Here is a 115343-nt window from a genome sequence, read left to right as displayed (position 1 = left end):
ACGGCACCCTGCAAATGGTGGAGTTTTACGGCGCGGCGCTGCTCGCCGAGGAAATGGAAAAGCTGGCCGAGGCGTTACTGGACGACCGTGTTGGTGCCGCTCGTATGCAGGATGCGCAGGAAACGCTGATGCGGGCAATTTTGCAGTTGCCCCCCTATCTGGAACGCATTCAGTCAAGCCGCCGTGATCTGCCGTTGGTGCTGTTGCCGCTGCTCAACGATTTGCGTGCGGCGCGTGGCGATAATCTGCTCTCGGAAACCTCCCTGTTCAAACCTGATCTGGCAGGCGCTGCCAGCGGAGGCGCACCAGCGCCTGCCATGGCTGATCCTGCATTTCCGGCGTTGATGAAGAAAATCCGCCAGACTTATCAGGTGGCGCTGCTGGGTGTACTGCGCGGGCAAAAACTTGCCGAAAGCCTGGGTTATATGGGCAAGATTTTTGCGCGTCTTGACCAGGCCAGTGGTGAAGCGCCCCATGCCGGGCTATGGCAGGCTGCTGGCGCCCTGGTCGACGGGATAGCGGCCGGGGATATCGAAGTCGGTGTGTCGGTCAAACAGGTGTTGGGCCAGCTTGATCGTGTATTGCGGGATCTTGCCGCCAGCGGCGCGGCGTTGCTGGCCACGCCCCCGGCCACCGATCTGCTCAAGAATCTGCTGTATTACGTTGCCCGAAGTAACGCCGATAGCCCCGGCATTCGTCGTTTGCGCGAGCGTTTCCGGCTGGATGAAGCATTGCCATCGGACGAGTTGGTGAATGAAGAGCGAGCGCGCATGGGTGGGCCGGATCAGGCTGCCATGGGTTCGGTGGTGCAAGCGCTCTCTGAAGAGTTGAGCAAAGTGAAGGCGGCGCTTGAGCAGTTTGCCCAGCTGGAAAGCGCAGAGCCCGAAGCATTACAGGCGCAGAGCCAGACGCTGAAACAGGTTGCCGATACCATCGCCGTGCTGGGCCTGGGGCAGCCGCGCAAACTGATCGAACAACAGCAGGCGGCGCTGTTGGAAATGGCGGCCGGCAATACCGCAGTATCGGCAGAGGCGCTGATGGAAGTGGCCGGCGCGCTATTGTACGTAGAGGCCACGCTGGCGGGCGTGTCGGACGACCGACGTGCTCGCACCGGGCAGCTTCATCAAGTGCCGGATCATGTGGGCAAAGCCCGTGAGGCTGTGGTGCGAGAATGCCGTGCCGGGCTTGAAGAAGCCAAAGACGGTATCGTCGAATTCATTGCTTCCCAGTGGGATCAGAGCCATCTGGCGGCGGTGCCGTCGCGGCTCGATGCGGTGCGGGGCGGGTTGCAGCTGATCCAGCTGGATCGGCCAGCGCTGGTGCTGCGGCAATGTGTCGCCTATGTGAGCGAACAACTGATCGGTGCCGAGGCTGCGCAACCCGACTGGCGCAGCATGGATACCCTGGCTGATGCCATTACCAGTGTCGAATACTATCTGGAACGGCTGACGGACGATCCGGATACCAGCGACGATATTCTATTGCTGGCGCGAGATTCGGTGGCAGCGCTTGGGTATCCCCTTGCGGATGACGAGTTCGGCCTTGCGGTGGCGGTGGAAGAGCACGCCGCGATCCAGCAGAGTACTGACGTTGCCCCCCAGACTGAAGAGATTGAAAGCGCTGTTGCCAGCGAAGAGCCGGCGCCAACTGAAACAGAACTCACGCCCGTTGATGCAGCTTTATCGGACACAGCGCCGGCCCACGCCGACACCATCGAAGCACTGGAAGCCCTGAGCGGCGGCGACCATTTCGAGATAAGCGCGGACGACAGCGAGCTGGCACCCGTGGCGGCGGCAGCACCGGCACCGCACGACGATGACCTGATCGACCAGGAGATCATCGACATCTTCGTGGAAGAGGCAGGCGAAGTGCTGGATGCACTGAATCTTTATTTCCCGCGCTGGGCCGCGGACCAGAATGATGAGGAAGCGCTGGTGGAATTCCGGCGCGCCTTCCACACCCTGAAAGGCTCCGGCCGGATGGTGGGCGCGCACACCATTGGCGAGCTGGCCTGGGCTATCGAAAACATGATGAACAGGGTGATTGATAACAGCGTCACCGCCACGCCCATGCTCATCGACCTGGTGCGCGCCGTGCATGGCCTGGTGCCAGAGCTGGTGAATGCCTTTGCCAACGGCCAGCCTGATCCCTGCGATGTTACCCCGCTGCGCGAAGCAGCCGAGACGCTGGCTGCTGGCGGCGAGCTGGCTGCGATCCCGAGCCCCGGCGACATCGGCACAGTGGTGGCGGAGCCGGCCTTGCAGCATGACCCGGCCCCGGCCGAGACGCCGGCACCCGAGGCTACCGAAGGTGACGAGACGGCGGCGTGGCTGATCGACGAAGCGCAGTCCGACGCCTCCATGATGTTGCAGGATGTGGAAGAGATCGTCTTTCAGGCGCCCCCGCAATGGCCGGAGGAGGGCGATGTCGAAGAACTGACCTTGTCGCTGCCCGGCGAAGCCGGCGCCGCGCTGCCTACAGAGGAAGAACCGGCGTCGACGTTCCCGGCTGAGCCGGTCGCGAGCGAGTCAATACCGGACGAGCACCGAGCAGACTCGGCATCGCTGGACAAACCGGCAGCAGACGAGCCGGCATCGCAGCTGCTAGCGGAAGCAGACAGCCCGAGCGTACCGGCGCTGCCTGCCGATGAGGTGGACCCGGTGCTGCTGGATATTTTCCGCAATGAGGCGGCAGCGAACCTAGCCCTGATTCGCGACTGGCTGCACAGCCTGGACAACGACTTTTCCGAACACCCGATGCACGACAGCGTGCATCGCGCCTTGCACACCCTGAAGGGCAGTGCGCGTATGGCGGAAATCGAAGCTGTGGCACAAGTGGCGGAGCCGGCGGAAAAATTCATCAAGGACATGATCAACGGCAACGCGCTGGCCAATCGCGACATCACCGCCTTGCTGGAAGACGTGCTGGCCGTCATCAGCGCCGGGCTGTCGCAGCCGCATCCCGACATGCCGCCGCTGCCGGGTAGCGAAGCGCTGCTGGCGCGCATTGCCATGGCCCATGATACGTTGAGCCATGCGGACGAACGCAGCGATCAGCACATTCTGTCGGTATTTCTTTCCGAAGGTATGGATCTGATCGTCGATGCGGATCAGCTACTGGAACAGTGGCTACGCAGCGAACAGGATACGGCCGAGCTGGTGCCGCTGCGCGATGAGCTGGCGCTGCTCGGCGGCAGCGCCGCTACCGCCGGGCTGATGGAAATCAGCGTGCTGGCCGCCGCGCTAGCGGATGGCTATTCGGCGATTATCGATTACCGGCTGCGCTGCGACGATCATTTTGTCGAGCTTGCCGAGCAGGCTCACGAAGCGCTGATGACCATGATGGATTTTCTGGCTGCCGGGCAAACCATACGGCCGACGCCGGAACTGGTGCAGGCACTGCGCGATCTGCTTGACGACAGCCCCGCGCCGGCACGCGCAGACAGCACAGACAGCGTAGCCAGCGCAGGCTTGGATAGCACAGGCATGGATAGCGCCAGCGAAACTCTGGCGAATGCTTATGAAAGCGATGCCGACCCGGAACTGATCGCGCTGTTTCTGGAAGAGGCCGTCGATATTCTCGCTTCCGTGAGCGACAGCCTGGATGCCTGGGAGCAGGGCGGCGATGTGACCGCGGTGGCCGTGTTGCAGCGCGAGCTGCACACGCTCAAGGGCGGCGCGGGCATGGCCGGCGTGAGAGCCGTTGTCGATCTCGCCCATGAGCTGGAATATCTGTACGAAGGTGTGGTGCAGGGCCGCCTGGCCGGCAGTGCGCCGCTATTCACCTTGTTGCACCAATGCCACGACCGCCTGGCAGATATGCTGGATGCGCTGGGCGAGCAGCAGCCTGTGCTGCCGGCACCGGATCTGGTTGCGGCGGTGCAGCACTTTCTTGCCACGGGCCAGCTTGCCACTGACCAGGCTGGGCACGCAGTGGAAACCGGAACACAAGCACCTGAGGCGCAAGAGCGGCCAGCGGTAACGAATGAGCCGACGCCGCCCGCCGACACCCCGGCGCATGACGCTTTCCCCAGCGCGGCTTTTGCTGACGACTCGCTCGCCAGCCCCGCACATAGCGCGCCTGAGCGCGACCAGGAGCTGGTGGATATCTTTCTTGAGGAAGCCGACGAGATTCTGGAGTCGGTAGCCGCTCGCCTGGACGCCTGGATGAAGGCGCCGGATAACCTCATCGAAGTGCAATCCTTGCAGCGCGATTTGCATACCCTCAAGGGTGGTGCACGCATGGCCGAGCTGGTGGAGCTGGGTGATCTTGGTCACGAGTTGGAAAACCTGTACGAAGGGCTGGCGCAGGGCAGCCTGAAAGCCGAGCCGGTGCTGTTCGAGTTGCTGCATCGTTGCCATGATCGCCTGGCCTTCATGCTTGAAGCCGTTCGCCGCAACGAAGCCGTTATGCCGGCCAGCGAGTTGCTGGCAGCGATTGCGCACTACATCGCTGACCCAGCCGGCTTCAGCTTGCCGGCAGAGCCGGGCACCGCCCTGCGTGTGCCCAGCGCGCCCCAGGCGCCGGCACCTGTACAGCTTGATGGCGCGCAAGTGGCGACAGAAGATCTGATCGCCGCCGATGCCGATATCGAAATTCTTCAGATTTTCATTGATGAATCCGCCGAGCTTTGCGAGCTGATCGATGAACATATCGGTGCCTGGCGGGAGACGCCCGGCAGCCTCACTCATGCTGACGAGATCAAGCGTGCCCTGCACACTCTCAAGGGCGGTGCGCGACTGGCCGGCCTGAAGGCGCTCGGCGATACCAGCCATGATTTCGAGCAATATCTGCTTGATAACGTGCGCCGTAATCAACAGCCGGATGCCGGCATTTTCCAGGCGCTGCAAACGTGGCAGGAACGTATCAGCACGCTGCTGGATGCCATCCGCGCCGCCGTGCCGCGCCCGCCGATCCGCACCAATTTGCCAGCCGGGGCTGACAACACGGAAGCAGCGCCGGCTGTGAGCGGCGGTGCGCTGGCCGTGGAGCCGGCGCCGCAAGCAGATGCGCGAGTGCGCAGAGAGGAGCGGCAGCGGCGGCAACAGCAGCCGCAGGAAATGGTGCGTGTGGCCTCCGAGCTGCTCGAAGCGCTGGTCAATCTGGCCGGTGAAACCAGTATCAACCGTGGCCGGGTGGAGCAGGGGCTGTCGGAGTTTTCTGCCCACGTGGAGGAGATGGGCCACACCGTCGAGCGACTTTATGAACAGCTGCGCCGGCTGGATGCGGAAACCGAAGCACAGATTCTCTCCAACTATAAGCAAGGCGTGGAAACCGGGCAGTACAACGAAGACTTTGATCCCCTGGAGATGGATCAATATTCCGAGCTGCATCAGATTACCAAGCAGCTCTCGGAGTCCGCTTCCGACTTGCTCGATCTGAAATCCACACTGCTGGATCGTACCAAGGATACGGAAACGCTGTTACTGCAACAGGCGCGCATCAATACCGAGCTTCAGGAAAAACTGATGCGCACCCGGATGGTGCCGTTTGCACGTCTGGTGCCGCGCTTGCGGCGTGTGGTGCGGCAGGTTTCCGGTGAGCTGGGCAAGCGCGTCGAGTTTGACGTGATCAACCCCGAAGGGGAGTTGGATCGCACCTTGCTGGAGCGGGTGGTGGCACCGCTTGAGCACATGCTGCGTAACGCCGTGGATCACGGGATTGAAATGCCCGATATCCGCACCGGCACCGGCAAGCAGCCCTCCGGCCGTATCACACTTGAGCTTGGTCGTGAAGGTGGCGAAGTGGTGCTGGTGCTCTCCGATGATGGCAAAGGCATCGACACCAACGCGGTAAGAACCAAGGCGATCGAGCGCGGCCTGATTGATGCAGGCACTGATCTGTCGGATCAGGAAATCCAGCAGTTTATTTTCAACGCCGGCTTTTCTACTGCGGCAAAAGTGACACAGGTTTCCGGCCGTGGCGTGGGGATGGATGTCGTGGCGTCCGAGATCAAGCAGATGGGCGGCTCGGTAACCATCGAGTCACAGTCGGGGCAGGGCACGCGCTTTGTGATCCGGCTGCCCTTCACGCTGGCCATGAACCGCGCCCTGATGGTGCGCGTGGGCGAGGACAGCTATGCCATACCGCTGAACCAGATTGAAGGGATCGTGCGGATCAGCCCCTATGAGCTTGAGGCGTACTTTGAAACGAGCACCATGCCGTTTACCTACGCCGGGCAGCAATATGATTTCGAATATCTCGGCAACTTTGTGCACGGTGTGCTCAAGCCGAATCTGGATAACCAGGTGATGCCGATGCCAGTGCTGTTGATTCGCTCGTCCGAGCACACCGTGGCGGTGCTGGTGGATGCGCTGGTGGGTTCGCGGGAAGTCGTGGTGAAATCTGTCGGGCCACAGCTGGCAACCGTGGCGGGCATCAGTGGTGCCACCATCCTCGGTGACGGGTCGGTGGTTATCATTCTCGACATTCATTCGCTGATCCGTGCCGCGCACATGCAGCGCCAGCACCAGGCGGTGGAAGTGCGCCGAGCGGCACAGCTGGAGCAACACAAGCAGCGTGAGGAAGCGGAGCGTGAACGTGCGGCACGGGTGCCGGTGGTGATGGTAACGGACGATTCGGTAACCGTGCGCAAGGTGACCACGCGGCTGCTGGAGCGTAATGGCTACGAGGTGATTACGGCAAAGGATGGCATGGATGCCATTGCCATGCTGGAAGAGCAACGGCCTGATCTGATGCTGCTGGATATCGAGATGCCGCGCATGGATGGTTTCGAGGTGGCGATGCATGTGCGGCACGACAACCGGCTGGAAGATGTGCCCATTATCATGATTACCTCGCGAACAGGAGAAAAGCATCGCGACCGCGCCTTCGATATCGGTGTCAATGCTTATATGGGCAAGCCGTTCCAGGAAAACGAACTGCTCGCGACCATTGCCGAGTTGTTGGCGCAGGCCCGTGATACGGCAGACACATGACGCCGCGTAATCCACGCATCGGTGTGATTGCCGATACCAGCCTGCAATGTCACTTGCTGGCATCTGCCGTGCGCGGCCAGGGCTATGAGGTTGTGCTGGCGACGGCACCGGACAATCTGGAGGCAGGCTGGCTGGAGCAGAAGCCGGATGCCTGGCTGGTAGATCTGGCGCAGGAAGATCGCTGGCAGGTATTTCTGGACATGCTGCTGGAGCAGGCCACCACACCGATCCTGTTCTGTGATTCTCAGGCGCCGGCACGCATTGCGCCAGAATATCCCCGCTGGGAGCGGCGCCTGCTGGGCAAGCTGCTGGAAGTGGTGGGCCAGCCGATGATCCGCGAAGAGCTGGCGGCCTTGCCTGCGCGCGCCAAGCCGGCACGGCCGATCCAGGCACCGGCGGAATTTCAGGCGGTGCCCCGTGGTGATGCCCCCGAGCGGGTATGGGTGCTCGGTGCTTCGCTCGGTGGCCCGGCGGCTGTGAAGCTGTTTCTGGATTGCCTGCCGCCTGAGCTGCCGGTCGCGTTTTTTCTCGCCCAGCATATTGACGGGGCTTTTCTGGATACGCTGGCCAAGGTGCTATGCCGCGACAACAGCTTTCAGTGCCAGGTCGGCCATGATGGCAGCGCGCTGCGCCATGGTACGGTACTGATCGCGCCGGTGGATTATGCGGTAACCTTCACCGGCACAGGGCGCGTATGCTCGCTGGGCAAACCCTGGGAGGGGCCATATTCACCCTCCATTGACCAGACGATGCAGAATATCAGCCTCACGTTTGGTGCCCGAGCGGGCGCCATTCTGTTTTCCGGCATGGGTGTGGACGGCAGCGTCGGCGTGCCGCAGCTGGCTGCCCGAGGCGCCCCGGTGTGGGCGCAAACCGCGGAAAGCTGCGCGGTCAGCAGTCAGCCGGATGCGGCACGGGAAACCGGGTGTGTCAGTTTCAATGGCGGCCCGGAAGCCCTTGCACGGCAACTGGTGGAAAGTGTCAGGCAGGAGTTGCGCAGCGCGGCGCTTACGTGAGCGGTTTGCTGCCTGAACGGATCAACCACGGCCTGGCGGGCCATTGATGATAAGCAGGAGTGGACATGGCCGAGTTGCCAACCGAAATTACCAGTCTGCTGATCCCGATGCAGGGCCGCCCCTGGCTGCTGCCGAACATCATTCTGGCCGAGGTGCTGCCGTTGCGTCAGCCGGATCGGCCGGGGCATGGCTCGGAGTGGTTACTGGGCTGGCTCAACTGGCGCGATGTGGATCTGCCGTTGCTATCTTTCGAGCGCTTGAATGAGTCCGGGCAGGTGGTGATCGGTGAAGAGGCTCGTATCGCGGTACTCAACAGTATCACTGGCAAGACCGGCTTCTACGCCGTTATCGTGCAGGGCATCCCGCGCCAGGTGCGGGTGAACAGCGACGATCTTATCGAGGAGCCGGTAGAAACCGGCCCGGCCGAAGCCATGTATATTCAGCTGGGCGGTGATCTGGCCGTGATTCCCGATCTGGATGCCATCGAACAGGCCGTGGCGGGCCTTCATGGCCGGAGTTGATCGCCAGCGTCTGGCCGAGCTTGCTCAGGCGCAGACGCTGCACAAGGGGCGCTACTACAATCTTGATCGCATCCCGGCGCATGGCTGGCGTGATTTTCTGCGCTGGCAGCGGGATACGCGAGGGCGCTTTCCCCCCGGGCAACGTTTCCCGGTGCAGGCTCCTGACAACGCATTGCTGCAAGGCCCGGCGCCCGAGCCGCGCCTGACGTGGATCGGTCATTCGAGTTTTTTGTTTCAGTACCGCCAGACCAGCCTGCTCACCGATCCGGTTTTTTCCGAACGTGCCAGCCCGCTACAGTGGCTCGGCCCCAAGCGGCACACGCCCCCGGCGCTCACAGTGGCCGAGTTGCCACCGATAGATACCGTGCTGATCTCCCACAATCACTACGACCACCTGGATCGTGCCAGTGTGGACGCGCTGCATCAGCGTTTTGGCGAGCGCATCACCTGGTACGTGCCGGACGGCGTCGCCGAGTGGTTTAAGCGGCGGGGCCTTCATAATGTTGTTGAACGGCGCTGGTGGGAAAGTGCCGGCCATGCCGCCGGCGAAGCGTTCTTTGTGCCCGCGCAGCATTTCAGCGGTCGCCGCCACAATGATCACAACTGCTCGCTTTGGGGCGGCTGGGTCATTGATATAAACGGCTTTCGTCTATATTTTGCGGGCGACACCGGTTACGGCAGTTGTTTTGCCGAAATAGGCCGGGTGTTTCCCGATATTGATCTTGCTTTGCTGCCAATCGGCGCCTATGCGCCGCGCTGGTTCATGGGGCCGGTTCACGTCGATCCGGCCGAGGCAGTGCAGATTCATCGGGATATTGGTGCCAGGCGCTCGGTAGCGATGCACTGGGGCACTTTTGTACTTACCGACGAGCCGATGGATGAACCGCCCGTTGCCCTGCGGGACGCGCTGGCCAGGCAAGGGCTGGCGCCATCGAGCTTTATTGTCATGCAGCATGGCGAAACCTTCTTCGCCCGCTCCTGAACCCTGCAGATTGAAAACGCCATGGCGAAGACTTCTGACACACCAAAAAAGCCCGAAAGACAGCGCTGGTTGCCGATCACACTGCGGCTTCTCGGCAGCTTGCCATTGGGGCTGGTGACACGCTTCGGTGCGACCGCCGCGTGGTTGATAAGCTGGCTGCCGCTACCGCTTGCGGGTGCTTACCGTGTGGTGCTGGTGAATACGTTGTTGTGCTACCCGCAGCTCAGTTACCGGCAGGCTGCACGTCGTGCTCGCGCTGCGCTGCGAGAGACCGGGCGTACTCTGGCGGAGTTCAGTCACGTCTGGACGCGGCCGCCACAGGAAACATTGAGCCGCATTCGCTCAGTGCGTGGCATGGAGGCATTGCGTGCCGCCTACGCCAGTGATCGGCCTGTGCTGTTGCTGACCTTGCATCAGTCCAGCTGGGAATTGCCGAACCTGCTGCTTGGGCCCGAAGGGCCAATGACGGTGTTTTACCAGAGCAGCGGCAATTCTGCGTTTAACCGGATCGTGACCGGGGCACGTGAAAGCACCGGCAGTACTTTGGTGCGTGCCGATGCACGGGGCATCAAGGCAGCCGTTGCGGCAATGGCGCGCGGCGAAGCCGTAGCCATTCTTGTGGACCATACGCCGCACGGTGGCAACAACCCCTGGGTGCCGCTGTTCGGCCACCCGGTGCGCACCTCCAGCCTGCCGCACAAACTTATCCGACGTTACCGGCCGCATGTGTTTTTTGTCGGTTGCCATCGGCGCAACGGGCCGAACGATATCGAGGTGTATATCGAGCCCGCGCCCGAGGCCATTCATGCCGCTGACGAACAGGCATGCCTTGCTGCCATGAACGATACCCTGGCGATGTTGATTTCCCGCTACCCGGAACAGTATCACTGGGTTTATAAACGCCTGCGCCATAGCCACGGTGCCAAACGACGATTCTACCGGCGCGATGTGGTGCCTTATCTGCGTGAGGCTCGCGCCCGAAATGGCACACTCGATATCAATCAGTTGCCTTGAGCCACACCGCCCCGGCACTGGTTTTGTATGCCGGTGTCACCGGGGCGATACCACTACCCGGATAACAAGCAGGTATATTGTTTCCCTCCACGAGCCTTTCCCCAGGCTGGCTAATCCTATTGGTGCTTGAGATATCACCTGGTGCGCTTTTGGGGGCATTAAAAAAATAATTAAATTTCGCAGGTGCGACGCAAAGATAATATAAGTTATCCCCCATTCGGGGGTTGCCTTTCTTTGCTCTGCCCGAGGTGAAGACGACAAGGCCGCCTCTGATCCTGTTTAATTGAAAATCAGTTGTTTATCTGAATTTTCCTCCTTTATACTGCTGTCGCTTTTTTGGGGGCACGTTATTCTTTTGGGGGAAGACGATGACACGTTCGATCGTGGCGCTTGCCATTATGATGGTTTCAGTTTCTGCGCTTGCATTGCCGGGAGAAACAGGGAAAGGGCCAAACCTGAGCTACGGCAGCAACGTCCATGGCCTCAACCTGCACAGCGTATCGAATAATCCGGCGCAAGGAATTTATGTGCTGGGTGACGAAAGCCGCTTGCGTATGGGGCGAGCCGGATCATTCGGTCTGGGATATGAAATGGGCGAGGTGGATAATTTTCTCGACCGCCTCGACGATATCCTGGATGCGCTGGAGCGCGACGACATTAGCGTAGGCGAAGGTATCGGGCTCGCCGATGAAATGAACGATGTGCTGGCCCTGATGGGGCGGGACGGCTACGCCAGAATCAATATAGGCCTGCAGGTACCCTTGACGCCGATCGCCCTGCGTACTGCCGCTGGCGTATTCAGTGTTTCCATCGAAGCGGATGCGGAAGTGCGCGCCAGCGTGTTGAACGACACGGTGAGTTACGATGCCGGCAATCAGGAGCTGGACACGCGCTCCTCGCTTTATCTGAAATCAGGCAGGCTGGCTCAGGTGCGCCTGGGTTGGGCGCGTGAAATGTGGCGTGCCGACAATCAGTCACTGGTGGCGGGCGCACGGCTGAATATCATCAATGGCGCCTTCAGCAAGCAGGTCATCGAGCTGAAAACCGCCGCGACAAACCCAGATGATGACGATATCAGCGATATTATTTCCGATCAGTACGATACCAATGAAAAGAAAAGCACCCAGGCGAGTGTCGATCTTGGTGTGAGCTACCAGATCGACAATTGGCGTGGCGGGCTGACACTGAAGAACATCAACGAGCCTGAATTCGATTATGGTGCGCTCGATAATAGTGGCGGCAGCAATTGCGCAGCCCTGCCGGGCGGCTCTGCCGAATATGCCAACTGCATGGCGGCGAATCATTTCGCTGCGGACGGCCGTCTCCAGGCGCGGGAAAAATGGGTGCTGGAACGGCAAGCGACCCTTGATGGCAGCTACAGCTTTGCCAGCGGGCGTGGACTGCTGGGCTTCAGCTACGATCTGGACGGGGCCAGTACGCCGACAGGTGATGAACAGCAAATGCTCTCGGTAGTGGCGGCGTATCAGGCCGACAGTGTCTGGCTGCCGGGCGTGCGCGCAGGCTACCACAGCAACCGGAAAGGCAGCCAGCTCTCCAGCATCAGCGTCGGGCTGACCTGGTTCAACCGGCTGACGATGGATGTGTTGATGGGCACGGAAGATACCAAGATTGACGGCAGCAGTGTGCCGCGCACGGCGGCGTTCAGCCTGGGTTGGCAATCGCGCTTCTGATCGGTGCGGGCTGACGGTGCGCAATCGGGAAAGGGCGCAGCACAACTGGCAAAACCAGCGGGGCGATGCGAGTCAATTAGTGTTGCTTATGGGCGCCCAAGGGCGCGGGCGCAGCTCCGCGCCCTTGTTCTGGTTCATCATCGATTCCGTGCCGCCTTCCCCGGCTACAGCGATGAACCTTTTTGTTACGACGATATCCGTGCCCATAGCGCTGCGAGCAACGCCACCGGTGCGGTTTCGGCACGCAGTATGCGGTTGCCCAGTGCAAAACTGACGAACCCTTGCTCCGTTGCGGCGCTGATCTCCGCTTCGGAAAAACCGCCTTCCGGCCCCGTGAGCAGGATGATATCGGCAACACCATGGCAAGCGTCGGCGGGTAAGGGGTTCTCGCCCGGATGCGCGATCAGCTTCAGACCGGCATCAGCGGTTGGCAGCCAGTCCGCCAAAGGTTGCGGCGCCAGCACGATGGGCACAAGATTCATGCCGCACTGTTCGCAGGCACTGATCACGACCTGTTGCCAATGCCGCAGTTTCTTTTCCAGCCTTTCGCCATCAAGGCGCACATCGGTGCGCTCCGTATTCAACAGCTGAAACTGGTGAGCGCCCAGCTCGGTGGCTTTCTGCAACGCATAATCCATGCGCTCACCCTTGATCAGCGGCAGCGCCACCGTTACCGGGCGTGGCGGGAGGCGGTTTTCCGAGTCAAATGATGCGGGTAAAACAGTCACCGCCTTGCGGCTCAAAGCCGTTATCTGTGCCTGCCAGGCGCCACCCTCGCCATTGAAAACCTGTAGCTGATCGCCTTCCTTCATGCGCAGCACGCGGCTGATATGGTGGCTGGCGTCTTCACCGAGCGTGGCGGGCTGCCCTTTAGTAAAAAGCTGTGGATCAAAGAAGCGGCGCATGGGACTCCTGGTTCGTCTACTGTTTTTAGAGCTATGACTTTTCTCGGGCTTTTCTTACACTTTCCCGAGCCTTTCTTCAGAGATTTCCACGGCGCTCACGGTGTCGGCAGCCCTGCGTACCATGGCTCTGTTCTAATCTTGCGTGGCGAGGTTGATGCCCTGCCAGGCCACCTCCGCAAGATGGTCAATCTGCTCGGGCGTAATGATATAGGGCGGCATAAAATAAGTGACATTACCTAGCGGCCGCAACAGCGCCTGATTTTTCAATGCGTGCTCATACACGCGCATGCCGCGTCGCTCGCGCCAGTCGTAGGGTTCGCGGCTGGCCTTGTCGCGCACCATTTCCACCGCAGCGATCATCCCGGTCTGGCGCACTTCGGCTACATGGGGGTGATCCTTGAAGCGCTCAAGTGCCTGCGCCATATGCGTGGAAAGAGCGCGATTCTTTTCTATCAGGTTGTCGGATTCGATGATATCCAGCGTCGCGATCGCGGCGGCACAGGCCAGCGGGTTGCCGGTAAAACTGTGAGAGTGCAGAAAGGCCCGCAAGGTCTGGTAATCATCATAAAAGGCGTCGTAGATCTCATTACTGGTGAGCACGGCACATAGCGGCAGGTAGCCGCCTGTGAGCGCTTTCGACAGCGCCATGAAATCTGGTGTGATACCCGCCTGCTCGCAGGCAAAGAGTGTGCCGGTACGGCCAAAGCCAACGGCAATTTCATCGGCAATAAGATGTACCTGATATTTGTCACAGGCTTCGCGCAGCAGTTTGAGGTAAACCGGGTGATACATGCGCATACCGCCTGCGCACTGCACCAACGGCTCCACGATCACGCCGCATATCTCCTCATGGTGCTCGGCGAGTATTTTTTTCATTTCCAGAAACTGGCGGCGGGAAAAATCCTCCCACGATTCGCCGGCCTCGCGGTGGTAGCAATCGGGGCTGGGCGCGGTGAAGACATCCATCAGCAACGGCTTGTAGGTGGATTTGTACAGCGCGACATCGCCCACCGCGAGGGCTGCAAGGGTTTCGCCGTGATAGCTGTTGCCCAAGGTGACAAAACGCTGCTTCTTCGGGCGGCCCTTGTTCTGCCAGTAGTGAAAGCTCATCTTCAGCGTCACTTCGATCCCGGACGAGCCGTTGTCGGCAAGGAAAACCCGATCCAGACCTGGCGGCGTCAGCGCGACCAGCCGCTCGGACAGCGCTACCACCGGCTCGTGGGAAAAGCCGGCGAGAATCACATGCTCCAGTTTGTCGAGCTGGTCGTGCACGGCCTGATTGATGCGAGGGTTGCAGTGGCCGAGGATATTCACCCACCAGGAGCTGATCGCGTCGATATAGCGGTTGCCGTCGAAATCTTCCAGCCAGACGCCGCTGCCACGGCGAATCGGAATCAGCGGCAGTTGTTCGTGATCTTTCATCTGTGTGCAAGGGTGCCAGAGCACACTCAGATCCCGTGCCATGATCTCGCTGTTACTACTCATCTTCAGCTCTCCTTATTCGTCTGCCTCAAGGGTACCTGCGGGTCCTGGGGGCGGCTAGTGGGTACACCTGAGTGCCGCTGCCGATGGCGCAGAAAAGGTTCATCGTTGAAGGCCGGGGAAGGTGGCGCCGATCTGAGAAAATATGCCTGCTCGCAATAGCGTATGCCGGGGTTTGCTCATCGCGATGGTGTTTTTGGTGTGCATCGACCATGCAGCTGTTAAACGGATATCGGCAACCGTATAGCTGGCTCAGCCGGCCAGTCTCTCTATCGTTTTCCTGTTCGCATAGATCGCTCCAACGTCCATGCAATCCGGCTTAGGAGTACGAATCCGCTGATAACGGCTTCACGGAAATCGATGGTGAACCTGAAAAAAAGCCCCGCTTGAAGCGGGGCTGGTGGTTGTTGCAAGTTGATTCAATGGGCCGGTGCTTTCGCGCTGAGGTTGTCGGCGTCATGGCCATGATCGCGGCCGAGATAGAGATAAATGGCCGGTACGACAAACAAGGTGAACAGCGTGCCTAGCGTCATGCCGCTGGCGATCACGAAGCCCATGGCAAAGCGGGCGCCGCCGCCGGGGCCGGTGGCGATCAGCAGAGGCACCATGGCCAGCACCAGGGCGGCGGTGGTCATCAGCACCGGGCGCAGGCGGATCGAGGTGGCCTCCTCGATGGCAGCGCGCTTGGCCAGCCCTTGCTCCTGCAATTTGTTGGCAAATTCCACGATCAGAATACCGTGCTTGGAGATCACACCGATCAGCGTTACCAGGCCCACCTGCGTGTAGATATTCATGGTCGCAGTGTGCCAGAGCAGGCCGTTGATTTGCGCGATGGTGCTGGCGATGTTCAGCACTGCCATGCACAGCAATGCGCCGCAAATCGACATGGGCACAGATACCAGCATGATGAGTGGGTCGCGCCAGGATTCGAATTGCGCCGAGAGCACCAGGTAGATGATGATCAGTGCAAAGAAGAACGTCAGCATCAGTTGCGATCCTTCGGTCTTGAACTGCCGCGATTGCCCGGTGTAATCCACACGATAGCCCTGTGGGAGCACTTCCGCCGCAGCTTGCTCCAGCACTTGCAGTGACTCGCCGAGCGATACGCCAGGGCGGGGCACGGCAGAGATGGTGATGGCGTTCATCTGCTGGAAGCGATTGAGCGCTTGAGGCTGCACGGTGTCCTTGAGCGTGGCGATGGTCGATAGCGGCACCAGTTCGCCGTCGCGGGTGCGGGTGTAGTAATCAAGTAGCTGTTCCGGGTTCAGGCGGTCGCTGCGCTGTACCTGCGGGATCACTTTATAAGAGCGGTTTTCCAGCGAGAAGCGATTTGAATAACCCCCCGCCAGCATGGCGGAAAGATCCATGCCCACGGAGCGCATATCAATACCAAGCGCGGCGGCTTTTTCCCGATCGATCAGAATTTCCGTGCGCGGCTTGTTCAGACGCAAGTTGGTTTTCAGGAAAATGAACTTCCGGCTCTCGTAGGCTTTTGCCACGATCTGCTCGATCAGCTCGGCTGCGCTGGAGACCGGCTGCGTGGTGCCGACGACGAACTCGACCGGGAAGCCACCGCCGCCACCGGAAGGCAGAGGTGGAGGTTGCAGGGCCACCAGCTCCAGCCCCGGTATTTCACCGACAATGCCTTGCACGCTGTGCTCAAGCACCGCACGGGTGGAGCGATCCCGGTCCTGCCAGGTTTTCAGCACCATGCCGATAAAGCCATCGGTGACAGAGCCCGAGCCGGCACCGCTCATGCCGTTGAGCATGAATACCTTGTCCATTTCCGGCAGCGCTTGTGCTTTTTCACGCAGCAGGCTGGTATTACTCTCGAAGTATTCCAGCGTCGTGTACGGATCTGATTCGGCTATTGCAAGAATAAAGCCCTGATCTTCGTTCGGTGCCAGCTCGGCCGGAGTGTTGTTGAACAGAAAGTAGCAGGAGCCCATCGCCACCAGGCCGAAGATCAGAATGACGATTTTGTCATCAAGCATTCGATGCAGGGTGTTGCGATAGGACAGGCGCAGCGTGTCGAAGCGTTGATCGAGCCAGTGGGCCAGGCCCTTCTCGCTCGCGGCGGCATCGCGGGGCTTGAGCAGTTTCGCGCACAGCATCGGCGAGAGGGTCAGCGCAACGATACCGGAAAGCAGCACCGAGCCGGCCAGCGTGAAGGCGAATTCGACAAACAATGTGCCCGTGAGGCCGCCGATGAAACCGATGGGCAGGTAAACGGCCACGAGGGTGGTGGTCATGGCGACGACGGGCCAGGCCAGCTCGCGTGCGCCCTTGATGGCGGCATCAAACGGCGACATGCCGTCTTCCACGTGCCGATGGATATTTTCCAGCACGATGATCGCATCATCTACCACGATGCCGATGGCGAGCACCATTGCCAGCAACGTCAGCAGGTTGATCGAGAAACCCATCAGCAACATCAGGAACAGCGCCCCGACCATGGAGATCGGCACGGCGATCATGGGCACGGCAACGGAACGGATGGAGCCGAGGAAACCGAATATCACCAGCACCACGATCAGCAATGCCTCGATGATGGTCTTGACCACCTCGTTGATGGAATCCTGAATGTATTCGGTGGAATCGTAGGGCACATCGGCCGACAGCCCTTCCGGCAGCTCGGGCAGAATGTCGTTGTCCCATACCACGCGTACATCCCGGATCACATCCAGTGCGTTGGCATCCGGCGCGACTTCGATGCCGATAAAAGTGGCGGCCTGATCGCCGAAGCTGACGGAGGAGGCGTAGCTCTCTGCGCCAAGCTCCACATCGGCCACATCACGCAGGCGCGTGATGGCGCCGCCGCTTTCGCGTACGATCAGCTGCTCGAATTCGGCAACTGTTTGCAGATCGGTTTCGGCGGTCAGATCAATGCTCACCAGGGCGCCCTTGGTGGCGCCCACCGCTGAGAGCACGTTGTTTGCCTGCAATGCGCGATACACATCGGCGGATGTTACGCCCAGCGCGGTCATGCGCGCCGGATCAAGCCAGATGCGCATGGCAAAGGTGCGGCCGCCAAGGATTTCGGCACGCTGCACGCCGGGCACGGTAGACAGCAACGGCTCGACCACCCGCACCAGATAATCGGTGATCTGGTTGTTATCCAGAATATCGCTGTAAAAGGCGAGATACATAGCTGCGGTGGTATCACCGACGGTCATGTCGATCACCGGGTCTTCCGATTCCTCTGGCAGCTCGCCGCGCATTTTATTGACCTTGGCAGCAATCTGGCTCAGGGCGGCGTTCTTGTCGGCATCCAGAGTAAGAAATGCCTGAATGACCGATACACCGCCGGTGCTGGTCGAGGTGATGTAATTGATGCCCTCGGCAGTGGCGATTTCACGTTCCAGCGGCGTTGTGATAAAGCCCTGGATGAGATCGGCATCGGCGCCGACGTAGACAGTGGTGACGGTGACCACTGCGTCCTGTAGCTCCGGGTACTGGCGGACGTTCAGCTCCGTTGCGGCCCGCAGGCCAAGCAGGAAGATGAACAGGCTCACTACCCAGGCGAGTACAGGTTTCCGTATGAATAAATCGGTGAATTTCATTTATTCAGTCCTGGGCTTGTTCAGGTATTGGCCGGTTTTGGCGTGAGCTGCGGTGCCAGATCCACTTCATCGCTGATCTTCACCACGGTGTTGTTGCTCAGCTTCAGCAAGCCGGAGGTAGCCACACGGTCGCCGGGCTGGAGGCCTTCCAGAATGGCGACAAAATCTCCTCGCGTGCGGCCGGTGCGCACAAAGCGCCGGTTCACCACCAGCCGCGCTTCGCCATCTTTATCCTGCTGCTCGACAATCACAAAGACAGCGTTGCCATAGGGGTTGTAGCTGATCGCGGTTTGCGGCACGGCGAGCACGTCTTCTGCTTCGCCGAGGTCGACACTGACACGGGCAAACATACCGGGGCGGATCTTGCCGTCTTCGTTGGCCAGCGTGGCTTGTGCGGAAAAGTTGCGCGTTGCACGATCAATGCCCGGCTCAATGGCGGTGATGGTGCCCTGGAAGGTGTCTTCCGGCCACGCGTCTATCAGCGCGTTGATGGTCAAACCCAGCGAGAGATCGGCCAGGCGCTGCTCCGGCAGGTTGAAATCAATATAGATCGGTTGCAGTTGTTGCAGGCTGACAACCGGCTCGCCGGCCCCGAGGTATTCACCCAGGTTGATTTGCCGGATGCCTAGCCGGCCATCAAAGGGAGCGCGCAGGGTTTTCTGCGCCACGCGGGCTTCTTGCGTGGTGAGGCTGCCGCTGGCCTGATCGGCCTGGCTCTGGGCGCGATCCAGCTCGGCTTTCGAGATGCTGCCCTGGTTATGCAGGCGGCGGCTGCGTTCAAGCTCCAGGCGGCTCAGTTCGGCAGCGGCGCGTAGTGCCTGGAGCTGGGCGCGGTCGGCATCGTCTTCCAGACGCACCAGAATATCACCCTTCTTGACGAGATCGCCGGAGTTGAAGCGAATTTCGGTGACGATGCCGGCGCTTTCCGTGGTCAGCTGAGTGCCATTCACGGCCCGCGCAGTGCCGACCGCGGTGATTTCCCGCTCCCAGGTGAATTCCTTCACCTCGGCGACAGTAACAGCAACTGGCGGCACCGGCATGTTGTCGAAAAAGTCGTTCATGCCGTCGTTCAGCACCTTTTGCACACCGAACACGCCCCCGAAAATAATGACGCAGGCGGCTAGCATGATAATGAGACGAATGTTCATGGGGTCCTGTCCTCAGTGGGCGAGCAGTAACGGTGACCCGTGCCCTCGGGGCACAGGTCATCGAATAACGAAGCGCAGATGTGGGAGATTTGCCGCGTCAGCGCTACGTCATCGAGAGGGTCGAACAACGGCTGCCATTGCATGCCGTTGAGTTGCAGGTGCAGGTGCCGCAACAGCAGCCGGTACGGGTCATGCAATGCATAAAAATCCAGCACGCCTTCTGCGTTAACCAGATTATGCATGCCTTCGGTGAGTGCCCAGGGCCCTAGCGCGACGGCATGGGGCGACATGTTTTGCGGTGGCAGATCGCCGCTGTCGAGGCCATCCTGAACCACTTGCGCCACCATATCGCCCAGCGGGCGATGGGCTTCCAGCACGTTGTCACGACGCGACGGTGATGCGGCGTGCCAGATCACTTCGGTGCTGGCGTATTGAAACAGGCGGAAATGATCCGGGTGCCGAATGGCGAACAGCATGTCGGCGACGGCCAGAGCGATCATTCGCTCACGGCTGCCCGTTTGCCATTGCGCGGCGCGGGCCATGACGGCCATGCGTTCTTCGGCCTGGTCGGCGCAGATCGCCAGCAGCAGGTCTTCTTTCGAGGCGAAGTGTTGATAGAGCGTGCCGGTGGCGTAATCGCAGGCGCGAGCCACCTTGGCCATATGCAGTGACAGCAGGCCATGCTCGGTGATCTGCTCGCGTGCGGCATCCAGAAAGCGCTGCTCACGCTCGGCCAGTTCCCGCAGGCGTCGTTGTCGCGTTCCCATCCAGCTTCTCCTGCCGGACGCACGTTTTTCTTTATGCGTTTTCAGCTATGCGGCTTTTAGCCGCTTATGTACGCGCTTATATGCGGGTATGCGCTTGTGCAGAAAGAGGGCGCCCGGGTATTGCGTTTCTCCAAAGCCGGTGAGTATGAACGGGGTTCATAAGCTGAGCAAGCTTCGACCGAGTGGTCACAAAATTTATCCCTGCGCGGGCTTTTCAGCCTTGAAAAGCAGCCAGCACATTATTCAGAAAGCGCAGGCCGGTGGGCGTGCAGGCCAGCCGGTCAGGGTGCAGCAGACCGCGCTGTCGCAACTGCGCAAGAGCAGGCTGCAAGTGGCTCAGGGGCAGGCCGGTGCGTGCCGGAAACAGCGCCTGTGGCACACCGTCAAGCAGACGCAGAGCATTGAGCAGAAACTCGAAGGGCAGCTGATCGGCGGGGATGGTATGCGCGTCCCGGCGTCGCTGGCCGCCCTCGGCAAGGTAGTGCGCGGGCAGGCGTGTCTTGCGGTAGCGTAGAATTTCGCCCTGGGCCGGGTTGGTGATCTTGCCGTGAGCGCCTGCGCCGATTCCGAGGTAATCGCCGAACTGCCAGTAATTGAGATTATGGCGGGCTAGTCGGCCGGCCTGGGCGAAGGCGGATACTTCATAACGTTGGTAGCCGGCGTCGGCGAGCAGCGCAAAGCCGGTGGTTTCGGCGTCGGCCAGGGTGTCGCCGTCGGGTTGTTGCGGCGGGGCGCGAAAGAAGGCGGTGTTGGGCTCGATGGTGAGTTCATACCAGCTGATGTGAGTTGGGGCGAGTGCCACCGCCTGTCGCAAATCCGCCTCGGATTCCTCTGGTGTCTGATCGGGCAAGGCGTGCATCAGATCCAGATTGATGTTTTCAAACCCTGCCGCTTGCGCCTGCTGCACAGCCCGCGCCGCTTCTGTGCCGCTGTGAATACGGCCCAGCGCCCGCAGATGGCGCTCGTTGAAGCTCTGCACACCCAGCGACAGTCGGTTGATGCCGGCGGCATGAAAACCCTCGAAGCGCTGTTGCTCCACGGTGCCGGGGTTGGCTTCCAGTGTGATCTCGATGTCATCTGCAAACGAGAGGGCGCCTGCCAGGTAGCTCAGAAGAGCCTCGTAAAAGCCGGGCGAGAGCAAGCTGGGCGTGCCGCCGCCAAAGAAAATACTATTGATAGGCCGATTGCCGGCGGCGGCCTGTTCGTCGGCAATATCCTGTTTCAGGGCGGCAAGGTATTCCTGCTCAGGCAGAGCGCCTTCACGTTCGTGGGAATTGAAATCGCAGTAGGGGCACTTGCGTACGCACCAGGGCAGGTGCACATAAAGCGCCAGAGGCGGTAGAGCCAGAGTCATGACAAGGCCGTGCTGATGGGCTGGGGTGCAAGGAGTCTAGTGGGTCGGCGGCGTGGTGTCATGGCGGTGACGATGCGGGAAACACAAAGGGCGCCCGTGCGGCGCCCTTCGACAACGGCAACCGCCGTTCAGTTGGTGATGTCTTCGTAGGTGTCTTTGACGGCGTCCTTGCTGTCTTCATAGGCTTCGTCGACGGCCCGGCCGGCACGCTCCATGGCGCCTTCATTGCCGGTGGCGGCGTCAAAGGTCTTTTCAATGCGGTCACCGGCATCGTCTACTTTTTCGCCGGCCCGCTCTGCTGGCCCGTCGTCACATGCAGCGATGGCAAAGGCGCTGATCAGGGCCAGGCCGGCAAGCGATATCTTGTTCATGAGGATCTCCTTATCTGCTGACGATGAAACTGGATGTCATCGCAGAGACTACCTGAACCTCGGGTAACAGGGAGAGGGTCTGGTTGGCGGTTACGCACAGGTTTAACAGTTGTTTTTATTCGGCAGGCAGGTGAGGAAGCTGCCAGAAAGGTTTTCATGGGTGCGGCGGTGGCTGTTGTTGTAGCGCCTGTGCCAGAGCTTGCAATGCGCGGCCACGGTGGCTGATGCGGTTTTTTTCGGCGGGTTCTATTTCTGCTGCGGTGCAGCCAAGCGCGGGAATATAAAAATGCGGGTCGTAACCAAAGCCGTGCTGGCCGGCGGGCGTCAATTGCACTTCACCTTCCCAGCTGCCCTGGGCAATGAGCGGCACCGGATCGTGCGCGTGGCGCATGAAAACGATGATGCACTGGTAGCGGGCGCGGCGGCTGGCTTCAGGCAGTGCCTGTAGCCGTTTTACCAGCAATGCATTGTTGTCAGCGTCGGTGGCGTCGGGGCCGGCAAAGCGGGCGGAATAGATGCCGGGCGCGCCTTGCAGGGCATCCACTTCAATGCCGGAATCGTCGCTCAGAGCAGGCAGGCCGGTATGGGCGGCGGCGTTACGCGCCTTGAGGATGGCATTCTCGACAAAAGTGAGCCCGGTTTCTTCGACTTCCGGCACGCCAAACCGGCTTTGCGGCACCACATCGAACCCCAATGGCGCCAGAATGCTGTTGAGTTCGTCGAGTTTCTTGCGATTGCCGGAGGCGAGAACGATTTTCATGGTATTCCACTAACGTAAAGTTTTGTTGCCTCACCGGCTGACACGATAGATCGCCAGCTCACCGAAAAAATTGGGCCATAGCCGAGACAGGGTACCGCTGCGATGCTCCTGATTCAGCACCAGACGCTCCAGCACGCGGATACCGTTGCGCTGGCAGTGCGTGTCGAAATCCCGCACTGTGCACAGGTGAATGTTGGGGGTGTCGTACCACTGATAAGGCAGCCGCCGGGAAACCGGCATACGGCCCTTGGAGAGCAGATAGCCGCGCACGCGCCAGTAGCCAAAATTGGGGAAGGTCACAATTGCTTCCCGGCCCACGCGCAGCATTTCGGCGAGCACATGATCCGGGCGTTGCACTGCTTGCAGGGCTTGGGTCATCACCACATAGTCGAAGCGCTGATCGGCGATGTTGCCCAAGCCGCCATCGATATCCTGCTCGATCACATTCACGCCTTTTTCGACGCAAGCGGTGATGTTGTCCTGATTGATTTCCAGGCCGTAGCCGCGCACGCCCAGGTTGTCGCGCAGCTCGGCCAGCAGGGCGCCGTCGCCGCAGCCCAGATCAAGCACGCGGGCGCCGGCGGGTATCCAGTCGCGAATGATGGCGAGATCAGGGCGCAGCATCAGCGTTGAGCCTCCTTCCGGTCGTGCTCCAGCTCGGTGGCGATGCGGCGCATATAAGCCGCAAACAGGCGTGTGTATTCGGGCACATCCAGCAGAAAAGCGTCGTGGCCCTTGTCGGTATCCACTTCCGCATAACTCACATCCCGATCCACTGCCACGAGCGATTCGACGATCTCCTCGGAGCGATCTGGTGCAAAGCGCCAGTCGGAGGTAAAGGAAATCACCAGAAACTTGCAAGTGGCTTGTGCCAGTGCTGCTTCCAGCGAATTGTCGAAATCACGCGCCGGATCGAAGTAATCCAGCGCCTTGGTCATCAGCAGGTAGGTGTTGGCGTCGAAGTTGCGCGAAAACGTCTCGCCCTGGTGGCGCAGATAACTCTCCACCTGAAATTCCACATCAAAGCCGAAGTGAAAGCGACCGCTTTGCAGATCACGGCCGAACTTGGCGCGCATGGCATCGTCGCTGAGATAGGTGATATGCCCGACCATGCGCGCCAGAATCAGACCCTGGCGTGGGTAGGTGTCGTGCAGATAATAGCGGCCGCCATGAAAATTCGGATCAGTCAGGATCGACTGACGCGCCACTTCGTTGAAAGCGATATTTTGCGCCGAGAGCTTCGGTGCCGAGGCGATCACGGCCGCATGGGCGACGCGATCCGGGTAATCAATCGCCCATTGCAGCGCCTGCATGCCGCCCAGGCTGCCGCCCACCACGGCTGCCCAGCGCTGGATGCCCAGTTTGTCCGCCAGCCGTGCCTGGCTGGTAACCCAGTCTTTCACCGTGACCATGGGGAAATCCGGGCCCCAGGGCTGGCCGGTTTCCGGGTTCACAGTGGCCGGCCCGGTGGAGCCGTGGCAGCCGCCGAGGTTGTTCAGTGAGACGACAAAAAAATGATTGGTGTCGATGGGCTTGCCGGGGCCGATGCACTTGTCCCACCAGCCGGGGCGCCGATCGTTCGGGCTGTGGTAACCGGCGGCGTGATGGTGCCCCGAGAGCGCATGACAGATCAGCACGGCATTGCTGCCGGCCGCGTTGAGGGTGCCGTAGGTTTCGTAGATCAGTGTATAGCTGGGCAGCACGCGGCGGCACTCGAGTTGCAGGGGCTCATCGAAATGCATCAGCGCGGGCTTGACCAGCCCCACGGAATCGGGCGCGGTGTGATCGGGCATCGTGGGTAGCGTGTTAATCCTGTCGATCCAAAAGGCGCAGTCTAGGCGCTGTGGGAACGTCTGTCATCGCCGGCGGCCTGTTAGCGGCCGGGCTGACGCGCGGTGGTGTCTGTTTCCGGCCGATACCAAAGCTCGGGGCGGTGCAGAGGTGTTTGCGGCGGCAGTAACGGATTTTCCAGGATCAGCACTCGGCGGCCGTGCGCCTGGGTGCGCTCCAGAGCCTCACGGTGTTGCGGGAACTCGAAAAAGAGACGATCGAAACTGCCATCTTTCAGTGCCGCTTCCAGGCCCTGCGTCAGCCGTTCCGCCAGCGCGGTATTGTCGGGGGCGACGAAAAAGTAGGAGGCGGTGGGGTAATACAGCAGCAGCGCCGGGGCAACGGTGATCGCCATCTCCGGACGCTGGTCGATTTCTGCCCAGATTTCCGTGAGCCCACGAGGCAGATAATCAAAGCGGCCCTGTTCGAGCATCAGAAACAGGCTGTCGTAACTGCTGGCGCGCAGAACATGCAGGCCATTGGCGATGAGGATGTCGGAATCGGGCCAGTCGTGCCCCTGGCCGGCGCGCACTTCACGCAGCTGGTCGAGGCTGATGACGCTGTCGAACCAGTCGCTGTCTTCCGTGCGAATGATAAGCAGCCGGTAGCCCAGTAGCCCCTTGCGCAGCGGGATGCGCACGGGCCGCGCGCGTTGTTCACGCTCGATGGAGGTCATCGCCCACACCACGTCCAGCGCTCGCCCGCTGGCAAGCTCGGCCAGAGCGCGGCTCTGGGAGAGCGGCTCGGCCGCAGGCTCCATCTGGTACGGGCCATGGCTCGCCAGTGTCTTGTCCAGCGCGAGCCGCAATAATTCGACCAGATACAGATCTCGCAGATCCCGTTCGCCTGCCGGTGCGGGGTAGCGAATCACTTCTGTTGCGGCCGCCGTGGAGGCGATCACGCTACAGATCAGGCAGGTAAAGAGCACTCCTGTGCGGAGACACCACTGGCGCATAATCGATGCATCCCTGAGCTGTGGCAGCCAGTATAGCGATGCCCGCAGCACCGAAACCATCGGTCACACGGCTCATTCGGGGCTGTTGCGGGCTTGTTTGATGCTAGCGGACGGCCCGTGTGCGCCCGGTCTCGTCAATGGCAACAAAGGTAAACAACCCTTCGGTCACCTTGGCCACTTCGCCCATGCTGCGAATCCACACCTCGACGCGGATATTCATCGAGCTGCGGCCCACATCCAGTAGCTCGGTATAGCAGCTGACCACGGCGCCTACCGGCACCGGACGCAGAAAGGACATGGAATCGATGGCCACGGTAGCGACCCGGCCACGCGCTGCCTTCCGGGCGCACACTGCGCCGGCCAGATCCATCTGCGAGACCAGCCAGCCGCCGAAGATATCGCCGTTCCAGTTGGCGTCCTGCGGCATGGCAATGGTCTGGATGGCGAGTTCGCCGCTCGGTTGGGGCTCGTCGTCACGTTCTTCGGTCATGGCTCGATTCCGTTTCGTAGTCAAAAGGGCATGCAAGCGCCAGTTTACTGAAGGCCGGCACGCTTACAATCTATCAGGCCCGCTTCTGCGGCGGGATACAGCTTGCAGGTACGGTGTGTGGGCCGGGTTGGCGCCGGCACGATGACACGGCGGTTGCGTAATGGCGCAATCGCGAATGTGCGATTTGTCACCGTTTTGTCATAAACGGCCTCTAAAGTGGCGTTGCTCGGCGGTGGCGGTGGGTAAAAGGTCTGCTCACTTGTCATACCACTGCAACACTCGCGGTTGAGAATCCAGTGACCCTTGGCCCCGGGGGCCAGCGGGGGAACCGGAATCCGAGGACCCGCGAGGGGCCGGTATCCGGGAGGGATGCCCCTAATTCGCAGCTATGCAGACGAGGAAATGACAATGCGTATCAAGCAAACAGTTGGCCTGGCGATTGCCGCCGCCGCCATGACTGCCATCGCCGCTCCGGCCATGGCCCGTGACACCATCCAGATCGCTGGTTCTTCCACCGTTCTGCCGTTCGCCAGCATCGTTGCCGAAGAGTTCGGCAATGCGTTCAGCCAGTTCAACACGCCAGTGGTAGGCTCCGGTGGTTCCAGTGGTGGCCTGCGCCAGTTCTGCCAGGGCGTTGGTGCCAACACTATCGACATCGCCAACGCCTCCCGTGCGATTCGCGATGGCGAAGTGGAAAGCTGCGCAAGCGCCGGTGTGAAGCAGATTCTGGAAGTGCAATTCGGCTATGACGGTATCGTGTTTGCCTCGCGTGCCGATAAGGGTGCGTTCAAGCTGGAGCCGAAGCACGTGTTCGCCGCCGCTGCAGCACAAGTAGAGCGTGACGGCAAGCTGGTTGCCAACCCGTACACCCGCTGGTCGCAAGTGGACAGCAGCCTGCCGAACCAGGAAATCATCCTGGTGATCCCGGCTTCCAACCACGGTACCCGTGAAGTATTCGAAGAGCGCGTGCTGACTCCGGGCTGCCAGGCGTTCGACAGCATCAAGAAGCTGGACAAAGATGCCCAGGGCAAAGCGTGTCTGGATCTGCGTCAGGACGGCCGGATCATCGAGATCGCGGGTGACTACACTGAAACACTGGCACGCCTGCAAGCCCAGGCTGATGCAGTGGGTGTATTTGGCCTGAGCTTCTACGAGCAGAACCGTGACCGCCTGCAAGTGGCAACCATGAACGGTGTGACACCGAGCCTGGAAACCATCGGTTCCGGCGAGTATCCGGTTTCCCGCCCGCTGTTCTTCTATGTGAAAGGTGAGCACATCGGCGTGATCCCGGGCCTGGCCCAGTATGTCGAATACTTCCTGAACGAGCAGGTTTCCGGCTTCGGCAGCCCGCTGGAAGAAGCTGGTCTGATCCCGCTGAACGACGAAGAGCGCGAGCAGGCTCTGGCAGCGTTCAAGGCTCGCAAGGCAGTAAAATAAGCCTGAAGTTCCGGGCGCTCCGTTGAGCGCCCGTTTCTTTTCGGCAGCAAACGGCCCCCGGTGGCCCGAACAGGCGACCGGGGGCTGCTGGTTTGCGGGGCGATGTTGCCGCAATATGACAGCGCATCCGCTTGAACAAACTCGGCCCGGGCGATGGGGCTGACTGGAGTGACGATGAACAACCTGACGCTGATCGCCGGACTGCTGATGCTGATGGCGGTGGCTTATCAGATCGGGCTGATGCGCAGCCGTGCAGTAGCACGCACCGACAGCGAGCGCATGCACTCCCGGCCCGTCTATTATGGCTGGCTTGTCGCGCTCTGGTGCGGCGTGCCGGCACTGTTCGTATTTGGTTTGTGGAGCCTGCTTGAGCCAGCCGTCATCCGCTCGATAGTGATCGGCGCACTGCCAGCAGAACTCGCCGACATGCCGGCACAGCAAGTGTCGGTGCTGATGAATCGCCTGGGGCACATCGCTTCGGGCTTTGGTGTTGCTGGCGAAGTGGCGCCATGGGAAGCCGCTGCCGCTGAGCAGCTGACGCGCTTGCAGGCAATCAGCCAGCTGGCCAAGATCGCGCTGATGGCCTCGTTGGCGATGGCCGGTGTGCTGATGGCGCGGCGTCATATCCGGCCTTCCCTGCGGGCGCGCAACCATGTGGAAAAAGTGATTGCAGCCCTGCTGGCCATCTGTGCCGGTGTGGCGGTACTGACCACGGTTGGCATTGTCTTCTCCATGTTTGGCGAGGCGATGCATTTTTTCTCGTTCGTCAGCCCGATGGAGTTTTTCTTCGGCACGACCTGGAACCCGCGGTTCAGCACCACGGGGGCTGGCGGCCAGGGTGAGTTCGGTCTGTTGCCGCTACTGTGGGGCACGCTGATGGTCAGTATCATCGCGCTGCTGGTGGCGGTGCCGATTGGCCTGATGACGGCGATCTACATGGCGGAATATGCCCCTTCCTGGCTACGCTCCGTAGCAAAGCCGGTCATCGAAGTGCTGGCGGGTATCCCGACTATTGTTTACGGGGTGTTCGCGCTGATGGTGGTGGGGCCATTCTTTGCCTCGGTGGGCGACATGCTGGGCATCCAGATTCGAGCCACCAGTGCACTGACCGCCGGCTTTGTCATGGGCGTGATGATTATCCCGTTCGTATCGTCCCTCTCCGATGACATTATTACTCAGGTGCCGCAATCGTTGCGTGATGGTTCGCTTGGCCTCGGTGCAACCCGCTCCGAAACTATTCGCCAGGTGGTATTGCCGGCAGCGTTGCCTGGCATTGTCGGCGCTTTCCTGCTTGCCGCGAGCCGGGCAATCGGTGAAACGATGATTGTCGTGCTGGCGGCGGGCAACAGCCCGGTGCTGCACGCCAACCCACTTGAGGCGGTATCCACCGTGACGGTGACCATCGTCAATCAGCTCACGGGTGACACTGATTTTGCCAGCCCGCAATCACTGGTGGCGTTCGCGCTGGGCTTGACGCTGTTCGTCATCACGCTGGCCCTTAACGTGGTAGCACTGTACATCGTGCGTAAATACCGGGAGCAATACGACTGATGAGCAACGAAACCCTCAGTCATCGCAGTATTATCCAGGCGCGAGTGGCCAAGAGCCTGCGCAAGCGGCATGCCCGCGAACGCCGCTTCCGCGTGTTCGGCCTGGCAGCAGTGCTGGCTGGCCTGGCCTTTGTTGCCTTGCTGTTTATCAGCATTCTGGTGCGTGGTTTGCCAGCGTTCTGGCAGGCAACTATCACGGCCGAAGTATATTTTGATCCGACGCTGATCCAGCTTGAGCCCCGGCCGGTGCCGCGTGAAGGGGAAACGCCGCAAGCGTTCAGTGAGCGGGAGATTGCCTGGCAGAGCCAGCTCACGATGGTGAACTGGAACCGTATTCTGGAAAACAGCATCATCGCGCTGAAGCCGGAGCTGGCCAACAGCCGCCGTGATGTGCGGGCGCTGTTTACCAGCAGTGAGCGTTTTCACCTGCGCGATCTGGTCGGCAATGATCCGTCATTGATTGGCCAGCGCGTCACACTGGATCTGGTGGCAGATGCCAATGTAGATGTCTGGGTGCGCGGTAATATCGATCGCAGCCTGCCCGACAGCCAGCAGCAGCTGCGCCCGGCAGTGCGTGCACTGGCCGATGAACTGCGGGCAGAAGGGGTGCTGAATATCAAGTTCAGCAAAGCCCTGTTTACCAACCCGGATTCGCGCAGCTCACCTGCTTCGGCGGGCCTGGCCGGCGCGTTCATGGGGTCGCTGTTCATGATGCTGATCGTGATCTTTCTGGCAGTCCCCGTGGGTGTCGCCAGTGCGATCTATCTGGAAGAATTCGCGCCCCGTAACAAGATTACCGATCTGGTTGAAGTGAACATCAACAACCTTGCGGCGGTACCATCCATCGTATTCGGTCTGTTGGGGGCGGCAATATTCATCAACTGGTTCAGATTGCCATTGTCGGCGCCGCTGGTGGGCGGCCTGGTGCTGAGCTTGATGACGCTGCCAACGGTCATCATTGCCACGCGCGCCTCGCTGAAAGCAGTGCCGCCCTCCATCCGTCATGCAGCACTGGCGCTGGGCGCCTCCCGGGTACAAGCAGTTTTTCACCATGTATTGCCGCTGGCGATTCCCGGTGTGCTGACCGGCGCCATCATCGGTGTGGCACAAGCGCTTGGTGAAACAGCGCCGCTACTGCTGATCGGCATGAATGCGTTTGTCGCCAACATCCCCACCACGCCATTTGACCAGTCAACCGCGCTGCCGGTACAGATCTTTCTTTGGCAAGGCAATGAGCTGCGCAATTTTTTCGAGGCGCGCACCTCGGCAGCGATCATTGTGCTATTGACAATGATGATCAGCCTGAATGCGCTGGCGATCTGGCTGCGCAAGAAATTCGAGAGAAGGTGGTAACCATGAAAATGATCAGCCCGGATGTGATTGGCCAGCGCAAAGAGAGCAGCGAAGTGGCGAGCAAGGCGAAGATGAGCGCCCGTTCGGTACGAGTGTTCTATAGTGAAGTCGAAGCCATCAAAGGTATCGATCTGGATATCATGGAGAACGAGGTGATTGCCTTCATCGGGCCGTCAGGGTGTGGGAAATCAACTTTCCTGCGCACCTTGAACCGGATGAACGACACCATCGAGGATTGCCGCGTTGAAGGTACTGTCACTCTGGACGGGCAGGATATCTACGACCCGTCTCTGGATGTGGTAATGCTGCGGGCGCAGGTGGGAATGGTGTTCCAGAAACCTAACCCGTTTCCGAAGTCGATTTACGATAATGTCGCCTATGGGCCGAAGCTGCATGGGTTGGCCCGGGGGCGCGGCGATCTTGATGAAATCGTCGAAAACAGCTTGCGCCGCGCTGGCCTTTGGGATGAAGTAAAGGACCGGCTGGACAAGCCGGGCACCGGGCTTTCAGGTGGCCAGCAGCAGCGACTTTGCATCGCTCGCGCCATTGCCGTCAGCCCGGAGGTCATTCTGATGGACGAGCCCTGCTCGGCACTTGATCCGATTGCCACGGCAAAGATCGAAGAGCTGATCGACGAGCTGTCGAGCCAGTACAGCATCGCTATCGTTACCCACTCGATGCAACAGGCTGCGCGCGTGTCAGACCGCACTGCCTATTTTCACCTGGGCGAGCTGATTGAAGTGAACAACACCGAAAAAGTGTTCACGCAGCCGGATCACCATCTGACAGAGGCTTATATTACCGGCCGATTTGGCTGATGAGTCGTAGTGTTGAGGAGAGCGTCATGGATCGCTTCCATTTTGGTAAACACAGTTCCAGCCAGTTCAACGAAGAAATGGAATCCATCCGCACCAATATGATGGAAATGGGCGGATTGGTTGAAAAGCAGGTTGCCGATGCGTTGCAGTCGCTGCTCACGGGCGATTCGGCGCTGGCCGAGCAAGTGTTGCAGGTCGAGGATCGTGTTGACGATCTGGAAAAGAAAATTGATGAAGAGTGTGCCCGTGTGCTGGCATTGCGTGCACCGGCGGCCTCCGATTTGCGCCTGCTGATTGCCGTGTCGAAGTGCGTGTCCGATCTTGAGCGGATCGGTGACGAATCAGCCAAGATTGCCGCCATGGCGCTGAAGCTGGCTGAAGAAGGCGGCGCGCCCAGCGGTTATGTAGAAGCACGTCACATCGGCAACTATGTGCGGCGGATGCTGCATTCAGCGCTGGATGCGTTTGCACGTTTCGATGCAGACAAAGCGGTAGAAGTGGCGGGTGAAGATGAGCAGATCGATATCGAGTATCGCACCGCCATGCGCTCACTGGTGACGTTCATGATGGAAGATCCCCGATCGATTTCCCGTGTGTTGAATGTCATCTGGACGCTTCGTTCGCTGGAGCGGGTGGGCGATCATGCGCGCAATATCTGTGAACAGATCGTTTATCTGGTGAAGGGCAAGGACGTGCGCCACATCAGTGTCGATGAAATGGAAAAGAAAGTACGCGGCAAGCCTTGAGCTTCATGACGGCACCGAAGATGGCGCCCTGCGGCGCCATTTTTCGTTTCGGATCAGGTGGCAATACCAGTGTCAGACTGCCAGGCGCATTGCTCCGTGCGTCAGAGCAAGGGGCTGCTTCGCTTGAGCGAGCGTGGTGTGCTTTTCGGGCGACAACTCACCACACCAGCGCCAGCAGCGTGATCGCGCCAAATAAAACGAACAGCCCGGCGCTGATCCGGTGTGCCCAGAGCTCGCCGCGTTTGCTGATCAACCGTGCTCCAAGCCAGATGACCGGGATATTGGCGAGCATCATGCCCAGTGCGGAGCCTGTTACGACCGCCATGAAACCTTCGGGAAATCGTGCCGCCAGAGCGATGGTGGCAAGCTGCGTTTTGTCACCGATCTCGGCGATAAAAAACAGCACGAAGGCGGCGACGAACGGGCCGAACCGGTGACCGTTGCCCAGCTCTTCGTCTTTGTCCGGTATCAGCATCCACAGGCCGAGCAGTATAAAGCTCACGCCCAGCAATCCGGTCAGCCACCTCGGATCAATCAGGCCGGCGAGCAGGTTTCCCAGCCAGGCCGACAGCGCATGGTTCAGCAGCGTGGCCAGCAGCACGCCGGCCATGATCGGCCAGGGTGAGCGGTAGCGCTGCGCCAGCGCGAAGGACAGGAGTTGAGTCTTGTCGCCGATTTCGCCAATGGCAACCAGGGCAGTGGAAACAGCGAAGGCTTCTACAAACATTTTCGGGCTTCCTGGCGGGACTGATCTTGATGTCGAGACACATGCGCCCGTCCCGCCAAGGGAGGCACCTGTGTCCCGAGTCTTGTCAGTCCCTGGCCCAAGGCGGGCAGGGTCGGGGCGCCATGTCGTGTGCGACAAGTATGTTGACGGCCCGCTGCGTGTAAAAAAGCCGGGGCCACGCAGAGACTACTCCCCCAGAACGGGGCCAAGCGTACGTTATTGTGCTAACGTCAGCAACCTCGGGGCCGGGTACGCTTTGGCGACATGATTGGAGACGGGTCGTGGATGAACAGCGCTTGATCGATATCGAAACCAAACTGGCCTATCAGGAAGATTTGCTGCTGACGCTCAACGAGATTGTGGCCACGCAGCAACAGCAGATCGATCAGCTGGAGCAAGTCTGCCGCTCGCTGATCGGTCATATCAAGGATATGAGCTACCAGCTTCGAGACCAGCGCGGCACGGAACACGAGCTGCCCCCGCATTACTGAGCTTTGGCCTGATTTGACCCATGACGACAAACACTTCCGCTGCACCAGCGCGCCGACGCGTAATGCAGGAGCCGGGCTTCGCTGCGTTTCTGTTCGCGCGCCTGGCGGCGGTATTCGCGATGCAGATTCAGGCGGTGGTGGTGGCCTGGCAGGTCTACGATATTACCCGTGACCCGCTTTCGCTGGCCTGGGTCGGGCTGGCGCAGTTTATTCCGATGCTGCTGCTGTTGTTGCCGGCGGGCGATCTGGTGGATCGCTATAGCCGTAAGCACATCCTGCTGCTGAGCTGGGGCGCGCAGGCTTTGTGCAGCGGCATGCTGCTCTATCTCTCCCTCGGCGAGCACGACGTTGCCTACTACTATGTAGTGCTGGCGCTGTTCGGGTGCGGCCGCGCCTTTACCGGCCCGGCGCTGCAAAGCCTGTTGCCGCAAATCGTGCCACGGGAGCAACTGGCTCGCGCCATTGCCGTCAACAGTATGATCATGAAAATTGCCGTGATCGGCGGGCCGTTGATTGGTGGCGTACTTTATGCGTTTGGCGGCGGTCTGGCTTATGCGGTGTGCCTGGGCTGTTTTGTGCTGGGCATGGTGCTGCTGGTGCCGGTGCCGGTGCTGTATGCGGCAAAAATCCTGCCCGTCACCGATGCCGCCTGGCAGCGTTTTACGGCCGGCATCCGCTACATTCGCTCCCGCCCGATTATTCTCGGCGCGATTTCTCTGGATCTGTTCGCGGTGCTGCTTGGCGGTGTCGTGGCGCTGTTGCCGATCTACGCCAGCGAGATTTTGCATGTTGGCCCCGAGGGGCTGGGAGCCCTGCGCAGTGCGGTGGCGGTCGGTGCGCTGTTGATGGGTATTTATCTCAGCACCCGGGCGCTGACACGGCACGTCGGGCTGGTCATGTTTATCGCAGTGGCGGTGTTCGGTGTGGCGAATCTGGTATTCGCGTTCTCGACGGTATTCTGGGTGTCGTTCGCCGCCATGCTGGTGGCCGGCGCGGCGGATATGATCAGCGTGTATGTGCGCACCACATTGATTCAGCTGGCCACCCCGGATGAGATGCGCGGCCGCGTGAACGCCGTGAACATGCTGTTCATCGGCTCCTCCAACGAGCTGGGCGAATTCCGCGCCGGCACGGCCGCCGCGTGGTTGGGCACGGTGCCGGCAGCGGTCATGGGCGGCGCGGCCACGCTGGCGGTGGTGGTCGGCTGGGCCTGGGGCTTTCGGCCGCTGCGGCAAGTGGATCGTTTCAGTGACGTGGAAAGCGGTCCGCCAAAGAGTGAGCCAGAGAAATAGCGGGCGCTGACGCGCTCAGGTGGAATCCGCCTGCGCCTGCAATGCTTGCTGATGGGCACGCTCGCGCAGCTTGTTGTCCAGATACTCTTCCAGCGGTAGCTCTTTCAATTGTGCAGGATGTTCCAGCGTCAGCATATGCCAGCGTGTCAGCCGTTGGGTCAGCGCATCGTCTTCCGGTGATTCGAGGTAGGCTTGAAGGGCAAGATAAAAGCGCATGGTGTTGCGCTCCATCATGCCGCGCAGGCCGCGGATCGGCCTGCCGTTTTCCATGGAAAAGCCGATGCGATGCCGCCCGGCGGTGGCAAAGTAGAGCCGTTGCGCGGTGCGTGTCAGCAAGCCGTAGCTGACGGAGTAACTCAGCCGCAACAGGCTGCGCTGTTTGTCCAGGGGCGCCGCCTCGATGCGAATCTCGTAATCGCGTGTGCCGAACGGGCCATCGGTACCGAGAATGCTCAGCGCCAGTTGCTGGTCGTTGCGCCGCACTTCACGAAATACATATTCATTGCGATAGGCATCTTCGGGCGGCAGGTAATGCATGCGCCCGCTATAGAGCGTGACCAGCACGCCATCGCTGCCTTCACGGTACACGCAGGCTTTGATATTGAAATGCAGAAAGGTGATTTCGCACCAGGGATCGATACCGGCCAGCGCGCTGCTCAGTTCCGCAAAAGGATAATCGACAATCGCATCCACGCTGCCGCGTGCGGTATCGCCCTGCTGGCCGGACTGGATCAGCATACGCGCCGCCATGCCATCGCGGTGTATGGTCTCGGCCAGTGCTGCGGTGTCGGCGATATCCGCAGACGCCGCCGGCGCCCACAGGCTTGCCGCCAGACTCAACAACAATAGTAATCCCGGCCTGGGCCGCCGCAGCACAAGACAAACCATGTTCATAGCCTAATCGGTGCTGCGCGCCAGGGATAGAGGCGGCTCACTCCTCGTTTTGCGGCGGCAGGCGGTAGCTCGGAAAGTGGCAGGTGAACGTGCTGCCCTTGCCGGGCGTGCTTTTGATTTCCAGCCGGGCGTTGTGGCGGATCAGCACGTGCTTGGTAATGGCCAGGCCCAGGCCGGTGCCGCCGGTCTGGGTCACACGGCTGGAATCCGGCCGATAGAACCGCTCCGTCAGCCGTGGCACATGGCGTGCTTCAATACCGGGGCCGTTGTCGAGCACGCTGAGATGGCCGCCCGCGTCATCTTCCCACCAGCGCACTTCGATCCGGCCGTTGGCGGGGGTGTATTTCACGGCGTTGGTAATCAGATTGCTGAAGGCGCTTTGCAGCTCTGCCGGGTCGCCCAGCAGCGCGGCGGCAGGATCGACTTCCAGCACCAGCTCATGGTTTTTCTCCGGGTCGGTGGCCAGGCCGTCCTGACGCAAACGCCGCAGGATCGGGGCCAGCTGCACCCGCTGCGTGTGTTGGCCGGCCTCGGTGCCCTCCAGGCGCGCCAGCAGCAGCAAATCGTCTATCAGTGCTTCCATGCGCTGGCTCTGCTGGCTCATCTGCATCAGCGCCCGCAGCACCCGCTTCTGTTCGGCCGGAATGGTATCCAGCAGGGTTTCAAGATAGCCCTTGAGCACGGTGAGCGGCGTCTTCAGCTCGTGACTGACGTTGGCGACGAAATCCTTGCGCATCTGCTCAAGGTTGTGCAGTCGGGTTACATCGCGCACCACCACCAGCCATTCGCCGGCACCAAAACGAGTAATCGTGAATTCCAGCTGCACATCGTCGTCCAGCGGTGAAGGCAGATCTATCGGGTGCTCGAAATTGCCGGATTGCAGATAGCTCACAAAGCGCGGATCACGCACCAGATTGGTGAAGGTCTGGCGGTGGTCTTCCGGTGAGCGGAAGCCCAGCAGGCGCTCGGCGGCCTGGTTCCAGTATTCCAGCCGGCCGCGCTTGTCGACCACGATAATGGCATTGCGCAGCGCCGTGACGGAGCTCTCCGCACGGGTGATAAGTTGCTGGAGCTCGTCGCGGGCGGTGAATTCCTTGCGCAGCATACGATACAGATTATCGAACAGATCGCCCCAGGCGCCGAAGCTCTCCGGCGGCTCCCAGTTACCCGGATACTGCCGCAGCCAGCGGTGAAAGCGCACTAGCTGAGTGGTGGAAAATACAATATAGGCTAGCGCCGCCAGTACAGCAGGCCATAGAGTGTTGAAGTACCAGGACAACAGGAAGCCGCCGGCCAGCAAAAACAGAATCCGGCGCAGCTCCGAGGCGATGGTGAAATTCAAAGAGACGCTCCGCTGCGATCTATGTCGTGTCGAGCCAATGCCATGTTGCCGTGGCTCTGCCCACGGCGAGTGTACATCGCCGCCCTGGCAGGGTCAGTGGTCAGCTTGCGCGGGGCGTCTTGGTGGAGAAGCGGTAGCCGGTGCCGCGCACGGTCTGGATGAAGCGATCAAAGCCGTAGGGGGCCAGCGCCTTGCGCACGCGGCGGATATGCACGTCGATGGTGCGATCTTCCACATACACGTTCGCGCCCCACACCTGATCCAGCAGCTGGGTGCGGGAGTAGGCACGTTCCTGGTGGCTCATGAAAAATTCCAGCAGCCGGTATTCGGTCGGCCCCATGTCCACGGGCTCGCCGTTGGCGGTGATGCGATGGCTGATCGGATCCAGGCACAGCCCTTCCACATCAATCGCTTTTTCTGCGCCAGTGACCGAGGTGCGCCGCAGCACTGCCTTGATGCGCGAGATCAGCTCGCGGGTGGAGAACGGCTTGGTGATGTAATCATCCGCGCCCACATCCAGCCCCTGGATCTTGTTATCTTCCTCGCTCTTGGCGGTCAGCATGATGATCGGAATTTCAGAGGTGCTGTCGTCGCGCTTGAGGCGTCGCGCCAGCTCGATACCGCTGACGGCAGGCAACATCCAGTCGAGCAGCACCAGTTCCGGGCGCGCATCGACAATCACTTCGTGGGCCTGCTGCGCGTTCTCGGCTTCCAGTACTTCAAAATCGGCCAGCTCCAGCGCCACGGCGACCATCTCGCGGATCGCCGGCTCGTCATCGACGATAAGGATCTTGTGTTTGCTCATGACTGCCTGATTCTTCGCTAGTGTTGGATGCCTATTAGATGGCCATTTGGTGACAAGAATATGACAGTGCAAAGGAGGGCGCAGCCGCAGGCGGGTGTTTGAGGCGTGAAAACAGCGCTAACCCCCTGAGATTCAGCAGGGATAGCGCCGTGACGGGGCGTTTATCAAGATTTTACAATGCGCGTTCAGCGCAGCAGATACTGCAACCACAAGCCGGCAAAGATCACCAGGCCCACCCATTGGTTATTGAGAAAGGCGCGGAAGCAGGCTGCGGGCTCGCGATTGCGGATCAGCCACTGCTGGTAGACGAACAATAGCGCGGCCGCTGCCAGGCCGGCGTACCACGGCCAGCCGAACTCCAGCCCACGACCCAACAGCCACAGCGGCCACAGGGTCAGGGCCTGCAACAGTCCTATGATCAGCCGGTCGGCCTCGCCGAACAGGATGGCGGTGCTCTTGATGCCGATTTTCAGATCATCTTCCCGGTCGCAGATGGCGTATTGGGTATCGTAAGCGACCGTCCACACCACCTTTGCCGTGAAGATCAGCCAGGCGGCAGCCGGCAGGCTCCCGGCTTCGGCCGCGAAGGCCATGGGGATCGCCCACGCGAAGGCGGCACCGAGAAACAGCTGCGGCAGAAAGGTGAAGCGCTTCATGAATGGATACAGGACTGCCAGACCGGCGCCGCCGAAAGCGAGATAGAAGGCAAAGCGGTTCAATGGAATCAGCAGCAACAACGCAAGCACCATCAGCCCGGCAAACAGCAGCAGCGCATGTTTGGCACTCAGTGCGCCGGTGGCCAAAGGCCGTTCGCGGGTGCGGGCCACGCTGCCGTCAAAGTTGCGGTCGGCGAAATCGTTGATCACGCAGCCTGCGGCGCGCATCACCCACACGCCGGCGATGAATACCAATATGACGGTGAGGCTGGGCGTGCCGTCACCGGCGATCCAGACCGCCCACAGCGTTGGCCACAGCAGCAACAAGGCGCCGATAGGCCGCTCCAGCCGCATCAGTTGTATCCAGGGCCACAGGGCAGGGAAGCGGGTCTGAATGGCGGTGAACATCGGTGAGCGGCCTCGCTGGCTGGTGAACGCTGGCGCCATAATACCTGATTGGCTGCGTGGTGCAGCGCCGGTGCTTTAGCCGGGCAGGCGCGCTGGCCGGCTGCGGCGGATGTCCGGCCGTGCCCACAGGGTGGGCAGGAAAAACTCGGCCACCAGGCAGGGGCTGCCGCGTTTCACGAACAGGGATTGCCGGCCCCACAGCGCGCCGGTGGTATCGGGCAGAGGCAGGTGCGCGGCATCAAGGTGAGTTACCCAGACGGCGCGACGCTCGGCTCTCGGTGGCCGGAACAGTTCCAGGCCCAGCGAGCGCTTGGCCATGTGGCCCAGCACCCGGTTGGCGCCGTGGAGCGACGCCAACGGCAGCACGCTGCGGGCGAACACCACAGGCGTGCCATCCAGCAGCAGAAACACTTCGCGCAGCAATGCTCGCTGGCGGGCCGGCAGCTCCAGCAGACGCAGTTCGGTGGCGGTGGGTGTGGCGATCTGTTGGTGCACGGGCTGCACGGAGAAGTGACCATGGCGGCGTAGACGCCGTGTCAGGGAGCCGGCATCGGCCAGCCAGTCGCCGATCACGGGGGGTAGCGGCTGGCGCTCCAGTGGCTGCCAGTGGCAATGTGCAGGCAAGATCGGGCTGGGGCAGAACAGCGTCACTCGGGGCTCCGGGCCGGCTCGGAAAGGCCGCGCGCACTATGCGGCAGGGGCTGGCGCTTGGCAAGTTTGCCAGTGCTGCCGGGGGTAGCGCCAGATGATGCCATAGACCAATGGCAACGTGGCTGGGATGTCATTGATTTTTCATATGGGCACCGCTAGGTTAGCGCCTTCGCCAGCGCCGTGCCTGCCTGGAACCGTCAAGGCTGAACCGTTTTTGAGGATAGTCGAATGAGAAAGTGGGAATGTGTGGTATGCGGCTTCATCTACAGTGAAGCTGATGGCCTGCCTGAAGAGGGCATCGCACCGGGCACTGCCTGGGAAGATGTGCCTGAAGACTGGGTGTGCCCGGATTGCGGCGTGTCCAAGGACGATTTCGAGATGGTCGAAATCTGATCCACGCTGTTTCTGCTTCACGCTACTGATGCGGGCGCGTGCGCGCCCGATTCGGTAATCCCCTCGCCTCTGCCGGATACCGCATACCTATGAGCCCCATCATTGTCATCGGAACCGGGCTGGCCGGTTTCAACCTGCTGAAAGAGCTGCGCAAGCTTGATCAGGAAACCCCCGTCATCCTGCTCACCAGCGACGATGGCCGGAATTATTCCAAGCCGATGCTCTCCACCGGTTTCACCAAGAGCAAGCAAGCAGATGAGCTGGCCATGGGTGGCCCGGAACAGACCGCCACTGCATTCAATGCCACGGTGCGCACCGGCGTTACCGTGACCGCGATCGACCGCGCTGCGAAAGAAGTGGTGCTGGGTGATGAGCGGCTGGCGTACAGCAAACTGGTGCTGGCTTGTGGTGCAGAGGTGTTCCGTCCGCCGTTGGAAGGTGATGGGCTTGATCGGGTCTATACTGTCAACGATCTGATGGATTACGCCCGCTTTCGCGAGGCGGTGGCCGGCAAGAAGACGGTGCTGATCACCGGTGGCGGCCTGATCGGCTGTGAATTTGCCAATGATCTCACCAACGGCGGGTATCAGGTGCATCTGGTGGAGCCGGTGGGTCGCTGCCTGCCTGCGCTGCTGCCGGAGCAGGCGTCGCTGGCGGTATCGGATGCCCTGAGCAAGCTCGGTGTAGTGTTCCACTTCGGGGTGTTTGTGCAGCGTGTGGATCAGCATGGTGATGGCGTGCGCGCCACTCTTTCTGATGGCAGCACTGTGGAAGCCGATCTGGTGCTGTCAGCCGTGGGCCTGCGCCCGCGCATCGCGCTGGCCGAGGCGGCTGGGCTGGAGACCGGCCGGGGCATCCGTGTCGACCGGTGCTTGCGCACCAGTGACGCGGATATTTATGCGTTAGGCGACTGCGCAGAAGTGGATGGCCATGTATTGTTGTACGTGTTGCCGCTGATGGCGGCGGCGCGTGCGCTGGCGAAAACGCTGGCCGGCGAAGAGACGCCAGTGAGTTATGGCGTGATGCCGGTGTCGATCAAGACGCCCGCCTGCCCGGTGGTATGCATGCCGCCTCCGGCAGAGGTGGCCGGGGAGTGGGAATTCGAGATTGATGGCCATCACGTCAAAGGTCTGTTCCGGGATGCCGAAGGCCAGTTGCGCGGCTACGCGCTGACCGGCGATGCCTGCGGCGAACGCATGAAGCTCAACAAGGAACTTCCCGCATTGTTCTGATGCGGTGATCCTGCCAACCACGAGGGAATGCCAATGCGATTTCGGCTGGTACTGCTGATCCTGGCCTGGCGGCTGCGCTGGTTGGCGCGCCGTGACGAGAATTTCCGCAAGCAGCTGGAAAACCGCAATGTGGTGATGCAGTGGCGGACCAAGGCCGGCGCGCCTGCACGCTGGTTTCATTTCGAGCCCGGCGGCGTCACCAGCCGCAGCGGGCTGCACGCGGCGCCCACGGTGTCGCTGGCATTTGAAGATGCTCGCTACGCCTTCGAGACACTGCAAAAAGCCGGCAAGAATCAGATGGCGTTCATGGAAGGCATGCAGCAGGGCAAGATCAAGGTGGAAGGCGATCCCGGCGGCCTGATGTGGTTCATGACGCTGATGAAATTCATCATGCCGAAGAAGAAAAAGAAAAGCTGAGCGCGGCGTTATTTTTCCCGCGCTGGCATGGCGCCCCCCAAAAAAGGTTCATCGTCGATTTCCGTGGCGCCTTCCCCGGTATTCAACGATGAACCATTTTTTAGCCCCTCTCCCCTTGTGGGAGAGGGGTTGGGGAGAGGGGGCTACGGACGTGCAGCTGCCATGACACCCGCTACATGGTGCAATACTTTCAGTTATCTTCAGTAGAGATTTCCAAAAAAATTCACGGCCAAAAAATCCCGAGAGTCAGCCAGTTTCGTTCTAGATCAAAAGCCGAGTATATATTTTCTGCCATAATCTCCCCCCTCTCCCCAACCCCTCTCCCGCAAGGGGAGAGGGGCTTAAAAAACTGATTCGCCCGCCCTTCGGGCCAGCCTGCGGCTGTTCTGCGCTTCGCTTGTCCGACCAGGGGAGAGGGGGGGCAAAAAATCGGTATTTTGGGCAACTTCCTGGTGCTTTCGCGGATATCGGAAATGCCTCCACGGGAATCAACAATGAACCAAAAAAACCCGGCGGTTGCCGGGTTTTTTTGTTGTAGCAAGGCTCTGTGTCAAGGTTCTGTGTCAGCCCAGCAGCCCGCCCAGAATGGGCCCCAGGATTGGCCCCAGAATCGGAATGTCGTCCAGCGGCGAGCCGTTGTTGCCACCGCCGTTGCCGCCCCCGAGCAGACCATCAAGCAACCCGGTGAGGATGTCGCCCACCACCGGAATCCGGGTCAGCAAGCCGGTGAGCGGTTGCAGCTGTTCAACCGACAACAAACAACTCAGCGGATCAGCTGCATCGCCACACAATGCCTCCAGATCCGGGACGCCCGGCAGTGCTGGTGTACCGCCGGAAAGCAGTGCTTCCAGCAGGCCATTCACCACCTCGCCGAGCAGCGGCACCTGCGCCAGCCCGTCGGTCAGCGGCGCCAGCAGATCGGTCAGCGTGGCAATGCAGCTCAACGGGTCGGTGGGATCGCACTGGCCACCGAGATCCGGCAATTCGCCGCCGCCCTCGCCAGTCAGCGGGGCCAGCAACTGATTGAGAACATCGCCCAGCACTGGAATCTCGCCGACCAGGCCAGCCAGCGGCGCCAGCAGCGACGACAGCTCGCCCAGGCCAGGCAGCCCATCACCGGGCAAACCGCCACCCGGCAGTTCGCCACCGAGCAGGCCATTGATGATGTCGCCCAGCACCGGCACTTCATCAAGCAGGCCGGTCAGCGGCGCGAGCAGATTGGTGAGGGCGGAAAGGCAGCTCAGCGGATCGGTCGGATCGCACAGCTCGTCCAGCCCTGGCAGGCCGTCACCAGGCAAGGCATCACCATCAAGCAGCCCGCCGAGCAACCCGTTCACCACCTCGCCGAGCACCGGGATGTCGCCGAGCAAGCCGCTCAGAGGGGCCAGCAAACCGCTGAGTTCTTCCAGGCCGGGCAGGCCATCGCCACCGGGCAGGCCACCATCGAGCGGGAGATTGTCGAGCACCGTGTTCAGTACCTCGCTGAGCAGCGGCACCTGCCCGAGTATCTCGCCCAGTGGCAGCAACAGGTCAGACAGCCGCGTCAGGCAATGCAGCGGATTTTCCGGGTCACACAGATTGCCCAGGTCGGGCAGTGCCGGCAGGCCGGGCAACTCTCCGGGTGCGGCGTTGTCCAGCAGGCCGCCAAGCAGCCCGTTGATGATATCGCCCAGCACAGGCACTTCGCCGAGCAGGCCGGTCAGCGGTGCCAGCAAGCCGGTCAATTGCTCAAGGCCCGGTAAGCCGTCACCGGGCAGGCCACCGCCCGGCAGGTCGCCGCCGAGCAGGCCGCTGATCACCTCACCCAGCAGGGGAACCTGATCCAAAGCATCAGCCAGCGGATTCAGCATGTTGGCCAGGGCGGACAAGCAGGCAAGCGGGTCGGTCGGATCACACAGCCCGTCCAGGCCGGGGAACTCGTCGCCCGGCAAGCCGCCGGCAAACAGAGTGCTGAGCAAATCACCCAGCACCGGGATCTGGCCGGTCAGCTCGGTCAATTCGGCAAGGCCGGGCAGATCGCCGTTGCCCAGGCTGAGTGCTTCGGTCAGGCAGCTGGCCGGATCAAATTCGCTGGAGAGCGACGCGGTGGGGCACAGCGTGCCCAACAGCGGGTTGCCGCCGTCGCCACCGAGCAGTTCATCCAGATTGCCGAGCATGCCGGCCAGCTCCTGCAGGCAGGCGGGGCCGAAGTCGAGCGGCAGCACCGAGATGCCGGTATCGTCATAGTTGACGACGGCAAAGCCATCCGCCGCCACCGGGCACATGCGCGACAGCAGATTGCCGTTGCCTGCCGGGATACCTTCACTGGCTTCCGTCTGGCAGGCGCCTGCATCGACGCTGCCCTGCATCGAGTCGCCGGCAGCCGTCGGACAAAATACCTGAGTGAATTCGTTATCGGTGCGCGTGAGTGCTGTGGCGGGGCGAGCATCCGGCACAGCTGGCGGATTGCCACCGGCCGTGGAGTTGCCTCCGCCGCCACCACCGCAGGCAGCCAGAGCCAATAGTGCAGCGCCCAGCAGGGCACCTCGTGTGAAAAGTGTGTTCATTGCGCCACCCTCTCTGTCCGAGCAGATTGTTCTCATTTGCGGAGGGACCCCCGCCCATTCCCACTATAGGAAGGGTGCGGCGGGTAAATATGTAGGCACTGATTTACCTCGTGTAACGTTTCAATGGGCTTGGGTGGCCGGCCATGGCGGCGTGTGAGGGAATGTTACGAGGCAGTGGCCTTGCGGGCGTGTTTTGCAAACCGGCGCGCTACGCGGCACTGCGTGCGGGCAGCGCAATTATGCGGGTGGTTCGGGTGTGGCAAATTCAGGTATGGAAAATATTCAGGCAAAGGGAATATTCAGATATGTGCAGCAGCGCTGCATTGCGTGAGCAAACACGGCATCGCCCAGCACGGCGCCGTGGCGGATGGCCCAGGCCCAGGCTGCGGTGGGGCGTGGTTGTCAGTTGCGGCGCAGCGCCAGCGACAAAATGAAAATTGTGGCAGCCGCGACGACAATCGATGGGCCAACCGGCGTATCGGCAAACCAGCTCAGCGCCAGGCCGCCCACCACCGAAAACGCGCCAAGCAAACTGGCAATGACGGCCATCTGAACCGGGGTGCGTGATAGCCGGCGCGCACTGGCGGCCGGAATGATCAGCAGCGAGGTGATCAGCAGCACCCCCACCGTGCGAATGGCGCCGGCAATCAGCAGCGCCAGCATCAACATCAGCAGGGTGCGCGTGGCGGTTACGTTGATGCCTTCCACGCGCGCCAGCTCTTCATTCACGGTGATGCTCAGCAGCCGGCGCCAGTTCAGCACCGTCAACAGCAAAATGCCCAGCGCGCCGCCCCACAGCCACAGAATATCGCGGCCATTCACGGCGAGCAGATCGCCGAACAGAAAGCTGAACAGATCCACTTGCACACCGGGCAGCAGGCTGATGGCGATCACGCCCAGCGCCAGGGTGGTGTGCGCCACGATGCCCAGCAGCGTGTCGCTGGCAATGTGCTGTTGCTGTTGCAGCGCTACCAGTGTCAGCGCCAGCACCAGGCAGCAGAGCACCACCGCCGGATACAGCGCCAGGCCGAATGCCAGCCCGAAGGCGGCACCGAGCAGCGCGCCGTGGGCCAGTGTGTCGCCAAAGAACGCCATGCGCCGCCAGACCACGAAGGCACCCATCGGCCCGGCCACCACCGCAACAGCCAGGCCCGCCAGCAGCGGCCACAGCAACAACTCAATGATCATGGTGGTGCCCCGCGCAGTCGATATTGCCTTGCAGATCGTGTTCGTGATCATGCTCATGGGTGTACAGCGCAAGGTTAGTGGCGGTGTGGCCGGGAAACATGTCGCGAAAGGCCGGATCACGGCTGACCACATCCGGCGTGCCGGAGCAGCAGATATGCCGATGCAGGCAGATCACATCGTCCGTTGCTGCCATGACCAGATGCAGATCGTGCGAGATCAGCAAAATGCCGCAGCCGAATTCGTCGCGCACTTCGGCGAGCAAGCCGTACAGCGCATCCTGGCCGGCCACGTCCACCCCTTGAGCCGGCTCATCAAGCACCAGCAGATCCGGTTTTCTCAGCAGCGCCCGAGCCAGCAGCACACGCTGCATTTCGCCGCCGGAAAGCTGTTGCACAGCGCGGCGGCGCAAATGAGCCACCCCCACGCGCGCCAGCGCATTGCGGCGTTCCCGCGTGGCGCCGGCGCTACCGAGCGCGAGAAAACCGTCTGCCGTCAGCGGCAGGCTGTCGTCCAGCTTGATACGTTGCGGCATGTAGCCGATGCGCAAGCCGGGGCGGCGAGTGACCTGGCCCTGATGCGGCGTGACGATGCCGAGGATCACTCGGGCGAGGGTCGACTTGCCCGCGCCGTTGGGGCCGAGCAGCGTCAGAATGCGGCCGGGACGCAGCGCCAGATCGATCTCTTCCAGCACTGTCTGAGTGCCAAAACGCACGCTGACATCACGCAGCGCGACCAGCGGCGCATCGGTGTCGGGCGGAGCAGCGAAAGACTGGCTCATGGTGGCAGGGGCCTCGGCGGCGTAATCGGCGAAGCGCCGATGATATACTACGCGGCCCTCAATATTCACCGGAGCCTGCGAATGCGAGCGATCCTGTTGGCGCTGCTATGCTGCCTGAGCCTGCCGATATCCGCGCAACAAACGCCGCGTACGGTGCTCGCCAGCATTGAGCCGGTGGCAATGTTGCTGCGTGAAGTGCTGGGTGAGGCAGTGGCTGTGCAGACGCTGATGCTGCCCAACCAGAACCCGCACACGGTGGCGTTTACGCCGGGGCAGGCACGGCAGTTGCGCAGCGCCGATCTGGTGGTGTGGCTGGGTGCCGACGCGGAGCCGGCGCTGGCCGGGCTGGTAGCGCGCCATGCGGAGAGCCAGCTGGCGATGACGGCACTGCCGGAGATTTACCGGCACGCTGATGCAGACCATGACCATGACCACGACGCACCGCATCACCATCACGCCCTGCTCGATCCGCACTTGTGGTTGCATCCGGGCAATATGTTGCGGCTGGCTCAGGTGCTGCCCGCCCACCATCAGGCGCTGGGCGTGGAGCACGCCTGGCTGGTGGAGCAGGTGAATGCGTTCGAGGCACAGCTGGCGGATGTGCAGGCGACGGTGCGCGATCAGCTGGCGCCCATGGCGGATACGCCGTACCTCTCCCACCACGATCCATGGGCATATTTTGCTGCGGAGATGGGTATCCGCCGGCCGCTGGTGATCAGCCGGAGTATCGAGGCTTCTGCCAGCAGCCGCCGCTTTGTCGAACTCAGCGGCGTGATGCGCAACCAGGGCGTGCATTGTGTACTGGCCGAGCCCGAGGCAAGCCGGGCGTTGCTGCAACGGCTGTGCGCCGGGCAGTGCCGGTTGATCGAGGCCGATCCGCTCGGCCGTGATGTGGCAGGAGAAACCTACAGTCACTTTCTGCGCCATCTGGGCACGTTGTTCAGCCGCTGCCTCGCCGGCGGATGAGCAAATGCATATCGGCCGGGCTGTCTGGGCCGATATGCTGATGGCCCATTGTCGCCGCCCCGCAAATGCGTATGCTGGACGCTCTTTTCTTTTCACAGGGTAGTGCATGGTGGCAGAGGCGGGCAGTACGCCGCGCATGGCGCTGGCATGCTGGGATTATTCCTGGCTCACGCGTCGGGACGGTCGCGCAGACGAATACCGCGATCTCGCACGGGTCGTCGCAGAATTGGCCGAGCGCGGTTACAACACCTTGCGGCTGGATGTTTTCCCCCATTTGCTCGCACGCGGTGAAGGTGGCCTGAGCCACGATCGTTTTGATGTGCTGCCCGAGGCGAATGATCTGCGCCGTGGCGCGCCAGTGGCTGTGCAAGTGCAGCCCCGCCGGGCGTTACTGGAGCTGCTCAAACAGGCGCGTGTGCATGGCATCCGCCTGTGGCTTGCCAGCTGGTTTGTTGCCGATACCCAGGCGCGCCGCTCCTTTGTGCGGCGGCCGCAGGATTTCGTGCGCGTGTGGGCCGAAACTCTGGCCTTCATTGAAAAGGAAGGCTTCGCCGATCTGATTTACGCGGTAGATTTTTGCCACGAATTTCCGCTTGCGCCCAGTGCACACGGGGCTTATCGACGCATCTTCAATACCCATCCGCGCAACCCGCTACCGCAATTGGTCGGCTGGTCGGGCGAGGTCTGCCGCCGGGTGGAAGAGTATCTGGTGGAGGTGCCGCGCAGCCTGCGGGCGCTGTATCCACGTTACCGTTTTGGTGTGTCCGTGAGCGGCGGCCAGGCGCGCAACATGCGGCAGCTGGATACCAGCGAGCTGGATTTTCTCGATAGCCACACCTGGCTCAACGATGATCCGCGCTTCCGGCTGGCCAGCGGCGAGCTGCTGGTGCGCGCCGCACCGCCGATTGCCGAGCGGGTGCAGGCACGGGCGGCGGCGCTGTTGTATCGCAGCAGGCAAACACAATGGACGCGCCGCGCCGGCGAGCGTTTGTCACGGCAGGTGGAGTTTGCCCGGATGCGCCGTGTTACACCGGTGCTGGCGGAAGGCTTCGTGCGGCATGCGCAGGAGCGGGCGCTGGATTGGGGTTGGGTGCGTGAAGTGTCCGAGCACATGGTGGTGGCGGCGCTTGAGCAGGGCATTTCCATCGTCACGCCCGGCATTTACGCCCGGCCGCAAAGCCCGGAATTCTGGAACGACATTGCCTGGCAGCAACGGCTCAATGCCATGATTTGCGGTAGCGAAGCCGGGCGAGTGCCGTAACGGGCGAGCGCCTCAGGCTGCGGCAGCCCGTATCGCAAACAGCTGCTCGAATTCGGCCGGGTCTTTGCGGCCGGGGCCGAATACCGGCGTTTCTGCTGCGCTCTCCAGACGCGACAACCAGAAACGCAGGGCTGCGATGGCCAGCGCCAGCGGCAGCCGCCGCCGGGCCGCGCTGTCGAGCGGGCGGAGCTGCTGGTAGCCATCCAGCAATGCACGTTGCAGCGCCGCGTTCGGTTGCCGCTGCGGCCCCAGGCACCAGTCATTGATAGTGATTGCGAGATCGTATTCGGCGCTGGCGAACCCTGCGTTATAAAAGTCCAGCAGGCCGGTGAGTCGCGCGCCCGAGAACAACACATTGTCGCGAAACAGATCGCCGTGGCAGAGCACCGGTGTGGCCGGCGCCGCCCACCAGCGCTCAAGCAACGGCCCGGCGCGTGAGCGTGCCGCCTCGGGCAGGGCGGGTAAATGCGTGGCGACCAGCGCTTGCAGTTGCTGTTCCGGCCCCGGTGGTGCGCCGTCAGTTGTCAGCGGGCTGAGATGCAGCGTGGCCAGCGCCCGCCCCAGTGTCGCCAGCTGGCCGGGGCTGGCGTGGCGCACATGGGCGCCAGCGAGCTTTGGCACCAGCAGCGCGGGCTTTCCCGCCATTTCCATCAACGCTGCCTCGCCGCCCAACGGCGCGGGCACCGGCAGGCCGCGTGCCTGCAAGGCATGGGTCAGGCGAATGAACCAGGGCAGTTGCTCGGCGCTCAGCCTCTCGAACAGTGTCAACACCAGCGCCACGGGAATGCCGTTGGCGCGCCGTGCTTCCAGCATGTAATTGCTGTTTTCGATGCCCTCGCTGATCGGGCGGCTGCTGACGAGCGTCAGTTGCTGCCGGGAGAGCAGGCTCTGGATCTGGGTGTCGGTCAGGGCGGTGAATACGGTCATGAGCGCATTATAGCAGCCTCGTCAGGGCAGTCTTTCCATAACGATTTCTCCTTAACAGCCTCGCCGCCAGTAGCAGCTGGCGTAAACGCCCGGCGCACCGTGCTGGCGCCGACGATGCTGGCACAGTGCCGCTACTTGCCATTTGTCGGGCCTTGCACTGCAATGGAGCACATGGAAACACGGCTTTCCATCATGGTGAAGCTGCCGCCACAATCGAAGCCCGAGCGCACAAGGTGCGCTGCCGGTCGAGCTGAGAGAGGTGCAGCCGCGCTGTGCAGGCCCGTCGGAGTGCGGGCGACTCATTGCAGGAGGCACCGAACATGCGCCCACAGACCATGGTTCCATCTGGCAGCACCGCGCCAGGCCGCAGGGAGCTTTCCCGGCTGCGCAATCGTGAGACGCTGATTTCCGCCGCTGCGGACATCTTTCTGAGCAAAGGCTACGAAGCTACCACCGTGCGGGATATCGTCGCCGCGACCGACCTTGCGTTGGGTACCTTCTATAATTATTTCACCGACAAGCAGGCTTTGTTGCGTGTCATTATCGGCGAGCACGTTGGCCGGGTGGCGCTATCGGTGCGCGAGTTCCGCCGCAAGGCCACCAATCAGGACGAATTTGTGCGCTTCAGTTACGAAGCCTACTTCCGTGGCCTGGTGGCCGATCCGGTCAGCTTTGCGCTGGCCAGCCGCCCCGAGGCTTCCATCGCCACACTCACGGAGGTGCCGATCTGCCAGGAGGCACTGCGCCAGCTGATCGAGGATATCGAACACGCCAAGGCGCGAGGCTGGCTGCCGGATGCCGATAGCGAATACATCGCGGCCGCGCTTCTGGGTGTCGGCCACGAGGTCAGCCGCATCATGATCAGCCGCCGCCCGGTGGATCCCGGTTACGCGGCACGCTTTGCCGCAGCTCTGTTCAGCGCGGGCTTGAGTGCTCTGCCGCACCACTAGCGCGCGTTGCCGACAGTTGAAATCTGCGCCGCCTGCGGCAAGATGCACTCTCGTCAGCCGTGAACAGGCCCGCACAGATGCCAGACCAGACCCCCATCGTCCTTGTCGACGGTTCTTCCTATTTGTATCGCGCTTTCCATGCATTGCCGCCGCTGGCAACTTCAAGTGGCCAGCCAACCGGAGCGGTGCGCGGTGTGGCCAGCATGCTGCGTAAGCTGTTGGTGGATTATCGCCCCACTCACATGGCGGTGGTATTTGATGCCAAGGGCAAGACGTTCCGCGATGAGCTGTTTGAGCAGTACAAGGCGCAACGCCCGCCAATGCCAGATGAATTAAGAGCACAAGTAGAGCCGCTTTATCGTCTGGTTACCGCGATGGGCCTGCCGCTGATTGTCGAGGAAGGCGTGGAAGCCGATGACGTGATCGGCACGCTCGCACTCCAGGCCGGCAAAGCCGGCCGGTCGGTGGTGATTTCCACCGGCGACAAGGATATGGCGCAGCTGGTCAATGAGCATGTGACGCTGGTGAACACCATGACAGGCAGCGTGCTCGGGCCAGACGGCGTGTTGGAGAAATTCGGCGTGCCGCCGGCATTGATCATTGATCTGCTGGCGCTGATGGGAGACAAGATCGACAACATTCCCGGTGTGCCCGGTGTGGGCGAGAAAACGGCGCTGGGGCTGTTGCAGGGCATCGGCAGCATGACCGAGATTTACGACAACCTCGACAAGGTGCCGGAGCTTGCCATCCGAGGTGCGCGCACGCTGCCGAAAAAACTGGAAGAGCACCGTGAGCAGGCACTGCTGTCGTATCAGCTGGCGACCATCAAGACGGACTGTGCCCTCAAGGAAACACTGGATGATCTGGCGCTAGTCGAGCCCGATCGCGCTGCGCTGATCGAGCAGTACCGTGAGCTTGAATTCAAGGGCTGGCTGGCGGAGCTGCTGGAGGATGGCGAGGCGCCGGAGGAGGCGGGCGTCGCCGCCATCAGCCGCGACGGTTATGTCACTATTACCGATGAGGCTGAGCTGGCGGCCTGGCTGCGGCGCCTGCGCGATGCGGGCGAGTTTGCCTTTGATACCGAAACCACCAGCCTCGATTACATGCAGGCCGAGCTGGTGGGGTTATCTTTTGCGATAACGCCCGGCGAGGCGGCCTATGTGCCGGTGGCGCATGATTATCCCGGCGCGCCGGATCAGCTCGACCGCGAGGCGGTGCTGGCGGCATTCAAGCCGCTGCTGGAAGACGAGGCGATCCGGAAAATCGGGCAGAACCTCAAATACGATGCCAACGTACTGGCCGGTTACGGCATTACGTTGCGCGGCATCGAGTACGACACCATGCTGGAATCCTATGTGCTGGATTCGGTGGGCAGCCGTCATGATATGGATTCGCTGGCGCTGAAGTACCTCGGTCACCGCACCATCGCTTTTCAGGATATCGCCGGAAAAGGTGCCAAGCAGCTGACTTTCAACCAGATTGCGCTGGAAGAGGCAGGTGCCTACGCCTCGGAAGACGCAGATATCACTCTGCGCTTGCACCAGGCCATATGGCCGCGCTTGCAGGCACAGCCTTCGCTGGAAAAAGTATTTCGCGAAATAGAGATCCCGTTGGTGCCGGTGCTGTCCCGCATCGAGCGCAACGGCTGCTACGTGGATGCCGACATGTTGCGCCGGCAGAGCCAGGAGCTGGCGAAAAAAATGGCGGCGCTGGAGGCAGAAGCTCATCGTATTGCCGGACGCCCGTTCAATCTCAACTCCACCAAGCAGCTGGCCGAGATCCTCTACGAAGAGCAGCAGCTGCCAGTGATCAAGAAAACACCCAAGGGTGCACCGTCCACTGCCGAGCCGGTGCTGGCGGAGCTGGCGCTGGAGTACGAGCTGCCCAGCGTCATCATGGCGCACCGCACCATGAACAAACTCAAGAGCACTTATACCGACAAACTGCCGGAGATGATCCGGCCGCGTACGGGCAGGTTGCACACCTCCTATCATCAGGCGGTGGCTGCCACCGGGCGGCTTTCTTCCAGTGATCCGAATTTGCAGAATATTCCGGTGCGCACTGAAGAGGGCCGCCGTATCCGGCAGGCTTTCCGGGCGCCGGGGGGCCGTTGCATCGTGGCCGCGGATTACTCACAGATCGAGTTGCGCATCATGGCGCATCTCAGTGGCGACCAGGGTTTGCTCGATGCTTTTTCGCAGGGGTTGGATATTCACCGGGCCACCGCAGCGGAGGTCTGGGGCCGATCGCTTGACGAGGTATCGGATGATGAGCGCCGCAATGCCAAGGCGATCAACTTCGGGCTGATTTATGGCATGAGCGCATTTGGCCTGGCGAAACAGTTGGGTGTGCCGCGAGGCGAGGCGCAGGACTACATCAACCGCTATTTTGAACGCTACCCCGGCGTGCGTGCCTACATGGACAATACACGCCAACAGGCTGCCGAGGCGGGATATGTGGAAACCTTGTTCGGCCGGCGTCTCTACCTGCCGGAAATCAACAGCCGCAACGGTGCCATGCGCCAGGCCGCCGAGCGCACCGCCATCAACGCGCCGATGCAGGGAACGGCCGCCGATATCATCAAGCGCGCCATGATAAAAGTGGATCAGTGGCTGGCGAGCACAGATATTGATGCGCTGATGATCATGCAGGTGCACGATGAGCTGGTATTCGAGGTGGCCACCGGGCAGGAACAGGCGCTGATCGAGGAAATCACGGTGCTGATGAGTGATGCGGCGACATTGCGTGTGCCGCTGGTGGTGGAAGCGGGCGTGGGCGCCAACTGGGATGAAGCACACTGATGAGCCTGGATTGGAAAAATACCTACGCGGCAATCTGGCGCAGCCACAATCGGCAGCTGCGCCCTGTTCGCCATCTGGATCCGGTGCAATTGCAGGATCTGCTGGGCGTGGAGACGCAAAAGCAGAAACTGGTGCGCAATACCGAGCGCTTCCTGGCCGGCGCACCGTGCAACCATGTGTTGCTTTGGGGCAGCCGGGGCACCGGCAAATCGTCATTGGTGAAAGCCGTATTGAACGAATTTGCCCCGCGTGGGCTGCGGCTGATCGAAGTGGACAAGGACGAGCTTGCCTCGTTGCCTGAAATCGTCGATGACATTCGCGAGCGCCCACAGCGCTTTATCCTGTATTGCGATGATCTGTCCTTCGAGGAAGGCGAGCACGGCTACAAACACCTGAAAACGGTGATGGAAGGTTCCATTGAGCTGCCGCCGGAGAACGTCTGCATCTACGCCACTTCGAACCGCCGCCACCTGGTGCCGGAGTATCAGCGCGACAATGCCGCCAGCCGGGTGGTGGATGGCGAGCTGCATCTGGCTGATGCAGTTGAGGAAAGGATATCGCTGGCAGATCGATTTGGCCTGGGCCTGTCGTTCTACCCGGTATCCGAGGCACAATATTTTGCCATGATCGATCATCTGTTTCCGGCGGTGCCGGCGGCAGAGCGCGATCAGTTGCATGTGCTGGCGCGGCGATTCGCCATGGAGAAAGGTGGTCGCTCGGGGCGGACAGCGCGGCAATTCTGGAATCAGTATAGCGGCGAGCTGTGAGCGGGTGGCTCGTCGTAAGGCGCGCAGGTTGTACCGTGCATACGGCTCTCGTTCTGATTGAGCGTTTCGATTGGCGCCGCTGGATCTGGACGTAGTATGGTGCTGATATGTGATGCACAGCAAGCAAAGCAACAACGGGTTCTGGCGGTTGCGTAAAATATGTAAAAGAGTAGCCGTAGAGCGCCGAAATATTGAAAAAAGGGAACTCTGACCCTATACAATGAGTCGTAGTAGACAGCTGCGGAACGGTACCCCCCGATCCCCCAGTAACCCTCGCCGGGCCGCAGCTTTTTTAGTCTCCGGTGTCTTCCCCCAGAGAACCGGAGGCGGCAAGCCTCCCTGGCAGCGCAGTCGTTCCCTTCCCCCGATTTGCTGCCAGGGATTTTTTTTGCCTGCGATTCGGCAGGCACTTGCTCTGTCGGCAGGTCTGGGTGGCATTTTGACCACTCCATTACTATTCGCCTTATCCAAAGCAAGTGGCGTGCCAGTTTGGCAAAATAGCCCTGTAGCAGGCTGTTCGCCGGGTGGGAATGGGCGTTCCCGCATAGGTCGGGCGTATTCCGGGCGACTATCGGGGCTGATGATGGAGCGAGAGTGCCGAAAAGCGGCGCCGGGGTGACACAAAAGGGCAGTTAAGAGCTTTCAGCGGCTAGTTAAGAGCCCTCAGTGGCGGTTGGCAGGGGCAGCTCAAGCCACTGGGCCAGCACATCCCATGCCGCGTCGGCGCCAGCACCGGTGGTGGCCGAAAATGCCTGCGCGGTCAGCGGCGCCGGGTGGTTGCGCAGGCTGTCTGCTACTTTCAGAACGGTGTTCTTGGCCGCACCGAAGCTGAGCTTGTCGGCCTTGGTCAGCAGCAGGTGCAGCGGCATACGGCTTTCGGCAGACCACTCCAGCAGCATCCGATCGAAATCCTTCAGCGGGTGGCGGATGTCCATCAGCAGTATCAGACCGCACAGGCACTGCCGGGCAGCGAGATAGCCATCAAGCTCCTTTTGCCATTGCAAGCGGGTAGTGCGATCCACTTTCGCGTAGCCGTAGCCGGGGAGATCCACCAGCCGGCGTCCCTCGGCAACTTCAAAAAAATTGAGCAGCTGCGTGCGGCCTGGTGTTTTCGAGGCCCGTGCCAGGCTTTTTTGCCCCGTGAGGCGGTTGATGGCGCTGGATTTGCCGGCGTTTGAGCGGCCGGCGAAAGCAACCTCGAAACCCTCGTCGGGGGGGCACTGTTCCAGACGCTGGGCGCTGGTGAGAAAACGGGTCTGGCGCAGCAGGGGCTCGGCTGGATGCATGATGTGCGGTCTTGTTGTGGGATGAGGCCCGTCGGCCGGGGTGTGGCAATGGTGGCGGCTGCGCCTCCAGGATGCAAATTCGACAGCCTGCAGGCGCGCGAAAGCGACTTTGGGTGTGACGCCCGAGGCAGGCTATGGTATATAATGCGCGCCGCGAGCCATGCTGGCTGCACCAGTTGGTGTCAGCATGGATTCCCCCGAGCCGAGTAACCGACCCCGGTTTTGCAAAACTGGCGGCGAGGAGCGTGAAAATGAAGAAGATGTTAGCGTTGTCAGCGCTGCTGCTGGCAGGCGTGGCAGGTGCCGATATCGAGACCCGCTACAACCAGAGCTGCGTGTTTTGCCATGGCACCGGCGCCGCAGGCGCACCGGTAACGGGCGACAAGGCTGCCTGGGCGCCGCGCCTTGAGAAAGGTATGGATGAGCTGGTGCAGAGCACCCGGCAGGGCCTGGGTGGTATGCCGCCTGGTGGCATGTGCGGGGATTGCAGTGATGAAGAATATCGTGCGCTGATCGAATACATGACCAAGTAAGACCACCGTAAGGAAAGGCGATGAAGTCCGTGAAGCTGTTTGTCCTGATGCTTGCTGGCCTGACGGCCGGTCATGTTCACGCTGCGGGCGATGCCGCCGCAGGTGAAGCGAAATCCGCCGTCTGCGCAGCCTGCCACGCTGCTGATGGCAACAGCCCGGTGGGCATGTACCCGAAGCTGGCCGGGCAGGGTGAAAAATACCTGCTCAAACAGCTGATGGATTACAAGAGCGGTGCACGCCAGGATCCGATCATGCAGGCCCAGGTTGCTACGTTGTCCGAGCAGGATATGGCTGATCTGGCGGCCTTTTACGCAGCTCAGGAGGTCGAAGTCGGGCGTGCCAGCGCCGAGCTGGTCGAGGCCGGCGAGCGGCTGTACCGAGGCGGCAATCTGCAATCGGGCGTGGCCGCATGCTCAGGCTGCCATGGCCCGGCTGGCGCAGGTATCGAGGCAGCCGGCTTCCCGGCGCTGGGCGGGCAGCAGGCGGAATACGTCGAGCAGCAGCTGCGCGCTTTCCGCGCCGCTGGCCGTGATGATCTGGGCGCACAGAAATATCGCCGCAATGACACGGATTCCGACGATCTGGGCATGATGCAGGCTATTGCTGCGAAAATGTCGGATCGCGAGATCCAGGCGGTGGCCAGCTTCATTAGCGGCCTGTCGCGCTGACCGCAGCACGACATGCAGGAAGGCGGGGCTTAACCTGCCGGTAAACAAAGGCGCCTCGGGCGCCTTTGTTGTTTCTGATACTGCAATCCGGCCCCCACTTGTTGCAAAAATCGTATATCCTGCCGTTTTGGGGAGCATTCAGCCGCTGCGCTGGTCAAAGGCTCCAGTGGCAGACATCACACGAGGAGAATTGCGGATGTTGCGAGTTCTTGCCGGGGCGGCGGTTTTGCTGAGCGCCCTGACCAGTGGCACAGCATTGGCCCAAGTGCTAGCAAATGGCCAGTCATTTGTTGAAGGGCAGCATTACCAGACCCTGAAAGAGCCGGTTGGCGTGATAGATCCTGACAAGATCGAGGTACGCGAATTCTTTTTTTACGGCTGCCCGGCGTGCTACGCCGTAGAGCCCTATGCCGTCGCCTGGGAGCAGTCCGCCGGTGAGGATGTGAATTTCGTGCGCTCGCCAATCCTGTTCATTCGGGGTGCCGAGCCATTGGCGCGCGCCTATTACATTGCCGAGGCGAAAGGCATTATCGGTGAGGTGCATGGCCCGCTGTTCGATGCCATCCACAAACACCGCGAAGCGTTATTCTCGGCGGATTCACTGGCGGCTTTTTTCGAGAAATTCGATGTGCCGCGTGAGGAATTCAACGAACTGTATTCCTCCTTCGGTGTCTCTACCAAAGTGCGGCAGGCCGATACTGCATCGCGGGATTATCGCCTCACCGGCGTGCCGTCGTTCACGGTAAACGGCAAGTACGTCGTGTTGCGCACTAACCTTCGTAATGATACCGAGACATTCCAGGTGATAGATTATCTGGTCAATCGGGAGCGCAGCGCACGCTAACCGCTGTATGACAGGCGCTGGGGGCCGCACCGGCCCACAGCGCTGGCAGGTATTATCTTGAAGACACAGACCTTCGGAACACCGACAACCCGCATCGAGCCAATGGCAAAGGCGCCGGCCCGCAAGGGCTTCTCGCTGGTGCGAGAGGGGCTGCGGCGCCGAACTCGCCAGCCGAGCATGATCGAGCTGCCAGATGATCGGCTGAAGCTGCTGAGCTTCAATATCCAGGCCGGCATTGGCACCAGCAAATTCAGTGATTACATCACGGGCAGCTGGAAGCATCTGGTGGCGCACCCGGAAAGCGTGGACAATATCCAGCGCATCGCCGAAGTGCTGCGCGAATACGACATGGTTGCCTTGCAGGAAGTCGATGGCGGCAGCCTGCGCTCGAAATTTCTCAACCAGCTGGTGCACCTGGCATCGCTGGCGGATTTCCCCTTCTGGCACCAGCAGCTCAATCGCAACCTGGGCCGGCTCGGGCAGTTCAGCAACGGTCTGCTCAGCCGTGTGGTGCCTTATCATGTGGAAGATCACCGACTGCCCGGCCTGCCGGGGCGCGGCGCTTTTATCGTCAAATACGGCCACCCGGCGATGCCGTTGGTGGTGGTGGGTGTGCATCTGGCGCTGGGCGGCAAACACCGCAATGCGCAGCTGGCTTACCTGAGCAAGCTGCTGCGGGAGTATCGCTACGTGGTCATCATGGGGGATTTCAACTGCCTGCCGGAGCAGCTGTTGAACTCACCGCTGGCCGAGCTGGATTTGCGGCTGATGGACGGCGAGCATCGCACTTATCCGAGCTGGGCGCCGGAAAAGCATCTGGATCATATTCTGGTCAGCAGTGGCTTGCAGGCGGTGCAGACCGAAGTGCTGGAGAGCTGCCTGCTCTCGGATCACCTGCCGGTGGCCACCGAGATTCTGGTGCCCGATGATGTGCGGGCCGCAAGCCTGCTGCCACTGCCTCCGGGCCGCTGACAGCACCCTGGGCAAGCGCCAGATATCCATAACAAGATAACGCCGGCTTACGGATCGCTGATGCATTACCTTTACCAGTCCAACCGCCTGGAAGACCTGGCGGCAATGCTTGCTGCACTGTTGCGCTCGCAACCACCAGAGCCACTGGCGGCGGAGCCGATTCTGGTACACAGCCCCGGTATGGCCACCTGGCTGCGGCTGTCCCTTGCCAGGGATCTGGGCATCGCCGCGAACCTGGAATTTCCGCTGCCCTCCTCCTTTTTCTGGAAGCTGCATCGCCAGCTGCACCCGGAACTGCCCGAGCAATCCGCCTGGAGCAAGGAGGGCATGTTATGGCATTTGCTGGCGCTGCTGCCGCAGATGCTGGTACAGCCGGACGGTGCACCACTGGCCGAATACCTGCATGACGACCGTCCGTTACGGCGGTTTCAACTATGTCAGCAGATTGCCGATCTGTTTGACCAGTATCTGGTTTATCGCCCGGCCTGGATGACCGCATGGGAGCGGGGCGAGATTGAGAATGTACCGCCGCAACGCCGCTGGCAGCCGCTGTTGTGGCAGCAGCTGGCAGCCCGTATTCGCGCTCAGGCGCCGGGTGACCTGCACCGTGGCGAATTGATGGATGCCGATACCTTGGCCACCCGGCTGAAGCAAGCCAGGCTGCCGCAGCGTGTCTGCCTGTTCGGGCCGACCACGCAGCCCGCTGCACAGCTCCAGGCGCTGGGCGTGTTGGGTGATCATGTCGATGTGCATCTGTTCCTGCTCAATCCGAGCCAGGAATACTGGGGCCATGTGCAAAGTGACCGCCAGCTGGCGCGGCGCCGTGTCGAGGCGTTGCAGCGCGGTGAAACATGGGAGGCTCTGCCTGACGAAACCGGCAACCCGCTGCTGGCATCACTGGGCGGGCAGGGCCGCGAGCTGCTGGAGCTTCTGCTGGGCGGCTTGTGGCCGCAAACCCAGGATATCGACAGTTTTACAGCGCCGAGCGAGACGACACTGCTGGGGCAAGTGCAAGCAGATATCTTTCATCTGCGTGATGGCCGTGAAGCACCGCGTGCTCCGGCACAGCACAATATCCAGCTGCACGACTGCCACAGCCCGATGCGCGAGGTAGAAGTGCTGCACGACCGGCTATTGGCGCTGTTTCAGGCGCAGCCTGATCTGCAACCTCGTGATGTGGTGGTGATGATGCCCCAGGTCAGCGACTACGCGCCGCTGATCGAAGCCGTGTTCGGCGCCGAGGGCAGCGGCGCGCCCGTTATTCCCTGGGCCATCGCCGATCGCAGTCTGGCCGAGGAGGCGCCGGTGCTGCGCGCCTTCCTGCAACTGTTGCAGCCGCGCCTGAGCCGCTTTACTGCCAACGAAGTGATGGATCTGCTCGATGTCGCGCCGCTGCGCGAGCGATTCGGTTTCAGTGTCGATGATTTGCCACTGCTGCGTAGCTGGATAGAACAGGCGCAGATCCGCTGGGGGCTGGATGGCAAACATCGCGAACGGCTGGGCTTGCCGGGCTTTACCGAAAACAGCTGGGCCGCCGGCTTGCAGCGGCTGCTGCTGGGCGTGGCCATGGGCGAAGGTGAAGCGCTCTGGCAAGGCATCGCCAGCCTGCCGGGGCTGACGCAAGGGCAGGCCGAACTGGCCGGCAAGCTGGCCTGGTGCCTGCATCAGTTGCAGCGTTTCGATAGCGCCGTGAATAGCCCGTGCAGCGCTGTGGATTGGCAGGCGCGGCTGAACCAGTTATTGGACGATTGCTTTCAGAGCGATGCTGCCTGGCAAGCCGAGCTGGACCAGCTGCGCGCCGCGCTGGATTCTTTTGCGCGCTCGGCGTCGGCGGCGCTGGGTGATGCACCGCTGGATGTCGATATGGTGCAAAGCTGGCTGCGACAGCAACTTTCCGGCAGTGCTGGTGGCCAGCGTTTTCTCGCCGGCCGGGTGAATTTTTGCACGCTGATGCCGATGCGCAGTGTGCCGTTTCGTGTCGTTTGCCTGCTGGGTATGCAGGATGAAGCTTACCCGCGCCCTGAGCAGCCGGCCGGCCACGATCTGATGCGCCTGCAACCGCTGCCGGGGGATCGCTCACGGCGTGCGGAAGATCGCTACCTGTTTCTGGAGGCGCTGCTCTCGGCGCGGGATCAGCTGTTCATTTCCTGGTGCGGCCGCGATAGCCGCGACAACAGTGAGCGCCCGCCGTCTGTGGTGCTGGCGGAATTGACCGATTATCTCGATCAGGCATTCGAGACAGAGGCAGGCAACGGCACGCCCTTGTCGAAGCTGCTCACCATCGAGCACCCGTTGCAGCCGTTCAGCGCCCGCTATTTCGATGGTGCCGATGCCGGGTTGTTTTCATACTCGCAATTGTGGCGCGATGTGGCTGCCGGCCCGGACGCCGCACCGGCATCTGGCACCACGGCATTGCCGAGCGACGACCTGCCGGAGCGGCTGCTGGCACCGGGGATCGCCGAGCTTGCACGTTTCCTGCGTAACCCGGCGCGCACTTTTCTTGAGCAGCGGCTGGGCGTCTTCCTCGGCACCAGTGATGAGTCGCTGGAAGATGATGAGCCATTTGCGGCCACCGGGCTGGATACCTGGCAGTTGGAACAGGATGTGCTGGAGCATACGCTGGCTGGCGAAGATCGGAGCGATCTGTTGGCGCGCTGGCAGGCGCGGGGGCAATTGCCGCCGGGCGAGGCCGGGCAGCGCTTCTTGCAGGAACATGTGGAGGCAGCAGAGGAGCACGCGCATCGGGTGCAGGCGCTGTGGCACAAGGGCGAAGTATTGGGCATCCAGCCTTATTTCATTCAGGAACCGGCCGGCACCAGCGGGGCAGATGCAGTGACACTCGCCGGCCATCTGACCGATATTACCGGCGCCGGCTGGCAGGCACGCAATGCCTCGCGCCTGTTTCGCGAAGCACCGAAAAAGGCGGCGCTGCTGAGCGCGTCACGGGCAACGCCGAAGGTGCGGCATCTGCTGCCTTACTGGCTGACGCACCTGGTGCTCAACACCCTGACGCTGCCGGAGCCGGCGCGCATCAGCACGTTGTTCTTCCGCGACGTGCAACTGCGTTTACTGGCGCTTGCACAGGCCGATGCCGAGGCGCATTTGCGCACTATCTTGCGTGCCTACCGGCATGGGCTTGAGACACCGCTGACGTTCCTGCCGCAGAGCGGCTGGGCCGCACTGTTGTACCCGGATGAACCGGCCCGGCTGGCGGTGGAGCTGCTGGGCACCGAGCGCAGCGCCGGCGAGGCCAGCGACCCGGCAGTGAGGCGGCTGTTCCCCCACTTTGATGACGCCTTGTATGCCGCGTTTGCGCGAGCAGGCGAGCGGTTGCTGGCGCCGCTGCGAGCGGCGGCCGAGGTGCTGCCCTATGACTGACATGCAGCCGCTTGATCTGCGCACCCTTGATCTGCACGGCCTGAATCTGATCGAAGCCAGCGCCGGCACCGGCAAGACATTTTCCATCGCCGCGCTGTATCTGCGACTGGTGCTGGGCATCGGTCGTGCACCGTTGCCGGTGGAAAATATCCTCGTGGTCACGTTTACCCGTGCGGCGGTGGCCGAGCTGCGCGGCCGTGTGCGCCAGCGGCTGGTAGAGGCCCGACAACTGTTCCAGCACGGCGTAACTGATGATGCATTTGAGCAGTTTTTGCTCGCGGAGATACCGCAAAAGCAAGCCACCGCCTTGCTGGATCGAGCGCTTACCAGCCTCGACAACGCCGCCATTTTTACCATTCACGGATTCTGCCAGCGGCTGTTGCGTGAATACGCGCTGGATCTGGGTGCGCCGCTTGAAGCCGAGTTCATCGAAGATGAAAGCCGATTGACAGAGCAGGCCGTGGCTGACGTGTGGCGCAGCAATGTTTACGCCGGTAGCACCCTGCGCGACGGCCTGTTGCGCACCTTCGAAACACCACAGGGTTTGCATGAGGCACTGCGCCCGGTGCTGCGTAGCCCGCGTCCGCAGCTGGAGCCGGCGGTGTCCGTCGAGCGCTATCTGAAGCAGCTGCGTGAATACGATGCGCTGCTGGAAGATTTGCGCCTGGCGTGGCAGACACACGGGCCGGTGGTCAGCAAACATCTGCAAACTGCCTGCGCCGACAAAGTGTTCGAAGGCCGCAAGCTCCAATGGCGCTGGTTGCAACCGGCCTTGCGTCAGCTGGATGAATGGGCAGCAGGCCAGCGGCAAACGCCTGTGGCACGGGACAGCAGCGGCAAGCTGCAAAGCGGCCGACTGTTCCCCGAAAGCTTGTATGCCGCGGCCAGGGATGAGCGCCGTGTGGACGTGCCCAACCACGATGTGCTGGCGTTGCTGCCTGAGATTGTCGAGCGCGAAGCGCAGGCGCCAGCGCTTGCGCGTGCGGCGTTGCTTGCCGAGATGCGCGATCAGGTGCTCACCCGTGTGCACCAGCTCAAGGGGCTGTCCGGCGCACGCGGCATGGATGATCTGCTCGGCGATGTAGCAGGCGCTTTGGCCGGCCCATTGGGCGAGATGCTCGCGCATCAGGTCAGCGAGCGCTATCCGGTGGCACTGGTGGATGAGTTCCAGGACACCGATCCGTTGCAGTACGACATCTTTCGCCGCGTGTATTACCAGCGCGATGGCGCGGCGCTGTTCATGATCGGTGATCCCAAGCAGGCGATTTATCGTTTTCGAGGCGCGGATATTCATGCCTATCTGGCAGCGGCCCGAGACTGCGATCCGGGGCGGCGCTTTACGCTGGGCACCAACTGGCGCTCCAGCACGCCGATGGTCGCCGCCGTGAACAAGCTGTTCGTTGAGCATGACGATCCGTTCCTGATTGATGGCATCGGCTTTCATGTCGTCGAGGCAGCCGCCAAGGCCGATAAAACTCCGCTGCACACCACGGCACGCCGCGCCGCGCTGACCTTGGTGCTGGCTGATCCCGAGCAGGCCGGGCTGGCCAACAACAAGGGCGATGCCCAGCACTGGCAGGCAAGCTGGATTGCTGGGGAAATCAGCCAACTGCTACGGCAGGCAGTCGCCGGCGAGGCGCAGCTCGGTGAACGGCCACTCCAGGCAGGCGATATCGCCGTGCTGGTGCGCGGCCACAACGAAGCGCGGCAAGTGAGGCTGGCTCTCGCCGAGCATGGCCTTGGCTGTGTTTACCGGGGGCGGCAAAGCGTGTTCGCCACCGCTCTGGCGGGCGATCTGGAGCAACTGCTCGCCGCGCTGGTCGAGCCGGAGAACGAATTACTGGTGCGCAGCGCGTTGGGCACGGCCCTGGTGGGTATTGATCCGGGCGCCTTGTATCAGCGTTTCAACACCCCTGCCCAATGGCAGCGCACGCTGGAAGATTTTCGCGAACTGGGCGACCTCTGGCGCAGCCAGGGCGTGCTGCCCGCACTATACCGGTTGTTCGGCCAGGAGCAGTTGCTGGTACGCCTGCGGGCGAGTGACGAAGGTGAGCGACACGTTACCGATCTGCTGCACTTGTGCGAGCTGTTGCAGCAGGCAGCTGGCGCGCAGGGCGGCCCTCGTGAGCTACTGCACTGGTACGCACGCCAGCGTCAGCAGCAGTTGGAAGATGACACCCGCCAGCTGCGGCTGGAAAGCGAAGACAATCTGGTCAAAGTGGTCACCATCCACACTAGCAAGGGCTTGCAGTACCCGGTGACGTTTGTCGCCGGCATGTGGAATGCGCCCTCGCGTGCCGGCCGGGATATCAGCTACTACGACGCAGACACGGGCGCCCCCTGCCTGGCAATGGATGCCGAGAGCCTGCTGGACGAATCGCGCGTCACCGAGCTGCGGCAGGCATCTCGCCGGGAGCAGCTGGGTGAAGACATGCGCCTGTTGTATGTGGCGCTGACCCGCAGCGTGCACCGTTGTTATGTGATGCTGGCGCCGGTAGGCAAGGGGCTTGCCGACGCGGCCGTGCACCACTTGCTGGGCCTGGGGGCGGAGGCCACTGGTGCAGATGACTATCGGGCGCGTCTGGCTGAACTGCGCGACAATGACACGCTGGACTGGACAGACGAACCCCCCGCAGCCGGCTGGGCTGCGCCGGCACCCGCAACGGCACCGCCGTTGGCGGCCCGCGTCTTTTCCGGGCAGATTGCAGATCACTGGCGCCTCACCAGCTACACCGGCCTGACGCGAGAGCTGGAGCATCCACAGGCCGAGCACTTCGAGCCGGCGGAAATCGCCGCGCCGCAACCGGCGACGGCAACACACACCATTCACAATTTCCCTCGGGGTGCGGCAGCAGGCATCTGCCTGCACGGCATATTCGAGCGTCTGGATTGCCGGGCCGGCAACAACGCCCCGGCGGCGATGATTGCCGCGCAGCTGGCGCGCCATGGCTTTGATGAAGCCTGGGTGCCGGTATTGCAGCAGATGGTGGCACACACCCTGGCCGCGCCGCTGGCCGATGGCGAGCCCCGGCTGATGGATGCTCAGGCCACCGCCATCGAAATGGAATTCATGCTGCCGCTGGGCACCCTGAATGCCGCAGCACTGGAGCAGGCGATTGATATCCTGCCGGCCAGCCAGCCCCGCCCGGCGCTGCACTTCAGAGACGTGGCGGGAATGCTGCGCGGTTTTATCGATCTGGTATTTCGCGCCAATGGCCGCTTTTATGTAGCGGACTACAAGAGCAACTGGCTTGGGCACAGTGCCGAGGATTACCACGCCGGCGCGCTCGACGCGGCGATGGCCGAGCACCGGTATGATGTGCAGGCGATGCTGTACGCCGTAGCCCTGCATCGGCACCTGCGCCGCACCTTGCCCGATTACGATCCGGCACAACATTTCGGCGGGGTTGGTTACCTGTTCCTGCGGGGCATCCAGCCCGAGGGCGGCGGCATCTGGTTCCACCGGCCGAGCCCCGCGTTGCTGGCGTGCCTGGATCAACTGCTAGGACAACCATGAGTGACGGCCTGGCAAAGCATGGGAAACAGCGGTGAAAGGCGAGGCCACCGTGAGCGGGATGAAGCGGTACGACAGCCCTGACCGGGGCGACAGCCGTGCGTGCGGCCACCGCCTTGCTCGAAAAGGCAGCGGGGCGAGGAAGGCAGCCATGAATGGAGAAACAGCTCCGAGCGGAAAACAGCCATGAGCGGAAAAAGGCCATGAGCGGAATAACAGCCGTGAGCGAGATACAGCCGTGAGCAAAAAAGCAGCCGTGAGCGACAAGCAGCCATGAGCGAAAATACAGCCCTGAGCGAAAATACAGTCGCCCGCACCGCGCTTGGCTGGCTTGAAAGCCGCGCCGGGCGCGGCCTGCTGCGGCCCCTCGACGTGGCGCTGGCGCAGCTGGTGGCAGCCCATGCGCCGGATGACGAAGCCGTGTGGCTGGTGGCACTGGTCAGCTATCTCGGCGCGCAGGGGCACGTTTGCCTGGACCTGTCGGCGCCGCCTGCACAACCCTTCGACAGCACAGACTGCCCCTGGCGGCCCCCGGCCACGGCGCCCGCGCCCGATGGCGTGGTGCTCGGTGCGCCCGGCGATAACACGCCGCTGATCATTGATGGCACGCGGCTTTATCTGGCGCGCCATTATGATGCCGAGGGCCGCGTCGCCGCTGCCGTGCGCAGCCGCCTGGCGCTGTGCGATATCCCTACAGGCGCCGCAGGCCGGCTGGCCGGCATATTGTTTCCGCCACCCGCTGAGGGCGATATCGATTGGCAATGTGTGGCCGCGATCAACTGCGTGTTGCACCGTTTCGGCATCATCACCGGCGGGCCGGGCACGGGCAAAACCTGGACGGTCACCCGGATGCTGGCACTGCACCTGCTGCTGGCGAACGAGCAAGCGCCCGATGAACCGCTGCCGCGCATTCGCATGGCAGCGCCCACCGGCAAGGCCGCGGCCCGGCTGACAGAATCCCTGCGTGCCACGCTGCCCTCGCTGCCGCTGCCGGACGCCTTGAGTGCGGCACTGCCCGCCGAGGCGGTCACCGTGCATCGCCTGCTGGGCGCCGGCCGAGATGGCCGCCCGCGTTACCATGCCGGGCGCCTGCTGCCCGCCGATATCGTGGTGATAGATGAAGCGTCGATGATTGATCTGGGCCTGATGACACAGCTGGTGGCCGCGTTGCCGGAGCACGCCTGCCTGTATCTGATCGGCGATCGTGACCAGCTGGCCTCGGTGGAGGCGGGCAGTGTATTCGCCGATCTGTGCGGCCAGGGCGGCGGCGATTTTTCCCCGGCGCTGGCGGCGCGGCTCGAACAGGAAGGTGTCAGGGTTACCGCCAACAACGGGCAGCAGAGCATTGTCGACGATCACGTCACCCGGCTGGCCCGCGTGCATCGCTTTGATGATGCCTCCGGCATCGCCCGGTTGGCGGATGCGGTGCGGCGCGGCGATACCCGGGCTGTGCATGCCTTGCGTGAGCACCCCCCGGTGGATATCCGCTGGGCTGCCCCGGATCGTGCTGCGCTGATCCAGCACGCCGTTGAACACCTGACGCCGATGCTTGCGCTGGCCGTCGAGGGTGCGCCCGCCGAGGAGGTGCTGGAAGCCTTTGTCCGCTTCCGCATCCTGTGCGCTTTACGCCGTGGGCCATGGGGTGCGGAACAGATCAATGCACAGATCAGCCGCGCCCTGCGCCGTAACGGTCTGGCGAGTGCGGCATCGTGGTACCCCGGTCGGGCGGTATTGCTGACACGCAATGACTGGTCGCTGGGCCTGTTCAATGGCGATGCCGGGGTGGCCGTGATCGATCCGGCGGAGGGCCAACTAAAGGTGGCTTTTCTGGCGCCGGACGGGCAAATCCGTTTCGTGCCGCCGGTGCGCCTGCCCACCTTTGAAGATTGCTGGGCGATGACGATCCACAAAAGCCAGGGCAGCGAATTCGATCATGTCGCACTGGTGCTACCCGAGAGTGACAGCCCGGTGTTGAGCCGCGAGCTGGTGTATACGGGGATTACCCGTGCTCGGAAGCAGTTGCTGATGGTGGGGGATACCCGCTTGCTGAGCACAGCGGTGCAAAAAAATATTGCGCGTACTACAGGCCTGGCGCAGCAACTCGCGGTGAAGTGATTTCAGGTTGGCCAGGTTCGGATGCCGACTTGCTGCACCTGCTTTCTGTTCTCTGTACACCACACGCCACACGCCACACGCCATATTTCGCTTCACTCCCGGCTTTGAATAGGGGGGGCGCGAGTGTAGCCAGTGTGTGGAGCGCTTTAGCGCAGGTGTTGCCAATGGGCAACAGCCCCGGCTCAAGGCCGGGGCAATGGCAGGGCTGATGCTTCCGGGTGTCAGGATGCCTGCTGTTGCAGCGCTTTTTCCTGTGTGGCGCTCTCCGCTGATGCATCACTTTGCGGCTGTAGCACAACAGCGTCGCCCGTGTCGTCTTGTGGTGCCGGCTCAAGCTCTGCCAGGGCATCCACCGGGCCACGGAATGCCTTGGCAAATACTGCCCGGTTCCTGGCCATGAAGATGCCCAGCTCTTCTCCTTGCTGCTCGCTCAGTGAGGGTACGGCTGTTTGCAGCACTTCACGCAGTGCTTCGGCCAGCTCAAGCATTTTGTCGTGGCGATCTGCTTCGGCTTTATCCATGAAAAGTTGCCCCGGATCGCGGGAGCTGCGGTATACCACTTCGACGGCCATTCATTACCTCTGCGCCTTCCCGATTAAATGATAACTGTACAAATGGACAGTGTCGTAAGCATAACGTGGTTGCCCGGCAATGCAAAGCGGGCAGTGCGTGGACGGTTCTGTTTAACGGCCAAGTTCGGACGGTCAGGCTCAAATGGCCAGGCGCACCAAACGGCGGCGCCTGGGCGGGCAGTGGTCAACGAGTGGCGAGGATGGCGTGCGCCAGGGCGATGGCCGAGAGCGGCGAGCAGCCTTCGGCCTTGTTGCTCAGGGTTACATAGGCGCGTTGGCCCGCGCCGACGGTGCCGGCGATCACGCGTGCCAGCGCGGCGCGGGTCTCCGGGTCGGGGTCTATCAGCTTGTTGTAGGGGCTGTATTGCGCGTGGGCTTCTTCGTAGCCGTAGGCGCCGTGCACGGGATTGAGATTCCAGCGGCACACCAGCGGGCCGGGCCACAGGGCGCGCAAGATGGGTAGCTGTTCGCTGATAGGCGGCATCTTTGCGTGCAGGCCGAGGCAGTAGGTGGCGCCAGTGTCGCGCAGTGCGGCAATGAATTCGGTGGTGAGCCACTCCGGGTCGCGTACCTCGACGGCGATCACTGCCTCCGGTGCGTGCGCCTGCAACGCGGGCAGGCTTGCCAGCAGCCGATGCAGTTGCGCGATCAGGCGTGGCATTTGTTTGAGCCAGCTGCCGGGCAGCGGGCTGATCTGGAACACCAGCGCGCCGAGCTTGTTGCCCAGCCCGGCCAGTGCTGGCTCGATGAAGGTGCTGGCGGCGGCTTCTTCGCTGAGAAACGCCGGATTGGCTTCGAGGGCTTTGCCATCGCCGCTGCGCAGCTGGGCATCGGTCACCAGGCTGGGTGCCTTGATAACGAAACGAAAATCCGCGGGCACCTGAGCGGCGTAGCGAGAGTATTGCTCTGTGGTGAGCGGTTTGTAGAAACCGCGATCCACGCCGACGGTGCGAAACAGCGGGTGCGCCGCATAGGCGCTCAGGCCGTCGCGAGAGAGCTGCGCTTCGCTGTAGAGCCGGTCCCACACCAGCGTGGCCCAGCCGGGATAATGCCAGGAAGAAGTGCCCAGCCGGAGTGTGTCAGGCAATTGTTGCGCAAGCGCGGCCAGTTGGGCGCCTTGACTGGCCGGACGTACGCTGCCCTCGGCAGGTGCCTCGTCTAAGGAGAACAGTGAATCCTGCATAATTGCTCAAACCTTTACCGCGCCAGTGGCGGAGCGTGGATAGCCACGCAGTACAGGGGGGGGGGCGCTGTGGCCCGTGGGTGGATTACCGCCACGGGCGAGGCGCTGTTCAGCCGATATCTGAAGACAGGATAACGTCCTCACGCAGGAGTCGGCCAGACGATGCAGATCGGATGCGGCGCCGGGGTTGGCGAGCGCTTGCAAAGAGGGCTGAAAACGATGTTGAGACCGGGCTGTGGGACGGCTAGTGCCAGCTTGGCGTCGGCCGGCACCAGTAGCTAGACAGGCGGGGGCGGTTGAAGGATTTGAAGGTAAAGGAATACGGCAGTGGCGAAAATTGACCGGGACAAATAAAAATAATGTCGCTGCCGGTGACGATCGAGAGCAAGCCTTCCGGGAGGGGCAGCTACTTTTGTCCAGCCGTTTCGGGAGAGGCAGCGAAAGGCTGTTCCAGTAACCACTGGCACCGACATAAAAGCGATCTCGGGGGTGACGTGAGCGCCTGCGAGGCGCATTCTTGGCGGCTTGGGGATTCAACGTCAATCAGAGCGCGAACGAGCCTGGCGGCTCGCTGGGGAGGTAACGCATGGTGCAACTGGAAGCGACGTTAAAAGCGATTAACGGATTCGTCTGGGGGCCGTATCTGCTGGTGCCGCTGCTGTTGCTGACGGGTCTGTATCTGACGGTGCGGCTGGGCGGTTTGCAGTTTCGGGTGATGGGGCACGCATTCTGGCTGGCCTTCATACACCGCAAGGAAAAAGGGGATGTGCCCGGGGATGTATCGCATTACCAGGCGTTGGCCACTGCCCTGGCGGCTACGGTCGGTGTTGGCAATATCGCCGGTGTTGCAATTGCCATCGGTACTGGCGGGCCGGGTGCGTTGTTCTGGATGTGGATTACCGGCCTGGCGGGGATGGCGACCAAGTATTCCGAAGCACTGCTCGGCGTCAAGTATCGCCGCACTGATGCGCGGGGCGAGCAGACTGGCGGACCGATGAATTATCTGGCATTCGGCGTAGGCGGCCGGCTTGGCCGGACGCTGGGAGCGGCGTTCGCGGTGTTCGGCATTATTGCCTCGTTTGGTATCGGCAATATGGTGCAGGCCAATACCGCAGCAGACCAGCTTGCCAGCACTTGGCAGATTGATCACGCTCAGACCGGAATACTGTTGGCGCTGGCGACAGGGGCGGTGATCCTGGGTGGCATTCGCAGTATCGGCCGGTTTGCCGCTGCGGTGGTGCCGGTGATGATCGTGCTTTACATCCTCGCCGCTCTGACAGTGCTGGTGGTATTTGCCGAGCGGTTGCCGGGTGCACTGCTGATGGTGTTTCGTGATGCTTTTACAGGCAGCGCAGCGGCAGGGGGTTTTCTCGGTGCCAGTGTGCTGATCGCTATCCAGATGGGTGTGGCACGCGGCATCTTCTCTAATGAATCGGGCCTGGGTACTGGCGCGATTGCCGCAGCAGCGGCGAAGACCAGCCAGCCGGTGAGGCAGGCGATGGTTTCCATGACGCAAACGTTCACCGATACGCTGATCATGGTCACTTTGACCGCGTTGGCGCTGATTGTGACCGGCGCCTGGAGCGAGCCGGGCCTGCGTGGCGCGCCGATGACAGCCTGGGCGCTCGAGCAGGGGCTTGGCAGTGGCTGGGGCACCTATGTCGTCACCGTGGGCGTGCTGGTTTACGCCTATACATCCATGCTGGGTTGGAGCTATTACGGTGAGCGTTGCCTGGAAAGCCTGTGGGGGCGCCGTGCGGTATTTCCCTATCGCGTGTTGTTCGCCGTGCTGGCGTATGTGGGCTGTGTGCTGTCGCTGGAAGCAGTGTGGACATTCTCCGATATTGCCAACGGGCTGATGGCCCTGCCGAACCTGGTCGGGCTGCTGTTGTTATCCGGTGTCGTCGTGCGCGAGACGCGCATTTACATGGCGCGCGAGGATTGGAGGCGGGTCGATTGATGCCCGGCATGGCGCCCGTGCCGCAAGAGGGCGACGGGCGCCCGCTGGTCAGTAGCGCGTGACAGCCATGCCCGAGAATTGCTTGGCCAGATAGGTGGCGTAGTCATCTGTCATGCCGGCGAGAAAATCCAGGGCGCGCATCATGCATTGGTAAATGCGCTCGTTCTCCGGCAGTTGCGCAAGATTCGGCGGAAAGCTGTGCCGGCCCATCAGATCGATAATGCGCTGATGACGGTAATTGGAAGTGTCGTCACGAGCGTGGCTGGTGGCGGCTTCGATCAGGCTGTCGAGCAGCGTGCCGATCACCTCGAAGGCACCGATCTCAAGCTCGATCTTGCGCGGGTGTTCAAACACCTTGGTTTTTGCCAGCTGCTTGGCGTTCTCCACCACATTGTGAACGGCCGGCTCACAATGGGAGATCAGATCCCCGGCGAGGGTGCCGGCCAGCAGGCGGTCGTGGTTGGCCATAAAGGCTTCCACCCCGGCTTCGATGAAGCGTTCGATGATCTTGCCGCGCAGCAGCGCCGCCTTGCGGCCGACACGCATGTCCGAATGCAGCAGCGCCCGCACTTCTTCGCTGTCCGGGATGACTGGTGCGAGCAGCGCATGTACCTCGTCCCAGTGCAACAGATCCATTTCCAGACCGTCTTCCAGGTCAATGATGGCGTAGCAGAAATCGTCGGCGGCCTCGACCAGATAGGCCAGCGGGTGGCGGGCATGAATGCCGGGTGCCAGCGGCACCATGCCGGTAGCGGTGCACACTTCCTGAAATGCGGCTGCCTCGGCACGAAAGGCGCTGTATTTGTGCCGCCGGGGGCAATCATCGCGCTCGCTGACAGCCGACAACCACGGGTATTTCAAAAAGGCGCCCAGCGTAGCGTAAGTGAGCCGCATACCGTCGGCGTACTGGTGGTATTCGCTCTTGGTGAGGATGCGAAAGCCTTGCGCGTTACCTTCGAAGACGCGCAGATCACTGGCCTGCTCATCACTGAGCGGCGCGAGATAGCGGGCGCCGCGATCACCGAACCAGGCACGGATGGCGCGCTCGCCGGTGTGGCCGAAGGGCGGGTTGCCGATGTCGTGCGCGAGGCAAGCCGATTGCACGATATCGCCGAGATCCGTAGCGCTGGTGTGTTCTGGCAATAGGTGACGACGCTCCAGCCGTTCTCCGACGCGGATGCCCAACGTGCGGCCGACACAGGAAACTTCCAGCGAATGCGTCAGCCGATTGTGCACATGATCGTTGGTAGCCAGCGGGTGCACCTGAGTCTTGCGCGCCAGCCGCCGGAAGGCGCCGGAGAAGATGATCTTGTCGTGATCGCGAATGAACGCAGTGCGGCCGCTCTCGTCTTTCGGGCTACGCCCGCCAAGGCGGCCCTTGTTCAGCAGAATATGCCAGTCCATGCCGATTCCGTACTGTAGGTGAAGCTGCAATCTACCGGCCGGCGCGGCCCGACGCCAGTGGGCGCGCCGGGCTTGCGCGGCCGCGCCGCTCTCGCCACCGCCTGACGCTCGCTGCCGCGTAGGCGCGTCGGGAGCGCTCGGGTACACTCCTTGAAGATCAATTCACCAGCACAGCCTCTAGCGGAGCAACATAGCATGGCAGCCTTGTACGATTTTTCCGCCACCACCCTGCAAGGGGAACAGCGCAACCTGAGCGATTACCAGGGCAAGGTACTGTTGATCGTGAACACCGCCAGCAAGTGCGGTTTCACGCCGCAGTACAAGGGCTTGCAAGCGTTATATGAAAAATACCGCGACCAGGGGCTGGAGATCCTCGGCTTTCCGTGTGACCAGTTCGGCCATCAGGAACCGGGTGATGAAGCGCAGATCAGTGAATTCTGTGAAGTCAATTACGGGGTGCGCTTCCCGATGTTCGCCAAGGTGGAAGTAAACGGCAGCGCAGCCCATCCGCTTTATCAACATTTGAAAAAAGCGGCACCCGGCCTGCTGGGCAGCAAGGCCATCAAATGGAATTTCACCAAGTTTCTGGTCGGCCGGGACGGCAAGGTGGTGAAGCGCTACGCCCCCACCGACAAGCCGGAATCGTTGGCAACGGATATCGAGAACCTGCTGTAAGCCGCGCCCCTAGAGACCGCACCGGCAAGCTGAGGGAGACAGCGATGCACTGCAAGGGAATCATGATCGGGATCGCCTGGCTGATGTCGGCAGCAGCCTTTGCGCAAGAACATGCCGTGCCTGGCGACGAGTGGGCCGCCATGCAAGCGACGGTGGATGAAGGCGCCCGCCAGGCACAGCGCTGGCAATATCTTTGGGGGACAGGCTATGCGGCGGCCGCTACCTTCTACGCCGTGGAAGCCGATCGCGCCAGCGATGCGGATGATCGCTACGATGCCCGCGTCAGCGCCGTGAAATCGCTGCTGGGGCTGGCGGATGTGCTGTTGTTTCCGCAGCCGCATCGGCGAGCGCAGCGTGAGTTTGCCGAACTGCGTGCAACCGGAGACGTGGCGGCAGCACGCGCACGCATCGCCAACCTCGCAGCGGAGGAGCAGTATCGTCGCCGCCTTGGTGCCCGCACCGGGCCGCTGCTGGTTAACCTCGCCGGTGGGCTGCTGATCGCGTTTGACGATGATCGCGCTGGGGACGGTGCCCTCAATTTTGCAACCGGTATGCTGGTTTCAGAACTGCGCATACGCACCCAATCCACTGCCGCATCACGTTACCAGGCCGCCCCGAGCTTCACCCTTCGCGCTGGTGGCGCCCGCCTGCCAGTGCAGTACCGATGGTGGCTGACCCCGCAAATGGCATCGGTGCAGCTGCGCTTCTGAACGCTCCGCCCGGCTGCTTCGTACTCGGACGCTGTAGAAAAGGATCGTCCGGTCAAGATACGGACCACTTCAGTCGGCGGCAATTTGCCACCTTCGTTGCTGTCCAGAATCATCAGGCCATTTCACAACCAGCTCTCGCTCCAGCGCGCACAAAACCACTCCTTCCCCCCCCCCTTGTTGGGACAAGCGCAGCGCAGAACAGCCGCAGGTTGGCCCGGAGGGTGAGCAAAGCGAATAAGGGCTTGGCGAGAGGGGTCCAAGGCTCATGCGGAGCGCAGGCGGAAAATCTGGCACCTCATTTCCCGCCCAGCTTCACCTCCGCTTCAAACGCACTAAGGAAGGGTGCTGTGCTGAGCTGTTCGAGCAGATCAGATCGCTTCAACTGATCGAGCACCATGCCGCGTACCTCTGCCAGATGCAGCTTGATGCCACGGCCGGCCAGATCGTTATTCAACGAATGCAGCATTTCCAGTGCGGTGGCATCAATACGGCTGACGGACGACAGCAGCAACACCAGATGCTCGGCTGTGGGCTGGCTGCGCAGTGCCTGGCCGATCCGTTGCTCGACAGCTCGCACATTGCCGAAAAACAGTACTTCGTCGATGCGAAGAAAAAGCAGGTTGTCGTGTGTTTTCACTTCAAACCGCAGCACGTTACGAAAATGCTCGGTGCCGGGCACCCGGCCGACGACTGCAATATGTGGCCGGCTGGCCTGCCAGATGAGGGTAGCTAGCGACAGCCCGATGCCCAGCGCAATGCCCGCCTCGATCCCGAACACCAGCACGCCACCAAAAGTGCCCAGCCACGCCATGGCATCGGCGCGGTCGTAACGCCATGCGTGTCGCAAGGTGCGCAAATCAATCAGGCCGATGGCGGCGGAGATGATGATGGCGGAAAGCACGGCCAGCGGCAGGGTGCGAAAAATATCGGTGAACCACAGCAGCACGCAGGCGAGAGCCAATACCGTGAACAGATTGGCCAGCGGCGTGCGGGCACCGCTCTCCGCATTCACGGCGCTGCGGGAGAAACTGGCCGCCACCGGCATCGCACCGGAAAACGCACTGCCAAGATTGGCGGCGCCAAGGGCAAGCAGTTCCCGGTCGGCATCCACATTTTGATCTCCCCGCAGCCGCTGGGCGATGGAGATGTTTTCCACGAAGCCGATCAGCGCCACCACCAGCGCCGGCAGCAACAGCGAGCGTAGCAACGGCAGATCTACCGCCGGCCATGCCAGCGAGGGTAGCCCCGATGGCAGCGCGCCGACCACCGGCAGCAAGCCATGCCACTGGCGCACATGCACCAGCGCAACAGCCAGCAACACCAGCAGCATCGGCATCAGCCGGCTCAGCAACAGGGCATGTGGGGGCCGCAGGCCAAGCGCATGCAGCAAGCGCGGCAGCCCGCGCCGCGACAACAGCAGCACTAGCAAGCTGCCGCCGCCGAGCGCTGCTACCAATGGCGTGGCGCTGCCCAGCTGTGCAGCGATATCGAACAGTTGCAGCGCGCCGCTGCGGGTACTGGTGGCAAGGCCCAACAGCGGCGGCAGCTGGCTCAGAATGATCAGCACCCCCGCGCCGGAAATGAAGCCACTGGCGACCGGGTGCGAGAGCAACTGCGCTAGCACGCCCAGGCGCAACAGCCCGAACAGCATCAGCAGCCCGCCCGAGAGCAACGCCAGCACGGCCGCCGCGACGATATATTCCATGCTTCCCGGCATCGCCAATGGCGCCAGCGCAGACGCCGTGACCACGCCCAGCACCGCTACCGGGCCGACGGCCAGCGCCGGCTGGCCGCCGAACACCGCATAAAGCGCCAGCGGCAGCAGGCTCGCGTAGAGGCCAAGGTAAGGTGGCAGCCCGGCCAGCGCGGCATAGGCCAGCGCCTGCGGCACGGTGAGCATCAATGCCATGCTGGCAGCGAGCAGGTCACCGGCGAAAATGTCGCGCCGATACTGACGTAACCAGGCTGGCAGGCGGCGATATAGGGAAGGCACCATGTGTCAAGCGGCCCGGGCAGGTGGACGTTCGAGTAATTCGAACCATGCCATGCCGGCCAGCATGGCGGCTACAAAAACTGCCGCCTTGAGTTCGCCGGCCCCCAGCGCCACCAGCGCCGGGCCGGGGCAGAACCCGGCCAGCCCCCAACCGATGCCGAAGCCCAGGCCGCCGAGCACCAGGCGGCGGTCGATATCGCCTTTGCCAGGCAGGCGCATCGGTTCTGCCAGCAGTGAGTGCTGGCGCCGGCTGGCGAGGCGGAAAGCTACCATGGCTACGGCGATGGCGCCGACCATGACCAGCGCCAGGGACGGGTCCCAGGCGCCTGCCAGATCAAGAAAGCCCAACACCTTGGCCGGGTTGGCCATGCCAGAGAGAATCAGCCCCAGGCCGAACAACAGCCCGGCAAGAAACGATGCAGTGACAGAACGGGACATGATCAGCCTCCGATCAGATGGCGGACAACAAAGACGGTGGCGAAACCGCTGCACATGAACGCCAGCGTGGCCACGAGTGAACGGGGCGACAGTCGTGACAGGCCACACACACCATGGCCACTGGTGCAGCCCGCGCCGTAGCGGACACTGATGCCGACCAGCAGCCCGGCGACGATCAGCACCGGAAAGCCGGCGTCGATCCGGATAGCCGGCAGGGCAGAGACGGTTGCCCAGAGCAGCGGCGCGAGCATCAATCCGGCGGTAAACGCCAGCCGCCAGCTGATGTCGCCGTGAACGGGCCTGAGCAGCCCGCCGACGATGCCGGAAATACCGGCAATCCGGCCGTTGAGTAAAATCAGCATGGCGGCAGCCAGCCCGATGAAGATACCGCCGGCAAGGCTGCTGGCGGGGGTAAAGGCAGCCAAATCAAGCTGTAGCATCGGCGGTTTCCTCGGCGGGTGCACAAAACAGGCCGTAAAGTGTTTGCAGCAGGCTCAGTACGCGTGTGTCTGCGATCCGGTAAAACACGTGCTTGCCTTCGCGGCGCGTGGCCACCAGGCCCTCGCGGCGCAGCACACCCAGCTGTTGCGACAGGCTGGGTTGCTGAATGCTCAGGCGCGCTTCCAGATCACTGACGCATAACTCCTCCTGGCTGAGCAGGCATAGCAGCAGTAGCCGATCCTGATGGGCCAGGGAGCGCAGCATTAGGGTCGCGTCGCCCGCGGCGGCGCGCATTTTTATCAGGTCGAACGTCGGGTCTGGCATGGATCGAATCTGCTCTGAAGGAGTTGCCGACAATATTATATTGAAATACATTATATGTAAATATATATTGTCTCCTGGCCTCTACATTCACCCACGTGTAACGGGCAAGGAGAAAACCATGCAAGCAATCTCGGCTGGCCGCCCCCAGGTGGCGCCATTTCTGGATCCGGATTCCGAAACCTGGAGCTATGTGGTCTATGACCACACGGGCGGCCATGCCGCAGTGATCGATCCGGTGCTGGATTTCGATCACGCCTCTGGCCGCACCGCCACCACTGGCGCCCAGCGTCTGGTGGATTTCGTGCGGACGCAGCAATTGACGGTCGACTGGATTCTGGAAACACACGCCCACGCGGACCATCTTTCCGCCGCGCCCTTTGTGCAGCAGGCGCTGGGCGGGCGCATTGCCATCGGCGAGCCGATTCAGCAGGTACAAGCCATTTTTCGCGACGTGTTCAATCTGGGGGAGGACTTTCCCTGTGACGGCAGCCAATTCGACCATCTGTTCAGCCCTGGCGATACTTTTCAGATCGGCGAACTCACCGGGCAGGTGATTCACTCCCCCGGCCACACACCAGCGGACATGGCCTGGCTGATCGGCGATGCGCTGTTTGTCGGCGATACCCTCTTTATGCCGGATGTAGGCACGGCCCGCTGTGATTTCCCCGGTGGTGATGCGCAGCAGCTGTATCGCTCGATTCAGAATTTGCTGGCGTTACCCGGCGATACTCGCCTGTTCGTGTGCCACGATTACCCGCCCGCTGGCCGCGAGCACCAGTGCGAAACCACCGTGGCGGCGCAAAAAAAGGGCAATATTCATGTGCAGGACGGCATCAGCGAGGCAGCTTTTGTCACCATGCGCAATGAACGCGATGCCACACTGGCCATGCCCAGGCTGATTCTGCCGTCGGTCCAGATCAATATCCGCGCCGGCCAGATGCCGCCGGCGGAGGGTAACGGTGTGGTGTACCTCAAGCTGCCGGTGAACCGGCTATAGCGATTGCTCGGGTTGCTGCACCAGATGAGCCACGCGTGCATGAAACTGTTGCAGGTTTTCTTCCATGCGCGGCTCCAGCATCAGGCCGGCGCTGAGCAGCACACCGGCCAGCATCCGGTAGTGCCCGGCGAGCATCATGATCTCCAGCATCAGGCTGTCCGAGTGCTGTTTTTTCAGGGCACGCCAGGTGTCGTCACTGAGGCAGTCGCGGTGATACAGGTCGTCGCACGCCTGTATCAGGGGCCGCAGTGCCGGGTCGTCAAAAGCATCGGGGCCACGCGTGACGGCGACCAGCTCGCGATCGCTGACGCCGGCTCGCTCGGCCAACTCCACATGCTGACCCCACTCATAACGGCAGCGGCATAGCCACGCGATGCGCAGGATCATCAGTTCCCGTGCTGGTGCCGGCAATTTGCCCCAGGGCATCAGCCGCGAGGCAAAGAACAGCCAGCCCCAGAACAGCCGTGGGTTGTGATGTAGCAGCGGGAATACATTCGGCAGTTCTGGCCGCCCGAACAGCCGCGACACCCGGCCGACGGTGCGAAACAGTACGCCGCGCTGAGCGACAGTCTGTGGCGTCAGCCGAGGCTGTGAAGGCTCGGCCCAGCCGCCGGGCGGGTACAGAAGATCAGCGGACATCGTGTGGTGCTCCTTTCTCTTTATGCGCTGGTAGCGCTGTTGTTGCTATTCTCGCAATGCCTTTTTTTCTTTTCATGGGGTTTTGGCTGCGGAGCCAGTGCCTGGCACTGCATTGTCATCGCTCGCGCTGTCGGGGCGCCCTTCGGCTGAGCGATGGTTGGAAGGCGTTGCCCCCGTGCGGCGGCGAAACCAGCGCGTGAAGGATTGCGCCGAGCCGAAACCCAGTGCTACGGCAATGTCTGCATGGGTTGTGTCCGTGGTGGTGAGCAGCGTGCGTGCGCGTTCCAGGCGCGCATCGTCCAACAGCGCCTGATAACTGCTTCCCTCACTTGCCAGCCGACGATGCAAGGTGCGCCCGCTCAGGCCCAACTGAGCAGCGATGCTGTCTCGGCTGGGCGGTTGGTGCGGCAACGTCTGCTGGATCAGATGCCGCACGTCTGCGGTCAGTGTGCGCGGCGCCTGAGCAGCCGCACGTTGGCCCAGCTCGGTGCGTGCGTGTTGTTCCAGCATTTCGCGCAGGGAGGTATCACCATGGGGCAGGCGCTCACGTAACAGTCTCGCCGGCAGCACCACGCAAGCGGCGTCCTGGCGGAAATAAACAGCGCAACGAAACAGCGCCTGATAGCTGGCATGAAGCTGCTCGCCACCGGGGCGCTCATGAGGAAAGTGCACCGCTAGCGGCACATCTGGCTGGCCCGGCAAGAGCAGACGCACCAGCGTGACAAAGGCACCCATCACATACTCGCGGGCGTGGCGCTGAAACAGGGGGCCGCCGACGTGACATTGCCAGCAGACGTGTACCTGACCGGGCGCCAGATTGACCGACGTAGTGCCGATATTGCTGAGCAGGCCGTTATAGCGCGTCAGCGTATCCAGCACATCACTGAAGCGGTCGCAGGTTTGCACCAGATGGCCGATCACGCCAAAGGTGGCCGGCTGGATATTGCTGGCCAGATGCAGGCCCAGCAAAGGATCGCGATAGTGTTGGCTGGCGTGCTCAAGCAGCTGTTCCAGCGCACTGACAGGGATGCTGCCGGCGCTGTCTGCCAACTGGCCCCGATGCAACCCCGCCTGCTGTAACAGCGCTGCCATGCCCAGACCGGCACTTTCCCCGCGTGCCACGATGTGCTGCAAATGCCGGGCCGATACCCAGCCGTTGTCGCGGTCGAATTCGTCCATGCAGATCTACCAGGCTGATAAACAGACGTAGGGGCGAGTATTGCACGAATACGGCCACGGGGAAGCGGCTGGCCGTATCGGCTACCCCGGTTGGCCGCAACGGCTACTGCGGCTGGCCGCCATCTGCGTAATCATGAGCGCATCGTACATTCATGCCCGCATGGGGAGTCACGTCATGGCAACACACACTTTCGAGGGGCAGCGGTGCCTGGTAACGGGGGCGGCCAGCGGCATTGGCCGCGCGGTAGCAGAGGCGCTGGGGGCCGAAGGCGCGCTGTTGTGCCTGACGGATATCAACGAGCAGGCGCTGGCGGAAACGGTTTCCGGCCTGCGCGCCAGTGGTGCCACTGTGCTGGCGGCGCAAGCGATGGATATTGCCGATGCGGATGCAGTGCTGGCGTTTGCCGAGGCAGTGCACGCAGAGCACGGCAGCATGGATGCGCTATTGAATATTGCCGGGATATCCATCTGGGGCACCGTCGAGCAGCTCGAGCTGGATCACTGGCGCCGGCTGATCAATATCAACCTGATGGGGCCGGTGCACGTGATGCACGCTTTCCTGCCACCCATGATCGCCGCCGGCCGTGGTGGCCATCTGATCAATGTATCCTCCGCAGCGGGGTTGTTCGGGTTGCCGTGGCATGCGGCCTATAGCGCGACCAAGTTCGGTTTGCGTGGTATTTCCGAGGTGCTGCGATTTGATCTGCGCGCGCACGGCATTCATGTGGGGCTGGTGTGCCCCGGCGGTGTGGATACCGGGCTGGTGCGGACAATCGAAATCGTTGGTGTGGATCGCGATGATCCGGAAGTACAGCGGCTGACGAGCCGCTTCCAGCGCCATGCCGTCACACCGGAGCGCGCCGCGCAGGCGATTCTGCGCGGCATGCGGCGCCGTAAATACATGATCTTCACATCGCCGGATATTCGCATCGGCTACTGGTGGCAACGTAAATTCGCGCCGCCGTATGAGTGGGCGATGCGGCTGCTGAATGCGTATGTGACCCGGGCGGCAAACAAGCAACGCAAAAAAGTCTGATACGGCACACGGCCCCGGGGTGCGGGGCCGTTTTTTATTCAGCCTCCCGCCATCGGTGTACGCCGATAATCAGCTTCATCCAGCGTGCGCATCTGCAAGGCATACTGAGTAGCGAAGCCGGGATACATAGTGACGTTGTGGCCGTCCTCGGTCAGATACCAGCTTTTGCAGCCCGAGTTCCAGTTGGTGTTGGCCAGTCGCGCCTGAATCGCTTTGTTGTGCGCCGCCTGTGCATCGGCTTTCACGTCCAGCATTTTCAGATCTTCATCAAGGATTTTCTGGATACCGCGCACGGCGTAATCCAGTTGCGATTCCATGTAGACCAGCGCGGAATTATGGCCTGGCCCGGAGTTCGGGCCAAAGGTCAGGAACAGGTTTGGATAACCCGCCACATTGATGCTTTTGTAAGCCTGTGCGCCGCGCGCCCATTCGTCATGCAGGGCGCGACCACCCAGCCCGGTGATGGGGAAGGGCGTGCCGGTTTTGCAGACATCGAAGCCGGTGGCAAACACGATGCAATCGAACTGGTGCTCGATGCCTTCGGCGGTGCGGATGCCTTGCTCGGAAAGCCGGTCGATCGGCCAGGTGACCAGCTTGCAGTTGGGTTGCTGCAAGGCCGGGTAGTAATCATTGGAAAGCAGCACGCGCTTGCAACCGATACGAAAATCCGGCGTCAGCTGGCGGCGCAGCCAGCGATCTTTTACCTGGCGGCGCAAATGCAGGCGCCCGATACGCTCGGCAATGCGCGTTAACGGCGAGTTCCAGATGACAGCCAGCGCCATGGATTCATGAGTGACATAGAGTGCTTTGCGCAGCGCATCCTGGGTGCCGGGGAACTTGCGAAACAGCGCCTTGTTCCATTCCGGTGTTTCAAAGTCCGGCCGCGGAAGCACCCACCCTGGTGTGCGTTGAAATACCTTCACAAAGCCGGCCTGCTTTACAAGCTCGGGGATGATCTGCACAGCGCTGGCGCCAGTGCCAATGACCGCTACACGCTTGTTGCTGAAATCATAATCGTGATCCCAGCGTGCGCTGTGAATCGTGTGGCCTTTGTATTTTTCCAAGCCCGCTATATCGGGAAAGATGGCATTGGAAAGCGGGCCTTGCGCCATCACCACGGCACGCGCGCGGACAGTGTCGCCGCCTTCTATAGAGGCATGCCAAAGGCCGGCATTTTCATCGAAGTTCAATCCGGTAACGTTCTGTTTGAAGCGGATGTAGGGCGCGAGATTGAAGTGCGATACCAGATAGTGAATGTAATCCAGAATCTCGCCACTGCCCGAAAAGCTGCGTGACCAGTTCGGGTTCTGGGCAAACGAATAGGAATAAAGATTCGACGGGATATCGCAGGCGGCGCCTGGGTAGCGGTTATCGCGCCAGGTGCCGCCGACTGCGTCGGCGCGCTCCAGAATAACGATGTCGCGGATGCCTGCCTGTTGCAATTGGATAGCCATGCCCAGCCCGGCAAAGCCGGCCCCGATGATCAGAACCGAAACGGGCTTTGCAACTGCTTTGACGCTCGGTCTTTTTACCGGGGCTTTTCGGGTGCCGCCTGTTTTGGCCGGCTTCTTTGCCGAAGGTGAAGGGGTGTTCATTTATCTATTCCTGTCAATATACGGAGCGCTGCGTCAGGCTGCGGGGCGGTAGGTCAGCTCTTTGACCCAGCTTGGCACGGCAGGCAGAGCACGCCTTGGAATGTATTGCGTGACTTTCACCAGTGCGTCCACGGGAGCATGGTAAAAGCGGTTGTTGCGATTGATGACAAAGCGGCCATGGCGGCTGATGATCTGGAACCACGGATTGCGCCGGCCATCGGCGGTGCGGCCACCGATCTTCTCGAACTTGCGCATGGCGTTATAGAGCTTTTCTTCCGGCAGGCCCATTTCCATGATGTTGTCACGCATCTTGTTCAGCAGCGGGAAGTAGGACGCGATGCCGAGTATCAGCCGCGGGTCCAGCAGCGGGGCTACCATCTGAGTGAGCTGGATGAAGGTTTTGCTGCGCCCCTGCATTTCCATCACGGTGAAGCCGACACCAAGGTGGCGTGATTCGTCGTCGTTGATTTTCTGGAACGCGGCATGACAAACCGGGTCGTCGACGGTTTCCAGCAGGAAGCTGCACAGCGCACCGTCCAGTGCAACTTCCAGCATCGGCACGACCGTGCCCAGCACATAAACAGGCATTTCATCGGCATAGCGATCCAGCCATTCGATCACCAGCCGCAAGTTGATGTTCGGCTCGGGAATTTCATCGCCGTCGAGCATGCCCCAGCGTTTCATCAGTGCCATTTCGGCATTGGCGTGGCGCTGCTCCTCGGCGTGGAAATAAGTGTAGATCTCACGCAGCGTTTCTGTTGGTGCTTTTTTTGCCATCGCTGCAAATGCACGGGCGCCGACATGCTCGATCCACATCAGATCGGCCATGAAGGCTTTCAGCTTGGGCCACTGCTCATCGGTAATCAGATCGGCACCGGGCGCATCCCAGTCAATATCCGCCAGCGCCCATTGGCTGCTCTTGATCTTTACGAGCATTTTGTCGAGGTCGATGGAAGCCATGAAGTGCTCCTGTTCAGAATCGGGAGGAAGCCAGGCGATTGAGCAGCCCGGCGCCGCGGGTGTAGGTGCCCGGAACAAAGCGCTTCATGCGCCAGATGGTGCGTGCGTCCAGTTGCGGCAGAACATAAAGCTGATTGCGATCCAGCGCGTTGAGGGTGGTACGGGCGACGCGCTCCGCAGAGATGCCCGTCCACTTCAGCAGATTGTTGGCAAACTGCGAGGTGTTGGCTGAAATACGGCCGTCGCGGGTGATGTTGGTTTTCACGAAGGTGGGGCACAGGGCGGTGACATGAATGCCGGTGCCGCTCATCTCTGCTGCCAGCGTTTCCGACAATGCCAGCACCGCAGCCTTGCTGGTGTTGTACGGGCCCATCAGCGGCGCGGCGGCAAAGCTGGCAGTGGAGCAGACATTTATGATGCCGCCACGGCCATGCGCTCGCAGTTTCGGTGCAAACACATGGCAGCCGTGGATCACGCCCCACAGGTTTACGCCCAGCACCCATTGCCAGTCGTCCATTGGCGTCGCGCCGATTACCTGACCGCCCGCACCGACCCCGGCATTGTTGATGACGATCTCGGGCGTGTGGCCGAGCCATTGTTCAGCGCTGGCCGCCAGTTGCTCCACTTGTTCGAGTTGCGATACATCGCAGGCCACGGCCAGCGCCTGGCCGCCTGCTGCGGTGATCGCCGCAGCGGTCTGCTCGGCAGTGGCCAGCTTGATATCGGCGCATACCACGCGCGTGCCCCGGCGTGCCAGCTCCAGTGCAAAGGCGGCGCCGATACCGGAACCAGCGCCGGTTACCACAGCGCTGGTGCAATGAGTCAGTTTGTTCTTTCTGAGCATAAGGGTGTTGCCTGTCGCTAAGGGGGTTGCGGCCTGGGTGTGTTGCGTAGACCATGACATTGGCTGATGTCACGATATTCCGACCAATTGTTCGGATTCAATTCGGATACCCCTTTGCCGTGCTGTGGCAAGGGATAGACGGCACATGCCGGATACAGGAAAACAGGTTATGGCCAGAAAACCGCAGCAGCGCCGCTCCCGGGAGACAGTGAGGGCAATTGTAGAGGCGGGCTTCATCTCGCTTGCACGGCACGGCATGGAAGGCACCACCACGCGCCACATCGCCGAGATAGCGGGTATCGGTGTGGGCTCCTTGTATGAGTATTTCACCAACAAGGAAGCGGTATTCGATGCCATCTACCAGTACGCGGTGAAGGATATTGTCGAGGTTATCCGCCCGCTGACCCCGCAGTTGGTGACGATGGAAATCCGCGAGGCGGTGATCACCCTGCTGCGTGCTTTTCGGGGCTGGTTACTGCGCGATGACAGCCGTTATCTCAGTTATGTCAGCTACACCGTGCATATGGCACACCGCGATAACCTGGAGCCGATCAACAAGATGTTGATGGAGCTGGTGGTGCAGTACGTCATGCATCATCCGCGCCTGCTGCAATTGCCGGATTTGCCCACCAAGTCGTACATCATCATCAACGGTGGCATTTTCACCATTATCCGACATCTGGGTGAGGCGAATCCGATAATTACCTTCGACCAGCTGGTGGATGGCCTGGGTGATATGGTCGCGTATATGGTGGAAGGCGCGCTGCGTGATCTGGAACGAGCTGAACAGCGCTGACGGGCGGCAGTTGTAACAGCTGGAGCGCTGGTCATGATACGGCGCAGTGCGTCTTTCAATCAGCTCAGCTCAGCACGCCCGGCTGGTGGGGCAGCACCCCGTAGAACACGGCCAGAAAGTGGCACACACTGCCGCCCACCACAAACAGGTGCCAGATCGCGTGGTTGAAAGGGATCAGGTGCACCAGATAGAAAATGACGCCGAAGGTATAAGTGATCCCACCAGCTAACAGCAGCCAGAAGCCCGTGCTGTTCAGCCGTGCCAACAGCTCGCCGGAGGCGAACATCACCAGCCAGCCCATCAACAGATAGATGCCCACCCGCAGGATCTTGTAGCGGTGGCCGAACACCAGCTTGAGCACAACGCCAAGCAGCGCCAGGCTCCAGATGACCCCGAATAGCGTCCAGCCCACCGGGCCGCGCATATTGACCAGTAGAAACGGCGTGTAGGTGCCGGCGATCAGGATGAAGATGGCGCAATGATCCAGCATCTTGAAGATCGCCCGCAGGCGCGGATCACGAAAGCCGTGATACAGCGTGGAGGAGAGATACAGCAGCGCCAGGCTGAAGCCGAAAATGCTGAAGCTGACTATTTTCCAGGGATCACCCAGCTGCACAGCCATTGCCACCAGCAGCACCGTGCCGCCGATACTCAGCGCTGCGCCGATGCCGTGGGTGAGGCTGTTGATGATTTCTTCGGTCGGTGAATAAACGTCTTCCACGCTTGGCTTCCGCTGAAGATGGTCAGGCAGCCTAGCCTAGCACCGGGCTGGCAACGGGGAAACCTGACCGGGCGGCTGCGCGTGGGCGAATGGCTCAGAGCGGGTGGCCGGGGTCGATACACAGTCGCCGCTGCTGAAAAGGATCAAGCGCTTCCAATTGGGCCAATAGTGGGCGCAAGCCAGCGCGATCCAGGCTTTCTACGACAACATACAGGCGCGAGATCGGCAGCGTGCGGCCGCGGCTGCCGGCGAACAGAGACAGCTCCTTGCAATCCCAGATCTTGAGCGTGTGACCGGTAGCTCGACAATGCGCATAAATCATCCAGTATTTCTTCAGGTGTGATTCGGCCAATTGAGCAGGGCTTTCGAGCAGATTCATAAAGCGGTTCGCCGGGCATCAAGGCGCAAGTGAGAGGGCAGTAAGCCGAGCAATGATATCATATTGATATCGCTTTTTCCGTCGCCAGGTTAAGGCTCGCATGTTCCTGTTCCCCGTGCGTTAGCTGGGAGATATCTTTTTTCGCCATTTTTTGTATTTTCTGGTGGCATATGCGCATGGTGCGCGGGCGCGTCTATTCGCACAATTCAACCATGAAAATTGGCGCGGTCCTCAAGCTCAGGCGTGACGAGCGCGGAGAGACGCTGGAAGAGGTGGCTTATCGGGCCGGTACCGACGCCAGCAACCTCTCGCGGATCGAGCGCGGCACGCAACAACCTTCGGTGGGTTTGCTGGAGGCGCTTGCCCGTGCGTTGGAAACACGCGTTTCCGAGTTGTACCTGGAAGTTGAGCGCACCCAGCATCTGCCCACTCCCCCACATAACCGCTCGACGGGTGAGCTGGCCCGATTACAACGCCATATCAAAGAATTGACGCCCGCTAATCGTCAGCTGGTGGTAGAATTCTGCAAGTTGCTCAAGCGCTTGCAGCGCACGAGTGAGGCGTCAGAAGATTAAGCGGGTCTGTCCGGGTTGCATATTCGCCAATTTGTCTCTGGCGAATATGCATGGTGCGCCAATCTCTCTTTTCTCATAATAGGATTTTTTCTGGCAGTGAGAGAGGTTGCCTGATCATGTCTTATTCCGTCTTAGAGAACCGCGTTTTTACCCAGCCTTTATCGTCGGCCCCTCAGCCGCCAACCACACAAGCGCTGCGCGCTGTGGCCCTGCGTGCGCACCGCCAGGCTGCGGGTGGTGAGCCCGGGCCGGGCCATTGGCGGCCTTCCGGCGCCTTGTTGGCAATGCTGCGCGAGCTCTTGCTGACGAGCGCGACGCACTATCCTGCGGCAGAGGCGTTTGCACCACCGGCACGCTTTGGCGTCCGCGAGCCGGATGAGCCCGGGTTTAGCGAACAGCTGATGCAGATGGAAGCGGATTTCGTGGAGCTGTCCGAGGCGCATCGCGAACTGGTGATCGAGTTCATGAAGCTGCTACGCCATCAGGCGTCAGGCCAACTCGACGATTGACCGCCGGCTTGCTGCACGCGAGCGCCCGTCATGTGCAATCATGGCGGGCCTCGAACCCTGTAGTTTCAAGGAGCAGTGATGGCCGCAGCACCCGCCTCGGTTCTTTATCAGCCCCGCCCGCCCGTGTGTGTGATTACCCTCGACCGGCCACTGGCGCGTAACGCCGTAGATGGCCCGACGGCTGCCGCGCTGGCCGCAGCCTTTCGGCAATTCGACGAAGATGACAGCCTCAGTGTGGCGATTCTCACCGGCGCGGGCGGTCACTTTTGCGCAGGCGCTGATCTCAAGGCAGTCGCCAGCGGCGATCCTGTGCGGATGAACCGCCTGGCGGCCGACGGCGACGGGCCGATGGGCCCCAGTCGCATGCAATTGAGCAAGCCGGTCATCGCAGCCATCGATGGTTATTGTGTGGCTGGCGGCTTGGAGCTGGCCTTGTGGTGTGATCTGCGTGTGGCCACCGAAGAAGCGGTATTCGGCGTGTTCTGCCGGCGCTTCGGCGTGCCGCTGATTGATGGCGGCACGGTACGCCTGCCACGCTTGATCGGCCAGAGCAGAGCGATGGATCTGATTTTGACGGGCCGCTCGGTAGCGGCAAGCGAAGCGCTGGCGATCGGCCTGGTCAATCGTGTGGTGCCTGCTGCGCAATTGTTGTCGGCCGCTGAAGCGCTGGCGCGCCAGATAGCTGCTTTCCCGCAAGCCTGCCTGCGTGGTGACCGCGCCAGTGTGCTTGAGCAGTGGGGGCTTGATGAAGCCAGCGCACTGCGCAATGAGTTCGAACACGGGCGACGCACATTGGCCTCGGGGGAGACCGCCGCTGGTGCCGGGCGCTTCGAGTCGGGTGCCGGCCGGCATGGGCAATTCGGTGAAACGGAGTGAGCCGGCCGATAGCCGGCGCAAAATGATCAGCCGGGGCTTGCCAGCCGGGTACCGCTGCCTCAATGTCGTAGCCCCTCCACTACGTCTTTAAGGAGTATGTTATGGCTCAGGTTACGTTCAAGGGCACCCCGGTGCCGGTGGGCGGCAGCTTCCCGGAAACCGGCAAGCCAGCGCCTGCATTCACACTGACCGCCCAGGATCTTGGTGAAAAGACACTCGCGGACTATCAGGGCAAGCGCAAGGTGCTCAACATCGTTCCCAGCGTCGATACCGGCGTGTGCGCCACGTCCACACGTAAATTCAATGAGCGGGCTGGCGGCCTGGATAACACTGTTGTGTTGGTGATTTCCGCCGATCTGCCATTCGCTGCGGCACGTTTCTGTGGCGCAGAGGGACTGGAAAATGTGGTCACCTTATCGACCTTTCGTCACCCCGAATTCGCCCGCGATTATGGCGTAGCGCTTGAAGGTGGCCCGCTGGCCGGCTTGTGTACACGCGCTGTGGTGGTGATTGACGAACACGACAAAGTGATCCACACGGAGCTGGTGGACGAAATCGGTGATGAGCCGGATTACGAGGGCGCACTGAACGCCCTGAGCTGATGCAGAGGGCGGCAGCACCCGTGATGGCACGGGTGCTGCGGATCGGGTCAGGATTTGCGGAGGCTGTCGCGAATCTCGCGCAATAGCACCACCTCTTCAGGGGTAGGCGCCGGGGCTTCAGGCGCTGCTTCTTCAACTGCTTGCTGACGCTTCAATCGGTTGATCGTTCTTACCAGCAGGAAAACGGCGAAAGCTACGATCAAAAAACTCACCAGCTGATTGATAAAGATACCGTAATTGATGCTCACTGCGCCGGCTGCTTGTGCTTCCGCCAGCGTAGTGAATTCACCTTCGCCGCTGAGCACGATAAACAGATCAGTAAAATCCACGCCGCCAAGCAGCAGGCCGATCGGAGGCATGATGATATCCGCCACCAGGCTCGACACGATAGTGCCAAAAGCGCCGCCGATGATGATACCGACGGCCATATCCACGACGTTACCTTTGACAGCAAATTCCCTGAATTCTTTCATCATGCCCATGTGAGCTCCTTGGTGTATCTGTTCGAGTGCTGTGCTGTTTTACCCGAGATCGCCGGGCGGGGTTATGCATGGAGAATCATAGCGGGGAGCGTGCAGGCTCGCGAGTGTACTTTTGTTGTTGGCGTTGCCAGAATGAAAAAACTTCTGTGCCTTCCCGTGCGCACCGTGGGCACGAAAAAAGCCCGCGCCCACCGCCCACGAGAATAAAGATGGCTCAGGATGTGGTGGAGCCCTGCGGCGCGGCGAGGTCAGTGATGCGCACCTTGCCGATACTGCGCTTGTCCAGCGAGATCACTTCAAACCGGAGCCCTTGCGCTTCCAGCACCTCGCCGGGCCGGGGCAGGTGGCCCAGTTGCGCCAGAATATAGCCGCCGAGCGTGGCATAGCGATTCGCCTCGTCCACCAGATTGTGCTCCAGGGTGCCGCTGAGCTGGCGCACGTCGACAAAACCGTCCACCAGCCAGCTGCCGTCTTCCTGCTTTTGCACCATGCCGGCTTCTTCGTTCATGTCGGGAAATTCGCCTGCTATTGCCTCCAGAATATCGGTCGGCGTTGCGATGCCTTCCAGCGCGCCGTATTCATCCACGATCATCGCCATTTGCACGGGAGAGCGGCGTAATTGTTCCATGACCCGCAGCACGTCGGTGGTTTCGTGCACTACCACCGGCTGGCGTGTGGCCCGCGCCCAATTGATGCCGCCGGTATCGATCAGCTGGTGCAGCAGCTCCTTGGTAATGGCAACCCCGACAAAATTATCGACCTGTTCGCGAGCGAGAATGACACGGGTATGGGTGATCTTGCGGATCGCCGCGTAAAGTGTTTCCGCCTCATCGTCTAGATTCAGCCATTCCAGCTCATTGCGCGGCGACATGATGGAACGCACCGGGCGTGCGCCGAGATCCAGCACCCCGCGGATCATTTCTTTTTCCTCGGCGCTGAACAGCGTGCCCTGTGCTGCCTGCACTGCGATCACATCCACGGTTTCGCCCAAGGGCGCTTCTTCATCGGCGCGGCCACCAAGCATGCGCAGCACCGCTTCGGCAGTGCGCTCACGCATGTTGCCCATGGTAATCTGGCGTTCCCGGTTACGCCGCCCGAGCTGGTTGGCGGCCTCGACCAATACCGAGAAGCCGATGGCGGCATACAGATAGCCTTTGGGAATGTGGAAGCCGAAGCCCTCCACCACCAGCGAGAAGCCGATCATCAGCAAAAAGCCCAGGCACAGAATCACGACCGTGGGGTGGCGCGACACAAAGGCCATCAGCGGGCCCGAGGCCAGCATCATGACCGCCATTGCCACACAAACCGCCGTGACCATGACCCACAACTGATCCACCATGCCGACGGCTGTAATCACGCTGTCCAGCGAAAACACCGCATCCAGCACCATGATCTGCACGATCACCTGCCAGAACACGGCATGAACCACTTTCCCCTGTTTCGGCTTCTGCGCGCCCTCCAGGCGCTCATGCAGCTCCATGGTGCCCTTGGCGAGCAAGAACACCCCGCCAAGGATCAGCAGAATGTCGCGGCCCGAGAAAGAGAAATCAGCGATGCTGAACAGCGGGCGTGTCAGTGTCACGATCCAGGAGATCGAAAACAGCAAGGCGATGCGCATCAGCAGCGCCAGCGAAAGCCCGACGACGCGAGCCTTGTTGCGCTGATGGGGCGGCAGCTTGTCGGCCAGGATCGCAATAAACACCAGGTTGTCGATGCCAAGCACGATTTCCAGTGCCACCAGCGTCAGCAAGCCGATCCAGATATTCGGGTCTGCGATAAATTCCATGATCAGTAACCTGGTTTGCCCGGCGCGTGCACGGCCAGCGGCGCCGTTGCGGCGGGCCGTATGCGGGGTAACGGGAAAAGGGGGAAAGCGTGGATGGCGCGCAGGCGTCGCGTTACCGTAGGGGGCGGCTCGTCTGCGCTGCCTATACTGTTACAGTCGCCGTCTTCGGGCATGGCATTGTGGCCTGAAAGATAAGACCGCTGGACACTAACACAGCTGCCGAAACCGGGGAAGAACTTGCGATGCCGGAACAGGGAGAGCCGACAGGGCGGCCGGGCCGAGAGAGCGGCCGCCCTGTCGGCGGGGCCTGACCAGATGACGGCGATCATCGAGACTGGAAACCAGCACCGCGCAGGCGATTCTCCCCGGCCGCGCCCACGAGGGTGTCGCACACTCACTCCGGCGCCAGCTCCGGCCCTGCCCCGAATGACATCGCCAGATTTGTCATCAGCAGCGCTCGTATATCGCTAGCGCGTCGTAGGCGGACGTTTTTCGGTGGGCCATTGGCAGATCGGGACTTGTGCAAGACCCACGAAACGCCCCTGGCGCCTGCTCCGGGCAGCAGGGCCCCAGGAAGGGCGTGGTCCGACTGCTCGACGGCTGCTAGGCTCGAAAGGCCGAATCGAAAATCGGCTCGAAGCCTCCCCACATCATGCGCATGCCATCAAACGGCATTTCCGGGAAAGACTGGCCCGCCATCTCGGCCTCCATCGCTTGTGCGGCAGCATCGCAGGTGGCTTTGTCGGGCCAGAGCGTCCAGCTGAACACCGGAATCTCGCTGGCTTCGGCCTTGCTGGCGCGATAAAAATCTGTCTGCGCACCATGCGGCACATCGACGCCCCACGCCTCCACCGTGCCGAGGCAGCCACGGGGCTTGAACGCGCCCTCCCATGCTTGCCGGGCGATATCGATATACGCAGCCCGATTCTGCGCCGGCACCGCCAGAACGAATCCCTGGATATAGCCCGCCGGGTGATCGGTGCCGGCCGTAAAAACGGGTTCGAACCCACCATAGATCATGCGGCTGCCATCAAACGGCATGGCTGGCAAGCTGTTCATGGCCGCGTCTGCCTGCATTTTTTGCCACGCTGCGTCGGCAGCGGGCCTGTCTTGCCACTCGATCCAGGAAAAGACGACAGTTTCGCCGTCCTGCGCCTGCACTGCCTGGTAGAGATCCGTGACCTTGCCCCGAGAGATATCAACGCCCCAGCCTTCTACCATGCGCAGGGCACCATAGCGCTGGAACACCGCCCAGGCGGCGCTGGCGTGGCTGAGGTATTGCTGCTTGTTGGCCGTGGGCACGGCTAGCAAGGAACTGGTGTAGTACGTCATGGTGGGAGCTCCTTTCCGGGTGGTTTCATCTGAAAGGAAAGCATCACGCTGGAAGTAGCAAAAAGCAACTGGTAGTATTTAAAAATGACTAATCATGCAGGCGCACCGCGCCCTCGTTACGATGAAGGCTGCCTGGCCGCCCACGCGCTTAATCAGGTCGGTGATCGCTGGGCCTTACTTGTAGTGCGTGAGCTGATGTTCGCGCCCAAGCGCTTTCAGATGATCCGCGCCGGCGTACCGGGCATTACCGCCAGCGTGCTGACGGCCCGGCTTGGGCAGTTGCAGCAAGCCGGGGTGATAGCGCACGACGAGCGCCTCGGCATCTATGCACTGACAGAAGCCGGGCGAGGCGTGTTGCCGGTGCTGGAAGCGCTGTGCCGATGGGCGCTGACTCTGCCAGGGCACGATGCCACACGCTTCATCAGCCCTTCCGCCCTGATGATTTCGATGGGCGTGAACTTGCAACGCAGCCCGGCCGGCGCGGATACGCTGGTGGGCGGCTTTGATTTCACGAAAGAATCCTTTGAAGCGCGTGTGGTGGGCGGGCGCCTGGAGACGCTGGCCGTCGAACGCCCCGAAGCGCCCTTCGTGCTCAAGGCGGATGGCAATGCCATGGCATCTGCCCTGTATGGCAGCCAGCCCCTGGTGCAGCTGGCCGGTGAGGGCGTAGTAGAAGTGCAAGGCGACATTGCTGCTGCGCAGCGGTTTGTGGATTTGTTCAACCTGGTGCCGCGCGCCTGAAGCTCCCTCGTAACCAGGTTGTGCTTCTATAACTGAAACCCATCGTGGAACTGGACTTCCTGGTGGCTGCGGCCTGAGAAGATGTTGTTCTGCGATCTGCACCCTGCCTGTCAGAGTTGAGTTCATCGCGATATTTTTTGCGCCGGCAGGCTCAGCATGGTTTTCTTTACTATCAACAAAAGCCTTGCTGCATTAAAGTGCTGCTCGGGAAAGCTCGGGAAAGACTGTAGCAGAGCCGCTTCTGATGAAGATGTGGCGATAACAACAAGCCGAGTAACCGCAGCGCAAGCGCGGCGTCGCTAGCATCATTTCAAAATCATCAGTGGATTTGATCGGCGCTATTAAAACGCTTTCACTCAATGCTGTTAGGAGCCAAAAAAACGGTTCTGATTTGATATCAGAATAAGTGAAACTTTCTATCAGTTAACGGATGTGGTGGGCATTGTTCTCATTGCGAGATGTTGGGGGTTGTTTCAAGTGTGACGCTAGTGCTAGAACAGGCAGCGGGGGCGGATCAACTGCCATCACAATATAATATCAAGGGTCGCCCGGAGAGGCTGACTTATACTGAATGAAGGGATGCATTCGTGAAAGCTTGCCGTTTCGTATTGCTGGTTCTTTGTGGATTTTCACTTGCCATTATCGGTGTAAACGCCGCCAACTCTGCTAATTCTGGCAATCATTTCATCTCTGATACATCGGGTGATGATCTCATCGTACTAGGCTCTGATAATTATACCGTCGAGCTTTCAGGGGGCGATGACGTTGTAATAGGCGGCGGCGGAGATAATGTTTACGAAGTTCATCCCGGCAGCAGCCAGATTACGCTGATAGAGACCACCGGCAGCAATGTGGTCGAGTTCCAGGCTGGCATAACCTTTGCCGACGTCGCCAGCGGGTTGTGGATCAGTGGCGATGATTTGAGGTTGGTAATAGGTAGCGGGCAGCAGACGCTAACCGTAAAAGACTTCTTCGCATTCGAAGAAACAGTATCCTCTTTCACGTTCATGAATGGAGAGATACTGTCAGCAGGACAGCTGTTCGCTGCCTTTGGCAAGCCGGCACCGTCAACGCCGGGCAACCAAAGGGTTCTGGAAACAGAGGTCGGCGCTGGCGGCCTGTTGCAGGGTTCGGGAGCCTCAGAAATCCTGTTGCCTGATTCGGTGCCCGCTACTATTCGCGGCGGGGCCGGGGATGATTTGCTGATTGGCAGGGCAGAGCAAACCATTTTCGAGTTCTTTCCCGGTGATGGCGCAAATACCATTATTGCTTCATCAGGGATGCACATTATCCGCTTCAGTGGTGGGATTCACTTCAATGATGTGGCGACACGGCTACAAAAGTCTGGCGATGATCTGATTCTTGGAAACCAGAACAATAATGACACCGTGCGCATCCACCAGTTCTTCTCAAGATCCAATATTATTTCCGCAATAGAATTTACCACGGGCGGGCAGCTGGATGGCGAGAGCCTGTTTCAATTGTTCGGCGTTCAGGCGCCTTCCGTGCCTCGTAGTTTTACCATCAATGTCGACGGCTCGGTTTGGGAGGCGGGCAGTGGAGCCGGTGATGAAGATGATGACGGTGACGGCGGCGATGGAGACGGTGACGAAGATGGGGGTGGCGAGCCGGGCGACGGAGGCGGCGATGGCGATGATCCCAATGATGATCTTCCGGCCAATCCCGACTATCTGGTTGGAACGCCCGGAAACGACTTTATCTATGTTGGTGAAGGCAATAACGTCGTTTCAAGCGGCACAGGCGATGACTACATCGTTGGCGGGCCGGGTGACAATGTTTACCAGTTTGCTTCCGGCGGTGGCCATAACACCATTGTTGAATCGGAAGGTTATAACTACATTCTTTTCGATCAAAGTATCACCTATGCAGATGTATCCAGCAGTTTCACCAGCCAGCAAGGTAGTGATGATCTGATATTGAATATCAGCAACAAGAACTTGCGGCTGGTAGTCCGTGATTTCTTTGCTGTCGCCGATACCTTGTCTGAAATCCGCTTCGCCAACGGGCAGGCGATCCATAAAGATCAGATTTTCCAGGTATTCAATGCCACGCCACCCACAGTGGCTCAAGGCTCGGCGTCCTTGGTGCTCGGCGCTGGCGACAGCGAATCGATTCATGGCTCAAGCGGTGCTGATCTCCTCATCCCGAGAATGAGTAATCGAATGGTCTTTCCTGGTAGCGGTAACGATACGCTGATCGGTAGCCATCAGGGTCTCGGCCTTGCGAGCTACCCGCCTCTGGAGGGTGAGCAAGCGGTAACGTTTGTCATCACGCCGGGAGATGGGAAAAAGACGCTTGTGGCGGCGGGCGGCTATAGCGATATCCTTTTTGCCGGTGGCATTCAATATGCAGATATCACCTCTCAACTGTTTCGTGAAGGCAATGACCTGCTATTGAAAAGTGCTGCTCACGGTGTTTCCGTGAGGCTCGCTGCATTTTTCAAGCAGCCGACGATGTTGGGCGCCATCTGGTTTGAGCCGGAGAATGAAGGTGATCCCGCCCAAAGCCTTGCTGGTAGCGCGATCTATCAACTCTTTGAGCAGAACCTGCCCGTCGAACCATATTCCCTGGCTGTGCTGATCAAGGGCGGGACGACAGGCGCTTGTCATCAAACGTCCCCGCCATCCCAAAGCCAGGGTTTTGGCCTCACACCCGAGCAACTTGCCACAAACAATAGCACCCCGGAGATCATTTCCATCCCGCCGGGGGATGCCTGGTTCGATGAGGTGCTTGAATATCAGATTCATGCGAACGACGCGGATAATCACGACCTGTGCTTTTCACTTTCTGCGGCGCCCGATGGTGTGCAAATCAATCCTGATTCCGGGCGTATTTCCTGGGTGCCCGGATGGAACCAGCTGGGGGAGCAAAGCTTTGTCGTGGTGGTGACCGATGAGCGCGGCGCGGTTGCCGAGCAAGCCTTCATCTTGCCGGTCCTGCATGCTTTATTGCCACCGGAAATTATTTCAACGCCCGCCATTTCCTGGAGTGCCGGGGAGCGCTTTCGATATACGATCAAGCTGGCGGCGTTGAGCCATGAGCGGGATATCACCTTCAATCTTCTGGCCGGGCCAGCCGGAATGCAGTTGCAAGATAGAATACTGAGCTGGACACCAGGAGATGGTGATATTGGTGACCACGCCGTCCGGTTGCAGGCAACGGATATCTACGGCCTGGAATATATTCAGGAGTTTACGCTTTCTATCGCGCCCATGGTGACCGTGGATATGCTGGCGGAAGGGCTTTCCAGGGTGCCAAAGACGGGTGCTCTAAGCTCTCGATTCAGCCATGACGATGCGGCAACCAGGGTAGGAACGGCGAGGGTTTATGAGCGTGACCCGACTAACGAAATAGTTTTTGACAAAGTAAACGGCCTGATCTGGCAGGACAGTAGTGCAGTGCTTGCCCCCAAAGTTTTTTATGCCGACGCCGAGGCATACTGTGACACATTGGTGCACGGCGGCATCACCAACTGGCGCCTGCCGAATCGCCTTGAACTGATTTTCTTGCTAGAGCATTTCCGTGATAATCCGGACTCCAGCGAGCGTTTGATCAGCTCGGCATTCGAACATGTCGGTACTTCGAGCTATGGCGCTGATTACCATGCGAAGAATAACTATACCCGGAACGGCGGTAGTTACCTGAACACGCTGGTGGATTTTATTACAGCACGTGTTTTGCCTACCGATTATGACAAAGAGGGTCATGTGCGCTGTGTCAGCGGCGAGCAGCGCTTTGTATCGGAATTCCATAAGCCAGAAGCAGCGCCTTATGTTGTTGATCGTACCAACCGGTTGATGTGGCAGGATAATGAAGATGTCCTGATGCAAACTGGAAACTTTGATCAGGCGATGAACTACTGTGACGATTTGCAGTTGGCGGGGCATGATGATTGGCGCTTGCCGAACTTCAACGAGTCACATCTGCTACAACGAGAGATCGAGTATCATGTGAACTCTCGGGGATCATCGCTCTACTTCAAGAACATCCCGGAAACGCCATATTGGCAATCTTCCACCGTTACTTCTGATAATACTGCTACTCTTTATGACGGCACACTTGAGAGACGATATCGGTTTCGTTACCAGTATTACACTGAATACTGGTGGCTGGAGAACCTGAACTTTCATGCTATCGCAGTTGATGAAGAGCTACCCGTTCGTTGCGTTCGCTCATATGGCGAGCCCGTACCCGTTGCAACTGTCTCGCCTCTTGTTGTTGCCGTTAATGAACTGGTATCGCTGGATGCAACAGATAGCCACCATCTTGAGGCTGACATCATCAGCTACCAGTGGAGGGAGCTGACCGAGGATCGGGTGTTGGCTGATTCGATGACCGCTGAAGTCAGCTTTTCAACCCCAGGTGTTTATCAGATACAGCTTGCCGTGACTGACGAACGTGGCCTGTCGAAAACACTTCGCGAGCCATTGGAGCTGACGGTATACGGCCCGCCGCTAGTGATTATTCAAGGCCCGAACGCGGTGTGGCAGGGCGAGCCGGTCACGTTCGATGCCAGTCAATCGCATGATGCTTTTCATGACATCGAAAGCTTTGAATGGACCTTGTTGAACACCAATGAGCCTGTCGGGAGCGGCGCTGTACTGGCTCTGAATGAACTGGATATCGGTGTTTGGGAGTTTCAGCTTGAGGTCACCAACACCGGTGGCCTGACCACGTCGAAGATCATGACAGTGAGTGTGGCGGCGCGCCCCGATCTGCTTGTGGAGGGGCACGAGCACAACAGCCTGGGTGATACGGTGACCCTGAATGCCAGCGCTCCCACTTATGCTGGTGACATAGTGCACTACGAATGGCGTGATGCTCACAGCGATACAGTGCTGGGTACCGGCTCGCTGCTTGAGCTGAGTGATCTGGCTGCCGGTACCCATGGTGTTATTCTGCTGGTAACGGATCAGGCAGGCCGTGTGCATCAGGAAAATATTTCGGTCTCCGTTCAATACCCGTTGCCGGTCATCGTCTTGCCCGAAGAAATTGTGGCCCCTGAGGGCCAGACGGTCACGCTGGATGCTTCACAAAGCCATATATCTCATGGCGCCATTGCCTATTTTCGCTGGTTCGAAGGCGACGGGGATGTATCAGTGGGGCAAGGGCCGCAGTTGCAATTGGACAGCTTGCCGCTTGGTGATCGGGATTATTGGCTGGAAGCGGAATCGAGCGAGGGGCAAGTGGCCCGGCAGGCCGTTCGTGTCCGGGTTGGCCATGCGCCACAGGCCGTCCTGCCTGAGCAGTATTTTGGCTACGTCAATACGCTGATTGAGCTGGATGGCAGCGCCAGTGTCGTAGCCGAGGGCGGCTTGTCATTCCAGTGGCGTCTGGATGGTAATTGGTTGGCTGATACCGCAGTCGCGCAAATAGACGGGCTTGATCCCGGCGAATACCTGATTGAACTGGAAGTGAGTACCGATCTGGGTATATCAGATGTTGCCAGTCTGGTTTTGATGATCGAGCCTGCCAGAGCGCTCACTGTTTGCCCGGCACTGCCGGTAGAAGATGATCGGGATTATTCAGCTCGTTACCCGGACGACAATCTGGAGTGGCGCGGCAACGAGGCTGAAACGGTGGAAGATATCGAGCGGGCATTCAACTACGCCCGTTCTCTCGACCCTTCTGTTTCCCGATATCTACTCATGCCGGATCAGGCCAGCTGGGACGCAATGAGCGTCCAGCAAAAAAGCCTTTATCTGATCAATGCGGAGCGGTCAGCCAGAGGGATCAAGCCTTATGCCGGTTTTGACGTCGATATCGTCGATGCCGCCCAGACCTATGCGGATTACATACGCACGCACAATATGGTGATCAGTCACTACGCCGATGGCCGTTCGCCCCTCCAGCGGATGGACGCCTACCCGGATATCGAGACACATCGCGATCTTTCATCCTTCAGGCCCGAATCTGTTGCGGGCGCCGTGGCGACGACGCTGCCAACCGAAGATGAGGCCCTGGTGCGCTCAATTTTTGCCTGGTTATATCAGGACAAAGACTGGTTCAGCGATTTCGAAGACATGGAAGGCGAGCCATGGGGACACCGGAATCATCTGCTACAGACGGGCCTGGATGAGAACCATGATTCACCTTATACCGAGGGCCTGCTTGGTTTCGGCATATCGCGTGGCCACTATGCGCCGGGCCAACCGCAAAACTCACGCTATGGGTACGTCACGGTCTTGAAAACGCTGGATCAGGGCGCAAGCTGGGACAGCAGCCGGGTGCAGACCGTGGATATATCCGAGGCTCAGGGCTGTAATACCGATCACCTGATCGAGCTGGATGCAGCCTTGATAGAGCAGCAGGGGCTGGAACAGATCACCATCGAACCTGCCACGCTATTGATGACGCCAGGCTCTCTGCAAACCCTCACGCTGACAGGCGTGTATGAAACCGGGCAGCGAGTGGATTTCACTTCATACGCGCAGTTTATTCCTGATCAACGTTCCGTGGTGAAGGTCGAGCAAGGTGAGATCACGGCAATCCGGCCAGGGCAGGCCAGGGTGGCGGCACGCCTTGGCAGCCTGCGCTCCAACAGCGTGCACGTGCATGTGCAGCAGCCCACCGATACCAGCAACCTCATCGGTACTCCGGCGCAAGCGCTGCTACAGCACGTGCCGGATAATGCCACAGTGCAGTCGTATGATCCGCAGCTGATGGCGCGTTTTACCGGGCGGGCAGAAAGCCGCCAGGGTACGCCACTGGCGGACGTTCAGGTCAGCTTCCTGAATCGCCCGGATCTCGGCAGCACCCGCACCGACAGTACCGGGCATTTCATCATCGCCGGCCCAGCGGGCCATCAAACACTGGTTTACGAGAAGCCCGGGCATCTTGTGGTGCAGCGCAACACCATCGCGCCTTCAAATGGCTGGGGTAATCTGGCGACTGTCACGTTGCTGCCACGGGACACCGCACGCTCACATATTGATCTGACAGGCGGGCAGCTTCAGGTCCACCAGTCTTCCCTGATCACCGATGAATTCGGATCACGCCGTGCAACGGTGATTTTCAACAATATCAGCAAAGCCACAGTGGTATCGGTGGATGGCGCACAAAGAGAACTGGAAGGCTTCTGGTTCTCCGCGACAGAATTTGAAACCCCCGATTCCATGCCGGGGTTCCTGCCACCGGAAACAGCCTTCACCTTTGCCAACGATCTTCACGTTGAAGGCGTGCATTATAGCGATACCGTGCTGTTTGATGGCCAGGTGGTGATGTTCATTGACAACTTCCTGGGCTTTGCCGTGGGAGAAATCATTCCCATCGGTTACTTTGATCGCCTTGTCGATCAATGGATTCCCTCGCCCAATGGTGTGGTCGTCCAGTTGATTGATAGTGACGGCGATGGCCAGATCGACGGTCTGGATTATACCGGCGACGGGCTGGCCGATGATCTCAATGGCAACGGTGATACCGGGGACGAAATCATCGGCCTGCTCGCAGCGGGCTATCAGCCGGGCGACACCCTGTGGTGGGGCAACTTCGATCATATGACCCCTTACGATTACAACCTCTCACCCAGCGATGCCGAGGAGCCTGTCGACACCGAGACCGACGTGGACGAGCAGCAGGAAACCGAGGAAGACTGTGTCAGCACAGGCTCTCATTGTGTGCTGCATCAGCAAAGCCTCCACGAAACCATCCCGGTTGCCGGCACCTCACAGGCGCTGCATTATCACAGCCAGCGCACCGCCGGTTACCACCACCGGATTCTTGTACGCGCCAGCGGAGAGCAGATACCGGCTTCGCTGCAAGGCATCATTGTGCGGCTTGAAATCGGCGGCCATGTGTTCGAGCAGGTGCTGCCAGCCATAGAGAATCAGGAGGCCGAGTTTATCTGGGATGGCCGAAACCTTGACGGCACCCGCACCCCCGGCCTGGTAAGCGGTCGTGTGAGTGTCGGCTACCAGTATCAAGGTGTTTTCATGAGCACCGGCAATGCAGCCGAGGAACAGCGAGCGCTGGATGATTTCCCCAACGCCTGGGCGCAGCAGGGCGAGCGTCCGACCCTCGTGCCGGGGCGCGAGCTTGTGACAGGTTGGCATCGTAGCGGCATCAGCGTACGCAACAGCTACCCCAGTCAGTTGGCGGAGGGGTGGTCACTGTCAGAGGTGCATGAGTTTGACCCGGCCGGCCGACTTTACCTCGGCAGTGGCGGCGTGCAGAAAGTGCCAGCGCAATCCCTGATTCTGAAGACCGGGCAAACCTATAGCCAGATTAACGGTGACGATGGTTACTATCAGACTGGCGGCAGCGTGATCGCCTATGCCCTTACGGAACAGGGCACCCTGATGGACAAGGTCACGGGGCTGGAGTGGGAATATCGGGATCGCCCCCGCGAGTTCCGCGAGGTATCAGAGGCGAGAAGTTACTGCGCTCAGGCCGTGGACTTGCCGGGCAGCGGTTGGCGTTTGCCTACCTCGAAAGAGGCGGGTTATACCCTGAGCAAAGCGGACACCAACATCGGGCCGATGATTTACCATCCGACACGCGGGCGGCAGCTTTGGCGTCAGCGCAGCGTCAATACTCATAACCTGAATTTGCCTGTGCTGTGCGTACGAGGCGAATTACTGGATGAAAGAAATGTAGAGGCCCTGGTGCGAGATGCCGATCAGGGCGTGGTAATTGATCAGGACAACGCCCTGATGTGGCAGGACGCCCCCGTCAATGCCACCCTGAAACTCAACTGGCAAGACAGCATTGCGCACTGTGAATCGTCCACCTATGCCGGTTACGACAATTGGCGACTGCCCAATATCAACGAGCTGCTTTACGCGCTGCCCAATGAAGTGTTCCAGCATCAAACCCGTGTCACTTTTCCGCCGGGCGAGCTATGGAACCCGACAGCCAGCTTCCGCAAGGTTTACTGGAGTTCCACCACCAATCATCAAGATGATGCCCAAGCCTGGGGGGTCGAGAGTGAAAGTTACAACAGTCCTCGCTTCAGCAAAAATGACAGCTATCATGTGCGCTGTGTCCGTGAAGCGGCTGAAGCATTCCGGATGCCTTTTGTATTCGACAACGAGGGCCGCCACCTCGCCACGGTTGATGGCGATAGTGGCGTTACCCTGAACACCTTCGAGTACGATGAAGCAGGTTACCTGGTGGCTATCATTGACCGTTTCGGCCGGGCCACCAGCATTGAACGGAATGCCTCTGGCAAACCTGCCCGGATCATTGCTGCCGACGGCCAGATAACAACGCTCACCCTTGATGGCGATAACCAGTTGCTTGAGGTCGGTTACGAAGATGGTGGCCATTTTCTCTTCGACTATGCGCCGGCGGTGAACGGTGCGGTCAGCAGTCTGCTGGTGGAAAAAACCGATCCCAACGGCCACAGTCATGAACGCGACTACGACCTGCACGGCCGCCTGCTGGAAACTCGTAACCCGGAACAGGGGCGCTGGTCATTCTATAATGAACACCTGGGCGTCAATGAAGATCACTACGGTTATCTCACCGCCGAGCACCGCCACTACAAGGTTGAGCGCACCCGGCTGGAAAATGGCGACAGCCAATGGCTTACCCGCTATCCCGATGGCGTGGAAGCGCTGCGTACGCTCTCGCCGGATGGCCTGCAAGAGAGATTGGAAGAGCAGGGTGTGATCACGCAGATCAATCACGCACTAGACAAGAAAACCCTGCGTCCCCGGCCCGCCAGCATTCTGCAAACATTGCCCGGTGGCCTGGAAACCAGCATCACCATTGAGCGTGAATATGCGGAAAACGGTGCAGACACTGCACGTTATACCGAACTTACCACCCTGAACGGCAAAGTGAGCACGCTGGAGCGCGATACCCGCACCGGCCTCACCCGGCACACCACACCGGAGGGCCGGAAGCTGACAATACAAGCCGATCCACTTACCCTGCTGCCGCAGCAGATTACGCTCGATGGCTTGCTGCCCATGTTCTTCAGCTATGACAACGCCGGGCGGCTACAAAACTTGAGCCAGGGAAGCGGCACGCAGCAGCGGGATACGGCGCTGAGCTATGATGCACGAGGCAACCTCACCAGCCTCACCGATGCCATGGGCCGCACCACAACCTTCGGGCACGATCTCCGCGGCCGCGTCACGACCCAGACCTTCCCCGATGGCCGTGCTGTGCAGTATAGCTATGATGCCAACGGCAATCTGACCAGCCTGACCCCGCCGGGGCGCAGCGCGCACCTGTTCAGCTACGATGGAATTGACCAGGTGAGCACCTATACGCCGCCCAAAGTACCAGAGGGCCACACCGTCACTCTCTATCACTACAACCGCGATCGTGATCTGGTGCGCATCGAGCGCCCGGATGATCGTGAAGTGCTGTTCAACTACAACACAGGCGGCCAGCTTGTGGGGGCCACATTGGCGCGTGGCACCATCAGCTATCAACACAACCCCCTGACTGGCAACCTGACCCAGATAATCACGCCGGAAGGTAATAGCCTAGCCTTTCAATGGGATGGCGCCCTGCTGACAACCCAATCCTGGTCGGGCGAAATCAGCGGCTCGGTATCGCAAAGCCCGGATAACAACCTCTGGATCAGCCAGCGCTGTGTCAACAGCACCAGCTGCACCGACTTCAGCTACGATAACGATGGCCTGCTGACCGGAGCCGGCAGCCTGAGCCTCGTCCGCAATGCCGATCACGGCCTGGTGACCAGTGCCACACTGGGCATTCTGGAGCACAGCTACGGCTACAATGCCTTCGGCGAACGTATCAGCACCACCATCAGCCGTGATGGGAACAGCTTCGGCACCCTGAGCTACAGCCGCGATAAAGGGGGCCGCCTTACCGCCCGGACAGAAAGCCTGAACGGCAGCAGCTTTACCGACAGTTATCAATACGACATCGCCGGTCGCCTGACCCAGGTAACCCGCGACGGCGTCACCACCAGCTGGCAATACGACGACAACGGCAATCGCACCCATGAGAACGGCCAGTTGATTGCCAGCTACGATGCGCAAGATCGCCTGGTGAGCTATCAGGGCGCCACCTACCAGTACACCGCCAACGGCGAACTGGCCAGCAAAACAGAAAGCGGCGCGACGACTCACTACACGTACGACGAGCTTGGCAACCTGCTAGAAGTGGAACTGCCCGGCGATATCACTATCGCCTACGTCATCGACGGCCAGAACCGCCGAATCGGCAAGAAAGTCAACGGCAGCCTCACACACGGCTTCCTGTACCAGGACCAGCTGAACCCGATTGCAGAGCTGGATGGCAACGGTAACGTGATCAGCCACTTTATCTACGCCGATCAGCCCAATGTGCCGGCCTACATGATCAAAGATGGCAACACCTATCAGATCATCAGCGATCACCTGGGCAGCCCCAGGCTGGTGCTGGACGTGGCCACCGGTCAAGTTGCCCAACGCCTTGAGTACGACGTATGGGGCAATATCACACAAGACACCAACCCAGGCTTTCAACCATTCGGTTTCGCCGGCGGTATCTATGATCAACACACCCAACTCACCCGGTTTGGGGCTAGAGATTATGACGCTCATAGTGGGCGGTGGACGGCGAAAGATCCGATAGGATTCGCGGGAGGGGATTCCAACATGTATGGATATGTTGTGAACGACCCGGTGAATTTCCTTGATCCTGAGGGCGAGGCCGTAATGATTTTTGCTGGCGCTGTTATTGGTGCGGCAGGCGGTCTTATCGGCACGCTTATTTCCAATCCAAATGCGTCGGGCAAAGAAATTGCCGCGAGCATGTTTGCAGGTGCTCTTACGGGAGGCTTCGCCGGGGCCGGTATCTTGGGGAGTGTTTTAAGTGGTGCGATTGCTGGAGGAGCTGGTGATCTAATTGGTCAAGTTATGTCACTAAGGCAAGAACCATGTGAGTCTATCATGGATAGAATAAACTGGGGCGCTGTGGCTGGGTCTGTTGTTGGTGGTGCTTTGAGTGGGCGAATTCATTCCGCTGTCCCTAATGGTATTTTGGGGCAGACGGTTGCCGCGCCGCGAGACTTTATTGTAACAGCATCCGGAGCTTTTGTAGGAGGGTCAATTGGTGCAAAGTAACACTATGGCTCTATCTAGTATTGTCGAGCTAGTGGTGATTTCTCTTGGAGTTTTTGCAGGTTCTCTGGCTCTTTCCTCTATTCTTATTTCTGTCCATAAAGTTAAGAAGGGCAAGGTGTTGATTGCGCTTCATAATATATTCTACTTCTTTTGGATTGTTTTGATCTCTATTCCTATGGTGGTTTTTATGTCTCGCACTCCTGAGTGTGAAAGCATTCACTGTCTGGGCTTGATGGTTTTTTCGTTTATAGCAATATTGCCTTCCGCATTCCTTTTCTATAAGAGAGGGCATTTTGTTAATGCGAAAGGTTGTGAGCGATAGAGAGGTTACGATCACCTGAAGATACGACGAGCTTGGCAACCTGTTAGAAGTGGAACTGCCCGGCGATATCACTATCGACTACCTCATCGACGGCCAGAACCGCCGAATCGGCAAGAGAGTCAACGGCAGCCTCACTCAAGGCTTCCTGTACCAGGACCAGCTGAACCCGATAGCAGAACTGGATGGTAACGGTAACGTGATCAGCCACTTTATCTACGCCGATCAGCCCAATGTGCCGGCCTACATGATCAAAGATAGCAACACCTACCAGATCATCAGCGATCACCTGGGCAGCCCCAGGCTGGTGCTGGACGTGGCCACCGGTCAAGTTGCCCAACGCCTTGAGTACGACGTATGGGGCAATATCACACAAGACACCAACCCAGGCTTTCAACCATTCGGTTTCGCCGGCGGTATCTATGATCAACACACCCAACTCACCCGGTTTGGGGCTAGAGATTATGACGCTCATAGTGGGCGGTGGACGGCGAAAGATCCGATTCGGTTTAGCGGAGATGGGCCGAACCTTTATGGGTATGTTTTGAATGACCCGGTGAACTTTATTGATCCCCGGGGTGAATTCGGCATTCCCGGCGCCGCCATTGGTGCAGCTATTGGGGGCGTGTCAAGCTTTGTCGGCACTTTGGTCACTGGCGGCTCTATAGGTGAAGCTGCCATGAGCGGAATTATTGGTGCTGGAGCAGGCGCTATGGCTGGCTTTTCCCTGGAGGAAGTTTAATTAAAGGCGCATTGTCGGGGGCCGTCTTGGGAGGGGGGCGAATGCTATTGCACAAACGACCGCGATACATAGAGATCCGAGTAAATCATTAAGTAATGATTTCAAGTGGGGAGCGGTCGGAGGCTCTGCATTGGGTGGTTTGCTTTCAGGCGGCATGCATGCCCATGCCCCTCAAGGGCCAATGGGCAATATCGTTACGGGCCTTCGGGGTTTCGGTGTTAATCTGACTGCTGGGGCGGTTACAACACGTTATGTCGGCGGGCAGTGATGATAAGAATGGTAGTGTGTGATGATAGATTGGGAAAGAAGGGGCAAGGGGTTTTGTTTCTTCCTGTGGGATTGGCGTGTTGTGGATATCAAGTTTATTGGGGTTTGATGACTATATTTTCTGACGAACTTTTAGGATTTGAGTCCGTAAATGTTTTCTTTATCTGGCTGCTTCTAATTTTCGTGACGGTGTTTTTTATTTATTTGTTAGCCGGAGGAGTTGTTCTTTTAATTAATTCTTTAGGCGCTGTGCAGTCTGTCTTCGAAGATAAAAGGAAGCGTTTTTTTTTGAGAACTTATTGGGGTAAGGAAATCGAGCTTCACCCGCCTGAAAAAATTTCGATAGAGAGAATAAAAAGAGAGCCTTTTCTAAAGATGATGACTCTTCTAAGTAAAGAAAATTCAAACTGGAAGGTCTCAATTAATGGTAAGGGGGCGTTTTTCCTTAATGGTGATATTTCCGGGAGTAAGGAGTTTGTAGGCAGGCTACAATCGCTAACTGAAATAAATACGAGAAGTTCAATGGAAGGTTAAGCTATCGTGAGTAGTAAATAATAGGCATGGCAAGCCCCCGATATTCTAGACACTCGATAGCGTTACAATAACGCATCGAGGAGGTGTCTATTATGAGCGGTAAACGCTACCCGGAAGATTTCAAGATTGAGGCGGTTCGTCAAGTGACGGATCGGGGGTATAAGGTGTCCGAAGTCGCGAGCAGGCTTGGCGTAACGGTGAAAAGCCTGGGTAATCCCCCCGAGAACTAGCGGTGCTCAAAAGTAGAGTTTTCTCGTAATCTATGACGAAGGAGATTCTGCATGAAGAAGTCACGATTTTTGGACAGCCAGATCCTGGCGATTCTGAAGCAAGCTGAGTCCGGCGTGCCGGTGCCGGAGCTTTGCCGGGAACACCAGGATCGGTGACAGGCAGTGCTGTCGCGGGCGGGGCCGCAGGTGGCGCTGCTGGCGCGGCAGCTGGTCGAGCAAGGGGAAGGGCGTGTTGGGCGCGGTCGCTGGGGGGGCTGTCGCGGGTGTTGCTGCAAGTAATCTGCCGGCTCCAGCCGGCCATGGAGCTGGCGGGTTAATCGGTGGAGCTATATCGGGAGCGTCTACTGGGGTGGCTAGAGGTGGGTACGCTGGGGCCGTCGGGGGAGCAGTTGGTGGGATGGTAGAAGCGGCCCTTACGGCGGGGTGTGGATGTGAGGGTTAGAATAAAAAGGAATTTAACCATGTGCATCAGCGCCATGCTGTCGCTTGTTACCTTAACGCTAGGTTTTGTGATGTTCTGGATAAAGATAGAAGGGGCTTTTTTACCCTTCTACATGCTTTTGTTGTGTTTACCCCCAAGCTGGATTTTGCTTCAGGGTGTTTATGCTGTGGATTCAACAGCTAGAAAAATACTATATTCCGATGATGAGAACTTTTCTTTATTAAAGGTGGATCTGATTTTTTTAATAAAAAATCTATATTTGAAGTTCGTATTCGTTATGGCTCTCTTGTTTTCTATGGCCTATTTTATGGTGCCAGAGAATGGCGACTTTGCGGGGAGTTATTATAGTTTATGGGCTTGGATAATGGCTCAGTCTTTATTCGTTTTTTTACTAGATAAACTAATGCCTCTAAAGTGAGGTGCGGAGTGTTGACACAATTGTTGGTGGTACGTCGCCACAAGTCCGTTGAGGGGCCATCTGCTGTGGCTACGGGAGGGCGAAAAGCTGGCTACGCAGGAGCGATAGGAGGGGCGGTCGGCGGCATGGTGGGAGCTGCTCTTACTGCTGGTTGCGGGTGTGGAGAGTAGCATGGGTAGAAGCTGGATAATGGGTATTTCTGCCATACTATCGCTTTCAATTTTGGTGCTGGGCTATCTGATATTCTGGCTGAGATTGGAAGATACTTTTAAGCACATCCACTTGGCATTCTTTGCTTTGCCTTTAGGCTGGATATTGGTGGATGGGGTTGCTCTGGCGCGCTCGCTTGCCGTGAAGAGCTTTGATTGTGAATTAGAGAGTTGTTTTTTTATTCTGAGAAATAAAATAGTTGCGTCTGTAATTGTTACATATGTTAAATTTGCTATAATGATGTCTTTTCTCTTCTTAATGGTTTGTTTTTTGGTGCCGAGTGAAGGGCCCTTTAAGGGTGAAAGCTATATTGTATGGAGTTGGGGAGCGGCTCAGATTTTGCTGGCTATTTTTTTGGACAAAATACTGCCGCTGAATGAAGAGTAAATTATCATGACGTGTCTAGGACGATATTGGCAGCTTGGTCGTCCATAAAATCCTGCTTCACTGGATAACAACACCTCCGGGGGGAAAGTATAGTTCAGACTCTTTGCCAGTGTCTTTGGATGGTGGCAAGAATGTTGGTCTCAGAGCTTCTGTATCAGTTGGGGCAGAGTTTGGTAGTTATACTAACTGGTGATTGGTGTGGATATTAATTTTAGGAGGGTGAAGTTTTGGTTTTGGTTTGCTGTGATTGTTTTCTTGGGGTTGACCTTTTTTATCAACCTGGCCTGGGTTCTTGATGAAGATCGGGGTCGAGCGATTAGCTATATTAACCAAAGCGATGTAGTGATTTCTGAGGTGGGAGATATCCAAGAAACCCGGCTTTGGAAAAGACTTACTTATTATGGAGTCAGTTCAGACCCGGGGTACAAGAAAATGTTCTTTACAGTTAAGGGGAAGAAGGGAAGCTTGCAGGTGGTTGTGTTATTCACTGGAAAGGAAAGTAATGAAATTATTGAACTCAAGATATTGGATTAGAATATTTTATATAGCGAGGGGCCAACGTGCCGGCCTGTATGATCAAAGGAGGTAACACCTATCAGGTCACAGCGATTACCTGGGCAGCCCCAGGCTGGTGGTGGACGTGGCCACCGGTCAAGTCGCCCAACGCCTTGATTACGACGTATGGGGCAACATCACACAAGATACCAACCCAGGCTTTCAACCATTCGGTTTCGCCGGCGGTATCTATGATCAGCACACCCAGCTCACCCAGTTTGGGGCGAGAGATTATGACGCTCATAGTGGGCGGTGGACGGCGAAAGATCCGATTCGGTTTAGCGGAGATGGGCCGAACCTTTATGGGTATGTTTTGAATGACCCGGTGAACTTTATTGATCCAAATGGTGAGTTTCTACAGGTCGTCGTCGGGGCGGTAATTGGTGGTGTGTCTGCGGGCATTGGCGCAACAGTGACAGGTGGAAGTTGGGGCGATGTGGCAACTTCCGCTTTGGTTGGCGCTGCTATTGGGGGGCTATCTGCTTTGATTCCTGGTTCGGGCAGTCTTTTGGCTGCTGTGGGGCGGGGGCCGCTCTTGGAGCTGGAGGCAATGCAGTTGGACAGGGCATGACTATCTATAACGACCCGTGTATCTCGAAAAATGATTTTAACTGGGGGAGCGTGATAGGTTCTGCGGTAGGTGGCTCTGCATCTGCTGGTTTGACTTACGGAGCTGGCTCAGGAGTTACAGCGATGATAGTAACTTCCGGTCGTTCCGCAATGGTTGGAACGACGGCCAACGTAGCTGGCCAACAAATGTATGGGAGGTAAAGCAGTGCCTTCGAGCAGATGTTACGACAAGCGCTACTTCAAAAGCGGAACTGAGTTTTTATTCGATTTGAGGGTGTCGATCCCATTTTCATTTCTTTTTATCTTTGTGGCATTTCGCTATATGTGGGGAGACTTCCCTTTTTTCGGGTCTAAAGGAGAGTTTACCAAAGAAGATGCTATGTTTTTTTGGGTTTTCCTCTATTTGATCTACCTCTCGCTTGTTTGCCCGATAATGTTTTTTGAAGGAAGGAGAAGTATTATGTTTTTGAAGGTTTCTGAGAGTGGCAGAATATTTTCCAAAGATTACTCTGGGAAAGATATTAGATGGGAGTTTGGTGATGTTAGTGTTTCAAAAACAGCGCCCTTCCCTTTTTGGAAAAGACATCTGTATAGGACAAGCCTGCTTTCCAAAAAAAATGGTAACTACCAGCTGCTGGATAAGAAAACAGGCAGGGTTTATCTGGCTAACGGCGATTATTTTTCCGATTGTCTTGAGGGCCTTGTTGGCATGAAAGACTCGTAGGATTGAGTGCGTAATGGGCCTCTGTCAGGATCGGGGGAAAGATTGTTCGGCGCTCTGTGCCCTAACCCTTTCGGGGTCGTCTTCGCTGCGCTGTGAGATACCTTCTGCTTGCTTCGCAGGATCGGTTGAAGCCGTGGGCTTTTATCCGCATGCTGCATAAACAAAAAAACCCGGCTTTTAGCCGGGCTTCGTGTTTATGGCGGAGAGGGAGGGATTCGAACCCTCGTTACGCTACTAACGTAAACACGATTTCGAGTCGTGCGCTTTCAACCACTCAGCCACCTCTCCATAAAAACTTTCCTGCACCACCGACCTGCTGAGTTCTGCCGGCGGTGCTTGCGCACCGCAGTCGTGCGCTTGATTCGGCGCTTTGCGCCTCACCCCTTCGGGGCCATCACCGCGTGGCGGCGATGTTCGCTGTGGCCGCCGATGGCGGCCTTGCGTCAACCACTCAGCCACCTCTCCATAAAAACTTTCCTGCACCACCGACCTGCTGAGTTCTGCCGGCGGTGCTTGCGCACCGCAGTCGTGCGCTTGATTCGGCGCTTTGCGCCTCACCCCTTCGGGGCCATCACCGCGCTGCGGCGATGTTCGCTGCGGCCGCTGACGGCGGCCTTGCGTCAACCGCTCAGCCACCTCTCCATAAAAACTTTCTGCACCACCGACCTGCTGAGCTTTGCCGGCGGTGCTTGCGGAGGCGGCATTCTACCCGCCTGCTGCGGGCTTGACGAGGGGGAGTCGTGCTGCTGGCGAAAATGGGCGAGCTGATAGCTTTATGCTATGGGTGCCTTGGTGTCCTTTTGATGGATCAATGTGCTCGGCAGGGTTATATTAATCGGCAAGTCGTTGTTCTGGCGGCGATTAGTCGTGACAGGGAGCGGGGCGGCGTAGTGGAGTGCGGGGTTTTTGTGGTGCTTTGCCGAGGTGCCCGGTGCTCTGGAGGCACGTTTTCGTTCTGTGTGGGGTGTGTCATTATCATTGGCACGCGCCTGGGCCAGCCAGGAATAAAGTAATCAAGGAGGTGGTTTCATGAATCGCAATCCGGAAGTCGCGGCGGCGTTGGCTCGCTTGTTGGCGGAAAGCTACACCCTGTATCTGAAAACCCATAATTTTCACTGGAACGTCACCGGCCCGCACTTCCATGCGCTGCATACGATGTTCGAGGAGCAGTACACCGAGCTGGCCACGGCGGTAGATGAGATCGCTGAGCGCATTCGTGCGCTGGGTCATCGTGCGCCGGGTTCTTACGCTGAATTCGCACGGCTTTCTCAGGTGAAGGACGCCGAAGGCGAGCCGGATGCGCAGGCGATGCTGGCCGAGCTGGCGGCGGATCACAAATTGTGCGCCGAGCAGTCAGATCGTGTGCTGCGTGTGGCGCAGGAGCATAACGATGAGGGCACGGCATCCTTGGCTGGCGGACGAATCGAGCTGCATGAAAAAACGGTCTGGATGCTGACTGCGCATCTGGGCTGATAGCCAGCAGCTGCACACCGCCGCGGGCATGTAGGTTGCCCACGGCGGTGGACGATGAGCGACCAGGCTTGAGCCGGGCGCCTCGTGCCTTCCGGGCAGGGCGTGGTGAGGCAAGGCCAGGGCCGACAGGGTTGCCTGTCGTCTTTGAATGAGCGAGGAGTGTAGTAATGGGGTTGGTAGTGAAGGAAGTGATGGCGCGTCATTCGCCGTCCATCGCGCTGGGGACAGCCATTACCACGGTGGTGGAAACGTTGTTGCGACACAAGATTACCGGCTTGCCGGTGGTGGATGCTGAATCCCGCGTGGTCGGTTTTGTCTCCGAGCAGGATTGCCTGCGCAGCTTGCTGGTTTCCAGCTATCACTGCGAAGGCTCCCCGAAGGTCGACGATGTGATGCATCGGGAGCCGCTGACGGTATCGCCGGAAGCGTCGGTCGTGGATATGGCCGAAATGATGGTCAAGCAGAAGCCGAAAGTGTATCCCGTAGTGGATGAAAGCCAGCGTCTGGTCGGGCTGTTGCTGCGCAGCCAGGTGCTCACGGTGCTGAAGGACAATCGCAACCAGTGCGATTGATCTGCTGCGTGTTTGCCGACCGGCGAGCGCGCAGGTAGTTTTGGTCATGGGGCTCGCCACGGGCCGCTGCTATCGTCGATGCTTTCGCGCTATGCCGGAGAGCATCGATGCAATACCACGACATTCTCTATCAGGTCAGTGATCGTATCCTGACAATCACACTCAACCGCCCGGAGCGGCTCAATGCATGGACGCTGCGGATGCGCGACGAGATGCTGCACGCGTTGCAGCGAGCCAATGAAGACGATGATATAGGCGTGATCGTTGTCACCGGGGCCGGCCGGGTGTTTTGTGCCGGTATGGAGTTGGACCGCCCGGAGGGCAACATCTTTGGCTACGATACGCCCCAGGGTGAAGTGCTGGATATTACGCAGATTCGTGATTCCGGGGGCGAGCTGTCACTGGCGCTTTATCGCTCGAAAAAGCCCGTAATAGCGGCGATCAACGGGGCAGCTATCGGCGTGGGCATCACCATGACACTGCCGATGGATTTCCGCATTGCCGCGGCCGGCGCCAAGGTGGGTTTTGTGTTCAGCCAGCGTGGCATTGTGCCGGAGGCGTGTTCCAGCTGGTTCCTGCCTCGGTTGGTGGGGATGCAGGTTGCTCTCGAGTGGATGCTCTCCGGTGAAATTTTCAGTGCAGAGGAGGGCCAGGAAAAGGGCCTGTTCCGCACCGTGACGGAAAAAGAAGATGTGTTGCCAGCGGCCTACGCGCTGGCGCAAAAGCTGCTGCACAAAACCTCGGCGGTATCGCTGGCGCTCACGCGGCAGATGCTGTGGCGTAACCCCTCTTTTGAACACCCCATGCAGGCCCACTGTGTGGATTCCCGCCTGATGTATATCACTAGTGAGCGCTTGGATGGCCGCGACGGCTTTCGCGCCTTTCTGGAAAAGCGGGACCCGGTATTTAGCGCCAAAGTGTCGGAAACCGTGCCGGATCAGTTCGATTTCTGGCCGGAGCCGCCGTTGGCCTAGTGCCGGTCAGGTTGCGGCTCCGGCGGGCAGGGCCGAAGATAGGGTAGCGTTTTCATACAAGCCTGAGCACGGTGGGAATGCCTAATATCAGGCTATATTCGAATAACAGCCCGCAGGGCAGGGAGGAATCATGCGCAACTTGCAGCAATTTCTGGCTGATTACGGCGAGAGCCACCAAAATCCGGTGAACCAGTGGGTGCACTTCTTCTGCGTGCCGGCGATCTTTTTCTCCACCCTGGGCCTGTTGTGGCTGGTGCCCATCGGGCAGTGGCTGGGGCTGGAAGGCGGCGCGGCCCGTTGGGTGAACGGTGCCACGGTGCTCGGTGCTCTTTCGGCAATTGTTTACCTGCGCCTCTCCTTTGGCGTGTTCCTGCTGATGGTGGCGTGGTTTGCCGCATCGGTGGCCGGCATCCTTGCCATCCAGAGCGCCGGCTGGTCGTTGTTCTGGATTTCGCTGGTGGTGTGGGTGGTGGCCTGGGCCGTGCAGGTGTGGGGGCACAAGGTGGAAGGCAAGAAGCCCTCCTTTGTCGAAGATCTGGTGTTTTTGCTGATCGGGCCGATTTTCGTGTGCGTCGAAATCGCCGCACGGCTTGGCTTGCGGGTGCCTTACGCCCTGCATCGCTGAATTGTCTGGCCAGCCCTTGAATGGCGTGTTGTGTCTGTGGCGCGGCGACTGGCTGTTTATCGGCCGGCCACAGGCCAACCGGCCCCATCGGCATGTGGCAGCCTCGTTGCTGTGCGGCCTGCATCAACCTTTTGAGCTGGAAGTACGCGGCGAACAGCGCCTGACGCGTCTGGCGCTGGTGGCACCAGAAGTGCCGCAGGCGCTGACGCCGCCAGCCGATGGCGCGATGCTGATCGCCCACCTTGATCCTGATACCGACGCCTGGCTCGCCGTTGCCGGGCATCTTGCAAACGGTCGCGAAAGCTGCGACCTGCCCTTCGATGCTGCCTGGGTGGCCATGGCGGAGGCCGTGCTGGCGCAACCGGATGCCACGGCTGCCGGCGCCTTGCGGGCGGCGCTGCTGGAGAGGCTGCGCTGCCCGGCGCCGCCGCTGGATGCACGAGTGCGTGTGGTGGCAAAACTGCTGCGTGATGCACCGCCGGAGCAGCTGGATGTGGCGGCTCTGGCCGAGCCGGTGGCGCTATCCGCCTCGCGCCTGGCGCGGCTGTTCCGCGAGCAGACCGGCGTAACCCTGCGGCGCTTTCTCTTGCACCTCAAGGCTGCCGAGTTGTTTCATCTCTGGCGCAGCGGCATGAGCGTTTCGGCGCTGGCGGCGGCCAGCCGCTTTTACGATCAGCCTCATCTGGTGCGCACGACCCGCGAGATGTTCGATGCACTGCCCTCGGAATACATGGCTGGCGGGTTCCATATTCTGGATTGCACCGGCCAGGCGGGGCTCGCTCCGCCCGGGGGCTTGGCCAGCAGCCCCTTGTGTTCGCTATAGTGCTACCTGAGTGAAACCCAGGGAGTACAACATCTCATGAAAGCCGAAACCATCGCCATCCACGGCGGTTTTGCCGGTGATCCGGAAACTCATGCCGTCGCGGTGCCGATCTACCAGACCACCAGCTACTACTTTGACAACACCCAGCACGGGGCAGATCTGTTTGATCTGAAGGTGCCGGGGAATATTTACAGCCGGATCATGAATCCTACCAATGCCGTGCTGGAACAACGTGTGGCGGAGCTGGAGGGCGGTGTTGGCGCGCTGGCCATGGCATCGGGCATGGCGGCGATTACAGCTGCCATCCAGACGCTCGCCCGGGTCGGCGATAATATTATTGCCACAAGCCAGCTGTACGGCGGCACTTACAACCTGTTTGCCCACACCATGCCGACACTCGGCATTGAGGTGCGTATGGCTGACGGTGATGATCCGGCCGCCATCGCGGCGCTGATCGATGACCGTACGCGGGCGGTGTTCTGCGAATCAATCGGCAACCCGGCCGGCAACGTGCTGGATCTCCAGGCGCTTGCCGATGTGGCGCACAAGGCAGGCGTGCCGCTCATCGTCGACAACACCGTTGCCACGCCGGTGCTATGCCGGCCGTTTGATTTTGGCGCCGATATCGTGGTGCATTCGCTGACCAAATACATGGGCGGCCACGGCACGACAGTGGCGGGCATCATTGTGGATTCGGGCAAGTTTCCGTGGAAAGACAACCCGCGCTTCCCGCAATTCAATGAGCCTGATCCGTCTTACCACGGCGTTGTCTACACAGAGGCCTTGGGCGAGGCTGCCTTTATCGGCCGTGCTCGCGTGGTGCCGCTGCGCAACATGGGCGCTGCGCTGTCACCTTTCAACGCATTCCTGATCCTGCAGGGCATTGAAACGCTGGCGCTGCGCATGGAGCGCCACTGCGAGAATGCGCAGAAAGTGGCGGAATACCTGAAAGGCCACAGCAAGGTGGAGTGGGTGAAGTATGCCGGCCTGAAAGATGATCCTTACCACGCGCTCGCACAACGTTATATGCGTGGTACGCCAGCTTCCATCCTCAGCTTTGGTGTTCAGGGCGGGCGGGAAGCGGGCGCACGCTTTATTGATGCGCTGCAAATGGTGAAGCGGCTGGTCAATATTGGTGATGCGAAAACGCTGGCGTGCCATCCGGCCACTACCACGCACCGTCAGC

94 protein-coding genes, 1 tRNA gene and 3 pseudogenes (2 of these 98 cut by a window edge) are annotated in these 115343 nt (G+C 60.2%); 56 read left to right on the top strand and 42 right to left on the bottom strand.

Going from position 1 to position 115343, the window contains the following annotated elements:
• From MU846_RS03785 to traF, 6 genes are all read left to right on the top strand, one after another.
• Positions 1–6938, top strand: the 3' portion of a protein-coding gene (locus MU846_RS03785; protein WP_246948584.1) for an Hpt domain-containing protein. Its footprint begins 154 nt before the window's first position; only the last 6938 of its 7092 coding nucleotides appear in the window; its start codon lies off the left edge, out of view; the stop codon is at positions 6936–6938.
• A complete protein-coding gene (locus MU846_RS03780) occupies positions 6935–7954 on the top strand; it encodes a chemotaxis protein CheB (RefSeq protein WP_246948581.1) in 1020 nt (339 codons plus the stop codon). Before MU846_RS03785 ends, MU846_RS03780 begins: the two co-directional genes overlap by 4 nt.
• 65 nt (positions 7955–8019) lie before the next feature.
• Positions 8020–8475 carry a chemotaxis protein CheW gene (locus MU846_RS03775; protein ID WP_246948580.1) on the top strand — a complete coding sequence of 152 codons (456 nt, stop codon included), beginning with the start codon at positions 8020–8022 and terminating at the stop codon, positions 8473–8475.
• The gene (locus tag MU846_RS03770) at positions 8462–9457 is read left to right on the top strand and encodes an MBL fold metallo-hydrolase (RefSeq protein WP_246948578.1); all 996 of its coding nucleotides are present in this window, start codon (positions 8462–8464) and stop codon (positions 9455–9457) included. The genes MU846_RS03775 and MU846_RS03770 overlap by 14 nt, the downstream gene beginning before the upstream one ends.
• A gap of 21 nt (positions 9458–9478) precedes the next feature.
• Positions 9479–10471 carry a lysophospholipid acyltransferase family protein gene (locus MU846_RS03765; RefSeq protein ID WP_246948576.1) on the top strand — a complete coding sequence of 331 codons (993 nt, stop codon included), beginning with the start codon at positions 9479–9481 and terminating at the stop codon, positions 10469–10471.
• 368 nt (positions 10472–10839) lie between these two features.
• Positions 10840–12162: a conjugal transfer protein TraF gene (gene traF / locus MU846_RS03760; RefSeq protein WP_246948574.1), complete on the top strand. Its 1323-nt coding sequence runs from the start codon at positions 10840–10842 to the stop codon at positions 12160–12162.
• A gap of 185 nt (positions 12163–12347) precedes the next feature.
• Here the strand turns inward: traF and MU846_RS03755 are convergent, their stop codons facing one another.
• The 12 genes from MU846_RS03755 to MU846_RS03700 all read right to left on the bottom strand — a co-directional run bounded on the left by MU846_RS03755 (position 12348) and on the right by MU846_RS03700 (position 25787).
• Positions 12348–13067 (bottom strand): 16S rRNA (uracil(1498)-N(3))-methyltransferase, encoded by a 720-nt coding sequence (locus MU846_RS03755; RefSeq protein WP_246948572.1) that lies wholly within the window; start codon positions 13065–13067, stop codon positions 12348–12350.
• 132 nt (positions 13068–13199) lie between these two features.
• The gene (locus MU846_RS03750; RefSeq protein ID WP_246948571.1) at positions 13200–14552 is read right to left on the bottom strand and encodes an adenosylmethionine--8-amino-7-oxononanoate transaminase; all 1353 of its coding nucleotides are present in this window, start codon (positions 14550–14552) and stop codon (positions 13200–13202) included.
• Between the two features lie 416 nt (positions 14553–14968).
• Entirely contained in the window at positions 14969–18112 is a 3144-nt protein-coding gene (locus MU846_RS03745; protein ID WP_246948570.1) for an efflux RND transporter permease subunit, read from the bottom strand.
• A gap of 20 nt (positions 18113–18132) precedes the next feature.
• Positions 18133–19260: an efflux RND transporter periplasmic adaptor subunit gene (locus tag MU846_RS03740; RefSeq protein ID WP_246948568.1), complete on the bottom strand. Its 1128-nt coding sequence runs from the start codon at positions 19258–19260 to the stop codon at positions 18133–18135.
• Positions 19257–20027, bottom strand: coding sequence for a TetR/AcrR family transcriptional regulator (locus MU846_RS03735; RefSeq protein WP_246948566.1), 771 nt, complete (start codon positions 20025–20027; stop codon positions 19257–19259). The genes MU846_RS03740 and MU846_RS03735 overlap by 4 nt, the downstream gene beginning before the upstream one ends.
• A 214-nt stretch (positions 20028–20241) precedes the next feature.
• The gene (gene hemW, locus MU846_RS03730) at positions 20242–21381 is read right to left on the bottom strand and encodes a radical SAM family heme chaperone HemW (protein ID WP_246948564.1); all 1140 of its coding nucleotides are present in this window, start codon (positions 21379–21381) and stop codon (positions 20242–20244) included.
• A gap of 128 nt (positions 21382–21509) precedes the next feature.
• Positions 21510–21752: a hypothetical protein gene (locus MU846_RS03725; RefSeq protein ID WP_246948562.1), complete on the bottom strand. Its 243-nt coding sequence runs from the start codon at positions 21750–21752 to the stop codon at positions 21510–21512.
• A gap of 154 nt (positions 21753–21906) precedes the next feature.
• Positions 21907–22512 carry an RdgB/HAM1 family non-canonical purine NTP pyrophosphatase gene (gene rdgB, locus MU846_RS03720; RefSeq protein WP_246948560.1) on the bottom strand — a complete coding sequence of 202 codons (606 nt, stop codon included), beginning with the start codon at positions 22510–22512 and terminating at the stop codon, positions 21907–21909.
• Positions 22513–22542: 30 nt separating this feature from the next.
• The gene (metW, locus tag MU846_RS03715) at positions 22543–23136 is read right to left on the bottom strand and encodes a methionine biosynthesis protein MetW (protein ID WP_442780653.1); all 594 of its coding nucleotides are present in this window, start codon (positions 23134–23136) and stop codon (positions 22543–22545) included.
• Positions 23136–24305, bottom strand: a complete 1170-nt coding sequence (gene metX / locus MU846_RS03710; RefSeq protein WP_246948555.1) for a homoserine O-succinyltransferase MetX — start codon at positions 24303–24305, stop codon at positions 23136–23138. The genes metW and metX overlap by 1 nt, the downstream gene beginning before the upstream one ends.
• An 80-nt stretch (positions 24306–24385) precedes the next feature.
• Positions 24386–25297 (bottom strand): substrate-binding periplasmic protein, encoded by a 912-nt coding sequence (locus MU846_RS03705; protein ID WP_246948554.1) that lies wholly within the window; start codon positions 25295–25297, stop codon positions 24386–24388.
• Positions 25298–25400: 103 nt separating this feature from the next.
• On the bottom strand, positions 25401–25787 hold the full coding sequence (locus MU846_RS03700) for an acyl-CoA thioesterase (protein ID WP_246948553.1): 387 nt from the start codon (positions 25785–25787) through the stop codon (positions 25401–25403).
• Positions 25788–26195: 408 nt separating this feature from the next.
• On the opposite strand from MU846_RS03700, the gene MU846_RS03695 reads away from it, so the two are divergent.
• The 5 genes from MU846_RS03695 to phoU all read left to right on the top strand — a co-directional run bounded on the left by MU846_RS03695 (position 26196) and on the right by phoU (position 31691).
• Positions 26196–27224 (top strand): substrate-binding domain-containing protein, encoded by a 1029-nt coding sequence (locus MU846_RS03695; protein ID WP_246948551.1) that lies wholly within the window; start codon positions 26196–26198, stop codon positions 27222–27224.
• Positions 27225–27398: 174 nt separating this feature from the next.
• Complete coding sequence (gene pstC / locus MU846_RS03690; protein ID WP_246948549.1) at positions 27399–28775, top strand: phosphate ABC transporter permease subunit PstC; 1377 nt, start codon at positions 27399–27401, stop codon at positions 28773–28775.
• Positions 28775–30127, top strand: a complete 1353-nt coding sequence (gene pstA, locus MU846_RS03685) for a phosphate ABC transporter permease PstA (protein WP_246948547.1) — start codon at positions 28775–28777, stop codon at positions 30125–30127. The genes pstC and pstA overlap by 1 nt, the downstream gene beginning before the upstream one ends.
• 8 nt (positions 30128–30135) lie before the next feature.
• Entirely contained in the window at positions 30136–30945 is an 810-nt protein-coding gene (gene pstB / locus MU846_RS03680) for a phosphate ABC transporter ATP-binding protein PstB (protein ID WP_306799254.1), read from the top strand.
• A gap of 26 nt (positions 30946–30971) precedes the next feature.
• Complete coding sequence (gene phoU / locus MU846_RS03675; RefSeq protein WP_246950164.1) at positions 30972–31691, top strand: phosphate signaling complex protein PhoU; 720 nt, start codon at positions 30972–30974, stop codon at positions 31689–31691.
• 157 nt (positions 31692–31848) lie between these two features.
• Here phoU and MU846_RS03670 read toward each other — a convergent pair whose 3' ends face one another.
• A complete protein-coding gene (locus MU846_RS03670) occupies positions 31849–32418 on the bottom strand; it encodes a TMEM165/GDT1 family protein (RefSeq protein WP_246948545.1) in 570 nt (189 codons plus the stop codon).
• Positions 32419–32699: 281 nt separating this feature from the next.
• On the opposite strand from MU846_RS03670, the gene MU846_RS03665 reads away from it, so the two are divergent.
• Both MU846_RS03665 and MU846_RS03660 read left to right on the top strand, forming a co-directional pair.
• Positions 32700–32909 carry a SlyX family protein gene (locus MU846_RS03665; RefSeq protein ID WP_246948543.1) on the top strand — a complete coding sequence of 70 codons (210 nt, stop codon included), beginning with the start codon at positions 32700–32702 and terminating at the stop codon, positions 32907–32909.
• A 20-nt stretch (positions 32910–32929) separates the two neighbouring features.
• On the top strand, positions 32930–34201 hold the full coding sequence (locus MU846_RS03660) for an MFS transporter (RefSeq protein WP_246948541.1): 1272 nt from the start codon (positions 32930–32932) through the stop codon (positions 34199–34201).
• A 15-nt stretch (positions 34202–34216) separates the two neighbouring features.
• On the opposite strand, the gene MU846_RS03655 is transcribed toward MU846_RS03660, so the two are convergent.
• The 5 genes from MU846_RS03655 to MU846_RS03635 all read right to left on the bottom strand — a co-directional run bounded on the left by MU846_RS03655 (position 34217) and on the right by MU846_RS03635 (position 38957).
• Complete coding sequence (locus MU846_RS03655; protein ID WP_246948538.1) at positions 34217–35095, bottom strand: hypothetical protein; 879 nt, start codon at positions 35093–35095, stop codon at positions 34217–34219.
• A gap of 37 nt (positions 35096–35132) precedes the next feature.
• On the bottom strand, positions 35133–36437 hold the full coding sequence (gene phoR / locus MU846_RS03650; protein WP_246948536.1) for a phosphate regulon sensor histidine kinase PhoR: 1305 nt from the start codon (positions 36435–36437) through the stop codon (positions 35133–35135).
• Between the two features lie 100 nt (positions 36438–36537).
• The gene (gene phoB, locus MU846_RS03645; protein WP_246948534.1) at positions 36538–37242 is read right to left on the bottom strand and encodes a phosphate regulon transcriptional regulator PhoB; all 705 of its coding nucleotides are present in this window, start codon (positions 37240–37242) and stop codon (positions 36538–36540) included.
• A gap of 185 nt (positions 37243–37427) precedes the next feature.
• Positions 37428–38306 (bottom strand): 4-hydroxybenzoate octaprenyltransferase, encoded by an 879-nt coding sequence (gene ubiA, locus MU846_RS03640; protein ID WP_246950162.1) that lies wholly within the window; start codon positions 38304–38306, stop codon positions 37428–37430.
• Positions 38307–38381: 75 nt separating this feature from the next.
• Positions 38382–38957: a chorismate--pyruvate lyase family protein gene (locus MU846_RS03635; RefSeq protein WP_246948529.1), complete on the bottom strand. Its 576-nt coding sequence runs from the start codon at positions 38955–38957 to the stop codon at positions 38382–38384.
• A gap of 228 nt (positions 38958–39185) precedes the next feature.
• Here MU846_RS03635 and MU846_RS03630 point away from each other — a divergent pair, with 228 nt between their 5' ends.
• The 3 genes from MU846_RS03630 to MU846_RS03620 all read left to right on the top strand — a co-directional run bounded on the left by MU846_RS03630 (position 39186) and on the right by MU846_RS03620 (position 40999).
• Entirely contained in the window at positions 39186–39350 is a 165-nt protein-coding gene (locus MU846_RS03630) for a rubredoxin (RefSeq protein WP_246948525.1), read from the top strand.
• An 89-nt stretch (positions 39351–39439) separates the two neighbouring features.
• Entirely contained in the window at positions 39440–40582 is a 1143-nt protein-coding gene (locus tag MU846_RS03625) for an NAD(P)/FAD-dependent oxidoreductase (RefSeq protein WP_246948523.1), read from the top strand.
• Between the two features lie 33 nt (positions 40583–40615).
• Positions 40616–40999 (top strand): hypothetical protein, encoded by a 384-nt coding sequence (locus MU846_RS03620; protein WP_246948521.1) that lies wholly within the window; start codon positions 40616–40618, stop codon positions 40997–40999.
• A gap of 563 nt (positions 41000–41562) precedes the next feature.
• Here the strand turns inward: MU846_RS03620 and MU846_RS03615 are convergent.
• The 4 genes from MU846_RS03615 to znuC form a co-directional block, all read right to left on the bottom strand.
• On the bottom strand, positions 41563–43155 hold the full coding sequence (locus MU846_RS03615; protein WP_503467110.1) for a hypothetical protein: 1593 nt from the start codon (positions 43153–43155) through the stop codon (positions 41563–41565).
• Complete coding sequence (locus MU846_RS14825; RefSeq protein WP_503467109.1) at positions 43044–43331, bottom strand: hypothetical protein; 288 nt, start codon at positions 43329–43331, stop codon at positions 43044–43046. Before MU846_RS14825 ends, MU846_RS03615 begins: the two co-directional genes overlap by 112 nt.
• 616 nt (positions 43332–43947) lie before the next feature.
• The gene (locus tag MU846_RS03610) at positions 43948–44730 is read right to left on the bottom strand and encodes a metal ABC transporter permease (RefSeq protein WP_246950160.1); all 783 of its coding nucleotides are present in this window, start codon (positions 44728–44730) and stop codon (positions 43948–43950) included.
• Positions 44723–45511 carry a zinc ABC transporter ATP-binding protein ZnuC gene (gene znuC / locus MU846_RS03605; protein ID WP_246948516.1) on the bottom strand — a complete coding sequence of 263 codons (789 nt, stop codon included), beginning with the start codon at positions 45509–45511 and terminating at the stop codon, positions 44723–44725. Before znuC ends, MU846_RS03610 begins: the two co-directional genes overlap by 8 nt.
• Positions 45512–45592: 81 nt before the next feature.
• Between znuC and MU846_RS03600 the strand changes: the two genes are divergently transcribed.
• Together MU846_RS03600 and MU846_RS03595 are read left to right on the top strand one after the other, a co-directional pair.
• The gene (locus tag MU846_RS03600; RefSeq protein WP_246948515.1) at positions 45593–46477 is read left to right on the top strand and encodes a metal ABC transporter substrate-binding protein; all 885 of its coding nucleotides are present in this window, start codon (positions 45593–45595) and stop codon (positions 46475–46477) included.
• Between the two features lie 106 nt (positions 46478–46583).
• Positions 46584–47738 (top strand): cellulase-like family protein, encoded by a 1155-nt coding sequence (locus MU846_RS03595; protein ID WP_246948511.1) that lies wholly within the window; start codon positions 46584–46586, stop codon positions 47736–47738.
• A 12-nt stretch (positions 47739–47750) separates the two neighbouring features.
• On the opposite strand, the gene MU846_RS03590 is transcribed toward MU846_RS03595, so the two are convergent.
• Positions 47751–48665, bottom strand: a complete 915-nt coding sequence (locus MU846_RS03590; RefSeq protein WP_246948509.1) for a phosphotransferase — start codon at positions 48663–48665, stop codon at positions 47751–47753.
• A gap of 320 nt (positions 48666–48985) precedes the next feature.
• On the opposite strand from MU846_RS03590, the gene MU846_RS03585 reads away from it, so the two are divergent.
• From MU846_RS03585 to MU846_RS03575, 3 genes are all read left to right on the top strand, one after another.
• Positions 48986–49615: a TetR/AcrR family transcriptional regulator gene (locus tag MU846_RS03585; RefSeq protein ID WP_246948507.1), complete on the top strand. Its 630-nt coding sequence runs from the start codon at positions 48986–48988 to the stop codon at positions 49613–49615.
• Between the two features lie 77 nt (positions 49616–49692).
• The gene (polA, locus tag MU846_RS03580) at positions 49693–52416 is read left to right on the top strand and encodes a DNA polymerase I (RefSeq protein ID WP_246948505.1); all 2724 of its coding nucleotides are present in this window, start codon (positions 49693–49695) and stop codon (positions 52414–52416) included.
• A complete protein-coding gene (locus tag MU846_RS03575) occupies positions 52416–53183 on the top strand; it encodes an ATP-binding protein (RefSeq protein ID WP_246948504.1) in 768 nt (255 codons plus the stop codon). Before polA ends, MU846_RS03575 begins: the two co-directional genes overlap by 1 nt.
• 653 nt (positions 53184–53836) lie before the next feature.
• On the opposite strand, the gene yihA is transcribed toward MU846_RS03575, so the two are convergent.
• Positions 53837–54469, bottom strand: a complete 633-nt coding sequence (gene yihA, locus MU846_RS03570; protein WP_246948502.1) for a ribosome biogenesis GTP-binding protein YihA/YsxC — start codon at positions 54467–54469, stop codon at positions 53837–53839.
• Between the two features lie 251 nt (positions 54470–54720).
• Here yihA and MU846_RS03565 point away from each other — a divergent pair, with 251 nt between their 5' ends.
• From MU846_RS03565 to recD, 7 genes are all read left to right on the top strand, one after another.
• Positions 54721–55002, top strand: coding sequence for a c-type cytochrome (locus tag MU846_RS03565; RefSeq protein ID WP_246948499.1), 282 nt, complete (start codon positions 54721–54723; stop codon positions 55000–55002).
• Positions 55003–55022: 20 nt separating this feature from the next.
• Positions 55023–55670, top strand: a complete 648-nt coding sequence (locus tag MU846_RS03560) for a c-type cytochrome (RefSeq protein WP_246948497.1) — start codon at positions 55023–55025, stop codon at positions 55668–55670.
• A 196-nt stretch (positions 55671–55866) separates the two neighbouring features.
• The gene (locus MU846_RS03555; protein ID WP_246948496.1) at positions 55867–56514 is read left to right on the top strand and encodes a thiol:disulfide interchange protein DsbA/DsbL; all 648 of its coding nucleotides are present in this window, start codon (positions 55867–55869) and stop codon (positions 56512–56514) included.
• 57 nt (positions 56515–56571) lie between these two features.
• Positions 56572–57486 carry an endonuclease/exonuclease/phosphatase family protein gene (locus MU846_RS03550; RefSeq protein WP_371738543.1) on the top strand — a complete coding sequence of 305 codons (915 nt, stop codon included), beginning with the start codon at positions 56572–56574 and terminating at the stop codon, positions 57484–57486.
• A 60-nt stretch (positions 57487–57546) separates the two neighbouring features.
• Positions 57547–60864: an exodeoxyribonuclease V subunit gamma gene (gene recC / locus MU846_RS03545; protein ID WP_246948495.1), complete on the top strand. Its 3318-nt coding sequence runs from the start codon at positions 57547–57549 to the stop codon at positions 60862–60864.
• Positions 60857–64381, top strand: a complete 3525-nt coding sequence (recB, locus tag MU846_RS03540) for an exodeoxyribonuclease V subunit beta (protein WP_246948491.1) — start codon at positions 60857–60859, stop codon at positions 64379–64381. Before recC ends, recB begins: the two co-directional genes overlap by 8 nt.
• 270 nt (positions 64382–64651) lie before the next feature.
• Positions 64652–66493 carry an exodeoxyribonuclease V subunit alpha gene (recD, locus tag MU846_RS03535; RefSeq protein ID WP_246948487.1) on the top strand — a complete coding sequence of 614 codons (1842 nt, stop codon included), beginning with the start codon at positions 64652–64654 and terminating at the stop codon, positions 66491–66493.
• A gap of 221 nt (positions 66494–66714) precedes the next feature.
• Here the strand turns inward: recD and MU846_RS03530 are convergent, their stop codons facing one another.
• Both MU846_RS03530 and MU846_RS03525 read right to left on the bottom strand, forming a co-directional pair.
• Positions 66715–67065 carry a YebG family protein gene (locus MU846_RS03530; RefSeq protein ID WP_246948486.1) on the bottom strand — a complete coding sequence of 117 codons (351 nt, stop codon included), beginning with the start codon at positions 67063–67065 and terminating at the stop codon, positions 66715–66717.
• Between the two features lie 184 nt (positions 67066–67249).
• Positions 67250–68248, bottom strand: coding sequence for a DUF72 domain-containing protein (locus MU846_RS03525; protein WP_246948485.1), 999 nt, complete (start codon positions 68246–68248; stop codon positions 67250–67252).
• A 586-nt stretch (positions 68249–68834) separates the two neighbouring features.
• Between MU846_RS03525 and MU846_RS03520 the strand changes: the two genes are divergently transcribed.
• Positions 68835–70208: an alanine/glycine:cation symporter family protein gene (locus MU846_RS03520; protein WP_246948483.1), complete on the top strand. Its 1374-nt coding sequence runs from the start codon at positions 68835–68837 to the stop codon at positions 70206–70208.
• Between the two features lie 48 nt (positions 70209–70256).
• Here MU846_RS03520 and MU846_RS03515 read toward each other — a convergent pair whose 3' ends face one another.
• Positions 70257–71612, bottom strand: coding sequence for a deoxyguanosinetriphosphate triphosphohydrolase (locus MU846_RS03515; protein ID WP_246948481.1), 1356 nt, complete (start codon positions 71610–71612; stop codon positions 70257–70259).
• A 195-nt stretch (positions 71613–71807) separates the two neighbouring features.
• Here MU846_RS03515 and MU846_RS03510 point away from each other — a divergent pair, with 195 nt between their 5' ends.
• Together MU846_RS03510 and MU846_RS03505 are read left to right on the top strand one after the other, a co-directional pair.
• A complete protein-coding gene (locus MU846_RS03510) occupies positions 71808–72287 on the top strand; it encodes a glutathione peroxidase (RefSeq protein WP_246948477.1) in 480 nt (159 codons plus the stop codon).
• A gap of 44 nt (positions 72288–72331) precedes the next feature.
• Positions 72332–72997, top strand: coding sequence for a hypothetical protein (locus MU846_RS03505; protein WP_246948476.1), 666 nt, complete (start codon positions 72332–72334; stop codon positions 72995–72997).
• A gap of 295 nt (positions 72998–73292) precedes the next feature.
• Here MU846_RS03505 and MU846_RS03500 read toward each other — a convergent pair whose 3' ends face one another.
• The 4 genes from MU846_RS03500 to MU846_RS03485 are packed head-to-tail and all read right to left on the bottom strand — an operon-like array spanning position 73293 to position 76193.
• The gene (locus MU846_RS03500; RefSeq protein ID WP_246948475.1) at positions 73293–74993 is read right to left on the bottom strand and encodes a SulP family inorganic anion transporter; all 1701 of its coding nucleotides are present in this window, start codon (positions 74991–74993) and stop codon (positions 73293–73295) included.
• Between the two features lie 3 nt (positions 74994–74996).
• Positions 74997–75428: a DUF6691 family protein gene (locus MU846_RS03495; protein ID WP_246948473.1), complete on the bottom strand. Its 432-nt coding sequence runs from the start codon at positions 75426–75428 to the stop codon at positions 74997–74999.
• A gap of 2 nt (positions 75429–75430) precedes the next feature.
• On the bottom strand, positions 75431–75868 hold the full coding sequence (locus MU846_RS03490; protein ID WP_246948471.1) for a YeeE/YedE family protein: 438 nt from the start codon (positions 75866–75868) through the stop codon (positions 75431–75433).
• Positions 75855–76193: an ArsR/SmtB family transcription factor gene (locus MU846_RS03485; RefSeq protein WP_246948468.1), complete on the bottom strand. Its 339-nt coding sequence runs from the start codon at positions 76191–76193 to the stop codon at positions 75855–75857. Before MU846_RS03485 ends, MU846_RS03490 begins: the two co-directional genes overlap by 14 nt.
• 118 nt (positions 76194–76311) lie before the next feature.
• On the opposite strand from MU846_RS03485, the gene MU846_RS03480 reads away from it, so the two are divergent.
• Positions 76312–77190: an MBL fold metallo-hydrolase gene (locus MU846_RS03480; protein ID WP_246948464.1), complete on the top strand. Its 879-nt coding sequence runs from the start codon at positions 76312–76314 to the stop codon at positions 77188–77190.
• Here MU846_RS03480 and MU846_RS03475 read toward each other — a convergent pair.
• Both MU846_RS03475 and MU846_RS03470 read right to left on the bottom strand, forming a co-directional pair.
• On the bottom strand, positions 77185–77829 hold the full coding sequence (locus MU846_RS03475) for a carboxymuconolactone decarboxylase family protein (RefSeq protein ID WP_246948462.1): 645 nt from the start codon (positions 77827–77829) through the stop codon (positions 77185–77187). The two genes, MU846_RS03480 and MU846_RS03475, sit on opposite strands and share 6 nt — an antisense overlap.
• A 72-nt stretch (positions 77830–77901) precedes the next feature.
• Complete coding sequence (locus MU846_RS03470) at positions 77902–79008, bottom strand: AraC family transcriptional regulator (RefSeq protein WP_246948460.1); 1107 nt, start codon at positions 79006–79008, stop codon at positions 77902–77904.
• A 175-nt stretch (positions 79009–79183) separates the two neighbouring features.
• Here MU846_RS03470 and MU846_RS03465 point away from each other — a divergent pair, with 175 nt between their 5' ends.
• Positions 79184–80044: an SDR family oxidoreductase gene (locus MU846_RS03465; protein ID WP_246948459.1), complete on the top strand. Its 861-nt coding sequence runs from the start codon at positions 79184–79186 to the stop codon at positions 80042–80044.
• Between the two features lie 38 nt (positions 80045–80082).
• Here MU846_RS03465 and MU846_RS03460 read toward each other — a convergent pair whose 3' ends face one another.
• From MU846_RS03460 to MU846_RS03450, 3 genes are read right to left on the bottom strand one after another with little or no spacing between them, the layout of a single operon-like run.
• On the bottom strand, positions 80083–81639 hold the full coding sequence (locus MU846_RS03460; protein WP_306799236.1) for a flavin-containing monooxygenase: 1557 nt from the start codon (positions 81637–81639) through the stop codon (positions 80083–80085).
• A gap of 33 nt (positions 81640–81672) precedes the next feature.
• Positions 81673–82599 (bottom strand): ferritin-like domain-containing protein, encoded by a 927-nt coding sequence (locus MU846_RS03455; RefSeq protein WP_246948452.1) that lies wholly within the window; start codon positions 82597–82599, stop codon positions 81673–81675.
• Positions 82600–82612: 13 nt separating this feature from the next.
• Positions 82613–83443, bottom strand: coding sequence for an SDR family NAD(P)-dependent oxidoreductase (locus MU846_RS03450; protein ID WP_246948450.1), 831 nt, complete (start codon positions 83441–83443; stop codon positions 82613–82615).
• A 169-nt stretch (positions 83444–83612) separates the two neighbouring features.
• On the opposite strand from MU846_RS03450, the gene MU846_RS03445 reads away from it, so the two are divergent.
• Positions 83613–84239 (top strand): TetR/AcrR family transcriptional regulator, encoded by a 627-nt coding sequence (locus tag MU846_RS03445; RefSeq protein WP_246948448.1) that lies wholly within the window; start codon positions 83613–83615, stop codon positions 84237–84239.
• 64 nt (positions 84240–84303) lie between these two features.
• Here MU846_RS03445 and trhA read toward each other — a convergent pair whose 3' ends face one another.
• Together trhA and MU846_RS03435 are read right to left on the bottom strand one after the other, a co-directional pair.
• Entirely contained in the window at positions 84304–84960 is a 657-nt protein-coding gene (trhA, locus tag MU846_RS03440; protein WP_246948446.1) for a PAQR family membrane homeostasis protein TrhA, read from the bottom strand.
• A 94-nt stretch (positions 84961–85054) separates the two neighbouring features.
• Entirely contained in the window at positions 85055–85339 is a 285-nt protein-coding gene (locus MU846_RS03435; RefSeq protein ID WP_246948445.1) for a hypothetical protein, read from the bottom strand.
• Between the two features lie 170 nt (positions 85340–85509).
• On the opposite strand from MU846_RS03435, the gene MU846_RS03430 reads away from it, so the two are divergent.
• From MU846_RS03430 to tpx, 4 genes are all read left to right on the top strand, one after another.
• Positions 85510–85914: a helix-turn-helix domain-containing protein gene (locus tag MU846_RS03430; protein ID WP_246948444.1), complete on the top strand. Its 405-nt coding sequence runs from the start codon at positions 85510–85512 to the stop codon at positions 85912–85914.
• Between the two features lie 116 nt (positions 85915–86030).
• Positions 86031–86423 (top strand): hypothetical protein, encoded by a 393-nt coding sequence (locus MU846_RS03425; protein ID WP_246948443.1) that lies wholly within the window; start codon positions 86031–86033, stop codon positions 86421–86423.
• 78 nt (positions 86424–86501) lie between these two features.
• The gene (locus MU846_RS03420) at positions 86502–87299 is read left to right on the top strand and encodes a crotonase/enoyl-CoA hydratase family protein (RefSeq protein WP_246948442.1); all 798 of its coding nucleotides are present in this window, start codon (positions 86502–86504) and stop codon (positions 87297–87299) included.
• 101 nt (positions 87300–87400) lie between these two features.
• Positions 87401–87901, top strand: a complete 501-nt coding sequence (tpx, locus tag MU846_RS03415) for a thiol peroxidase (protein WP_246948441.1) — start codon at positions 87401–87403, stop codon at positions 87899–87901.
• 47 nt (positions 87902–87948) lie between these two features.
• Here tpx and mscL read toward each other — a convergent pair whose 3' ends face one another.
• From mscL to MU846_RS03400, 3 genes are all read right to left on the bottom strand, one after another.
• Positions 87949–88383 (bottom strand): large conductance mechanosensitive channel protein MscL, encoded by a 435-nt coding sequence (gene mscL / locus MU846_RS03410; protein WP_246948440.1) that lies wholly within the window; start codon positions 88381–88383, stop codon positions 87949–87951.
• Between the two features lie 214 nt (positions 88384–88597).
• On the bottom strand, positions 88598–90169 hold the full coding sequence (locus tag MU846_RS03405) for a TerC family protein (RefSeq protein WP_246948438.1): 1572 nt from the start codon (positions 90167–90169) through the stop codon (positions 88598–88600).
• A gap of 603 nt (positions 90170–90772) precedes the next feature.
• Positions 90773–91501, bottom strand: a complete 729-nt coding sequence (locus tag MU846_RS03400; RefSeq protein WP_246948435.1) for a DUF1428 domain-containing protein — start codon at positions 91499–91501, stop codon at positions 90773–90775.
• 84 nt (positions 91502–91585) lie between these two features.
• On the opposite strand from MU846_RS03400, the gene MU846_RS03395 reads away from it, so the two are divergent.
• The 12 genes and pseudogenes from MU846_RS03395 to MU846_RS03340 all read left to right on the top strand — a co-directional run bounded on the left by MU846_RS03395 (position 91586) and on the right by MU846_RS03340 (position 109690).
• Positions 91586–92242, top strand: coding sequence for a winged helix-turn-helix transcriptional regulator (locus MU846_RS03395; protein ID WP_246948433.1), 657 nt, complete (start codon positions 91586–91588; stop codon positions 92240–92242).
• Between the two features lie 587 nt (positions 92243–92829).
• Positions 92830–104292 (top strand): Lcl domain-containing protein, encoded by an 11463-nt coding sequence (locus MU846_RS03390; protein WP_246948431.1) that lies wholly within the window; start codon positions 92830–92832, stop codon positions 104290–104292.
• Positions 104282–104614: a hypothetical protein gene (locus MU846_RS03385; protein WP_246948429.1), complete on the top strand. Its 333-nt coding sequence runs from the start codon at positions 104282–104284 to the stop codon at positions 104612–104614. The genes MU846_RS03390 and MU846_RS03385 overlap by 11 nt, the downstream gene beginning before the upstream one ends.
• A 34-nt stretch (positions 104615–104648) precedes the next feature.
• Positions 104649–105353, top strand: a pseudogene (locus MU846_RS03380) (RHS repeat-associated core domain-containing protein); the annotation flags it as partial.
• A 267-nt stretch (positions 105354–105620) separates the two neighbouring features.
• Positions 105621–106154 carry a hypothetical protein gene (locus MU846_RS03375; protein ID WP_246948427.1) on the top strand — a complete coding sequence of 178 codons (534 nt, stop codon included), beginning with the start codon at positions 105621–105623 and terminating at the stop codon, positions 106152–106154.
• A gap of 92 nt (positions 106155–106246) precedes the next feature.
• Positions 106247–106363: pseudogene (locus MU846_RS03370) on the top strand (transposase); the annotation flags it as partial.
• Positions 106364–106435: 72 nt separating this feature from the next.
• Positions 106436–106528 (top strand): annotated as a pseudogene (locus MU846_RS03365) (transposase); the annotation flags it as partial.
• Between the two features lie 317 nt (positions 106529–106845).
• Positions 106846–107244 (top strand): hypothetical protein, encoded by a 399-nt coding sequence (locus tag MU846_RS03360; protein ID WP_246948426.1) that lies wholly within the window; start codon positions 106846–106848, stop codon positions 107242–107244.
• A 171-nt stretch (positions 107245–107415) separates the two neighbouring features.
• On the top strand, positions 107416–107841 hold the full coding sequence (locus MU846_RS03355) for a hypothetical protein (RefSeq protein ID WP_246948425.1): 426 nt from the start codon (positions 107416–107418) through the stop codon (positions 107839–107841).
• Positions 107842–108039: 198 nt separating this feature from the next.
• A complete protein-coding gene (locus tag MU846_RS03350; protein ID WP_246948423.1) occupies positions 108040–108375 on the top strand; it encodes a hypothetical protein in 336 nt (111 codons plus the stop codon).
• 79 nt (positions 108376–108454) lie between these two features.
• Complete coding sequence (locus MU846_RS03345; RefSeq protein WP_306799248.1) at positions 108455–108967, top strand: RHS repeat-associated core domain-containing protein; 513 nt, start codon at positions 108455–108457, stop codon at positions 108965–108967.
• 189 nt (positions 108968–109156) lie between these two features.
• Positions 109157–109690, top strand: a complete 534-nt coding sequence (locus MU846_RS03340) for a hypothetical protein (RefSeq protein WP_246948421.1) — start codon at positions 109157–109159, stop codon at positions 109688–109690.
• Between the two features lie 197 nt (positions 109691–109887).
• On the opposite strand, the gene MU846_RS03335 is transcribed toward MU846_RS03340, so the two are convergent.
• A tRNA-Ser gene (locus MU846_RS03335) sits at positions 109888–109978 on the bottom strand.
• A gap of 741 nt (positions 109979–110719) precedes the next feature.
• Between MU846_RS03335 and MU846_RS03330 the strand changes: the two genes are divergently transcribed.
• The 6 genes from MU846_RS03330 to MU846_RS03305 all read left to right on the top strand — a co-directional run.
• Positions 110720–111163 carry a Dps family protein gene (locus tag MU846_RS03330; RefSeq protein WP_246948419.1) on the top strand — a complete coding sequence of 148 codons (444 nt, stop codon included), beginning with the start codon at positions 110720–110722 and terminating at the stop codon, positions 111161–111163.
• 167 nt (positions 111164–111330) lie between these two features.
• On the top strand, positions 111331–111735 hold the full coding sequence (locus MU846_RS03325; protein WP_246948417.1) for a CBS domain-containing protein: 405 nt from the start codon (positions 111331–111333) through the stop codon (positions 111733–111735).
• A 107-nt stretch (positions 111736–111842) separates the two neighbouring features.
• Positions 111843–112709 (top strand): crotonase/enoyl-CoA hydratase family protein, encoded by an 867-nt coding sequence (locus tag MU846_RS03320; protein ID WP_246948415.1) that lies wholly within the window; start codon positions 111843–111845, stop codon positions 112707–112709.
• A 130-nt stretch (positions 112710–112839) separates the two neighbouring features.
• Positions 112840–113334 (top strand): Mpo1 family 2-hydroxy fatty acid dioxygenase, encoded by a 495-nt coding sequence (locus MU846_RS03315; RefSeq protein ID WP_246948409.1) that lies wholly within the window; start codon positions 112840–112842, stop codon positions 113332–113334.
• Between the two features lies 1 nt (position 113335).
• The gene (locus MU846_RS03310; RefSeq protein WP_246948408.1) at positions 113336–114157 is read left to right on the top strand and encodes a helix-turn-helix transcriptional regulator; all 822 of its coding nucleotides are present in this window, start codon (positions 113336–113338) and stop codon (positions 114155–114157) included.
• Positions 114158–114193: 36 nt separating this feature from the next.
• Positions 114194–115343, top strand: the 5' portion of a protein-coding gene (locus MU846_RS03305) for a bifunctional O-acetylhomoserine aminocarboxypropyltransferase/cysteine synthase (protein ID WP_246948407.1). The gene runs 119 nt beyond the window's last position; 1150 of the gene's 1269 nt are visible here — the first part of the coding sequence; it begins with the start codon at positions 114194–114196; the stop codon falls past the right edge of the window.

The organism is Alcanivorax quisquiliarum (assembly GCF_023051175.1).
GTDB classification, from domain to species: domain Bacteria; phylum Pseudomonadota; class Gammaproteobacteria; order Pseudomonadales; family Alcanivoracaceae; genus Isoalcanivorax; species Isoalcanivorax quisquiliarum.
The sequence above is the reverse complement of the archived record's forward strand: the minus strand, read 5'-3'. Positions and strand labels throughout refer to the sequence as shown.

Coding starts and splice junctions, on each gene's coding strand:
- MU846_RS03520 (WP_246948483.1), top strand. CDS start 68,835: ATGGTGCAACTGGAAGCGACGTTAAAAGCGATTAACGGATTCGTCTGG.
- MU846_RS03750 (WP_246948571.1), bottom strand. CDS start 14,552: ATGAGTAGTAACAGCGAGATCATGGCACGGGATCTGAGTGTGCTCTGG.
- recC (WP_246948495.1), top strand. CDS start 57,547: ATGCATTACCTTTACCAGTCCAACCGCCTGGAAGACCTGGCGGCAATG.
- MU846_RS03510 (WP_246948477.1), top strand. CDS start 71,808: ATGGCAGCCTTGTACGATTTTTCCGCCACCACCCTGCAAGGGGAACAG.
- MU846_RS03490 (WP_246948471.1), bottom strand. CDS start 75,868: ATGCTACAGCTTGATTTGGCTGCCTTTACCCCCGCCAGCAGCCTTGCC.
- MU846_RS03590 (WP_246948509.1), bottom strand. CDS start 48,665: ATGACCGTATTCACCGCCCTGACCGACACCCAGATCCAGAGCCTGCTC.
- pstB (WP_306799254.1), top strand. CDS start 30,136: ATGATCAGCCCGGATGTGATTGGCCAGCGCAAAGAGAGCAGCGAAGTG.
- MU846_RS03475 (WP_246948462.1), bottom strand. CDS start 77,829: ATGTCCGCTGATCTTCTGTACCCGCCCGGCGGCTGGGCCGAGCCTTCA.
- MU846_RS03525 (WP_246948485.1), bottom strand. CDS start 68,248: ATGCAGGATTCACTGTTCTCCTTAGACGAGGCACCTGCCGAGGGCAGC.
- MU846_RS03670 (WP_246948545.1), bottom strand. CDS start 32,418: ATGTTTGTAGAAGCCTTCGCTGTTTCCACTGCCCTGGTTGCCATTGGC.
- recB (WP_246948491.1), top strand. CDS start 60,857: ATGACTGACATGCAGCCGCTTGATCTGCGCACCCTTGATCTGCACGGC.
- MU846_RS03740 (WP_246948568.1), bottom strand. CDS start 19,260: ATGAACATTCGTCTCATTATCATGCTAGCCGCCTGCGTCATTATTTTC.
- MU846_RS03455 (WP_246948452.1), bottom strand. CDS start 82,599: ATGGCTTCCATCGACCTCGACAAAATGCTCGTAAAGATCAAGAGCAGC.
- MU846_RS03375 (WP_246948427.1), top strand. CDS start 105,621: ATGATAAGAATGGTAGTGTGTGATGATAGATTGGGAAAGAAGGGGCAA.
- MU846_RS03400 (WP_246948435.1), bottom strand. CDS start 91,501: ATGACGTACTACACCAGTTCCTTGCTAGCCGTGCCCACGGCCAACAAG.
- MU846_RS03515 (WP_246948481.1), bottom strand. CDS start 71,612: ATGGACTGGCATATTCTGCTGAACAAGGGCCGCCTTGGCGGGCGTAGC.
- ubiA (WP_246950162.1), bottom strand. CDS start 38,306: ATGTTCACCGCCATTCAGACCCGCTTCCCTGCCCTGTGGCCCTGGATA.
- MU846_RS03485 (WP_246948468.1), bottom strand. CDS start 76,193: ATGCCAGACCCGACGTTCGACCTGATAAAAATGCGCGCCGCCGCGGGC.
- MU846_RS03340 (WP_246948421.1), top strand. CDS start 109,157: ATGGGAGGTAAAGCAGTGCCTTCGAGCAGATGTTACGACAAGCGCTAC.
- MU846_RS03315 (WP_246948409.1), top strand. CDS start 112,840: ATGCGCAACTTGCAGCAATTTCTGGCTGATTACGGCGAGAGCCACCAA.
- MU846_RS03395 (WP_246948433.1), top strand. CDS start 91,586: ATGACTAATCATGCAGGCGCACCGCGCCCTCGTTACGATGAAGGCTGC.
- MU846_RS03765 (WP_246948576.1), top strand. CDS start 9,479: ATGGCGAAGACTTCTGACACACCAAAAAAGCCCGAAAGACAGCGCTGG.
- MU846_RS03655 (WP_246948538.1), bottom strand. CDS start 35,095: ATGAACATGGTTTGTCTTGTGCTGCGGCGGCCCAGGCCGGGATTACTA.
- MU846_RS03460 (WP_306799236.1), bottom strand. CDS start 81,639: ATGAACACCCCTTCACCTTCGGCAAAGAAGCCGGCCAAAACAGGCGGC.
- MU846_RS03625 (WP_246948523.1), top strand. CDS start 39,440: ATGAGCCCCATCATTGTCATCGGAACCGGGCTGGCCGGTTTCAACCTG.
- rdgB (WP_246948560.1), bottom strand. CDS start 22,512: ATGAAAATCGTTCTCGCCTCCGGCAATCGCAAGAAACTCGACGAACTC.
- MU846_RS03725 (WP_246948562.1), bottom strand. CDS start 21,752: ATGAACAAGATATCGCTTGCCGGCCTGGCCCTGATCAGCGCCTTTGCC.
- MU846_RS03695 (WP_246948551.1), top strand. CDS start 26,196: ATGCGTATCAAGCAAACAGTTGGCCTGGCGATTGCCGCCGCCGCCATG.
- MU846_RS03630 (WP_246948525.1), top strand. CDS start 39,186: ATGAGAAAGTGGGAATGTGTGGTATGCGGCTTCATCTACAGTGAAGCT.
- tpx (WP_246948441.1), top strand. CDS start 87,401: ATGGCTCAGGTTACGTTCAAGGGCACCCCGGTGCCGGTGGGCGGCAGC.
- MU846_RS03780 (WP_246948581.1), top strand. CDS start 6,935: ATGACGCCGCGTAATCCACGCATCGGTGTGATTGCCGATACCAGCCTG.
- phoB (WP_246948534.1), bottom strand. CDS start 37,242: ATGAGCAAACACAAGATCCTTATCGTCGATGACGAGCCGGCGATCCGC.
- MU846_RS14825 (WP_503467109.1), bottom strand. CDS start 43,331: ATGCAGGCGCCTGCCAGACGGAAGCCAGTGAAGGTATCCCGGCAGGCA.
- MU846_RS03700 (WP_246948553.1), bottom strand. CDS start 25,787: ATGACCGAAGAACGTGACGACGAGCCCCAACCGAGCGGCGAACTCGCC.
- MU846_RS03500 (WP_246948475.1), bottom strand. CDS start 74,993: ATGGTGCCTTCCCTATATCGCCGCCTGCCAGCCTGGTTACGTCAGTAT.
- MU846_RS03320 (WP_246948415.1), top strand. CDS start 111,843: ATGCAATACCACGACATTCTCTATCAGGTCAGTGATCGTATCCTGACA.
- polA (WP_246948505.1), top strand. CDS start 49,693: ATGCCAGACCAGACCCCCATCGTCCTTGTCGACGGTTCTTCCTATTTG.
- MU846_RS03530 (WP_246948486.1), bottom strand. CDS start 67,065: ATGGCCGTCGAAGTGGTATACCGCAGCTCCCGCGATCCGGGGCAACTT.
- MU846_RS03355 (WP_246948425.1), top strand. CDS start 107,416: ATGGGTAGAAGCTGGATAATGGGTATTTCTGCCATACTATCGCTTTCA.
- traF (WP_246948574.1), top strand. CDS start 10,840: ATGACACGTTCGATCGTGGCGCTTGCCATTATGATGGTTTCAGTTTCT.
- MU846_RS03495 (WP_246948473.1), bottom strand. CDS start 75,428: ATGTCCCGTTCTGTCACTGCATCGTTTCTTGCCGGGCTGTTGTTCGGC.
- MU846_RS03775 (WP_246948580.1), top strand. CDS start 8,020: ATGGCCGAGTTGCCAACCGAAATTACCAGTCTGCTGATCCCGATGCAG.
- MU846_RS03585 (WP_246948507.1), top strand. CDS start 48,986: ATGCGCCCACAGACCATGGTTCCATCTGGCAGCACCGCGCCAGGCCGC.
- MU846_RS03615 (WP_503467110.1), bottom strand. CDS start 43,155: ATGCTCGGCAATCTGGATGAACTGCTCGGTGGCGACGGCGGCAACCCG.
- yihA (WP_246948502.1), bottom strand. CDS start 54,469: ATGCATCCAGCCGAGCCCCTGCTGCGCCAGACCCGTTTTCTCACCAGC.
- MU846_RS03430 (WP_246948444.1), top strand. CDS start 85,510: ATGCGCATGGTGCGCGGGCGCGTCTATTCGCACAATTCAACCATGAAA.
- MU846_RS03480 (WP_246948464.1), top strand. CDS start 76,312: ATGCAAGCAATCTCGGCTGGCCGCCCCCAGGTGGCGCCATTTCTGGAT.
- MU846_RS03360 (WP_246948426.1), top strand. CDS start 106,846: ATGTGCATCAGCGCCATGCTGTCGCTTGTTACCTTAACGCTAGGTTTT.
- znuC (WP_246948516.1), bottom strand. CDS start 45,511: ATGAGCCAGTCTTTCGCTGCTCCGCCCGACACCGATGCGCCGCTGGTC.
- MU846_RS03445 (WP_246948448.1), top strand. CDS start 83,613: ATGGCCAGAAAACCGCAGCAGCGCCGCTCCCGGGAGACAGTGAGGGCA.
- recD (WP_246948487.1), top strand. CDS start 64,652: ATGAGCGAAAATACAGCCCTGAGCGAAAATACAGTCGCCCGCACCGCG.
- MU846_RS03420 (WP_246948442.1), top strand. CDS start 86,502: ATGGCCGCAGCACCCGCCTCGGTTCTTTATCAGCCCCGCCCGCCCGTG.
- MU846_RS03560 (WP_246948497.1), top strand. CDS start 55,023: ATGAAGTCCGTGAAGCTGTTTGTCCTGATGCTTGCTGGCCTGACGGCC.
- MU846_RS03705 (WP_246948554.1), bottom strand. CDS start 25,297: ATGCGCCAGTGGTGTCTCCGCACAGGAGTGCTCTTTACCTGCCTGATC.
- MU846_RS03470 (WP_246948460.1), bottom strand. CDS start 79,008: ATGGACGAATTCGACCGCGACAACGGCTGGGTATCGGCCCGGCATTTG.
- MU846_RS03435 (WP_246948445.1), bottom strand. CDS start 85,339: ATGAATCTGCTCGAAAGCCCTGCTCAATTGGCCGAATCACACCTGAAG.
- pstA (WP_246948547.1), top strand. CDS start 28,775: ATGAGCAACGAAACCCTCAGTCATCGCAGTATTATCCAGGCGCGAGTG.
- pstC (WP_246948549.1), top strand. CDS start 27,399: ATGAACAACCTGACGCTGATCGCCGGACTGCTGATGCTGATGGCGGTG.
- MU846_RS03595 (WP_246948511.1), top strand. CDS start 46,584: ATGGTGGCAGAGGCGGGCAGTACGCCGCGCATGGCGCTGGCATGCTGG.
- MU846_RS03405 (WP_246948438.1), bottom strand. CDS start 90,169: ATGGAATTTATCGCAGACCCGAATATCTGGATCGGCTTGCTGACGCTG.
- hemW (WP_246948564.1), bottom strand. CDS start 21,381: ATGACTCTGGCTCTACCGCCTCTGGCGCTTTATGTGCACCTGCCCTGG.
- MU846_RS03735 (WP_246948566.1), bottom strand. CDS start 20,027: ATGGGAACGCGACAACGACGCCTGCGGGAACTGGCCGAGCGTGAGCAG.
- metW (WP_442780653.1), bottom strand. CDS start 23,136: ATGCTGCGCCCTGATCTCGCCATCATTCGCGACTGGATACCCGCCGGC.
- MU846_RS03620 (WP_246948521.1), top strand. CDS start 40,616: ATGCGATTTCGGCTGGTACTGCTGATCCTGGCCTGGCGGCTGCGCTGG.
- MU846_RS03425 (WP_246948443.1), top strand. CDS start 86,031: ATGTCTTATTCCGTCTTAGAGAACCGCGTTTTTACCCAGCCTTTATCG.
- MU846_RS03755 (WP_246948572.1), bottom strand. CDS start 13,067: ATGCGCCGCTTCTTTGATCCACAGCTTTTTACTAAAGGGCAGCCCGCC.
- MU846_RS03745 (WP_246948570.1), bottom strand. CDS start 18,112: ATGAAATTCACCGATTTATTCATACGGAAACCTGTACTCGCCTGGGTA.
- MU846_RS03770 (WP_246948578.1), top strand. CDS start 8,462: ATGGCCGGAGTTGATCGCCAGCGTCTGGCCGAGCTTGCTCAGGCGCAG.
- MU846_RS03575 (WP_246948504.1), top strand. CDS start 52,416: ATGAGCCTGGATTGGAAAAATACCTACGCGGCAATCTGGCGCAGCCAC.
- MU846_RS03450 (WP_246948450.1), bottom strand. CDS start 83,443: ATGCTCAGAAAGAACAAACTGACTCATTGCACCAGCGCTGTGGTAACC.
- MU846_RS03330 (WP_246948419.1), top strand. CDS start 110,720: ATGAATCGCAATCCGGAAGTCGCGGCGGCGTTGGCTCGCTTGTTGGCG.
- metX (WP_246948555.1), bottom strand. CDS start 24,305: ATGCCCGATCACACCGCGCCCGATTCCGTGGGGCTGGTCAAGCCCGCG.
- MU846_RS03505 (WP_246948476.1), top strand. CDS start 72,332: ATGCACTGCAAGGGAATCATGATCGGGATCGCCTGGCTGATGTCGGCA.
- mscL (WP_246948440.1), bottom strand. CDS start 88,383: ATGGGCATGATGAAAGAATTCAGGGAATTTGCTGTCAAAGGTAACGTC.
- MU846_RS03465 (WP_246948459.1), top strand. CDS start 79,184: ATGGCAACACACACTTTCGAGGGGCAGCGGTGCCTGGTAACGGGGGCG.
- MU846_RS03600 (WP_246948515.1), top strand. CDS start 45,593: ATGCGAGCGATCCTGTTGGCGCTGCTATGCTGCCTGAGCCTGCCGATA.
- MU846_RS03660 (WP_246948541.1), top strand. CDS start 32,930: ATGACGACAAACACTTCCGCTGCACCAGCGCGCCGACGCGTAATGCAG.
- phoU (WP_246950164.1), top strand. CDS start 30,972: ATGGATCGCTTCCATTTTGGTAAACACAGTTCCAGCCAGTTCAACGAA.
- MU846_RS03325 (WP_246948417.1), top strand. CDS start 111,331: ATGGGGTTGGTAGTGAAGGAAGTGATGGCGCGTCATTCGCCGTCCATC.
- MU846_RS03565 (WP_246948499.1), top strand. CDS start 54,721: ATGAAGAAGATGTTAGCGTTGTCAGCGCTGCTGCTGGCAGGCGTGGCA.
- MU846_RS03555 (WP_246948496.1), top strand. CDS start 55,867: ATGTTGCGAGTTCTTGCCGGGGCGGCGGTTTTGCTGAGCGCCCTGACC.